The following is a 111,469-nucleotide window of genomic DNA, read 5'->3' as shown; positions in this document are numbered from 1 at the left end:
CCGTACGACCCGGATTTTATGCGAATGAAAGCCTAGAATCGACCGTTTTGATCAACTTCTTCATTGCCGCATGGGCAAAACTTTGCTTCGCTAGTTTCGAACAAATCGAAACAATGGTCGGTTGCCGTGTCCAAATCTCTGAGTCTTCGATGGCTGGAAGTGTTTCAGTTGATCGCCAAATCCGGATCGATTCAGCAAGTCGCATCAGAAACAGACTTGTCAATCAGCACGGTTTCGAACCACCTGCGCAGCCTTGAACGCGCGTTGGGGATTGAATTGGTCGACCATGGGCGTCGCCCGATGGGCCTGACGCCGGCGGGCGAGGTGTTTGCCCGCTATGTGCGTGAGGGTCTGACTGTGCTGAAGCGCGGTGAGGCTGAGATACGAACGGGAAACTGGCAGCATGCGACGGATCTGCGGCTGGCTTTGATCGATGACTTCGACAACCAGATCGCGCCCGACCTTGTTCGTTTTCTGGCGCAGGCTCTGCCACGGTGCAATTTCCGCCATTTCACGCGCCCAAGCCACGAAATTCTTGCCAAACTTCAGGAACACAAGCTTGACGTGGGCGTCGCCACACGACCGCTGGGTCGTACCGAGGGGCTGATCGAATACCCGTTGATGAGAGACCCCTTCATCGTCGTGGTTCCCAACAAGTTCGAAGGATCCCCGGACGAGCTGTTCAACCCGGATGCCGATTTGCCATTGTTGAGGTATTCGCGTGACTATGTGATCGGCAAGCAGATTGAAACTCAACTGGCCCGAAGCAAGTTCAGCCTGCCCAACCGGTTTGAACTGGAGTGCAACCAATCCATCATCGGCCTGGTCGCGCAGGGCAGTGGCTGGGCAATCACGACCGCGGCGTGCTTTCACCGAACGCAGAGGTTTCACAACAGGGTAAAGGCCATGCCCTTTCCCGGCAGCAACTTCGTTCGCACAGTGTCGCTGTTTACAACCGAAGTATACCCGGCAACGACGTCGGAGCTGATCCAGAAGGCCATGAGCAAATTGATACGTCAGCATTTCACAAGACCGATGTGTGCCCGGCACAATTGGCTGAAGAATGAGTTCCGCACCATGGAGATAGAGGGCGTCTAGCCCAATCTGACCGGGTTGCCGAACAGCTGGTGGTTGAGGACGAATGCTCGGACGGCTTTGACTGGACAGGCCGTGCAGGTGTTTCGGAAAACCGGGCCGATGTTCAAATTGCGGTCTGCGCTGGTTCGGGTTCTTTCTGACGGGGTGTCGAATTCGTCTCGCCTCGGGCTCAAAGCGCTTTTAGTCTCTGAACGACAGGCAATCACGTCAACAGGAAGCCAAATGAGCTGGATCAGAACCATCCCCTTCGAGCAAGCCACAGGCAGGCTGAAGAAACTCTATGACCGCGTCACGGGCCCGGGCAACAATGTGGACAATATCATGATGGCGCATTCGTTGCGCCCACATTCGATGGAAGGGCACATGGCGATCTACAAGGCGGTGCTGCATCACTCGGGCAACAAGATACCGAAATGGTTTCTTGAGGTGCTGGGCGTGTGGGTCAGCTCTCTGAACCGATGCGGATATTGCGTCGAACACCATTTCGCAGGGTTGCAGCGGTTGCTGGCCAACGAAGAACGGGGAAACGCGATCCGGGCGGCGATCGAAGCCCGTGATCCGGCCGCCGCGCCATTGGATGCAGCGCAGGTGGCGGCCATGACCTATGCGCGCAAACTGACCGAGGATCCGGGCGATCTGGTCGAAGCGGATGTGATCGCGCTGCGTACGGCAGGGTGGGATGATGGAGAAATCCTCGAGATCAATCAGGTCTGTTCCTACTTCTCTTATGCGAACCGCACGGTTCTGGGGCTGGGATGCTCGACAGAAGGCGACGAGTTGGGTCTGTCGCCCAACAACTCTGACAACCCTGACGATTGGGGGCATAGATGAAGCCTGAAACAAGGGGATCAGCGATCCGGTGCGCCAAACGGGCGCCAGCTTTGGCCATGTTGGCCGAGGTCGATTAGACGATCCAATTGAGGATTCAGGCAAGGGCCGCTCGGGCATAGCTTGAAAAACGACGTTTGTATCGGACCCTTGTATCCAGTGCGGAATTTGTGGGTTTTTGAGGCATCAATTTGACCCCAATCAAAGCGCATCCATGGCCTTTCTGCTAGCTCCTTTCCGGGACAACAGAAAAGGAAAGATTTCATGGAAGCCATTGCTCGGGTCGAAACAAATTCAACTCAGGTCAAGACCGGGCCGACGCCGGTTGCAGACGTCGCAGAGCCCAGCCCTGAAAAGATCCGGCAGGCGTTTGAAAGCGGCAAGTACCCCTATGGCCGCAAGATGGCGCGGTCGGTGTACGAAGAACAGAAGGCCAAGCTTCAGGCAGAGTTGCTGAAGGTTCAGTTGTGGGCGCAGGAAACCGGGCAGCGTTTCGTTCTGCTGTTCGAAGGGCGCGATGCTGCCGGCAAGGGCGGTACGATAAAGCGCTTCATGGAGCACCTCAATCCGCGTCAGGCCAGGGTCGTGGCCTTGAATAAACCCACTTGGGAGGAAAAGGGGCAGTGGTATTATCAGCGCTATGTTCAGGAACTGCCAACGGTTGGCGAAATGGTGTTCTACGACCGGTCCTGGTACAACCGCGCAGGTGTCGAGCGGGTGATGGGCTTCTGCTCTCCCAATGAATATCTGGAGTTCATGCGGCAGACGCCAGAGTTGGAGCGGATGCTGGTACGTTCGGGCATCCAGCTTTACAAATACTGGTTCTCGGTCACGCAGGAAGAACAGCAGCGTCGTTTCAAAAGTCGCGAGACGGATCCTCTGAAACAGTGGAAATTGTCACCAATTGACAAGGCCAGCCTCAGCAAGTGGGACGATTACACCGAAGCTAAAGAGGCCATGTTCTTTTACACCGATACCGCGGACGCGCCGTGGACGATCATCAAGTCGAATGACAAAAAACGCGCGCGGCTGAATTGTATGCGCCATTTCCTGTCGACGCTGGACTATCCGGGCAAGGATCACGACATTGTGGGTGAACCCGATCCGTTGATCGTGGGGCAGGCGCATCACGTGATTCACCGCTCCGAGCATATTCTGGGTACGACACTGCATCCGGACGCTCGTTAATCACGCCGGTGCCCGCCTGGACCGTGCAAGCGGGCACCGAGGTATCATGTTGACATTTTAGCGATCATCTCTTGTCTCGCGCCAAGCCCGCGCATATGGCTGGTGCGATGACAAAAGTGATGACATATCCGGCCCACTTTCGGGCAATTGCCGTGCTTGGCCTGCCGTTGATCGGCGGCCATCTGGCGCAGTTTGCCATCGGCCTGACCGACACCGTCATGCTGGGCTGGTACGGGGTCGAGGCGCTGGCAGCGGTTACCCTGGCCAGCAGCTATTATTTCGTTCTGTTTTTGTTTGGTGCGGGGTTTGGCTGGGCTGTCATGCCGATGGTTGCCACCGCAGCGGCAGAAGGGGACGAAACCAGCATTCGCCGCTCGACCCGCATGGGGCTGTGGTTGTCACTGCTATACGCTGCGGTGGTCATGCCGTTGTTGTGGTGGTCCTATCCGATCCTGATCGCCATGAAACAAGAGACGCATATCGCTGAAACCGCGTCGGAATATTTGCGCATTGCCGGTTGGGGATTGTTTCCGGCTCTCATCGTTATGGTGTTGAAATCCTACCTTGCGGCCCTGGAGCGAACCCAGATCGTGCTGTGGATCACGGTTACGGCGGCGGTTGTGAACGGGTTTACCAACTATGCGCTGATCTTTGGCAACTGGGGCGCGCCGGAACTGGGTGTGATGGGCGCTGCGATCGCTTCGATCGCGACACAGGTCGTTTCACTGGTCGCGGTTGTCGTCTATGTCGTCCGGACCTTGCCGGAACACAGCCTGTTCCAGCGCTTCTGGCGTCCGGATTGGGAAATGTTCATCAGCGTGTGGAAACTGGGCGTGCCCATTGGCCTGACAACCCTGGCCGAGGTGTCGCTGTTTGCAACATCCGCCGTGATGATGGGCTGGTTGGGTCAGGTCCCGCTAGCCGCGCACGGGATCGCCCTGAATTTGGCGTCGGCCACATTCATGGTGCATCTGGGGCTGTCAAATGCGGCCACCATCCGGGCCGGCAACGCGTTGGGCCGCCGTGACAAGGCGCATCTGGAGAAAGGTGCGATTGCCGTGACAGGCATGTCGCTGGTCATGTCCGTCGTGACCGTCATCCTGTTCCTGACATATGCCGAGCCGCTGATTTCCCTGTTCATGGAGGCCGATGATCCGCAGCGCGGACAAATTCTGGCTATCGGGACAGGATTGCTGGCCATGGCTGCCCTGTTCCAACTGGTCGACGGGGCGCAGGTGATTGCGCTGGGACTGCTGCGTGGTTTGCAGGATGCCAAGATACCGATGGTTATGGCGGCGCTCAGCTATTGGGTGGTGGGAATTCCGGCGTCCTACTATTTCGGCTTCGTCCGTCAGATGGACGGCATCGGTGTCTGGCTGGGGCTGGTGCTTGGCCTGGCATTCGCGGCGGTGCTGCTGATGGCCCGGTTCTGGATGCATTCGGTGCGGCAGATGCAGGCGCCGGCGGAACCGGCCTAGTCTTTGCTCAACCGGTCGGCTTTTTTCCGAACCAGAACCGTGCGCAGATCGTGCATCGCCATCAGCAATCTGTCGGTTACATCCTCAAGCTGTTCGTCGCTTGCCTTGGACTGCGCCCATTGCGTTGTCAGGTTCAAATAGTCGACAGCGCGGTGAATGTCGTCAATGTCGCGCTGGGCCAATATGGCCCGGCGCTCGTCCATCCATTGGGCGATCTCTGCCTGATCCCGTTCGGACAAAACCCGTTGCCCGTGTGGCTTGACCTCACCGTTGCGGATGTTGATGACGGCGATCTGGTCCATCTCGATCCGGCGCTGGCGGTTTTCCGTATCGATCCGAAACACCGCGGCCCCGTTTTCACGGATGCGAAAATAGTATTCGGGCAGGTCGGCAGACATGTTTACCTCAGCGATGCACAAAAGCGCTGTATACGAGCGCAGGCTTCGGTCAGGGCTGCGTCGGACGTCGCATAGCTGACCCGGAAGTTGGGTGACAGGCCGAAGGCCGCGCCAAACACGACGGCGACATCCGCCTCTTCCAGCAGGGCCGTGGCAAAGGCTTCATCGTTTTCGATGACGGTTCCCGCGGGTGTTGTTTTGCCAATCAACCCGGCGATCGAGGGGTAGACATAAAACGCGCCCTCGGGTGTCGGGCAGGTTATGCCGTCAATCTCGTCCAACATCCGCACCACCAGATCACGGCGGCGTTTGAACGTTTCATTGTTCGGGGCCAGAAAATCCTGTGTTCCGTTCAGCGCTTCCACCGCCGCCCACTGGCTGATCGAGCAGGGGTTCGAGGTGGATTGCGACTGGATCTTGCGCATCGCCGAGATAAGTTCGACCGGACCGGCAGCATAACCGATGCGCCAGCCGGTCATGGCGTAGGCTTTCGAAACACCGTTGCAGGTAAGCGTCCTGTCATACAGGCCGGGCTCCACCTCGGCAGGCGTGCAGAATTCAAATCCGTCATAGGCCAGGTGTTCATACATGTCGTCCGACATGATCCAGACATGCGGATGGCGCATCAGAACATCGGTGAGGGCCTTGAGCTCATCCCGGCTGTACCCTGCGCCTGTCGGGTTCGAGGGCGAGTTGAAGATGAACCACTTTGTCCTTGGGGTGATGGCGGCTTCCAGTTGTTCTGCCGTCAGCTTGAAGCTGTTGGCCAGCGTCGTTTCAACAACAACAGGCTTTCCACCTGCCAGCAAAACCATGTCGGGGTAGCTTACCCAATATGGCGCGGGGATGATCACCTCATCACCATCATTCATTGTTGCCATCAAGGCGTTGTACAGCGTCTGCTTGCCGCCCGTTCCAACCGAGATCTGCGCGGGCGTGTAGTCAAGCCCATGATCGCGCTTCATCTTGGCGCAAACCGCCTGCTTCAGTTCCGGAATGCCGTCCGGTGCGGTGTACTTGGTTTTTCCGGCTGCAATCGCTGCAACAGCGGCGTCCTTGATGTTTTGCGGGGTGTCGAAATCCGGCTCACCCGCGCTCAGGCCGATCACGTCGCGCCCGGCAACTTTCAACTCGGCGGCCTTGGCTGTCATGGCGATCGTGGGCGATGGTTTGACGCGTGACAGTGTCGCAGACAGGAAACTCATGGATGGCCTCGGTTTGTATGTTCAACCCGACTGTCATAGGGTGCGCCGGAATGACGATCAAGCCGTATGGACAAAGTGAATTGGAGACCCCGATGAATGATGAAAATGACTGGTATGGACCTGAGTCTGCGACATTCGGGGACCGTTTGGCAGGCGCGCGCGAAGCGGCCGGAATGACCCAGGCAGAGCTGGCGCGCCGCCTTGGCGTCAAGAAGACGACGATTGTCGATTGGGAAAACGATCTGTCCGAGCCGCGTGCGAACCGGTTGTCGATGATGGCGGGGCTGGTCAATGTCTCGATCATGTGGCTGCTGACCGGTGAGGGCGAAGGCATGGATGCCCCGGTGGAAGAGGGCGAAGGTGGAATGGAACTGTCGACCGCGGTGGCCGAATTGCGCGCCATCCGAGGAGAGATGCGGGTTTGCGCTGAACGTGCGGCGCGACTGGAAAAGAAAATGCGTCTGATGCTGGAGCAGAAGAATTGAGTGAACCCCGGGACGTACGCATCAAGCGAATGAAAATGCGATCCATGCGGCGCGGGATCAAAGAGATGGACATCATCCTTTCCGCTTATGCCGATCGCAACCTGGCCGATATGGATGCCGCCGGGCTGGATGTCTTTGACGCGCTGCTGCACGAAAACGATCAGGACCTGTATCAATGGGTCACAGGTCAGGTGCAGCCGCCGGCGCAGTTTGCCAGTTTGATTTCAAACATCGCGCAGACCTTTCAGAAATAAGACAATACCGGCTTAACCGATTTTTCGGACTTTCAGGTCATCGTGTCTCAAACAGCACGACTGAATCGGAGGGTCGGATGAGTATCGAAATGCAGGTCTCCGGGCTGGGAGCCAAGGGGTTCATGACCAGCTATCTTGAGGCGCTGGCCCTGGTGGAGCGGCTGCACCGGTTGCTGCTGGACGTCATCAAGGATGAATTCGAGCGCGTCGGCGTGCTGGAAATCAACGCGGTTCAGGCGTTGCTGCTGTTCAATATCGGCGATCACGAAGTGACGGCGGGTGAGCTGAAAAGCCGCGGCTACTATCAGGGCAGCAATGTCAGCTACAACCTCAAAAAGCTGGTTGAGATGGGGTATATGCACCACCAGAGATGCGAGATTGACCGCCGCTCTGTCCGCGTGCGTCTGACTCCACGAGGCGGGGAAATCCGCAATATCGTGTCCGACCTGTTTGCGCGTCACGCCGAAGGATTGCAAAGCAGAGGCGTGTTGGAGTTGGAAGGTATCGAAGACATCACCACGTCGCTGCGCCGGGTGGAGCGATATTGGACCGACCAGATCCGATACATCTACTGACCGCAGCTGTGCGTCGCGCAGAACCAAATCCGTCCTGCACTGATGCACAGGCCTGGCGGCCTTGTTCAAATGCGGGTCCAGAGAGCAGGCCCGCAAAAGCAGCACTCAGGCGCGGATTTATTGCGGGTCTTCATCAAGCGCACCAATCTGCAAACCGCTCAATTCCCGTTTCAGCTTTTTCCGCATGGCCCGTTCGAAATCTTCGAACCCCTGAGCGACCTCCAAAAAGGCACCGGGACCATGCAGGACGTTGTTTTCAAAAAACGGGATCAGAAAAAGTTCGCCTTCAAAATCCGCCGCGTTGATTACGAGGCCATTGACCACCACATTCTGAAAAGCGAAGTGCCGATAGGCTATCCGTGGTCCGTAGCCATCATTGTTGGAACCATCTCCGGACAGGTCAATCGTTTGAAACAAGCAGTCAGGTGCCTGGTTCATCAAGGTTGACCCGTAAGCCAGGGCATAGCCCATGGCGGTCGCTGATCCGGTATCTGATCTCACAGAGGCACTTATCTGACCGGAGGCGAAAAGCAGGTCGGCAACATCTTCTATCAGCATCCAATTCAAAATGACGTGCTGGGTGGAACGACCGCTCCATTCGTAAACAGCCAAAGCAACCGGCATAGGAGAGGAGAAAAAAGCCTCCTGCACTTCGGGTGCGATCAGCGCAGCCGCCAAACCCTGCCGTTGCAGCACGTCCTCGGCCTCATCGACCGACACTGAAATGTCCATGGCCAATGCAAGGGCCAGACGACACGTCTCGGCCTTGATCGGGCTGGCCAGCACGGCCAACCCAAGCGTTATGACCCACCGGATCACCAGTGGCCAACGCTTTCCATGCTGGCCCAGGGTTCCTTCGGCTCCAGAGCATCGCCGTTTTGCAAAAGCTCGATCGAGATATTGTCGGGTGAGCGTACAAATGCCATGCGACCATCACGCGGAGGGCGATTGATCGTGACACCATTATCCTGAAGGTGCTGGCAAACCTCGTAGATGTTGTCGACGCCATATGCGAGGTGACCGAAATGGCGGCTGTCGCTGGGAAGGCCGTCATCACCGTCCCAGTTGTAGGTCAGCTCGATCGGCGCATCCTCCTGCCCCGGAGGGGCCATGAAAATCAGTGAAAACCGCCCGGCGTCGCTGTCATAGCGGCGTGTTTCCTTCAGTCCCAGAAGCTTGTAAAACGCCATGGATTTTTCCAGATCCTTCACGCGGACCATGGTGTGAAGATATGTCAGCGCCATTTTGGCCATCCTTTTCGACTCAGTTTGCATTGAGCTTAGCGCGCCGACCTATTGTGTCGAGACCGCCGGGTCTGGCGAATTGAAATTTGCGTGGGTTGCGGCATATATCGCGGTTTCGATGTTGCGGCTGGCGAGATATAGTAGGGGGCGACTCATTGCCAGAAAGGAAAACCTGATGCCGCTGTCCGCTGACCAACAGGCCGAGATCGAAGCGCAACGTGCGCAATCGCATCCCACTCGTCGCGTCGTTTCAGCGGGAATGGAAGATCACCTGTACACCGCGCATCAGGTTCTGGATCACGGCTTTGTCCGCGTGATTGATTACATGGGCGATGATGCGGCCATCTGTCAGGCCGCGCGTGTGTCCTACGGCAAAGGAACCAAATCGGTTCAGAATGACGAAGGTCTGATCCGGTACCTGATGCGGCACTGGCATTCGACCCCTTTCGAAATGTGCGAGGTCAAACTGCATGTAAAGCTGCCGGTCTTCGTGGCGCGGCAGTGGATTCGGCACCGTACGGCCAATGTGAATGAATACTCGGCGCGATATTCAATTCTGGATCGTGAATTCTATATTCCCGCACCCGAACATGTGGCCGCCCAATCAGAGGTGAACAATCAGGGCCGTGGTTCTGCTCTGGAAGGTGAAGAGGCCGCGCGTGTTCTGGACATCCTTAAGGCCGACAGCGCCCGGTGCTATGACAATTACGAGTCGATGATCAGCCAGGACGGGCAACAGGGGCTGGCACGAGAATTGGCCCGGATGAACCTGCCCGCAAACATCTATACGCAGTGGTATTGGAAGGTCGACCTGCACAACCTGTTCCATTTTCTGCGGCTGCGCGCTGACCCTCATGCTCAATATGAGATCCGCGTCTACGCTGATACGATGTGCAAGATCGTCGCCGACTGGGTGCCCTTTGCCTATAAAGCCTTCGAGGATTACCGTCTTGGGGCCGTCAACCTGTCGGCTCAGATGGTTGAAAGCCTGCGCCGCATGCTGGCGGGTGAGGACGTCACGCAGGAAAGCTCGGGCATGACGGCTCGGGAGTGGCGCGAGTTCGAAGAGATCATTCGCAAATAGAATTCGAATTACCGGGCGCCTATTTTTTTCGGATTGTCATGCCAAGCGATCCATCGCCTAAGCAGAGTGTGGGCTTTTGCGACGCATGCACGATGACCTGAAACCGGAACGAAGGGCGTCGCAACGTGCCAGCGTCGCCCCCAGCGTCGCCCCGAGCGCACAATGAAAGCCTGGGAAATCCGGTTTGCGGGCGGGGCTGGGATCTGGTTGCGGGAAACCGGGGTATCCGACACCACTGCAACGGATATACACCATTGACGCTGCGCAAATGAACAATCCGCGCGCGGGTAATGGAACAGGCCCGGTAGGGGGTGGTTGACGGCCGGAAATTGGCCGCCAACCTTAATGGATTCATCCCGCAATCAGCGGGGATGTCGTTACAACGGCTTCAATTCCGCAGCCATTTGTCGGCCGTCGCGCCCGTCCTGCAACTCGTACGAGACTTTCTGATTGTCTGCGAGTCCGGTGAGGCCGGACCGTTCTACGGCCGAGATATGTACAAACACATCTTTGCCCCCTTCATCAGGGGCAATAAAACCATAACCTTTAGTGGTATTGAACCATTTCACGGTGCCGGTTGGCATGTCCCGTGTCTCCTTCTACTTGCGCATTGTCCCACAAATTGGTGGGGGCTGTGGTCAGCGTCGCCACAAAAAAGACTGTTTGGCACTTTCTGAACAGTCCGTTTCGTGTGTTTCGCCTTTTTCAACATTGCACGGTGAAGTAAAAAATCAAGAATAACCGCCGGAAACTGGCAAGTTTGCCTAAAATGCAATCAAATGCAGGAGCAGTAAAAACATGCGCCTTTATGGATTGAAAACCTGTGACACCTGTCGCAAAGCATTGAAAACGTTACCAGATGCAGAGTTTGTGGATGTCCGCAGTGATGGCGTGCCGGATGCTGTGCTGTCGCAGGCTCTTGCTGGCTTCGGCGAGGCTTTGCTCAACACCAGGTCAACGACATGGCGCGGATTGGATGACAACCAGCGCGCGAAAGCACCTTTAGAACTTTTGAAACAGCATCCCACCCTGATGAAGCGCCCGTTGATCGAGAAAGACGGAGAGCTGTTTCTTGGCTGGACCGCGGAAACTCGCACGCAGCTTGGTATTTCTTAAGGAATGCTTATGTGCCTGCAAGCAACAGTGAGGACGTTCAATGCGTAATGCCGCCATGATCTTGGGCGTGATTGCCGGGCTGATCGGGATGATCGTCGGGTTTTTCGGGTATGCAAAGGTGGTCGTCATCGATCACGTCGGCGAGATAGACGGCGTTCTGAGGCAGGTAGACAACCCTGACCTGATTCAGGCTGTGTCGATCATCGCGCCTTTGTTGGCCATTGCCGGGGGCGCGATGGCGCCCGCGCGCGCTCTTGTTGCGGGGATCCTGCTGCTGATTTCGGCGGGGGCGATGTATTATGCATTTGGATTCGGTGTGTTCACCATGTTCCCGATCGCGTTTGCCGGGGTTGCCGGGGTGCTTGGGCTGGCAGCAGGTAAACCGGACCAGCCCAAAGCGCATTTCTAGGTCACTTCAGACGCAGGATCCGATCAAGTGAGATGGGGCCCGCACCGTTGATCACGATGACAAGGAACAAGAAGGTCCACATTGTTCTGTCGCCAAGGAGAACGTCTGCGTTATTCACGGTGCTTGTAAAGAAAGAACCAAGCTTGGCCCCGTGGCCGGTTATGTCCACTAGTGTCTGAACCCAAACGAAACCGATCATGCCCAAGGCAGCCAGGCGGGTGAACAGACCGACCAGCAGCAGCGCAGGCAGGACGAATTCTGCAACCGTGCCAAAGAAAATGACGACCCGTTGAAAGAGCGTCATTTGGGATACGTCGTAAAGGACGGCTTCGGCTGCTTTGGGGAAAATCTGACCGAAGGCACCGGCCGAAGGTGAAAAGATCGAGCCGTCGATCTTCAGCATCGCCGAGTTCCAGTAATAGACCAGAAGAACCGCGACAAAGACCAGTCGCGCCAGCGTGGGTGTAAGCCAGTTGGACGCCAGGTCCACTTTTCCCAGAACGTTGTTGTGAAGTGAGATCAGGGCAGTCATGTCTCCAGCCTTTCGATAGTCACAGAAGTTATTGCACCGCCCTGCAAAAGCAGTGCCAGAGTGGTTCCAAGGTCAAATTCCGGTTGCGCCGCAGCGGTTTTTTCAAATGCTTCGCCGATCGTGTCGCCGCCTTGCATATTAGCGATCCAATCGGCGCCGCCGGCTGGCAGCAACTGGGCAACCGGGTCGAATTCCGGGCGTGTGATCAAAACATCCTCAGCTCGCGCATCTGGTTTCGGCGCGTTGGTTTCGGTGTTGAAACGCCAGATCGCGTGAATGGGCCAGTCCGAGCGTACCACCCGCATGGCCGGGGCAAAACGCAGCCGGGCTCGCATGACCTGTTCGGGGTCTACGGCCAGCGCGTCTGCCGGGGCGGGTTGGCTGTCGGCGGCGTGGTACGACTTGCGCAAAGTAAGTTCCAGCCGCGCCACATCCGGCAGGTAACCAAGATGGGAAAGCTGCTGCATTTCGGCCAGAAATTCGGGAAAGGCTTCACCGTAGAACATCATCAGCGGTGATGATGGCGGGTGCTGGCGCAGAAATATCCCGGCCAGCCCGTCCATGTTCTGTGGCCCCAGCAACTTGGTGATGACTGGGAACGCCTGATGCATCGCTTCGGTCAAGGACACGGCGACATTGTTGCGATAGACGCTGAACCGACGACCGGCTGGCTGCGCCTGAGCGTCCAGCAAACCTTCGGGGACAGGGGCTGACGCATCCATCATGGCCGCGCGAAATTCGGATTGCGAAACGCTCATGCCGGGATCCGTTCCAGGGCGGTCTGCGCGCGAACGGCTTCTTCCCGCAAAATGGACCAGTCCGGTACGTCGGTATCCCACTCGATCAGGACGGGTTTCGGCCCCGTACGTTCCAGCACGTAATCCAACAGCGCCCAGACCGGATCGACGACTTCACGCCCGTGGCTGTCGATCAGCAGCGGGTGGCCGTGATCGTCTTCATCCTCGTCATGGCCTCCAAGGTGAATTTCCCCAATTTTTTCAAGTGGATAGGCATCGATGTAACCCTGAGGAGAGAAATCCAGATTGGTGGCAGAGACAAAGACGTTATTGACATCCAGCAACAAGCCACTTCCGGTGCGACGTGCAATTTCGCGCAGAAAGTCCGGCTCGGACCAGGTGCTTTCTTCAAAAGCCAAATAGCTTGAGGGGTTTTCCAACAGCATCTGCCGTCCGACGGTGTCCTGAACCTGATCGATATGATCGCAAACGCGCGCCAGTGTTGCGTCGGTATAGGGTAAGGGCAGCAGGTCGTTGTAGAAATGGGTATCATGCGTGGACCAGGCCAGGTGTTCGGAAAAGCTGGCGGGATTCAGCCAGCCCACCAGATGTTTCAGCCGGGCCAGGTGATCAGGGTCCAGCGCGCCTTCGCCGCCGATGGACAGGCCAACGCCATGGACCGAGATCGGGAATTGTTCGGAAAGGTGGCGCAGCTGCGCCAGAGGCCGCCCGCCGTCGCCCATGTAGTTCTCGGCATGGATTTCCAACCATGCGACGGGCTGTGCGTGTTCAAGTATCTGAGCGAAGTGTTGCGGCTTGTAACCAACGCCCGGCGCTGCGGGCAGACGGTTCGACCGGTGGGCATCATCCAGCATGGGTCAGTTCCTTGATCACGAAAGGGAAGGGGCGGGCGATGGTGCCCGCCCCTGAATTCGTCAGGCCGTTCTTATGCGGGCAGATCGCGATCCAGGGCTTCCAGCGAGCCTTTGCGCGGGCTGCCGTCTGCCTGCGCGGGCAGTTCGATATCCGCGCAGGTGCCTGCGTCAACCAGGGTCCATGCATTGCCCTGATAATCAACGGTCGAGGTGCCCGCGCAGGTGGTGCCGGGGCCCGCGGCGCAGTCGTTCTGACCGGCCAGCGATACGCCATAGCATTTTTCCTTTGCCTGAGCGGATGCAGTGGTTGCGGCGCCCGATACGGCGGCTGCGACTGCGGTTGCGATAACCAGGGACTTGGCTGTGTTCGACATCTCGGTAATCCTCTTGATGACTGGGTATGTCTGCTTGTGACAATGACAAAGGTAGTAGCTTGGTAGACAGAGTTGAATTCACGAGCCCGTGTCTCACAAGCACGTCAAAGGGCGGCGTGCCCTCTTGCAGCGTAAAGCATTGTTTTTGATGAAGAAAGAGTGAATTGTTTCAATCTGGCCCCAATTCGGGGGCCAGATTCCCAGCAATATGCTGCCGATTGTTACAGCAAATCCGGTGGGGTGGCTGCCTGCGACAGCTCGTTTGTTACAACGTCAAGCGGTTGAACCTGCGTCTGTTTTTCACCCAGACGTCGGACGCTGACGGTGCGCTCTTCAACCTCGCGGTGGCCGACGGCCAGAATGACCGGCACCTTGCCGACCGAATGCTCGCGGACCTTGTAGTTGATCTTCTCGTTGCGGATATCCGCCTCGGCGCGGACACCCGCAGCTTTGAGCGTTTCAACCACTTCCAGAACATACTCATCCGCTTCGGAGGTGATCGAGGCCACGACGACCTGACGCGGGGCCAGCCAGAACGGCAGTTTGCCCGCGTGTTCTTCGATCAGGATACCGATGAACCGTTCGAAGGATCCCAGCGTCGCGCGGTGCAGCATGACGGGGCGGTGTTTGCCGCCGTCGGCGCCAATATAGGTGGCGTCCAGGCGTTCAGGCAGAACGAAGTCCACCTGGAAGGTGCCGCACTGCCAGTCGCGACCGATGGCATCTGTCAGGACGAACTCCAGCTTTGGACCGTAGAAGGCGCCTTCACCCGGGTTCAGTTCGGGTTCGATCCCGGCTGCTCGGGTTGCAGAGAGCAGGGCGGATTCTGCCTTGTCCCAGACCTCATCTGAACCAGCCCGCGTTTCAGGACGGTCCGAGAATTTCACCGCAAACTTTTCGAATCCCAGATCCTTGTAGATCACGCTGAGGAAACGGATGAACTCGGCGGTTTCGGCCTCGATCTGTTCCTCGGTCGAAAAGATGTGGGCGTCGTCTTGCGTAAAACCGCGCACGCGCATGATGCCGTGCAATGCGCCCGAGGGTTCGTACCGGTTGCACGACCCGAATTCGGCCATACGCAACGGCAGATCGCGATAGGATTTCAGGCCCTGTTTGAAGATTTCAACATGGCAGGGGCAGTTCATCGGCTTGAGCGCGTTAACGGCTTTCTCGCGGGCATGTTCTTCGTCCACTTCGACGATGAACATATTCTCCTGATACTTGTCCCAGTGGCCGGACCGTTCCCACAGCTTGCGGTCAACGACCTGCGGCGTGTTCACCTCGACATAACCGCCCTTGCGCTGCTGTCGGCGCATGTAGTCCTGCAGCAGGGTGTAGATGGTCCAGCCGTTGGGATGCCAGAAGATCTGACCGGGCGCTTCCTCCTGCATGTGGAACAGGTCCATCTCGCGGCCCAGCTTGCGGTGGTCGCGTTTGGCGGCTTCTTCCAGCATATGCAGGTAGGCTTTCAACTTTTCCTTGCCGGTAAAGGCCACGCCGTAGATGCGCTGCAACATCGCGCGATCGCTGTCGCCGCGCCAATAGGCACCCGCGATGGACATCAGCTTGAACGCATCCCCCGGAACCTGCCCGGTATGTTGCAGGTGCGGACCTCGGCAAAGATCCTGCCAATGGCCGTGCCAGTACATGCGCAGCGGCTCGTCGCCGGGAATAGCCTCGATCAGCTCGACCTTGTAGGGCTCGTTATTGGCCTTGTAGAACTCGATCGCGCGCTCGCGGTCCCAGACCTCGGTGGTGACGGGATCACGCTTGTTTATGATCTCTTTCATCTTTTTCTCGATGAGGCCGAGATCTTCGGGCGTGAACGGCTCTTCGCGGTCGAAGTCATAATACCAGCCGTTTTCGATGACGGGGCCGATGGTGACCTTGGTGGCGGGCCAGATCTCCTGAACCGCGCGCGCCATGATATGGGCCAGATCGTGGCGGATCAGCTCATTGGCCTGGGCCTCATCCTTCATAGTGTGGATGGCGATCTGTGCGTCGGATTCGATGGGCCATTGCAGGTCCCAGTGCTGGCCGTCAACGGTGGCCGAGATGGCCTTTTTGGCCAGCGAGGTTGAGATGTCGGCAGCCACCTGCGCGGGCGTGACGCCTGCGGCGAAGGTGCGTGCATTGCCATCGGGAAAGGTAAGAGAGACGGATTGAGAATCCAGGGCCATATCGGCTCTCCTCGTCGGTTTGGCGCCCACTGAACGCCCGGTTGCGGGTTATGTGTGTTCGGCCCATGTGGCAGGTGGATGGGCCTGTGTCAAGAGTGGGGCGAGGGGCCAGCCTCTCGCGCTCCCCGGAGTAATTGGAAAAAGATGAAGTGGGCGGAATTGCACTCGGGGGTGGGGCGTGCATGATGCTGGAAAAGGAAAGAGGGTTTCATGGCAGCGACGGATTTTCTGGAGACGCCGCAGGGGCGGCGACTGGCTTATCACAAGACCGAAGGGGCAGGACCGACCATCGTTTTTCTGGGCGGGCTCAAATCGGACATGGAAGGCACCAAGGCCGTGCATCTGGAAGCCTGGGCACAGGCGCGTGGGCAATCGTTCTTGCGGTTCGATTATTCCGGCCACGGGGAAAGCTCGGGCGCGTTCACCGAGGGCTGTATCGGTGACTGGCATCAGGACACATTGGCTGCGGTAAAGGCATTGACGGACGGACCTTTGATCGTGGTTGGCTCATCAATGGGAGGATGGCAGGCATTGCTGCTGGCCAAGGTCATGCCCGAGCGAATTGCGGGCATGGTCACAATCGCCGCCGCGCCGGATTTCACCGAGGACGGGTACTGGGCTTCGTTCAGCGACGAACAAAAAGCTGCGCTGGACTCTGTCGGCCATGTCGAGCTGCCGTCCGACTATATGGAACCCTATATCATCACCAAGCGCATGATCGAAGACGGACGCCAGAATTTGGTTCTGCGGGACGCTCTGGATCTGCCGTTCCCGGTTCGTTTCCTGCAAGGTACCACAGACACGGCGGTTTCGACCGAAACAGCCGTGCGGCTGCTGGAACATGCTGCGGGTCCTGACATGCGGCTGTTGTTGGTCAAGGGGGCTGATCATCGCTTCTCGGACGAGATGTGCCTGGGTTTGATCGAGACCGCGGTTCTTGATGTGTTGGGAGAAGCCTGATGCGGCGCTTTGGTTGGTTTCTGGGGCGCGCTCTTCTGGCGCTGGTTGTTCTTGGCGGCCTGGTCTACTGGTTCGGCCCGCGCGAGGAAGTGAACCTGCACCCGACCTTTGATCCTCGGAAATTTGGTGAAGGTGTTCAGGTTTTTTTTGAAAGCACCGAGTCTGCCTATGATGACATCATTCCGGGTGTCGAAAAGCGCGTGATCTGGCAGGACGGGTTCAAGGAACAGCGCACGCCGTATTCTGTTCTGTACATCCACGGTTTTTCAGCAAGTTCCGAGGAAATCCGCCCTGTTCCTGATCTGGTGGCTGACGCTTTGGGCGCCAATCTGGTCTACACGCGGTTGCAAGGTCACGGTCGGGATGGGCCGGCGATGGCCGAGGGTACGGCCTCGAACTGGATGCAGGACACCGCCGAAGGGCTGGCAGCGGCGCGTGCGGTCGGGGAAAAGGTGATCGTCATTTCCACCTCGACCGGAGGAACGCTGGCGGCGGCCGCTGCGTTGGATGCCGACCTCAGCCAGGATGTGGTCGGCATGGTTTTTGTCTCGCCGAACTTTGGTGTGAATACCGTCGCGGCGTGGGTGCCTTCGTTGCCTTGGGCCAGAAGTTGGTTGCCCGTTCTCATGGGGCAAGAACGCGATGTGTCAGGGCCGGACCCCGAGAAGAACAGGTACTGGACGTCGGTCTACCCGTGGGAAGCCGTCGTGCCGATGTCCGTGCTGGTGGATACGGTCTATGCGCTGGATTTCTCTGACGCCCTAATACCCGCCTTGTTCTGGTTTTCGGATGATGATCAGGTTGTGCGGCCGGACCGGACGCACAAGGTTGCCGAGGCCTGGGGCGCTCCGGCAACGGTCAGGCTGGTGACGATGGGGCCGGGTGACGATCCGTCTTCACATGTTATCGCGGGGCGGTTGATGTCGCCGGGTCAAACCGATGCCGCCGTTGCTGGTATTCTGGAGTGGCTGAAGGGCTTGGGGGTGGAATAAACCCTGATCGGAAAAAAGGATGCAAGATGCGTGAGCCGGGCAGTATGTGGAGCCTTGAGACCCTGGGTCGTGTCCGCTTGTCCCGGCACTTCTTCATGCGCGATTTTCTGTATTCGGAAATCGGCAACTTCCACCAAAAGCAGAATATTCCGGACAACCCGAATCTGGCGATCGAAACAGGCCGCGCCTTTTGCGAAACTCTTCTTGACCCTTTAGAGGAGACATTTGGCCGGGTCGCGGTCAGGTCGGGTTATCGTTCATCGTCCTTGAACCGGTTTGGCAATGAAAACAAGCTGAACTGCGCCCGAAACGATCACCCGCTGGAATGCCACATCTGGGATCGCGGGGAAGGGGATGCGCGGATCGCCGGGGCATCCATCGTCATCCCGTGGTTCGCGGATCAATATGCGCAGGGCAGGGACTGGCGGGATCTGGCGTGGTGGATGCACGATTATCTGGAGTATTCCGAAATCTGGTTCTTTCCCAAGCTCTGTGCGTTCAACCTTGTGTGGCGGCCCAGGCCGCAACGCCGGATCGACAGCTATATTGCTCCGCGTGGGTGTCTGTTGAGGCCCGGCGCTGAGCCCGGTGAAGACCTTGCGGCCCGGCAATCCCGTTACGCCGATTTCCCGGCGTTTCGGGCCATCGCCTACCCGTGAAGTTTTCCTTGCCCGGCTTTGGCAAAACTCTCATCCTGACAACAACTGGAAGGACTCGGAAAACCGAGCAGATGGAGACCCCCGCGTGATCGAGCCGCTGGTGTTGTTGCCTGGGTTGATGTGTGATGCCCGGCTGTTTCGACCTCAGATCGAGGTGTTGTCACGGTCACGGCCTGTCACTGTTGCACCTGTTTCCGGAGGCGAGCGCATTGAAGAGATCGCCTCGGGGCTGTTGGATCAGCTTCCGCATCGGTTTGCATTGGCGGGCCTGAGCATGGGCGGTGTTGTGGGGCTGGAACTGATCCGGCGGGCACCGGAACGGGTAACGCGCCTGTGCCTGATGTCGACGGACGCACTGGCGGATACACCTCAAATCGCGGCCAGTCGCGAGGACCTGATCATTGGGGCCCTGGGCGGGCGGCTGGAAGAGGTCATGCGCCAACTGGTTGGCACCGATACTTTGGCGCCGGGGCCCCGGCGAATCCCCATTCTGAATGATCTTTTGGCAATGGCGAATGATCTGGGCGCCGAGACATTCGTGCGTCAAATGCGTGCCTTGCAGCGCCGCCCAGACCAACAGGGTTCGTTGCGCCGCATCAAAGTCCCAACTTTGATCATGGGCGGTGCCCATGACACGCTTACCCCGGTCAAACGGCACTCTTTCATGTCTGACCTGATACCGGAGGCAGCGTTGGAGGTCGTCGAAAATGCCGGACATCTTCTGCCGCTTGAAGCGCCCGATGCCGTGAACAAAGCCTTGGAAACCTGGCTGAACATCCCGCAAAGGTTTGTCTAGGGGTAAAGCGCCGCCCGTTCGTCTTTCGAAATGACTTTCGGTACGACCGCGGGCTTGCCGGTCTCAGGGTCGAAAAACGGCGTATTCTTCCAGCGTCCTGACAGGCGCGATTGCAAGGTGCGGCGCAAAAGGCCAAACGCCGCAAACCTGACCTTTTCGTGTTTCTGTTTGCCATCGGGCCGAGGGACAAACCCACGGGTCGTGACCGGCCCCAATGCGGAAACATCACCGGCAATCCTGCCGACAATAAATCCTGCAAAAGGTAAACGTGCGGTCTGTGGCGTTGTCGCCAGCGGGGCGTTGCAGCAGCTGGCATACCATCGCAGCATACCATTTGGGCTGAGTTTCATGGCCGAAAGGAATTGGCTCCCGGCGGTGATTTCGATTTCATCCGGTGCCATCTGGAAAATGTCCACCGGGCCGGGCGCCGGGTCGGGCTGCCCGAAATACAGTTGCGCCGCACGGCAGTCATGACAAAAACACTCGACATGGGTTCCAAGCCGAACGCCCCGGTCCGAGATTTGACCCTTCAACTGGCCGCAACAGCAGGAAAAGGCGAGGCCACCATGTAATGGCCCGCCCATGTTCATCAGGCTACCTTGTTGGTGTTCGCAGCGCGGCGACGTTTCTTGCGGCTGTTTTCGTTCATGAAATCAATCACAAGCGGGCGAATGTTATCGCGCCAGCTGCGGCCCGCGAAAATGCCATAGTGGCCCGCGCCGGGTTCTACGTGGCTGGCCTTTTTGCTGTCTGGCAATCCGGTGCACAGGTCCAGTGCAGCAATACATTGTCCGGGCGCCGAGATATCGTCATTCGCACCTTCGACCGATTTCACGGCAACATCGGTGATTTTGCCGATATCCACCTTGTGGCCGGCGACAACAAATTCGTTGCGTGCGATCTCGCGGTTCTTGAACACGCGTTCGACCGTCGACAGATAGAACTCGGCCGTCATGTCCATCACCGCAAGATATTCGTCATAGAAACGGTTATGGGCATCCAGGTCCGAGGCTTCGTTGCGGATAACACGCTGAATCTGATCGGAAAACGCCTTGGAGTGGCGATCGGCGTTCATCGACATGAACGACGCCAGTTGCAGCAGGCCGGGATAGACCATACGCCCGACACCTTTGTACTTGAATCCGACCCGTTGAATCATGGTTTCTTCCAGCTGACCCATCGTAACACGTCGTCCAAAGTCGGTGACGTCGGTCGGAGTCGCGTCCGGGTCCACCGGCCCGCCAATCAGTGTCAGAGTGCTGGGTTGAGCCTTGGGTTCGACTTCGGCCAGATAGGCGGTGGCCGCCAGTGTCAGCGGGGCCGGCTGACAAACCGCCACGACATGCGTGTCCGGCCCCAGTTCCTTCATGAAATCTACAAGGTAGAGCGTGTAGTCTTCGACATCGAACTTGCCGGCAGACACAGGAATATCGCGCGCATTATGCCAATCGGTGATGTAAACTTCGCAATTGACCAGCAGGCTTTTGACAGTCGAACGCAGCAGCGTGGCGTAATGGCCGGACATGGGCGCAACCAGCAGGACCTTGCGCGGTTGTTCTTCCCGGCCGTTGACACGGAAATGAACCAGATCGCCGAAGGGGCGTTCCAGAACGGTCGTAATTTCGACCAGATGGTCTTTGCCGTCCTCGCAGGTGAAGGTTCGAATGCCCCAGTCAGGTTTGACGACCATTCGCTGGAAGGTCCGTTCGGTGACTTCACCCCATGCGGCCATCCAGCTGAACGCCGGGTTAGGTGTCATGGAAAACAGGGGGTAGGACGCCATCGCGCTTGCGGTTGCACCAAGCCATTGGTTGGTGTTACGCATGGACTCCATAAGGTCGTAGGTCATCATGTAGCGCATAAATGGGGCCTCCTGAGTGTCAGCCTGAGAGTTCGGACCATTCGCCGCTTTGCCCCCCAGCACCCACGACGTTATTCTGCATGGCAGCGAGGTTAGGGTGGAATTGTTAAAATGACAACAAGTGAAGACCAAATGCCGGACGTGTCCGAAGAACATATTGAACGCATTAAAGAAAATATGGAAAGGGTCGAGCAGCTCGCGAAGCGCCTGGTCGAGATCATGGCGTCAAAAAAGTCGCACACGCCCGCGCTGGACGGCCCGAATCAAGAGCTTTTTGCACGAGCAGCAACAGCCTATTGGGCCGAGGCATGGCAAAATCCCGCCAAGTTGTTGGAGCAACAGATAGAATTCTGGGGCAAGTCGGTTCTCAACTTTGCCGAAGCGCAGAAAGCGCTGACGACCGGAGAGGTGGAAACCGAGGACACCAAGCCCGGTGACAAGCGTTTTTCCAATCCCCTTTGGGAGACAAACCCTTATTTCCGACTGATCCGGCAGCAATACCTGACGAACGCGGAAGCGATTGCGCAGGCTGTCTCGTCAGTTGATGATCTGGATGCCAAAGACAAACGACGCTTACAGTATTTCTCGCAGCAGATCATCGACATGATGGCGCCCACGAATTTTCTGGCGACTAACCCGGATGCCCTGCAAAAAGCGGTCGAGACCGAAGGTCAGTCGCTGATAAAAGGGTTGGAGAACCTTGTTTCAGACCTCGAAGCCAATGATGGCGAGTTGGTCGTCAAGCTGGCGGATGAAAGCGCGTTCGAGGTTGGTGGAAACCTGGCGACAACGCCGGGCGAGGTCATATATCGCAACCGGATGATGGAGCTGATCCAATACAAGCCGGTGACTGAAACGGTTTATGAGACGCCCATCGTTCTGTTCCCGCCCTGGATCAACAAGTTCTATATTCTGGATCTGAAAGCCCAGAACAGCATGATCAAATGGATCACCGAACAGGGCTATACCCTGTTTGTCGTAAGCTGGGTGAACCCGGATGAAAGCTATGCCGAAACCGGCATGGAAGACTATATTCAGGACGGTTTCCTGACCGCAATCGAAACGGCCAAGAAGATCTGCAAGGTCAAACAGGTCAACGCTGTGGGTTATTGCATCGCGGGCACGACGCTGAGTCTGACCCTGTCCTTGCTGAAACAGCGTGGCGACAAATCGGTCAAATCCGCAACGCTGTTCACGGCACTGACGGATTTTTCTGATCAGGGTGAGTTTACGCCATTCCTGCAAAACGACTTCATCGACGGGATCGAAGAGGAAGTAAATAAGGAAGGCGTTCTGCGGTCGTGGATCATGGCGCGCACCATGTCGTTTCTGCGATCACGCGACCTGATTTATGGTCCGGCCATTCGCAGCTATATGATGGGGGAAGTGCCTCCGGCCTTTGATCTGCTTTACTGGAACGGCGATGGTGCAAACCTGCCAGCAAAAATGGCCGTGGAATATCTGCGAGGCCTCTGCCAGCGCAACGAGTTCGCGACCGACGGTTTCGAGTTGATGGGGCACAAGTTGAAACTCGAAGACGTGGATGTGCCGCTGATGGCCATAACCTGCGAAACCGATCACATCGCGGCATGGAAAGACTGTTACCGCGGCGTGCAGAAAATGGGCTCGCGGTCCATAACCTTCGTGGTTTCAGAATCGGGTCATATTGCGGGTATCGTGAACCCGCCCAGCAAGAAGAAATATGGCCACTACACCAACCCGGATATGAAGTCGGATGCCAGCACCTGGCTGAAAGAAGCTGATTTTCACGAAGGATCCTGGTGGCCCATGTGGGACGTGTGGTTGAAGAAGCGGTCTGGCAAGCAGGTTCCGGCCCGTGAGCCGGGTGATTCGAAGCACCCGAGCCTTGCATCCGCACCCGGGACTTACGTTGTGGCGAAACCAAACGACTGATTTCATTTTGAAACTTAAAAATTCTGCGCCGCAGCAAGAAAAAACTTGCAATGCTGCGATGCAGCAATCATATTGTCCTCAAGCTGATGAAACCCGGGGTGGGCCCGGACCGGCTAAAAGGATTAGGACAATGGCAAAGACCCAAGACTTTACCGCGATCATGAAAGACATGATGGGTGCATTTCCGGTGGACACCACCGCGATGGAAGGCGCATTCAAATCGACCGCTTCGCTGAACGAGAAGCTGTCGGGCGTTGCTCTGGACGCTGCTGAGAAATCGGCCGAGATCTCGAACAAATGGACCAAGGACACCCTGGCCAAGCTGAGCGAGATGTCGAAAGCCAAGGCAGAGCCTGCTGACTACGCAAAAGCCGCAACCGACTTCGCAAGCGCGTCGGCTGAAGTTGCAGCCGAAAACCTGGCCGCTTTCGCTGAAATCGCGAAAAAAGTTCAGACCGAAACCGTCGAGCTGCTGATGGCTGCCGGCAAAGACGCCGCGGAAGAAGCAACCGCTGCCGTCAAAAAGGCGACCAACGAGGTCACCACCGCAGCCAAGAAAGCTGCAACTGCAAAGTAAGAAACGTCCGCGAAGCGCACCCAACCCTCCCATTAGGTGCAATCGCGTTGGGCAGGTCCATTGACCTGCCCTTTCTTTTTGTGCTGCACTCGCATAACCTGTGCTGCAACGCATCATCCTTGGGGAGGGAACCCGGTGTCGGACCAAGAAAAACCGCTGCTTATCAAGCGCTATGCCAGCCGTCGACTATACAATACCGAGACCAGCGATTACGTGACGCTCGAAGATATCGCGGGCTTCATCCGCGACGGGCGAGAAGTGCAGATCATTGATCTGAAAACCGGCGATGACCTGACTCGCCAGTATCTTCTGCAAATCATTGCCGAACATGAAAGCCGGGGTGAAAATGTGCTGCCGGTGAATGTACTGAATGATCTGGTGCGCAGTTACATGCTGCCGGGCGGGGGGGTGATGCCCCAGTTTCTGCAAAGCTCGTTCGAGATGCTGCGTGAAAGCCAAAACAAGATGATGGAAAACATGAGCGCGATGAATCCGATGTCTCAGATGCCGGGTTTTGACGCGTTGCAGGCGCAGCAACAGGCTTTCCTGAAAGCGATGACCAGCGGGCTGTCCAGCGGATGGTCCAGCCCGGAAAAGGAAGAGGACAAGTCCGAGCCGAAAGAGGATCTGGACGACATCAAGAAACAGCTGGCCGAGTTGCAGCAAAAACTGTCCAAGCTGAACTGATCCGTTCCGAACAAAGAATCAGGCCCGCATCGTGCGGGCCTTTCTTGTTCAAAGTGCCGCTGTCTTAAGTGCCATAAACCGGCATCGGACCGGTCACTTCGCCAACCGATGCCAGCAGGATGTCTGCAATCACGTCCAGCTCTTCGCGGGTCAGGCGGACTGGCAGGCGCACGTCACAGGCCTTCATCAGCATGTCGCGCGTCTTGGGCAGGTCGAAAGTTTCCGGAAGGAATTGCCAGTTCCAGAAAGCGCGGGCGTTGTCTTCGCTCAGACCAAAAACCTGAACCTTGACGCCGCGTGCTTCGGACGCTGCGGCAAAGGCGCGGATCTCATGTTCCTGCATTCCGACAAGATTGAACTGGATCGAATCCGGCGCACGCTGCTCGGGGGGCAGCGGGGCGGGGACCTCGATATGAGACGAGGTGTTCAGGCGACCGGCCACGTAATCGTGGTTTGCCAGGCCATCGCGGACACGGCGTGCCAGTTCCGGAAGTTGAGGGCGGATCACGGCGGCGCTGAGGTTGCTTAGGCGAAGGTTGTACAGCGGCAGCTTGTTCTGCCAGCGGGCAAAGGCCTCTTCCAGTTCGGGTGAGTTGTCGCCCTGCGGACCTTTGTGCTTCTTCCAATTGTGTTCATACGCGCCCGACATGATGACGGCACGCGCGACAAGATCTGCATCATTCGTGATCAGGATGCCACCTTCGCCGGCATTGATCATCTTGTAGGATTGGAACGAGAAACATCCGACCTTTCCGATCGTACCGATATTGCGGCCATGCCATGTGGTGCCCAGCGAATGCGCGGCATCCTCGATCACCGGAATGTTACGTGCGTCGCACAAGGCCATGATCGCATCCATGTCGGATGTATGCCCGCGCATGTGGCTGATGATGACTGCCTGAACGTTGTCCAGCTTGGCCTCGAAATCGGCCATGTCGATGCGATAGTTTTCACCCACTTCGCACAGAACCGGAATGCAGTCGGCGTGGACGACCGATGACGGCACGGCCGCGAAGGTGAAGCCGGGGATCAGAACACGCGCATCGCGGGGCAGGCCCAGTGCTTTGAGCGACAGAAACAGCGCGGCCGAGCAGGACGACACCGCCAAAGCGTATTTCGTGCCCAACAGTTCCGCGAACTCGGCTTCCAGCAGGGCCACCGGGGCATCCTGCGGTGCGGTATAGCGGAACAGGTCACCTGATTGCATCAGGGCCTCGATCGCGTCCTTGGCGGCGGCAGGGATGGGTTCGGCGTCGTGAACGTTGGGGGGCAGCGTCATATTTGGAATTCCCGAATTCTATCTTTGGGAAAGATAAAGATAATCAGGAGGCAATCCAAGCCCCCAATCGCCGGGCAGGCGAAAATTCACCAATCTGTCGCAATTTACGTGGATCAGATCCCAAGCCGGTCGCGCAGTGCGAACCATGTCATGGCCAGCACCAGAAGCGGGCTGCGCAGGGCAGGGCCGCCTGGAAAAGACAGCGCGGGCACCCGTGCCATCGTGTCAAACCCTTCGGCCTGACCCTGAATCGCCATCGCCATGAGTTGTCCGGCATGGGTCGCAGTGCCGACACCGTGACCGGAATATCCCGAAGCCGAAAGAATATTGGGTGCGACACGGGCCAGATACGGCATCCGCCGCATGGTGATGGCCAGCGTTCCGCCCCAGGCATAGTCGATCTTCACATCCCGCAAATGCGGGAAAATCTCGGTCATGGGTTTGCAAACCTTGGCGGCGACATCTGATGGAAAGCGATAGCCATAGCTTTCGCCGCCTCCGAACAAGAGGCGACCATCGGCGCTGAGGCGAAAATAGTTCACCACGAATTTCGTGTCCGCCACCGAAACATCCCGGGTCAAAACCTGGGCGGTGTCCTCTCCAAGGGGTTCGGTGGCCGCAATGAAATTGTTGATGGGCATGACCCTGGCGGCGACGGAACGATTGAGGTCGCCCAGATACCCGTTGCAGGCCAGAATGACGTGCTCGGCCCGAACGTTGCCGTGTGCAGTTCGGATCACAGCCGTCTGGCCCTCGTCAATCCCGGTCACTTCGGTGCTTTCATGGACGCGAACGCCCGCTTTGGCCGCGGCTTGCGCCAATCCCAACGCAAAGTTCAGAGGGTGCAGATGCGCCGCACCCATATCCAGATACCCCCCTTGATAGGCTGGTGACGGGCACAGCGAATGACCCGCGTTTTCGTCCAACAGCTCGATCTGGTCGTATCCGTACCGCTCGGAAAGATGGCCGGCGTGGTCATGCAGTTCTTTTTGCTCGGATTTGCTCAGGCCCAGAACGGCGACACCGGGTTTCAGGTCACAGGCGATCTGGTGTTTTGCAATCAGGGATTTGACCAGATCCTTGGCGTCTTCAGCCAGTTCCCAAAGCCTGGCGGCGTCGGCATCGCCTACAAGACGCTCGAGGTCTTCCTGGTCCACCCGCTGCGCGCTGCCCAACTGCCCGCCGTTTCGGCCCGACGCGCCAAAGCCGACGCGGTGCGCTTCAAGCAGCACGACGTCGAACCCGGCTTCGGCCAGATGAAGGGCCGCGGACAGCCCCGTATAGCCGCCACCGACAACGCATACATCCGCCCTGGTGTCTTCTGACAACGCGGGAAAGCGATCCATCGGATGCGCCGTCGCGGCATACCAGCTGTCAGGGTACTCGCCCTTGCGGTCATTGGAATAGAGCAGGTTCACGGAAGGTCTCAGACGTTGATCAGCAGATGTTCACGTTCCCACGGAGAGATCACCTGTAGGAACTCCTCATACTCGGCCCGTTTGACGATGCCGTAAACGCGGGCGAATTCGGGGCCCAGAACCTCGTGCAGGGCGGTGGCTTCGTCGAACAGATCCAGCGCTTCGCCCATGACCTGCGGGATATCGCCCTCGCCTTCATAAGCGTCGCCATAGAACTGACGACGTGGGCGTTCCTGCTCGACCAGGCCAAGATAGCCGCAGGCCAGCGACAACGCGATGCCCAGATACGGGTTGCAATCCATCCCGGCGATGCGGTTCTCGACGCGCCGCGATTCCGGGCCGGACAGGGGCACGCGAATGCCGGTGGTGCGGTTGTCACGGGCCCATTCCAGGTTGATCGGTGCCGCGTGATCCTTCACATAGCGCCGGTAGGAATTCACATAAGGCGCCATGACCGCCAGACCGGAGGGCAGGTGGTTCTGCAAGCCGGCGATAAAGTGGTAAAACGCGTCTGTCTCACCCCCTTGAGGACCAGAGAAGATGTTCTGGCCGGTTTCCATGTCGATGATCGAGTGATGGATATGCATGGCCGAGCCCGGCTCTTCCTCGATCGGTTTTGCCATGAAGGTGGCAAAACAATTGTGGCGCAGCGCGGCCTCGCGGATCAGGCGTTTGAAATAGAAGACTTCATCGGCCAGTTTCACCGGATTGCCGTGACGCAGGTTGATTTCCAACTGCCCGGCGCCGCCTTCCTGGGTGATGCCGTCGATCTCGAACCCCTGATGCTCGGCGAAATCATAGATGTCGTCGATCACCGGGCCAAACTCGTCCACGGCCGTCATGGAATAGGCCTGTCGCGCCGCGGCCGGACGGCCGGAACGCCCCATCATGGGTTTGATGCCCTGCGCCGGGTCCACATTGGGGGCAACCAGAAAGAACTCCATCTCTGGTGCAACAACCGGCTTCCATCCCTTGTCATGATAAAGCTGCACAACACGCTTGAGCACGTTGCGCGGGCTGTAGGGGATCGGGTTGTCATCCCGGTCGTAGGCGTCGTGGATCACCTGCAATGTCCAATCCCCCGTCCACGGCGCAGCGGAAGTGGTCGAGAAATCGGGCTTCAGGATCATATCCTTTTCGATGAACCCGTCATCGCCGGCAGCTTCGCCCCAGCCCCCTGTGATGGTCTGGTAGAAGATGCTGTCGGGCAGGTGGAAATAGGATTGCTTTGCGAATTTTGATGCAGGCACCGCCTTGCCGCGCGCAATACCCGGCAGGTCCGAAATGATGCATTCAACTTCGTCCAGTCGTTGCCCATGGAAATATGCCTTTGCGGCTTCCGGCAGTTTATCAGTCCAATCAGCCATCAGGCTCTCTCTTTCTTTAGAAACTCGGCCATGTGGCGCGCGATTTTGGCGTTGTCGTCCGGGGCCGTCTCGCGATTTGCGGCTTCGCGCATCAGGTCTTCGGGTACCACGCCCTTGCCCCGTGTCCGCATCAGGCCTGCCACGAATCCGTTGGTGAATTCCGGGTGGGCCTGAACTGTCCAGATTGTATCCCCATAAGCCAGCATCGCGTTTTTGCAGAAGGCATTCCGGCCCAGAACCCGCGCTTCTTTCGGCAATTCGACAACCTGATCCTGGTGCCAGGCATTCAGCCATAGTCTGTTGCCGTCATATTCGTATTCCGTACGACCTACGGCCCATCCTTTCGAGAATTTCTCGACCTTGCCACCCAGTGCCTGAGCAATGATCTGATGGCCAAAGCAAACGCCGATCAGGGGTTTTCCACTTTCCCAGATCTCGCGCACCAACGCTTCCAGCGGGGCGATCCAGGGAAGGTCCTCGTAAACCCCGTGGCGCGATCCGGTAATGATCCATCCATCCGCATCATCCGCACCATCGGGGAAGGTGCCGTCCACGACGGCGAAGGTCACGAACTCGAACCCGTTGTCACGCAGCAACGCGGGGAAAAGTTCGTCATAATCCCCGAATTCTTCCTGTAGCACTTCGGGGGTGTGGCCGGTTTGTAGGATACCGATTTTCATGTGTCACCAAATTTGATCAAATTAATCCTAGCCGAGACTGGTTGACGCGGCAAGGGGGTCAAACCGTCTCGAGATAGCTCAACCAGTGATCCTCGGGTGGGATGTTCGCAAATCGGGTGATCTCTTGACGTTTGGTCATGGTCAGATAGCGGATCAGGACAGCGGGGAACAGCCGGGCCACCAAAGGATCCGTGGAGAACCTGTCAATCGCGCTCGACCAATCCGGCATCAGTTGAGGCAGGTCCGCGATGTCATAGGCGTTCCCCGTAATCGGGGCAGGGGGGATCAAGCCGTCCTCGATGCCGACAAGTGCCGCGCCCAGAACCGCAGTCAGCATCAGATACGGGTTTATGTCCCCGCCGGCGACACGGTGTTCGATGCGCCGTGCGGCCGGGGCCCCGCCCGGGATGCGAATGGCAGCGGTTCGGTTTTCATAGGCCCAGCAGGCGCCCGTGGGCGCATGTGCACCCGGTATGAGCCGTGTGTAGGAGTTGCCGTGGGGTGCAAATATCAGCGAGCTGCCCGGCATGGCTGCGACACAGCCAGCTACGGCAGACCGCAATATCTCGGTGCCTTCCGGCCCGTTGTTGTCGAACACATTGTGTCCGTTCTGGTCCACCACCGAGAAATGCACATGCATTCCGTTGCCTGCGTCATCGGCATAAGGTTTGGACATGAAGGTGGCCGCAAATCCGTGCCTGCGCGCCAACCCACGCGTCAATGCCTTGAAAAACCACGTATCATCGGCACAGCGCATGGCGTCCTGATGGTTCAGGTTGATCTCGAACTGGCCGATGCCGCTTTCGGAAATCGCCGTCTGCGCGGGGATGCCCATTGCGGCGCAGCCATCGTACAGGTCGGTAAAGAACGCCTCGAACGCGTCCATTTCGGCAACCGACAGAACGGCCTCATCCGCAAGGCGCCGCCCTGTGATCGGATTCACCGGTGGTTGCGGCTGCGCGCCAGAAGCGTCAACGAGTGTGAACTCCAACTCTGTCGCGGCAACAACGGACCAGCCGCGTTGCGCATAGCGGTCGAGTATGGCGGACAGGGCATGCCGCGGGTCGCCCGGGAAGGGCACGCCGTCATCATCATACAGACACATCGGAACCAGCGCTGTTTCCGTATCCAGCCAGGGCACGGGGACCGGGCCGCGTTCGGTCGGGCGCAGCACCCCATCTGCGTCGCCGGTTTCAAAGACCAGCGGGCTTCCTTCGATATCAGCGCCCCACAAGTCTACGTTCAGTGCCGAAAACGGCATTCGCACGGCGCCTTTTCCCAGTTTGTCGGCATAGCCAGGGGGCACGCGTTTGCCACGCATTTGACCGTTCAGGTCACATGCGGCGACGCGAAAATTGTGCAGGGCTCTCAGATCCATTGGGGGCTCCGTCGGTGAAACTCCCCAGTGATTTACTTCAATGGATGTGCTTTGTCACCAAATTTGATCAAATTTTGGCTTGGGTTTTCAAGGAACGCCCCGCGCCGGTACAGACCGGCGCGGAGAGCTGTTTTCAGGCAAAGCTTACGCCATGTTCTTCCATGGGCAATTGCGCCACATGCAAACCTGACAGGGCTTTGATCGCATTGGCCAAAGCCGGTGCTGACGGTGGCGTGCCGGGTTCTCCGACGCCGGTCGGTGCTTCGGCCGATGGCACGATATGCACGTCGATTGCGGCAATATCCCCGATGCGCAGCGGTTCGTAATCCGGGAAGTTGTATTGATCCACCGCCCCACTTGTCAGGGTGATCTGGTCACGCATCACATGGCCAATGCCATAGCCGATGCCGCCTTCCATCTGGGCCCGCACGATATCGGGGTTCACGGCGATACCGCAATCCACGGCACAAGTGACCTTTTCAATCCTGATGCCATTTTCCGGATCGCCCGAGATTTCGACCACTTCAGCCGCGTAAGACCCAAAGGACTTGTGAACGGCAATCCCCTGCGACCGGCCCTCTGGCGCATTGCCCCAGTTTGCCTTTTCGGCCGCCAGCTTCAAAACAGCTGCTTTGCGCTGCTGGTCCAGGTTGCTGCTGTCGGAAAGATGGGCCAGACGGAATTCCACCGGATCACGACCGGCGGCCTCGGCCACCAGATCCATCATGGTTTCCATCGTATAGGCGGTGTGGGTGTGCCCGACCGAGCGCCACCACAGAACCGTCGTCGCCTTTGGCGTGTCGGTCAGACCCACCGCCATGCCGGGGATGCTGTAGGGGCTGTCCGAAACGCCTTCGACCGAGCTGTGGTCGATGCCGTCATGAACCAGAACAGCCTCGAACGGGGTGCCCTTGATTACGGATTGGCCGGCAATCTGGTGCTGCCACCCGACGATGTTGCCTTCGGCGTCCAGACCCACACGAACCTTGTGGCCAAAGGCCGGTCGGTAATACCCGCTGCGAATGTCGTCTTCGCGCGTCCAGACCAGTTTCACCGGGCGAGAGCGGTCAGTGACGACAAAGGCCAGGGCGGCCTCGACCTGATAATCCGCATCCGGGGTGGCGCGGCGCCCGAAAGACCCGCCTGCCAGCATGGTTTTGATGTGGATCTTCTCGGCGGGCAGGCCAAAGATTTGCTGGTAGGCCATATGAGGACCCGTCGGCATCTGTGCCCCGTCATGCAGAACGATGTCTCCGTCTGCGGTCTGCTCGATGGTGCAGTTCAGCGGTTCCATAGGGGCATGGGCCAGCAGTGGGAAGTAGAACGTTTTTTCGACGACCTTGTCCGCTCCGTCGATGGCGGCTGCCACAGCGGCAAAATCCGCCTTGTTGACATTATACGTGGGCTCAGCCTCCAGCGCGTCCATGATCTCGGCCTTGATCTGGTCCGAGTTGCGGGTTTCCGCGCCGGACATGTCCCATTCGACCTCAAGCGCATCGCGTGCCTGAATCGCGGCCCAGGTGTTCTCGGCGTACACCGCGACGCCCGCCTGATTGGGCAGAACAGCGGCGCTGATATAGCCTTTGACCTCTTTCGATGCGCTGTCATCAAAGCCCAGCGCGATGCCGCCCTTCGCTTCGGGGCGTTTGATCATGGCGATCATCTGGTTGGGCAGGTGAACGTCCATGGCAAACATCGCCTGGCCGTTGCTTTTGATTGCCGTATCCTTGCGGCGCACCGTTTCATTTCCGATCAGACGGAATTCGGACGGGTCCTTCAGGCGTGGCTCTGCCGGAGCGTCCAGTTGCGACGCAGCAGACACAAATTCAGCGATCGGAGCCGACTTGTCGCCTGCCTTCACGATGCCGTCTTCGATGGTGATGCCAGATGAATCCACGCCCCAGCTTTGCGCGGCGGCGTTGATCAGCATTTCGCGCGCGGCAGCACCGGCCTGACGGTATTGCAGCCACGAATTCGCCATCGCGGTCGAACCGCCGGTGCCCTGGAACGGGCCGAACAGCAGGTTGTTGTAGACATTCGGATCCGAGGGGGCGAACTCGTACTCGATCTGATCCATGGTCAGGCCGATTTCTTCGGCAATCAGCGTCGGCAGTCCGGTCGCCGGGCCCTGACCTTTTTCAAAATGTTTGACAATGGCGGTTACGGTGCCATCGGCATCGATCTTCACAAATGGATTGAACTGCGCGGTCTCGGACGAGGCCGCGGCCAGCGCACCGTCCGGACGGGCGCCAACCAGCAGGACGGCACCGGCAGCGGCGGCGCCTTTCAGAAATCCACGGCGAGAGGTGTTGATGGTCATGGATCAGGCCTCCAGAATTTCAGACGCGCGTTGGATGCCGGCGCGGATGCGTTGATAGGTGGCGCAGCGGCAGGCATTGCCGGACATGTACTCGTCAATCTCCTGGACCGACGGCTTCGGGTTCTCGGACAACAGCCCGACAGCCGACATCACCTGACCCGACTGGCAATAGCCGCACTGGACGACATCCAGTTCGACCCAGGCCTGTTGTACGGCAGCACCGATCTTGTCGTCACCGACAGCTTCGATAGTCGTGACTTCGGCGTCTTCGACGTCTTCAATGAATGTCTGACAGGAACGGACGGGCTCACCATTCACGTGCACGGTGCAGGCCCCGCAGGATGCCACGCCGCAGCCGAATTTTGTGCCGGTCAGTTTCAGTTCGTCTCGGATCACCCAGAGAAGAGGCGTTCCGGGTTCGGCATCAACCTCGAGGGTCGTGCCGTTCAGGTTCAATTTAAGAGCCATGATCAGGGGGTCTCCTGTTGGTGCTGGTTTCCGTAATTGGTAAACTCGCAGGTTTACTTATGGCATATGGTTTTGCCTCTGTAAACTCCTGCGTTTACCTAGTGTTTGACCAGGGCACGTCAATAGGTCTATAGCTCTGACATGAACGAATGCAGCGCACAGAATGCGTCCAAGCGCGCACAGATCATCGAAGCTGCCGTGGCCGAGTTCCAGGAAAAGGGCTTTGCCGCGGCCAGTATGGATCGCATTTCAGCAAGGGCCGAAGTGTCCAAGCGTACGCTGTACAAGTACTTTGAAAGTAAAGAAAACCTGTTCCGCTCCATCGTGGTCGAATTGTCCAGCCGCTTTGCTGAAGTGCTGGAAATTCGGTATGAAAAAGGTCGCGATATTCGTACGCAACTGACTGAACTGGCCTGGGCCGAAGGGCGCATTCTGATGCGGCCCGATGTTATCGCGATGGCCCGGATGGTGATCAGCGAAACCTTGCGCAACCCGACGCTTGCGGCGGAAGCGCAGGGCAAGCTGGACAAGACAGCGACATTCATTGCCATGCTCAAAGATGCGGCAGAGGATGGGCAGCTTCGGATCGATGATCCGGAACGGGCCGGGCGCGAATTCATCGGCCTGATCAAGGCGCGCGCCTTCTGGCCACTGCTGTTTACGGGTGGGGCGCTCAGCGAAGCCGAGATGACGGAAACGATCGAAAGCAGTGTCCAGATGGTGATGAGCCGATATGGTGTCTAATCGATAGCAACTCACTGATGATGGTCGCAGTCGGGACGTCGTCAGAGGAATGTGTTAGGGCTTTTCGACTTGATTCGGGTGGGCAAAGCCACTGACAGTCCATCGGATTTCGAAGCATAGCAGGACGGAGGCGTTGCTGTGACATGCAAGGCAACACAGGCTGCGCGTTTAAGCGTGGCACCCATGATGGATGGCAGCTAATACCCCATAAAATCAGATATTTACGTTACGTCGTGTGCAATTGGTGTGCTATTTCGCCCAATGCGCACCGACCCGACATTTGGCGCTGCAAAATTTGCTGGTGCTGCGTGACGGTTGGTACCGTGATCCGCACTGGTCGCAGGATCGCTTGTCACGCATGCCTTTTCGCGCCCGGTATGCCTTCATGTGTTCCGCAGCCGTAGCGGTACCCCGGCGTCCCTCATATCCGTTGACGATGGCTTTGCGGGTCTGTGCCTCAGTTAGTGGCACGAACGGCACCACAGCCCACGGACAGGCCGGTCCAAGGCTGTACCGGTGCTTCATGCCAGTTCGGTACCAGTTCGCGCCACGGCGTCTGGTGCTGGCCCGCGACAGGCCATGATAGGACCAGTTGCAGGCGCGATAGATCGCACCGTTATGGCCGCGTGACGGATCGGCATAGCTGACCAGTGTCACGGCACCCAGCAACCGCACAGCACCCGAGACAAGGCGGCTGGCTTCATTGCGTCGGTTGTCGGTCAGGGCCAGCCGGTTCAACTCATAATCGGCCCAAATTGCAGCGCTGCGATCAACGGGCGGGCCGAACGTGACGGCACCGCACAGCACACCATCCAAGAACAGGCCAAACGCCCTCTGGATCACTGGATGCGCCTTGCCTGCGTAGTGATGGCGGGCGATCAGATCGCGGGCCGTGTCGTTCGATATGGGTCTGACTTCGTACATCGTCCCTAACGGTTAAGCGTTAGAATGTCGGATGTAAAATTGCCCGTCACGTGCCGCATACACGTGACGGGCTTGACCTACGGGCCGACGCACTGGGCGAAGGAATAAAAAGCCCGCTTGGTCGCATTGGTCAGGTCGGTTAAGGTACTCGCGTTTCAATGACAGTAAGGCGGGGTTGCGATGGCACGAATTGGCGCGGTATGGGCTGACCGCCTAAGAGCCGCAGCAGGGTCACCAGATCGGTCCACGCGGAACGCATCACCTGATCCACGATCCCACCAGCCGACAGGGCAAGCGACACGCGGTACTGGTCAAGCACTTGGAACTTTCCGTCGATCTGGATCGACACGATCAGGTCAGGGTGCGACCGCGACTCCCAAACGCCTACATTGACCGCAACGCCTGCGTCTTCAAACGGTGACAGGGCGTCGGTCAACTCGGCCCGTATGTCGGTGCAGAAATCCATCATGTAAACCGTCGTTTAGCGGCCCAGCCTTGGTCAATTGCGCGAGACATTGGGCCTTGGCCGGTTGCGGCCTGACGTACGAAATTCTGTTCCGCAGCTTCGACCGCCTTGCCGATGATAATTTGCGTTTCGGTGTCCGATACCTGTCGAGTCTCAACCTGTGCGCCGGTGTTGTTCACGATGTTGATCACGGGCGCAACGGCACCAACGCCCAAATTGCCCGATCCGTCACGTCTCAGGGGCGCAATGGCTTCAGGGCCAGCTTCACCCATCAGGCCGGTCCCGCCTGTCATCGGGAACATAGTCGGGCTGTTGACCACACCACCCTTGGCGAACATCTGCACCTGTGTCCCACCGTCGAACACACCACCCTTGGCGAACGCGGCACCACCACCGCTAAAGTTGATGCCGGGGAATGCCAGCGACAGGCTTTGCATGATCGCCCACTTCGCAACGAGTCGGGCCATTTCCCTGACCATAGATTTGACCAGTTCTTTCATACGAATCTCACCCTGTTCCAACTGATCCAAGAACGTATCGACCCCGTTTTCCACGACACTGACAAAGCTGGCTTCAAGGTTGTTCTTCATCACGTCGGACCAATTGTCGTATTCCATGATGGCCTTTTCGACCTGTGGTAACATCCGTTCAATCGCGCGGGTAATCTCATCGACCTGTTCGGCACCGCCACCAGCGGCCCGTCCAGCGGCCTTATCGACCGGCAAGGTGTAACCGCTCTGGATACGGTCACGGAATGCCTGTTGGCCCGCACCGTACGACTCACGGTCGAAACGGCCCTGCAATCCACCGTTGGCCTGATTGATTGTTGCTGACGCCTGTGCGGCCCGTACAAACTCGCCCGCCATTGCTGCGGCACGATCCACCAGACCATTCAACGTGCCAAGCATGGAATCCAGTTCCACCTTGATCATGTCCATCGGGTTCAGCATTTCCGACCAGCGTTTGTTCGATGCGGCAATCTCCGCTTCGACCTGTTCCAGAATGGCCCGTTGTTCATCGTAAGACCGCAGCGTTTTGTTCGCTTCGATGATGATTTCACGCTGACGCAACAGGATGCGGTTCAGGGCCGCTGACTGTTCCATCGTGGCGTTGTTGATGACCCGCTGGATGTCGGCCACCCGTTGCAGGGCATCCCGACGCGCACGGGCAGCAACCAGTTCTTCGGGCGATTCCACACCTAGCCGCAACCGGTCAATTTCATCGATCAGGTTTTGCAGGCTGTCAGACGTTTTCTCGGCTTCTTCACCAAACCAGCCAAGGTTTTTACCCAACGGAATGATTGCAGCCGCTGCGGCACCAAGGATCGCCGCCCACGGGCCGAACGCACCCAGAATTTGCGATCCCTGCTGTGCAAAGATGCGGGTCCAGTGCGTCCCCATTTCCATTTGTACGGCGATGTCCGCGACCTGATAGGATGCGTTTTGCATCGACGCACCAAGGCGTCGGTTCATGTTGGCAGCACGACCCGAAGCACGGCCATAGTTTTGCAGACCCTTTTCATACGACTTCATCGCCCGTTGGGCTTGGTCGATTTCCTTGGTCATCTTGCTCAAGGTCGCGCTGGCCTGTCGGACCTGTGCGCGGACCTGATCGGCGTCCAAATCGAGAATGACGCGGTGATAGGCTGTTGTGTTGGTCATTTCTTATTCCTTTTGCGTCTGCGGTATCGCGTCGGGCTGGCAATGCGATTCGTAAACGACCCAAGCGGGCCGATTTCAATAATCGGATACATCAGCGGATGGCCTGTGTGCGTGGTCAGACCGGATTGGATGTAGCGGTGCTGGATGCTCACATCTTCGGCGGCACCTTTGCGCAGCATCCGACGCACCGCCTGCGCCATCACTCCGTCTTTGTGGTAGCGTTCCATCTTGCCCGCATACGGCACGTCATTGATGATGACGTACCGGTTGGGGTTGGTGTTCTGGCGGTCAATGGTTGATGGATCGACAGGCCGACCATCGGCAAACATCTGAAACCGGGACTCATATAGCCCCGACTTACGCCACTTGCGGGCAATGTTCAGGGTCAGTAACCACGCCTCTTGCGCACGACGGGCCATCGCACCGGAGTCGGGCCGCTCGGCATATACGATTGATCCGCCAAATTTCACATTACGTGGCGGTTTTTGGTACCCGTCCACAATCACCGCGACTTCTTCGGTCTTCTGGAAATGGCCTTCGTCTTGCAGGGCTTTGAACCGCACATTGGCCTGTTCGATGTGTTCGCTGCGCACCTTGTTGACGATGTTTTCAGCCAGTTGGTTGAACAGGACATTCTGCGCCAGTTTGCGGCCAAGATGGACCGGGTTTTCCTTGATCACTTTCGGCGTCGGCAGCAAACGCGGTGCTTGGACATTCTTGCGATACGCCCCGCGCGGTATCTTTCGCAATGTCGCAAGCCGTGCCACGTCAATTCACCTTTCTGCTATCCACCTGGTAACTGAGAATTGCCGCCACCAACGCCTGTGGGTCGTCCTGCTTCACGCCGCTGTCGGCCAGATGTTGCGCCAGCGCGTTGCCGCCATCACTGGGCCACGGATCGCTGCGCAGTTGCGACCAAATCAACTGGCAAAGCTGGGTCATCTGGGCCGCAAACGTCTGGTCGTCCGGGGCCTGCCATGCGACCGCCATCGACAAGCCAACCAACGGGTAAATCTGTTCAAGATCGGTTTGCATCGGCCACCCGCTTTTTAATCTCATACCGGATCGCGTTCGCCGCTTTGACCAACCCAGCCGCCCGAGTCTCGGACTCGCGATCTTCAAGCTGACTGATCGTCAGGGTGCGGAACGCGTACGGGTCGTGATTCGGGCTTGCTTTGACTCGCTGGGTCTGTTGGGCGCGGGGGTTCATTCCAGAAAATCCTTCCGTCCTGACTCCTTGGTGGCTTCGTTCCAGATGCGCACGTACTCGGCCCATGTGAGCGGTCGGCCCAACTCTTTCTGAACGGCCAGTGCCAGCGCGTCCCGGTCGATCTGTGGCTTGCGGGGTCTGCGTTTGGGCGTTGGTGTCATATCGAAAGGCATCCTGTCAGTTTCCTTCGGTTACGGTGTCAGATCGCTGGCCAGCACGTAGACGGGCCAGAACCGCGCCGGGTTCAATCCCTCTGACCGACCGACTTGGCGCAGATCGGCCACCGACGGGCCTTTGACCGGGATGAACAGATCGAAGTCGGTGGTTTCGATCTGGTGCGGGCGCAGCACACCCGCCTTGGTGTAGCTGTTAATCATGGCCATCGTCCGAGTCCTTCCGTGTGGTCCGTTCGTGCCGTGGCGTGAACAGTTCGTCGTTATTGGGCGGGGTTTTCTGCTTGCTGTAGTCATCGACCAACATGCTGGCGTCGTACCGACCGGCCAGCCCCTTTTGACCGTGGCGTTCAATCACTTTCATCTTCTTCATCCGATGCTGGTGGTGGGGGTTCTGCAAACCCGGCGCAATTCGGAAAGCCGCAATCCGGGTAGTTGCAGTTCGGAAAGCCGCAATCCGGGTAATTGCTCATTTGCGTTTCCCCTTCTTGGCGGGTTTAACGGGCGTGGCGGGCAACCATTGGCTTGCCTTGACGCGTTCGTCTTTTCCCGTGGCAGACATCCAGCAGACCGTCTGGTTCGGGTTCACACCCGCAGCAACCAACGCCTTGCCGATTTCTTCGCGGTTGTTGGCCATTGTGGTCACACCGTCGATCCAAACGGCACTGACGGTGCTGTGGCGGTGTTCGGTGATGCTTACCTGTCTCATGCGATCACCACGCTACTGCGGTCAGATACGCAGCCGTTCCGGTGCGCAGCATGCCGTGCGTGATCGGTTGGACCATGCGTAAAATCGTGGCGTTTACTTGGAAGGAACTGATGACCTGTGCGCCCGCTGTTGCGGCATCGCTGACGTGGATCGATCCACCCGTGTCGTTGATCGCGTTTTCATCCAACATTTGCGGTGCGCCCGTGGCGTCATCGGCCAGAACCACCGTTGCCGTGCCGTTGGTGTCGATTTCAGGTGCGGGCAAATACGACGCGAAATCTGCCAGATCAATCACGAAAATATGGTCGGTCGGTGCCGTCGCAGAAACGATCAGCGGCAAGCCGAACAACTCGCCCCGCTCCACTTCATCACGGAACAGGAACACACCGGCTTCACGCATCATACGCAGCCGTTGCGCCCGCATGTTGTCCATGATCAGGACCGGGTTGCGCGGACGCGTTGCGGTGATCACGCCTGTCAGATACGCAATGTCCGCGATCACGTTGTCCAGACCGGTACCAGCGGACGGTTGGTTGGCGGCACCATTGAACGGCGATCCGGGTGTGATCCCCGATACCGGGCCGTTCGCCGGGTTCAGCACATAGGCGTCCAGCATTTCGGCGGTGTCGGCTACCACGTTCCGACGGATCACCGACTCGATGCTGGGTGTGCTTGTGTCGCGCAGTTCGTTGGTGAAGACGGACAGCACGGCCATTTTCAGCCGGTTGAATGTGACCGATCCGACCACGCCAGATTTGACCGGGATGGTTGCGCCCTGTCCGACAAAAGACCCGCTTACGTCACCCGTGCCGGGGTTGGTCGGCATTGTCAGGCTGGACAGATCAGCCATCGGCAACGGAACACCACCAGCAGCCATAGCGGCATAGACCGAAACGGGCCGCAGTTCTTCAACCCACGGGCCAACGTCGTTGTTGACCAGTTCAGCAGCCCAACCGGCATCAACCGTGCTGGCCGGTGCTGTCGCAGCTTTCCGTTGCAGTTTGCCGGGTTCGCCGGGGAACAGTTCTTCGGCCACCTGTTCGATGCTGCGTTGGCTGAAATGGGCCGTGGCACGGGCAAACGCCACGTCGGTGGGTTTCGGTACCTTTACGGTCCCTTTGACCTGTGGCGGACGTGGTGCCTGCACAGTGACCGCAACGGGTCGATCCGCCTGCGCTTTCAGCGCTGCATTTTCAGCCTTCAGGGCCGCATGTTCGCGGGCGATCCGTGGTGCATCCTTAGCCACGGCCAGTGCGTCATCGAACGCTGCGGCCTTGGTCTCTTGCATCAGAATTTGGGCCGCTTTGTCGTCGCTGTCACGGCGGCGGGTGGTGTTGCTCATTGCTGCATTCATAGGTCCAGACTCCCCAGTTGTTTGGCCGCTGTCTTGCGGAACAGGTCAGCCCATGTTGGATGATCGCGGACGAAATCCTTGCCGCGTGTTTCGTAGAACCGGCGAACTTTGGTCTTCGCCATTTCCTTTGCGGTTTGGCTGTCGTGGCCAGCCAGACGGAACAGGGCCGTTTCTTTGACCAGCTTAGACCGGATCGCCTGCGGCATGTCGTGGATGATGCGTTTAGGCATTCCCATTGCGGACCCCTTCCATTGTCTTGCGGTGCTGGTCGGCCATACGTTCAAGCGTGGCTTCGTCCAATGGCGCGTCGTCGCCCATGAAGCTGTCGATTTCTCGCTGGATGCTGGCGGCTGTGTCGGCCTTGCGTACGTCCAACGCCTTTTCCAGCACGTCGATACGGTTCAGCAATGGCCGGATCGTCTTGGCGATCACACGGGCCGTGGCGTCCTGCTGCTTGACCTGTTCGGCCCGTAGCTGCGCCATCATGGCGTCGATCAGGGCGGCACCGGCTGGGCTGGCTGTCTTGGTCGCTGCGTCGTACAAGACCGCGTGATCCGATTGCTGTGGCACGCCTTTGTTGAACGCGGGTCCACCGGGCAGGTCGAACGGGTTCACGTCACCGCTGTTACGGAAAGGGTTTGTCATGCGCGTTTCCTCGCTACGGTTTTCCACGCCATAAAGTCGCGGTGCTTGGCGCGAACGGCTGGGTTGTTTTTGTCGAATGAATGCTTGGCCAGTGCCGCCAGATAATCCGCCATCGCGTCGGTCACCCGCAGATCGTCTTCGGCCCCATTAAGGCGATCTTCGGCCCGATCCGCTGCGTCGTTGGCTGTCTTGGCTATGGCGTCCAGTTGGTCGGCCAAATGCTGAACGGATTCAGCATTCATACGATGCAGATCGGCGCACCGTTGGAGCAGGGTATCAGTAACAGCGTTACCGTTTTGCACCCCACCGCGCAGCACATTGGCGGCACGTTGGTACCGCGTTGCAGCCGCACGGGTGTCATCAATGGCCCGTTGTGCGCGATCCTGATCGTGTTTGAACTTGGCGGTTGCTTTGATCCGCTGTTCGAACGCGCCCTGAACGCCGTCTTGTTCGGCGCGGGATGCAGAGTCGAGTTGTTGGCGGGTGTGGCCGACGCTTTTGACCACCGAATTAACGGCTCTGGTCGCGGTATGTTGGTGTACTGCCATCGCGTCGGTCCTTCTCAGGTTGCCGACAGCATGGACCCCACATATGGTGTCTGTCTAGATTTTGAGTCGTACATAAACGAAATAAATCAATATGTTAGGTTATAGGATTTTGGCTATATGCTACCAGATGCAGTTACCAGGTGGCGGTTGTTTTCACAACGCTGTGAAGACGGATCGTGAAAATCGGTTTCCACCGGAATCGAAACCTAATCGCGAAATTTTGGGCGGTCGGTTTCACAGCGTTGTGAAACCTAATCGTCAAATTTTGTCTGATCTGGTCCAGCGATTCCAGCGTTTCACATCGTCCAAACACTGCTGGCTGCACATCCGTTCCCCGCGAAAATGGTACACGTCGGTTGGTTGGCACAGTGTACCGCATCCCGCGCAAAGTTGTTTGGCCCGCTGGATGATCGCACGGTCTTTCTGGCTGAAACCTTGTGTCAACCGATTGGGCCGAATACCCCTGACGCCGCGATTGTCTCGCATCACTTCCCGCAACGCGGCGTTTTCGGCTGCGGCGAATTGCTCAAGCGGCGACATGGGCCAATCTCACCTTCACCGGTTCCGTACGGCCACGCGACCGGCACGGGCCACAACGACAGAGCAAGGCATCGGGATCAAAGGGTTCACTCATCGGCGCGTGGTACCCGATCCCCAGACGTTGCCCGATCACGCCGCAGGTTTCGCACTGTCCGTTCAACGCCTGTGCCAGATTGTACTTTGCCTGATTGAATTGACCGATTGTCATTCCGGCTGGCGATTGCGTTGGCATTGCGTATCCCCTTTGGCGGTCGGTTGCGTCTGCGCTTGGGCATGGCTACATCAACGCCTGACCTGAATATTCATCGTCTTCCCGATAGCTGGTGGTTTTGGCCGCATCGCGCTGCTGCTGGGCGCGGTTAGATCGGCTGGCACGGTCGCCCCGGCTGGCACTCGTCAGACCCAGACGGCGGGCGATGCTGTTGATGCTGCCATTGACCGTAGACAGCGCACGACCAGCCGGGTTTTCAATCGGGGTTTTGCCGGATTTGCCACCAAGGATCACAAAGCCCTCATCGTCCAACTGGTCCTGAAGATCGACAGCGATGGCTTGCAGCCGGGACATGCGGGCCAGTTCGATCAGATCGCTGTTGGTCCAATCATCGTGCGCACGGTAGTCCTGATTTTTGACGAATATTGACCAACTGTCTTCGGCGCATTCCCCCGCTTCGTCGGGCCAATCGTGGATCGCGTCGGCATTCTCTACGGATTTACGTTGCTGATAGTCGCTGGCGGTGCTGTCGGTCACAGTTATCCCCCTTGGCGCGTGTGGGTCGGCGCGAGTCGTATGAGGTATCATAGTACCACCATACGTTTCGGCAAGACTCTTTCAGATATTCGCAGTCGAATGCGAATTTGCCGGGTCAGAGTGTTGAACATTTTGTTCAGAACCCCTGTTTTGGCGTGATCCGGTTTGGTTCGTTCCAAGTTGGAAGGAACCCCACGTAATTCGGTGAAATCCAGCGTGTTTGGATAGCTGTTTGGGTGGTCAAATCGGGAACACTGTTACCGTTTTCACCAACTGAGATTTGCAGGGCCGTAATGGAATCACTTTCCCGGCGCGGTGCTGGTCCCCGTTCGCACGAAAGCCTATACCCTCCCACCTATATGTTTGATGCGGTCGCCACGGTCAGTGCGTCACGGCATCGGTCAGCACGTCACACGTGTGACACATCAACCAATCACACGTTGGTCACACACGTACCGCATCACCTATAGAGTTACGTCTATGTCTCATCACGTGGCGTGGTCGTGTTGTTGGTTGCTGGCTGGGCTGTGGTTGGTTGCTTGGTCTGCTACGTCCAACGCATATAGACCATTTGACTAGAGGTATTGGCTGGCTGGTGGCTGCGTCATGCCCCGAGTTGGACCCCTGTTGGCCGTGGTGTTGGTTGTTGAGTTGGTGAAGCGTTGACAATTGAGCCTTGCGCGGGAAAAGACACAATTTTTTCTTACTTTCTTTCTTTTTTTATTATTATTCATCGCGCGCGCGTAAGGATCATTTGTCAACACCAGCTTTCCCGATAGCGTTCATGATGTCCTGTCTACGCTTACGCTCTACAACGGCCTGTTCAGCAAACAGCGTGTGAACACGTGGATTCACGTCCCATTTACGTGACAACCAGATCGTATCTCTTGGTGTGATCCAGCCCGCATCCTGTAGGTAACGGAACACACGACGCTTCGCTACGTCATCCAACGGACGAAACGCACGGTAGTGTTGGGCGATCACACGTGGACCAACTTCATCCAGCGTGTTCTTCAAGATGTGACCAGCGATCCAGCGCACGTGTTCACTGTCACCACTACCACCCAGCACGTCATCGTACAGCGTGAAGACACTGGGCAGGAAATACTTCAGATGAAGATCAGCCACGATCTGTGCCGTGTGTGCCGACACCAGATAATCGACAGGCTGCATGCCGAAGCTGGCACACTCAATTGCATGCATGACAAGCGTCCAGCGATAGATACCGCCTTCCCACTTGGCCAGATGGCTGGTCACACGCCCCGCCAGTGTTCCGCCACCCACAAGCGCGTACACGTCGTCCCAGCAGCTTTGCAATATCTGACCGGCTTCGGGGGATAGCTGGACGGTTCCCATCTTGGTCTTGGCCAGTGAACTGACGACGGCGTTGAACATGTGAAGATTGGCCGGGTTCGTTTCGGCGTTGGTTGCCTGCTGCGCACGGCTGGCAAAGAACGGATAGAACCGTTGCAACAGACCGTCGTCCGCAGCGTTGCGCATGGCCGATACCAAGGCTTCGGGCTGGATACCGCCAATGATCGAAGCGGACCAGTTTGGCACGCTGACCAGCCCCCGAGATACGCGCGCCACCTTATGCGGCTGACCATTGTACAGCATTAGATAATCGGCCCGTTCCTTACCGGACCCGTTACGACCGTCGATACTGGCAAACCAGCCAGACAGTTCATCGAAGATCAGGGTCACACCGCGCGGATTGAATTGCAGCACGTCGGACAGCTTGGCGGTGGTCGAGTCGTTCAACAGAATTGACCGGGTTTCTGGATGCGCCGGGGGCATGCCTTCTGGCGGTTCTTCGGTCTTTCCGTCGGTGTATTTCTTCAGCGCCGTGTTGTGCCGTTTCAGTTCGGTGTCCCACTGTGCCAACCGGGCGTTGTCGCTTTCGTTGTTCTCACGATCCACGCGGCGTACGGGCTTCATTGCGACATTCAGACCCGGCGTTTTCTTCACGGACGGATCACCCACCAGACCCAGCCACAGACACGGGTGTTCGGTCCAAGGTCGATGCGCGTGCGGTTTGATCTTCAGACGGTCGTCCAGAACGGCCACCACCGCCCCGAGTGACGCCGCGAACATGATTTCACGCGGCACACCCATCGCCGGGGCTTCAGCGTCCACCAGCGGGCGAATAGCGGGCGGTATGGCGTCGTCAGGCAACCGTGGCGGCAATACGGGCTGCATCAGGTCCAACGGTTCTACATCGGCCCACACGTCCACGCCTTGCGGCATCGGATGCGACATGGCGGCAAGAGCGTCCTGTGCTGATGGCATACCAGCCGCTGCGGCCTGTGCCAGATCACGTGCGCCCCGCACACGTCCTTCCAAATTTCCAGGTAGATCACCACCGTTCCAGTGACGCGCCCAATAGACCAGTTTGCCGAAGCCTGACAGACCGTCTGATTTGAACGTATCCCAGACATGTTTCGTTTTCGCCGGGACGTTCTTCGGTGCCTTTGCGGACCACGCCTCAAAAATCGGCCAGCCAGCATCACCAACACTGTTCTTGATCGCGTAAGCAATCGACACCCATTCGTCATATTCGCAGTCTTCGTTCGGGATCAGATCGACAATGGGCGCGACCAGTGCTGGGTCCGCTGGTTCCGCACCATGTGCCGACAATCCGTCATTGCTGGTGTTGGGGCTGGTTGCCCGACCGCGTGTCCAACCGCGACTGTCCGCAACCTTCATCATTTCTTCGACCAGAGTATCCATTTGCTCTGCGGTCGCTGCTGGTACCAGATCGGCAACGGGTTGCTGGTTCCATTGGTACTGGACGCCAGACGGGTGCGTTCCGGCCACCACGGCTTGCGAAGCGCGGCCCGTATTGGTTATTCCCATCACTTCCACCCGAACGGTCACGTCGTCACGCTTCAGCGGATACTGCTTTCTGCGGATCGTTTCGCCCGGTGCGATCCGAAAAAGTACCAGAAACTTCGGTGCCTGACCGACCCGGATGAAATACTTACCCCCGCCCAATTCATGTACACGTTGCCACATCGCCTGCGCGGTCAGATCGTCGGGCATATCCACATCAAGGGCGCACCAATCAAACCCCATCTTCAGACCGACATTCGCGCCCAGTTCATCGTACCGCACGGCCTTAATCGGATCGGCCTGATAGTTCGGCCAAGAACCCATCCCGTCCCATGCACCGCCGTAGAACTCACCGGGGCATTTGCCGCGCGCCTCTGGCGCAACCTTGCTGTGTTCGTGCAGTGCTGCACCTTGCGGTATGACGGGGATAATCTCCGCAAAGCCGTTACGCAGCCATAGCTGGTGATATTGTTGCTGGACGTGGTTGGATGGGTTAGGATGTGTCATCTGACGACCCTTTCGGCAAAACTAGGGTTACAATTCGGCCCGCTGCGCCTCATGCGCAGCGGGTTGTTTTTTGGTCCTGTCACGGGTCGTCAGTTACGCAACGGCCAAGTTGTCCGCGCGACAGGTCTTGTGGCTTATTGTGGCGGATGGGGTTTCGTCGGCCAGTCTTCTTCCCGCAGCATGTGTTCAATCAGTTTGTCGATTCTGACGTGCATTTCTAAGGCGACCAATTCATCCATATTTTTCACGTACCCAATCAAACCCACGGATGAGCCTTTGTGATACCTAGAGTCCCAGAGTTTGTGCATGATTACGTCGTACAGACAGCAGGCCAATTCGTTTTCACCAATGGTGAAAAACCAACGCATCGCCAACAGATCGAAGTGCAGATCACACTTCGCTGTTTTTGTAATCAACGGGTAAATATCCTTGTGGATTTTCTCGGCCAGACTGCCAATCGGTTGGTAAATTACACCGTCCTGTTGGATGTACTTTTTCATGCCGTACCGTTCAGCAGGTCTTGTGATGCTGCTGCACGTTCGCGGTTTTTGTCTTTGCGTTTGCTGCGGATCAGATCGGCAATATCGGACGATTCGTAAAACGTGCGGTTGCCTTGGCGATAAAACGGCGGCATTTCACCACGGCTGCGGCGGGTCTCAATTGTGACCAGTTCGCAGCCTTCCAGTGCGGCCACCTGTTCTTCGGTGATCAGGCCGTGATCGGCCAGAAATTTCTGTAGGATAGGGTCATCCATCTGACGGACTCCTGCTGGGCATTTCGTGAAGAAATGGATGCCAACAGGCGGGCCATCACTATGGTGGCCCTACGTCATCCGGTATGATTCAGGCGGTCAGGTTATCCCGACGCGCCAAGTTTGTGCAAGGCATTATGTACATCAGCCGCGCCAAGCTGTGTGTACCGCTTCAGATGTTTCCAGTCGCGGTGGCCAGATACGACCGCAACCAGTTCGATGGGCAAACCAAGGCGGAACAATTCCGTGATCGCCAAGTGCCTCAGATCGTGGAAATGCAGATCGTCAATTCCACATTCCCGCACGGCCCGTCGCCACGCGGTACCAGCCGACTTGCCGTTATATGGAAACAAGCGGCCTTCTGCGCGCCCTTCAGCCATCTGGCGGGCGATCTGGTACGCATCACCCACAAGTGGCACGTCTTGGTCATTTCGGGCTTTGCGTTTCGGGTCTTTCCGTTCTCGGATCAGCACCGACTTTTCGTTCCACCGTACGTCTTCGATCCGAATACGGCAGATTTCGCCAAGGCGCATTCCAGACGCGGCGGCAAACCTGATGATGGTTGGCATGGGAATCTTCTGTCGGGGGTTGGCTTCGAACCAAGCGATGATCGAGTCCAGTTCGTCCTGTGTTGGTATCCGGGTTCGCTCTTGGCTGCGCGTGTCGATGCGGGCCGTTGTCAGGGCGGTGCGTGCGTCTTTGGCAAGGTCTGGGTCAATGTCCAGCTTGCGGGTGTGTCTGGCCCATTTCAGGACGCTGGACAGGGCGGAAAGATCACCGGCAAGGGTTGCGCCCGTCACGCCTTCCTTCAGTCGCCCGTCAACGTATTCCTGAACGGTCAGGGCCGAAAGGTTGCGCAAGCTGGTACCACCGATCCGACTTGCGATCCGTTCCAGATTGAAACGGTTCGTGCGGCCCGTGTTCACCTGTGTCAGATAGGCTTCGATAACCATGGCCAGCGTCATGTCGGTGGGTGCTTGGATCGTGCCAGCGGTGCGTCCGCCTTCCAGTGCGCGTTCTATGTCCGCAGCCCAGCCGGTCGCGTCGATCTTGCGCTGAAACGTCCGCGCCTTGTACGTGCCTTTACGTCGTACCTGCGCCCGCCATTTACCGCTGGGTAGCTTGGTGATAGTAGCCATGTGCAATCCGTGTGCTAAGTGTCTGCACGCTTCTACCATCATTGTGCAAGTGTGTGCAATATGTGTGCAAATTTGGTCAAATCTTGAGGTTCTAAGGGTGTCTAAGCCGCTGAAATATAACGCTAAATTATCAGTAGCACCCATGATGGATTGGACAGACCGCCACTGCCGCTATTTTCATCGGCTCCTCAGCGCGGAAACGTTGCTGTATACCGAGATGGTGACGGCGCCGGCGCTCGTGCGGGGCGGGGCGTTGCATCTGTTGGACTACTCTCCCGAGGAACACCCGGTTGCTTTGCAACTCGGCGGCTCCGACCCGGAAGAACTGGCGCAGGCCGCGAGACTGGGGGCTGAGGCCGGGTATGATGAGATCAATCTGAACTGCGGCTGTCCGTCGGATCGGGTGCAATCCGGCACTTTTGGCGCGGTCTTGATGAAAGACCCGGCCCGCGTTGCCGACTGCGTGACTGCCATGCGCGAAGCGGTGAATGTGGATGTCACCGTTAAATGCCGCATCGGAGTCGATGATCAGGAGCCCGAAGATGTATTGCCCGCGTTTCTTGAGCACATCAGCGCGGCAGGTTGCCAAAGGGTGACAATCCATGCCCGCAAGGCATGGCTGCAAGGGCTGAGCCCCAAGGAAAACCGGGATATCCCACCTTTGAACTATGACCTTGTGCATCGGATGAAGGATGAGTTTTCGAATCTTCACATATCGATCAATGGCGGCATCAACACGCTGGACGAGGCAGCCGCACATCTGGAAGCCGGTCTGGATGGGGTGATGATCGGCCGGGCCGCGTATCATCAGCCGGGCGATGTCCTGTCGGATGCTGACCGACGCATCTTTGGTACCGGAACGACGCGTGATCCGTTCGCGATCGTTCAACATATGGTACCTTATGTGGAACGGCACCTTGCCAATGGCGGGCGTCTGCACCAGATCACGCGTCATATGTTGGGCCTTTTCGCAGGTCGTCCCGGAGCCCGCGCATGGCGGCGCGCCTTGTCGGAAGGGGCTGTGCAGGATGGGGCCGGACCCGAGGTGATGCTGCGGGCGCTGGATCATGTGGCGCCCATGGCAGAAGTTTAAGCGGCAGGGGGAACTATGCCCGAGACGATGTTGCTGGCCCAGATGCTGGGCCTTTTGCTTGCGATCGGAGCTCTGGCCGGCGTGCTTGCCGGATTGCTGGGGGTCGGCGGTGGAATCGTCTTGGTGCCTGCCTTTTTCTATGCGTTTCAAACTCTTGGCTATGGCGGCCCGCAGTTGATGCAGCTGTGTCTGGCCACGTCGCTGGCCACGATCATCGTGACATCGGTCCGATCCGTTTTGGCGCACAATAAAAAGGGTGCGGTGGATTGGGGTATTCTGCGCGGTTGGGGGCCGGGGATCGTCGTCGGTGCGATCATCGGAGTTCTGGTTGCCTCGGCCCTGCGGACCGAAGCCTTGCAGGCGCTGTTCGGCATATTGGGAATGGTGATCGGGGCCTATCTGGGGCTGGGTCGTTCGGAATGGCGGCTGGGTGATGTCATGCCCGGTGGAATAAAGCGGGCCATCCTGTCTCCTGCGGTCGGGTTTCTTTCGGTTCTGATGGGAATCGGCGGCGGCAGTTTTGGTGTGCCGCTGATGAGCCTCCACAACACGCCGATCCATCGTGCCGTCGCAACCGCCGCCGGGTTTGGTGTGATTATCGCCGTGCCCTCGGTCATCGGGTTTTTGTTTCTGGATATCGCACCGGAACACCGGCCTCCGCTGACCATTGGGGCGGTCAATCTGGTGGCCTTCGGTATCGTCGTGGCAATGACGATGATCACCGCGCCCTGGGGGGTGAAGCTGGCCCATGCGATGGATCCGAAACCCTTGAAGCGCGTATTCGCAGTGTTCCTTACGCTGGTGGCGCTCAATATGCTGCGCAAGGCGGTGGGTTTGTGAAGGATTTTGACGTCAGGGGGTGGGTGAAATTCCCGTATGATCCAGTGCTTGCGGCCTGGGTGGGACATGCGCTGCCTGCCGCACGGGCCGCGGTAACGGACCCGGCCCATGCTGACTGGCTGGATTGTGACGGGACGTGGTTCATCGGTGTTGACGCGTTGCCCAATGACGCGCAGGGCAGGGTTGGCCAATCGGGGCCTTTGGCCGGAACCGCCATGTCATTCATTGCAGGGCGTTACGGGCAGTTGCCGCTTCACAAAGGCCAAGTCTCGGTCACGCATCCTGGGTATCCACGCCCGCGCCGGGGGGAAAACGAAGCCGCCGCGCGGTATCGCAGAAATCGGGACGCGGCCCATGTGGACGGTTTGCGCCCGATGGGGCCGGATCGTCGCCGCCGGGTGGATGAACCGCATGCGTGGGTTTTGGGCATACCGCTGACCGAGGCCAGCCCGGATGCGTCGCCCATGGTGTTGTGGGAAGGCAGCCATCATATCCTGGGTGCGGCTTTCAGGCGCGCCCTTGCGGGGACGCCACAAGAGCGCCTGCATGAAGTCGATGTTACGGATATCTACCAATCCGTCCGTCGCGAGGTTTTCGAAACCTGCCCGCGAATCGAATTGCCTGCAAAACCGGGCGAGGCTTACGTGCTGCACCGCCACTGCCTGCACGGGGTTGCCCCCTGGGCGGAAACGGCAAGCGCAGGGCCGGATGGACGGATGATCGCCTATTTCCGCCCGGAATGCGCCGGGGGTGTGGCGGAATGGATCGAATCCACTTAACCTCCTGTCATTGTTTGGCTTTGGAGGTTTTGACCGATGATTACGGTCCATACGAATTCTGATGGTGCGTTGATAGAAGTGGAGTTGTCGGGGCAAGTCACCAGCGCCGACTATGCCGATGTCCTGGTTCCTGCAATCGAAGCAGCGCTGACCGAACATGATTCCGTTCGGCTTTTGGCCATCGTGCAGCCCGAGTTCAAGGGGTATGATTTGGGCGCGGCCTGGTCCGACACCAAGCTGGGGCTCAGCCACTGGCGGGGGTTTGACCGGATCGCGGTTGTTGCCGATCAGGGCTGGGTTCAAACCAGCATCCGATTGGCCGCCCCGATCCTGCCATGCCCCGTTCAGGTCTTTGAACTGGCCGAGCTTGAGGCCGCCCGGCGCTGGATGCGCGAGTCGCTGGGATCCATTCACGTGACCGATCTTGAGGGCCCATGTGTGCAGATCAGCCTTTTAGGAAAACTGGACCCCGAGGAGTACAAGCAAGCCGAACGCGACCTGGACGCTTTGTTGCATGATCGATCCGGATTTCGGTTGCTGATCGACCTGCGGGAATTCGACGGCTGGCAGGGGTTGTCCGCTCTTGCAGCACATTTTCGTCTGGCCAGCCGCCACATCGGACAACTGGATCGCGCGGCCATCGTCGGGGACAAAAGCTGGCAGCACATGGCACAACGTGTCGCCAGTCATGTATTGGGCACACGGACTCAGTTCTTTCCGTCCGAGGAAATCGAAAACGCCAAAACTTGGCTGGCTGCCGGGTAAGGATCTGCTCTGCGTGCCAACCTGCATCTTGTGATCTTGCTGCCAACAGGCGGCTTGCGTGCTTTGTTCTCTGGTCAGAACAAAGCACCCTTGAGCATGAATTGACCAAACCTGATTGGCTTATTTCGCGGAACGACACGCACCACATGTCTTGAAACCGGTCTTGATACCGTGCCGGTCAAGAATTGTGACGTAAGGGAACTGGTGGGTTTTTCCGTGGAATTTCTGACCTTAAGGTCAACACGGACCAAAAACCGCGTGTTTTCCCCCTAAATTTGACCGGAAACGCCCTTACCTACGCCGTGTCGCTGCGGGCCTCCACTCACGTTGAACAGATGCGTTCATGAGCTGGCCCCTTTTAGGAGCTCGAACTCGGCCCGCGGCGGCACAGTTATTGGAAGCGGGAAGTTTGCGATGACACTTAGGTTATTGATGGAAAGATTTGCGGCACGCAAGACGCCAGTATTCAAGGCGGACAAGACCGGCACGAAGTGTGTCCGACGTGCAGCGAAAAAATACGGGACTGCAAAAACAAGCAGATCCGAAATCGCAGCTCTGTTCGAGTCAGAGCTGCGCGGGCAAGACACAAACAGGTCGGCCCGCGACGAATCCAATGACCACAGGGATACGTCCCCAAAGCAGGCTGGCTGACTTCAGGAACCGTTTATGCGCGCTGCACGCCCGCCTCGGCGTTTGCTGAGGCGCGGCTTTCTGGTTGGTAGATCTTCCATGATTTCGGCGCGTTCGCTGCTGTCCATCTTGGACCAACGGGTGATTTCGTCAATCGTGCGATAGCAGCCGGTACAGATGCGTTCAGTCGGGTGAACGACACAGATCTGGACACAAGGGCTTTCGACCTCATTCCTTTTCCAAACCATATTCGTCATCACTGGTCTCCGACCCGTTACAAAAAGCGCAGCCTGTCCAGCGCGCCTTGCAAGATATAGCTGGCCGCAACGTGATCAATAACCTGTCCGCGACGTTTTCGTGTCGTATCCGCCTCAAGTAGTGCTTTTTCTGCCGCAACGGTACTGAGCCGTTCGTCCCAAAACCCGATGGGCAGATCGGTCAGGCGGGACAAATTGCGCGCAAATGCCCGCGTTGACTGGCATCTTGGCCCTTCGCTGCCATCCATGTTCTTGGGCAGGCCCAGCAAGATGCCCCCGATCTCGCGATCGGTGACAATTTCGATCAGGCGCGCGGAATCGAGCGTGAATTTCTTGCGCCGTACCGTTTCCAGCGGGCTGGCGACACCGCGCATCCGGTCGGACACGGCGACGCCGATTGTCTTTTCCCCAAGGTCCAGCCCCATCAGGGCACTCATAGGTTGCAGCGCGGCTGCAAATTCTTCGATAGTGTCATGGATCATTGAGCGATCCCGGCTTGAAGGGCCGCCGCATCGATGATCTGCAACGCCTCTGAATTGCCGGCAAAGACTTCCATGGCCTCATCGCGAATATCGATGGCGCGCTGACCCTGGCCAAGAACGCCCAAGGCGGCGATCAGGCGGGCCCATTCCTCGGGGGATCCGCCCTCTGCCGCCAGCCGATCAGACAGCTGGTCCACCATGCCCTGAATCATCTGCTGCCGCTCTTCGGGGCTCAGCTCTGCGGCGGCGGCCATGTCTTCCTGGCTGGGGCCGGGTGCGGTGCTCAGATCCGGTGCATTGAAAACGCCGGCCCTAAAGGCCAGTTCATCGATCTGAGCCCGAATTGCTTCGGCCCAGGGCGCACCTGCGGGGGAATCCTGCAACGTTTCGACCCATATGCGATAGGCAAGGTCCGGCCGCCCGATCTGGGCAAGCATCTGCCCCCAATAATAGCGCGCCGGGCCGTGACGGGGGTCACGGTTCAGCGCTTCGATCAGCGCCTGTTCCGCTTCGGGTGAGACATACCCACCTGCGGCCAGAATCATCATTTCAGCCAGGTCCGCATAGGTATCAGCCGTGGCGCTGTCTTCGGACAGCTCGATCACCTTTTGCTGCGCGGTGTACCCATCCTTGAAGTTGCCCGCATTCGTCTCGTGTTGCGCCAGCAACATCTGACCCTGCAAATCGTCCGGCCGGCTCGCAACGGTTTCCCGCAACTGCTTCAGCAGGTTGGCATAGCTTTCTTCCAGCTGCGCAGGTCGAGGTGGGGTCGCCAGTTCTTCCGCGGCGCTTTGGGATGGCCGGTTGGCGCGCACTTCCTTGGCCAGTTCAAGCCGTGCGGTCAGCGGCATGTCAGGCAAACCCACGGCCCCGGTGCGATGATACATCGCCAACGCTCCACCGATCAGAAGCAACGAGATTGCCAGGATCGACAACACCGAAACCGCACGAGATGGCCCGGCGCCGGCACCCTCTTTCTTCATTTGATCATCTGCGGCCAGAATGCGACGGGAAATTTCCGTGCGCACCCGTTCGGCGTCGGCCTCGCCAATGACCCCGCGCGCCAGATCCCGGTCCACACCGGCCAACTGTTCGCGATAAACCCGCAGATCGTATGCCGCCGCGGGTTCATCCCCACGGCGTTTGCGCAGCAGGGTAAAGCTGAGAAAAGCTGCGATCAGCAGCGCGACAAGAAAAATCAGAACCCAGAACGTCATGGTCCCTCCGAGGATGCTGCTCTGACTTAGACCTGTGAGGCGTCCGACAAAAGGGACAAATGGCCGCGAATGAGCGACATGTCGCAATAGTGCGATATTGCGGCGTTGCACGGCAGGGTTAAAATGCCGTCACACGGCATATCTGCGCCCAATCACCGAACCGGATGGATTCGCACATGAAACACTATTCAGCCTTTGCTGTGGCGCGGGAAGCTCTGCGCTATCACACCGGATGGGAGCGCGCCTGGCGCTCACCCGAACCCAAGAAGCGCTATGACGTCATCATCGTTGGTGCTGGCGGTCATGGTCTGGCGACCGCGTATTACCTTGGCAAGAACTATGGCATCCAGAATGTCGCGGTTATCGAAAAAGGCTGGCTGGGCGGCGGCAATACCGGTCGCAACACGACGATCATCCGTTCGAACTATCTGCAAGACCCGTCGGCGGCGATCTACGAGAAAGCGCGCAGCCTCTACGAGGACCTGAGCCAAGAACTGAACTACAACATCATGTTCAGCCCGCGCGGTGTCATCATGCTGGCGCAGACCCAGCACGAGATCCGCGGCTATCAGCGTACGGCCCATGCCAACGCTTTGCAGGGCGTGAAAACCGAATGGATTACGCCTGAGCGTGTCAAGCAACTGGTGCCAATCATCAATCTGGATGGCCCCCGGTATCCGGTTCTGGGCGGCCTTTGGCAGGAACGCGGGGGCACTGCGCGCCATGATGCGGTGGCGTGGGGCTATGCGCGTGCCTGTTCGGCGATGGGTATGGATATCATCCAGCAATGCGAAGTCACCGGTGTGCGCTCGGACAACGGGCGCGTTGTCGGGGTCGATACCACCAAGGGTGCCATTGATTGTGACAAGCTGGGCATCGTCGTCGCCGGCCATTCGGGTCAGTTGGCCGAGATGGCGGGCTTCCGCTTGCCGCTGGAAGCCGTCGCGTTGCAGGCGCTGGTGTCCGAGCCCATCAAACCCTGCATGGATGTGGTCGTGATGGCCAACACCGTGCACGGCTACATGTCGCAATCCGACAAGGGCGAAATGGTGATCGGCGGGGGGACCGACGGGTTCAACAACTTCACGCAGCGCGGGTCGTTCCATCATATCGAGGAAACGGTGCGGGCGCTGGTCGAAACCTTCCCGATGATTTCGCGCCTGAAAATGCTGCGCCAGTGGGGCGGGATCGTGGACATGACCGGTGACCGCTCGCCCATCCTGTCGAAAACACCGTTGCAGGGCTGCTTTATCAATGGCGGCTGGGGCACCGGTGGTTTCAAGGCGATTCCGGGCTCGGGCTGGGGGATGGCGCAGTTGATGGCGACGGGCCATTCACCGCTGACCGAAGCCTTCTCGATGGACCGCTTCAAAGAAGGCCGCTTCATAGACGAAAGCGTGGCCGCCGGGGTGGCGCACTAGGGAGATTCCCGAAGGTGCCAGAAAACAGAATTCGGGTCGGCCCCCGCGCTGACCGACCGCCAAAAGGATGACAACATGCTAATCCTGAACTGCCCCTATTGCGGCGTAGACGCCGAAGAATCCGAACTGGCCGCCGGTGGCGAAGCGCATCTGAAGCGTTTCGGCCCGGGCTCGTCCGATGACGAATTCCACGACTATCTGTTCATGCGTGAAAACCCGAAAGGTGTTCATTTCGAGCGCTGGCGGCACGCCAATGGTTGCGGCAAGTGGTTCCACGCCGCGCGCTGCACGCAGACACTCGAAGTGTTCGGAACCTACACGGCTCAGACCTCCGAACCGCCGCAAGACATCAAGGATGCCATCACTGCCAAACGGCCCGGCTGGACGTGGAGAGAGTTCTCCTGATGTTTCATTTTTTCAATAATACTCCCGCCGGAGGCTTTGACGCCTCCACATGCGAAAGGTCCGCACAATGAGCACCCGTCTCGCAAAACAAGGCCGGCTGATTGACCGGTCGAAAAAGGTCACATTCACCTTCAACGGAACCTCGATGCAGGGCTATGAGGGGGATACGCTTGCCTCGGCCCTGTTGGCCAATGACCAGATGATGGTTGGCCGGTCGTTCAAATACCACCGTCCCCGCGGCGTTGTCGCCAGCGGCGCGGAAGAGCCGAACGCGCTTGTCGGCCTGGGGCAGGGCAACCGGTTCGAGCCGAACCAGCGCGCCACGACGACCGAGGTGTTCAACGGCTTGACCGCGATTTCACAGAACCATTGGCCAAGCCTTGAATATGATATCGGTGCGGTGAACACGGCCTTTGCCCGGTTTCTGCCGGCCGGCTTCTACTACAAGACGTTCATCCACCCCAAACCCTTCTGGAAACACGTCTACGAACCGTTCATCCGGCAGTCGGCGGGATTGGGCAAGGCGCCCGACAAAGACAACCGGGATGCCGACACTTATGAACATTTCTACGCCTTTACCGATGTTCTGGTGATCGGCGGCGGTGTGGCTGGTTTGCAGGCAGCCAAGGCGGCGGCACAATCCGGTGCTAAGGTCCTGCTGATCGAGCAGACCGCGCATTGGGGAGGTCGCGCGCCGGTTGACGGCGGCACCGTGGATGGTGAGCCTGTGGATAAGTTCGTGGAACAATTGGTTTCCGAACTCGAAACAATGGACAGCGTCATCATGCGCACGCGCTGCATGGGAGCGGGTGTTTATGACCATGGTTATGTGCTGGGATACGAACGTCTGACGGACCACACGCCGGGCGTGCAGGGCCCGCGCCATCGTTTGTGGCGCATTCGCGCCAAGCAAATTGTAACGGCAACGGGTGCAATTGAAAGACCATTGTCCTTTGCTGGCAACGATGTTCCGGGCGTGATGCTGGCATCGGCCATGCGCGACTATGTCGTGAACTGGGGGGTTACCCCGGGCGAACGTGTCATCGTCGCCACCAACAATGACGACGCCTATCGTACCGCGATTATCCTGAAACAGGCAGGTGTGGATGTTTTGCGCATTGTTGACGCCCGGGCAACGGCCGGACCTTTGGCGGAAGAAGCCCGCCAGTTGGGTATCCGCGTCGATCCGGGCAAAGCCATTGCCAAGGTCAAAGGCGGCAAGCGCGTCAAAAAGGTAGCCATCTGCAATCAAGAGGGCGTCGGCGGCGCGCGTGAAGAGGTTGAGGCGGATGCAGTCGCCATGTCCGGCGGCTGGTCTCCGGTCGTGCACATGTGGTCCCATTGCGGGGGCAAGCTGATCTGGGATGAGGCGAACGCGCATTTCCGGCCGGATCCCGAGCGTCCGCCGCTGGGGGTGGACGGCAAAGGGTTCGTTGTTGCTGCTGGCGCGTCCAACGGCCCTCTGGCGTTGCAGGATGTTCTGACAGACGCCCATGCGGCCGGTAAGGCGGCCGCCAAGGCGGCTGGCTTCAAGCCCAAGAACACCAAGGCGCCCGCAGGGGACACAACCGCCGAAGCGCCGATGGAAGCGGTCTGGCTGATGCCGGCAAATGCAGAAGTCCAATTGCGTATGAAATCCTGGCTGGATTTCCAGAACGACGTCAAGGTTTCAGACGTCCAACTGGCCGCGCGCGAAGGGTATGAAAGCGTCGAACACACCAAGCGCTATACCACGCTGGGCATGGCGACCGATCAGGGTAAGTTGAGCAACATCAACGGATTGGCGATCCTTGCTGATGCTCTGGAATCCGAAATTCCCAAGGTTGGGACAACCACTTTCCGCCCGCCCTATACGCCCATCTCGATGGGTGCGATCGGTGGTGAGGCACGGGGTGAGGTCTTTCAGCCGATCCGTCGGACACCGATGCACAACTGGCACGACAGGAACGGCGCCGATTGGGAGCCGGTCGGCCACTGGCGCCGGACCTATGCCTATGTCCGCCCCGGCGAATCCGTGCATGACGCGGTGAATCGCGAGGTGAAAAACACCCGCGAGAACCTCGGCCTGCTGGATGCCTCGACGCTGGGCAAGTTGATCGTCAAAGGCCCGGATGCCGGCAAGTTTCTGGACATGTTGTACACCAACATGATGTCCACGCTGAAGGTCGGCAAATGCCGCTATGGCCTGATGTGTTCGGAAAACGGCTTTCTGATCGACGACGGCGTTGTCGCCCGCATCGATGAAGACACCTGGCTGTGCCACACCACCACCGGCGGGGCCGAGCGTATCCATGGTCACATGGAAGAATGGCTTCAGACCGAATGGTGGGACTGGAAAGTCTATGTCGCCAACGTGACCGAGCAATACGCGCAGGTCGCCGTGGTCGGCCCCAATGCCCGCAAGGTGCTTGAAAAGCTGGGCGGCATGGATGTCAGCAAAGAGGCGCTGCCCTTCATGGAATGGCGCGATGGCAAGATCGGAGGCTTCGATTGCCGGGCCTACCGCATTTCCTTCTCGGGCGAGCTGTCTTATGAAATCGCCGTTCCCGCCAGCCAGGGTCAGGCGTTCTGGGATGCCTTGATGGAGGCAGGCAAAGAGTTCGGCGTGATGCCTTACGGAACCGAATGTCTGCACATCCTGCGGGCCGAGAAGGGCTTTATCATGATCGGGGACGAGACCGACGGCACCGTGATCCCGCAGGATCTGGGGCTGCACTGGGCGCTGTCTAAGAAGAAAGAGGATTATCTGGGCAAACGCGCCCATTCGCGGACCCACATGGCGGATCCCGAGCGCTGGAAACTGGTCGGTCTCGAGACTGTGGACGGATCGGTTCTGCCGGATGGAGCTTACGCGGTGGGCGAGGGCGTCAATGCCAACGGTCAGCGCAACATGATCGGCCGTGTGACGTCGACATATTACTCGGCCAATCTGGGCAAAGGGATCGCCATGGGGCTGATCAAACACGGCCCCGACCGCATGGGCGAGATCGTCGAGTTCCCGGGCACGGACGGTAAAACCTACAAAGCCAAGATCGTGGACCCGATCTTTTATGACAAGGACGGGGAGAAGCAGAATGTCTGAACCCATCAGCGCATTGAACCACGCCAGCTATGACGGCATCGCCAAGGTCCAGGAATGCGGCCTGCAAGGCATGATAACCCTGCGCGGCAACCTGTCCGACAAGGTGCTGGCCAAGGCCGTCAAGGATGCAACCGGTCAGAAAGTGCCGGGTCAGCGCGAGGTGCTTGTGACCGGCGATACCGGCGTGGCTTGGATGTCGACCGACGAGTTGCTGGTTCTGGTGCCTTATGCCGAGGTCGAAGCCAAACTGGCCGACATGGTCGGTGCCCTGAGCGGCACCCATGCTTTGGCGGTCAATGTCTCGGATGCCCGCGCCGTCTTCAGCGTCTCTGGTGCCAGCGCAAGAGAGGTGCTGGGCAAGGTCGCGCCCGTCGATCTGTCGGCGGATGCATTCCAGCCCGGCCAGATTCGCCGCACGCGTCTGGCGCAGGTGGCTGGTGCTTTTTGGATGGATGATGAACAGACCTTCCGCGTGGTCTGCTTCCGTTCCGCTGCGGATTACGTGTTCAAACTGCTCAAGGTGGCAGCACAGCCCGGCAGTGAGGTTGGGATCTACTGAACAAAAAAAGCCCCGGTTCATCCGGGGCTTTTTCTTACTTGACTGTTGAACAGGTCCCGACTCCGAAAGGTTTGTTCGCGAAATTTCCCTGAACGAATGCCATGCGGACGGCGACCGTATTGTCGGTTGTTTTCAGGTTCGCCTGATATCGAACGCGGACATTGCCGCCGGCAACCATTTTCTGATCGAGATTCCAGATAATACGATATCCCTTGGCGCCGCGGTCTTTGAATTTTGCCTTGGCCCAATCCTGGTACGAAGTGGCGGCCATCGCCGAAGATGCGGCGGGGTCGATCCGGAACGCATACTCTGGCGCAATCCAGCCATGGGCGTCCTGTTTGGTCATCTTGCAATGATAGGTAACCGTTTCTGCCGCAGCGGTATGTGCAAGAAATGCGGCGACTGCAATCGGTAAAAGTCTTTTCATTTTATCCACTTGGGCATGATTCTTGGTGTGTGCAATCAAACTGATACACCTCAATGCCGCAAGCGGGACCTCGCGTGAACGAAGAAAAAAATGCCAGACGTTCTACCCATGCAAGAGAACGGTGTGAAAACGGCTCAGGCCATCTTCGGTCAGCAAGTCCGAAATCTCTACAGGCTGTGACTTGTCATCCGACAGGTTTGCGTAATAACCCAGTTCATCCATCAATGCGCTGACACGTTCGTGCCTCTGGTCTTCCGGAAGCAGAGGTGCGTGAAGAGACAGAAGAAGGGCGGGGCGGCGTTCCTTCAGCCACGCGGACAAAGTGGGGGCAACAATGAATTCCGCGCCCTCGATGTCCATTTTGACCAGCGAAACCCGTGACAGGTCGTTTGTTTTTTCGAATTGGTCCCAGGCGATCGTCAGCGCATCAGACCCATGCGCCCCGTCGTGCAGAAGCGAACTGGTGGAATCCCCGGGTTCACCGCGCACAGAGGCCATGCGTGCCACGCCAAATCGATCTGACAGGGCGACCCCGAATGCCGAAACGTTCTGAATACCGTTCAGATCAAGATTCCATGCCAGATGCCGAAACGCGGTCGGGTCAGGCTCAAAACACCAGACATGCCGTGCCCTTCGCGCACCGTACAGCACCGTCGGGCCAATCCACGCGCCGATGTCCAGATAGTCGCTTTGAGGGGACAAGAACCGGTCAAGAACTGCAAATGTTTCAGGCTCCCAAGCGCCCGCAGTGGCCTTGCGCCAGAATTTCGAATGGTACGGGTCCAGACGAAACGGCTCGCCGTTCAGATTGCCCGCATAATATCCGCGGGCGCGATAGAACATCTTGCGCGCCTGTGTCAGCATCGCCTGCCTCCGGGTTTTCTTGCCACGCCCCTTGACCTGCGGCGGTTGCCAAAGCATTTAACCTTGGGAACCGCAACTTACATTTAAACAGGGGGCCGACATGGCTTTTGAACTTCCTGATCTTCCTTATGCACATGACGCGCTGGCAGCCAAGGGTATGTCCGCGGAAACGTTGGAATATCACCACGACCTGCACCACAAGGCCTATGTCGACAACGGCAACAAGCTGATCGCCGGCACCGAATGGGACGGCAAGTCGCTGGAAGAGATCATCGTTGGTACATACGACGCAAACGCCGTGGCACAAAACGGTATCTTCAACAACATCAGCCAGTTGTGGAACCACAACCAGTTCTGGGAAATGATGGGGCCGGGCGAGTCCAAGATGCCGGGCGAGCTGGAAAAGGCGCTGACCGAAAGCTTCGGTTCGGTGGATGAATTCAAGTCGCAATTCAGTGCCGCCGGTGCGGGTCAGTTCGGTTCGGGCTGGGCGTGGCTGGTCAAGAACGCCGATGGCTCGCTGGCCGTCACAAAGACCGAGAATGGCGTGAACCCACTGTGCTTTGGTCAAACCGCGCTGCTGGGTTGCGATGTTTGGGAGCACTCCTACTACATCGATTTCCGCAACAAGCGCCCGGCCTACCTGTCGAACTTCCTCGACAATCTGGTGAACTGGGAAAACGTCGCATCGCGGATGTAACGTATTGAACCGACGTCGGTTCATAAAGGGCCTGCTGGCGGCGACGCTGGCAGGCCTTGTCACGGCCGCCTACGGGTTCATCATTGAACCCGCGGTTCGGCTGCGCGTGCGCAAATGGCGCATTCAGCGGGACGACTGGACAGCGCCGCCGCTCAGAATCGCCGTACTGTCCGATATGCATGTGGGCGAGCCCTATGTCGGCCTGAACCGCGTAAGGCAGGTGGTCCGCCGAACCAATGCGCTGGCTCCGGACGTGATCCTGCTGTTGGGTGATTTCTTTGCAAGCCACAAAGGTGTCTCGGACACGGTCAAGATGCAGGACCTGGCCCCTGTGCTTGCCGGGCTTGAGGCGAAGAATGGTGTCTTTGCCGTTCTGGGCAATCACGACTGGTGGGATGACAGGTCGGCACAGCGGCGCGGGTCCGGGCCCAATCGCTATGCCGAAATTCTGGAACAGAACGGAATTTCGGTGTTGTCCAATGCCGCGATCAAACTCGAAACTCAGGGCATCTGGCTGGCCGGTCTCGAGGATCAGCTGGCGATCTGGCGCAACGGCAAGCCGCAAGGATTGGACGATCTGGAAGGTACTCTGGCGCAGATCACCGATGACGCTCCGGTTGTGATGATGGCGCATGAGCCCGATGTGTTTCCCACTGTGCCCGGGCGGGTGGCCTTGACCCTTTCAGGGCACACACATGGTGGCCAAGTGCGCCTGTTCGGCTGGTCGCCCGTGGTGCCATCGAAATTCGGCAATCGCTATGCCTATGGCCATGCCCGCGAAAATGGGCGCGATCTGGTCGTTTCGGGCGGTATCGGCTGTTCGATCCTGCCGGTTCGTCTGGGCGTGACGCCCGAAATCACCGTTGTCGAGATGTCCGCCTAAAGGGTTGATGACCAGCCGGTGAAAACCCGCCGATACGTGCCCTTTCTGCGTGACGGTATCTTGTTTGCTGTTTTCCAGTACACATCTCTGTAGGGTAGAGGGAGAAACTGCATATCACTTCAAACAATGATCGGGCTGCGCACTGTTCGTGCGTCAACGAACCCGCATGTCCAGCAGGTCGAGGGATACCCAGAACACAACCTAATCAGGAGATCGCAATGGTCGCACTTACACAGGGAACTTGGGTTATTGTTGCAGATGGAGAGAAAGCGCTGGTGATGGAGAATATCACCGATGCCGACGATCCCAATTTTGTCGTCGTCGCTGTCGAAGAACAAGACGGCCCGACCGGAAAACCGACGGACCGCGCAGGTCGTCGCAACGACGGCGGACCAAAACAGAAATCGGCAATTGAAGAACCCACGTGGAAGGCGCACGCAAAATCTCTGTTCGTGCAGGATCTGGCGAACCTGTTGAATCGCAAGGGGCTGAAAGGCGCCTATGATCGGCTGGTTCTGGTGGCCAGCCCCCATGTTCTGGGTCTGTTGCGGCGTCGGTTACACAGCGAGGTGCTGGGAAAGGTCGTGGCCGAGGTCAACAAGACCCTGACCAATCATCCTTTGCACAAGGTCGAGCAGGTGGTGCGCCTCAGTCTGCAACCCAAAGCCAGACTTGCCTGATGAATACGGCGGGCGGTTCAACCGCCCGCACGGTTTCCCATCCTCAGGTCAGCTTGTCCCGCAGGGCGATCATGGCTGTATCGGCGTCTTCGACCCAGGTGATGAAATCCGCCAAAGACGTGTCGGCAAAGCCTTGCCCGATCACCTGATCCAACAATGTGTGCAACGCGTCCCAATAGCCGTTCACATTGACCACGACGATTGGCTTGTCATGCAGGCCAAGCTGGCGCCATGTCAGCGCTTCGAACAGCTCGTCCAGCGACCCCGGACCGCCCGGCAGGACCACGACGGCGTCGGCGTTCATGATCATGACTTTCTTGCGCTCGTGCATTGTCTCGGTGATCACGAAGTGGGTCAGATCCGTTTTTCCGACCTCGCGCTTGACCAGATGCACCGGAATGACGCCGAAGGTTTCACCACCGGCATTCTGCGCGGCGCGGGCCACTTCACCCATCAAACCGACATCTCCGGCTCCGTAGACCAGCCGCCAGCCTTCCTGCGCCAGCAGGCTGCCAAACTGCCGTGCAGTTTCAGAATAAGCCTTCTCGGCTCCATTGCGTGACCCGCAGTACACACAGACTGATTTCTGAGACATCAAAGGGGGGCTCCGGGGTTGTGTCAGGGGTTTTGACCCGTGATAGCGGGATTGATAGATTGGCTCAACTGTCCGTCGGAAAGCTTTTCAACGCATAGCTTTTGCCCGGCGGAGTGAAAGGAAAATAATGGACGCCAAATCGGGAAACGGAAGCTCGGGCAATTTCATCTGGGGGGTGATTGCGGGTCTTGTTGCGATATTGGGCGCGGGTGGATTGTATCTGTCCGGCGTCTTCACCAAAACGCCCGAGCCGAGAGCCCCGCAGGAAGCCGCCTCTGCCGTAGCCCCGGAACCTGTAGGGCAGGATGCGCAGGTTTCGGAACCGGAAGTGGCTGAACAGGCGGCTCCTGCGGATGAAGGGCCCACGACCGAGCCTGCCGAGGACACTAGTGAAACGGCTGACGCCTCTGACGCGGACACCGCCGTTGCCAAGACGGAAGATATCGCGCCCCAGCCAGCGGCCCCTCCGGCCCTGGATCAGATTTTTGTTGAGCCAGATGGCACGGCGCTGTTGTCCGGCGATGCCGAGCCCGGCAGCCGGATCGAGGTGCTGCTGAACGGCGAAACCCTGCACAGCTTTACCGTGGACGGCAGCGGCCAGTTTGCCGAATTTGTTTCGATCCCGTTCAGCGACGCGGCTCAGGGGTTGGTCCTGCAAAGCAAGGATGGCGAACGGATCACACAGTCCGACGACTATCTGATTGCGGCATTGCCAAAGCCGGTCGAAGAAGCGCCTGTAACTGAAGAATCGCCAGCATCCGATCCGGACACGACGGCCGACGCCGAAGACGGCACGATCGCGACAGCCGATGCAGACGTTGAGCCCGAAACGGCGACCGAAGTTCCAGCGCCAGAAACTGATGTGACCGGAACCGAAACCACCGTGCCGGAGGCCGAGGAAACGCAAACCGCCGACTCGCCGCCGCAGACACCCGAACCGGATCAGCAGATTGCGGTGCTGCGGTCCGGCGAAGAAGGGGTTGAACTGGTGCAGCCGCCTGTGGTGCGGGATACGCCCCCTGATCAGATCGCACTGGATACCATCGGGTACTCTGATACCGGCAATGTCCAGCTGACGGGGCGTGTGCAGGACGGTGCAGCCGTTCGACTGTACCTGAACAATCGCCTGATCGCCGATCTCGACCCGAAAGAGGATGGATCCTGGCGCAGCGATCTGGAGGGGATTGATCCGGGTGTCTACACGCTGCGCGTGGACGCGGTGAATACGGACGGGACGGTGCTCAGCCGGGTCGAAACCCCGTTCAAGCGAGAGCCGGTTGAAGTACTGGATGCCGCCGTCGCGGCAAGTCAGGCCAACGCGCAGGGCGAAGCAGCTGCCATCCGTTCGGTTACGGTTCAACGGGGCGACACGCTGTGGGCCATCTCGCGCGACCGGTTCGGCGACGGGGTCCTGTATGTACGGCTGTTCGAGGCCAATCGCGACCTGATCCGCGATCCGGATCTGATCTATCCGGGGCAGGTCTTCACCATACCTGAATAAGCATCGCCTTTGGCCCAAGCGGGCCGGGGTCAATCTCTGACCGCAGTTAAGGTACGTGATGAGACGAACACCTACTACGACCCCGGACGATACGGTGCCGCGTGACGAGCGAAGCTCGGGCTGGCGCACGATCCGCAAAGTGGCACCCTATCTTTGGCCACAGGATGAACCATGGGTAAAGCGCCGCGTGGTGATTGCCATGGTCATGCTGGTTCTGGCCAAGCTGATCGCGGTCTATACGCCAATCCTTTACAAAGGTGCCGTTGACGCGCTGGCAGGTGAGGGCGTGCCGCCGGTGGCGCTGGGCGCGGTCGGGCTGACGGTTGCCTATGGCGTGGCGCGGATGCTGACCGTGGGATTCCAACAACTGAGGGATGCGGCCTTTGCGCCCGTAGGGCAAAGGGCTCTGCGGGCGTTGGCGCTTGAGACCTTTCGGCACATTCACAACCTCTCGATGCGTTACCACGTGTCCCGCCGTACCGGAGGGCTGAGCCGCATCATCGAACGGGGTGTCAAGGGCGTCGAGTTCCTGTTGCGCTTTCTGCTGTTCTCGATCGGGCCGCTGATCCTGGAACTGCTGCTGGTGGCGATCATCCTGATGTGGCTGTTCGATGTCTGGTATCTGGTGGTCGTCGCCGTCACAATCGGTCTGTATATCTGGTTCACATTTGCCGTGACCGAATGGCGGGTGAAGCTTCGGCGCGAGATGAACGATCAGGACACCGAAGCCAATCAGCGCGCCATCGACAGCCTGCTGAATTTCGAAACTGTCAAGTATTTCAATGCCGAAGCGCGCGAAGCTGAGCGATATGATGTGTCGATGAAAGCCTATGCCGGGGCGGCGCTGAAAACGGCATATTCGCTGGCATTTCTGAATTTTGGCCAGTCATTCCTGATCACTTGTGGTTTGATCGGTGTGATGGTTCTGGCTGCCATCGGGGTTCAGAGCGGAAACCTTACAGTGGGCGATTTCGTCATGGTCAACGCTTACATGATCCAGATCACCGTACCGCTGAACTTTCTGGGGACGGTCTACCGGGAAATCCGGCAATCGTTGGTCGATATGGGCCAGATGTTCGATCTGCTTGAACAGCCCGCCGAAGTCACCGACAAACCCTGTGCGCCCAACCTCAAGGTGAATGGCGGCGAAGTCGCGCTGGACGATGTGCATTTCGGCTATGACCCTGAAAGGGAGATCCTCAAGGGTGTTTCGTTGACCGTTCCTGCCGGGCAGACCGTGGCCATCGTGGGGGCAACCGGGTCTGGCAAATCAACCATCGGGCGGCTGCTGTTCCGGTTCTACGATGTGACCAAAGGATCCTTGAAGATCGATGGACAGGATGTGCGGGATGTGACGCAGTCCAGTCTGCACGCGGCCATCGGCGTTGTGCCGCAGGACACGGTATTGTTCAACGACAGCATCCGGTACAACATTGCCTATGGCCGTGACGACGCCACCCCGGAGGAGGTCGAGGCCGCAGCCCGAGCTGCGCAAATTCACGATTTCATCACCTCGCTGCCCGAAGGCTATGACACTATGGTCGGTGAACGGGGGCTCAAACTGTCAGGTGGTGAAAAACAAAGAGTCGGCATCGCGCGGACTTTGCTCAAGAACCCGCCGATCCTGTTGCTGGACGAGGCGACCTCGGCCCTGGACACAGATACCGAGCAGGACATCAAGGATGCGCTGGCGCGCGCAGGAGAGGGTCGTACGGTTATCACCATTGCCCATCGCCTCAGCACCATTGCCGAAGCGGACCGGATCGTGGTTCTGGAAGCGGGCGAGGTCATTGAACAGGGCACGCATGACGAGTTGCTGGCGCGGTCGGGGCGGTATGCCCAATTGTGGAACCGGCAGCAATCGGACGGGGAAGCGGCCTGAAGATCCAAACATGGAGCGAAACAGGGTAGAATACAAAAAACCAGAAGGGTGCCTGTCATGATGAAGCGATTGAAGTCACGACTATCGTCTATTGCGATCGCGATTAGTCTGCCGGTCATTGTGGCGGCCGATCCCATCGTGGGTGTCTGGAAGACTGAACCTGATCGCAAGAACCTGATTTCGCACATCAAAATCACGGCGTGTGGGGATAAGTTCTGCGGTCGGATCCTTTCGGCCTATGACTCTTCAGGCAAGGAAGTCCAAACACCGAATATCGGTAAGAAACTGTTCTGGGACGTGGCCGGTGAAGGCGGAGGAAAATACGGCGGCGGCGAATTCTGGGTCCCGTTGATCAACGTGGATGCGGTGCCTCAGATGACGTTGCAGGGGGACAAGCTGCTGGTCAAAGGATGCGAACATGCGATTTGCGCGCATCAGACGTGGTCCCGGTTGTGATGATGACCAAATGAAAAAGGACCGGAACTCCCGGTCCTTTTCGTTTATTCAGCAGCTTTCAGCGGCGGGCCAGAGGGACGACCAGACTGATCTGATCGACTGTCCTGTTCTGATCCTTCAAAACGCGAGTCGTCCTCCCACACAATTTCGGTGGCCTGCATCTGCCGGGCAGAGCGCCCTATCGCCATGTCCTGCGCGATCTGGCTGGACCGGCCTGCCGTTACACGGGCCAGAACTCGGCTGAGCCAGATCGCATAGGTTGTCACCCAGACCCGCAAGGCCAGAAGCGATGGGGTGACGATCAGCGTCAGAACAGTTGCAATGCCCAGGCCAAAGACCACCGCTGTGGCCAGCTGTTTCCACCACAGTGCGGTGGGGCTGTCGATGGAATAGCCGCCATTGATGAAGTCCAGCGACAGGCCGAACATCATCGGCGTCAGACCGGCCATCGTTGTCAGCGTGGTCAGCAGCACCGGGCGGATACGGGATTCCGCGGTGCGGATGATCGCCTCGATCCTCGGCATATAGCTGCTGTATTCCTGATAGGTGTCGATCAGAACGATATTGTTGTTCACCACGATACCGGCCAGGGCCACGATGCCGGTCCCGGTCATGATGATCGAGAAGGGCTGTTCCATCACGATCATGCCGATCAGAACCCCGGTGGTGGACAGAACCACCGCCAGCAGCACGAGAACTGAATTGTAGAACGAGTTGAACTGCGCCAGCAGGATCACGAACATAAGCCCCAGGGCGCCCATGAACGCGTTCACCAGGAAGGCGCCGGATTCTTCCTGCTCTTCCTGATCACCAGTCCATTCCCAGCTGATCGCGTTGGCGAACGGGCCGGTTTCCAGCCATTCCGTCAGCACCGCAATACGCTCGTTCGGGTTGATCAGCGCAAACTGAGCATCCCCGTCTTCGATTGCGCTGCGCAGCTGGTCGACACTTTCTGCGCCGGTCAGTTGAACCAGTTCATATGACTTTCCACCCGTACCATTCAGAACGGTGCCGGTCGGTGTGTAGCCTTCCGTCACTTCACGCATGACGGCCAGCCGCACCTGTTTTCCATCGGGGCCTTCGGTCACAACCTTGCTCAGCCCCGGTTCGACATCCGCTTTGACGTCGTAGTATCGCTGCTGGTCGACGCGGTTGATCTCGGCCAGCTTGGCCACGGGTTTGCGCGTTACGAAGTTCGACAAGGGCACCAAACCGTCCGGGGTACGGACCTTGAGTGTATCCAGTGTCGACAAAACGCGGTCTTCTTCGGGCAGGCGAACGCGAATTTCGATCTCTTCGTCATTGCTGTCCGGGCGCATCTCGCCCAGCAATATACCGCGCGTGACCAACTGGACCATGGCGCCGACGGTTGCCACGTCGGCTCCGAACCGACCGGCCTTGGCGACATCCACGTCAATCTGCCAGTCGATGCCGGGCAGGGGCAGGGTATCTTCGGTCTTGATCAGGCCCGGCGTGGTGTCGAAAACCTCGCGGGCGGTGATCGCTGCCGAGGTCAGGTCTTCCCACCCGTCACCCTTGATGCGCAGATGCACAGGCTTGGCCGAAGCAGGGCCTTGCTCCAACGGCAAAATCTCGACGATGATGCCGGGGATCGTTGCAAGTTGGGCATTCAGCTCATCAATCACGAAGTCGCCATCATATTCGGGCGCCACGAAGTGCCGTTCGAACAGGCCCCACAGGGCCGATTCCGAAACGTTGGGGCGGTCTTCCCAGGGGATGATCTCGAACTGAACCCGGCCCACTGTATCGGCCGGCGCTTGAGCGCCACCGTTGTTCTGGTTCAGGCCACCTTCGCCCGCAAAGGCAAAGACGTTGATGACCGCAGGGTGAGTTCCAATGATTTCTTCGGCGGCAAGAACCATCGCGTCTTTTTCCGCCAGGGAAAGGTTCCCGCGGGCACGCACATATGCGGTGGCCTGTTCAGGTTCGCTTTCCACGAAGAATTCAACCCCGCGGGATTCCTGAGGAAACCAGACGAAGGCCACGAAATACACCGCCGTGAAAACCGTCAGCAGGGAAACGATCGGCATGATCGGATTGCCGACAAGGAACCGAACGACGTGGCCAAAAAACGTGTGTTCGTCCGCTGTATGAACGTGGTCCTCTTCGGCGCGTTCCATTTTGGCCGCGCTCAGGGTTACGGACCCGGCAAACGCCCCGAACAGGAACAGCAGCGCCCCGGCGATCGAGCCACCGGGCAGCAGGTAGTTGGGGTTCAGAACCTGCATCGCACCCAGAAAGATCATGTACAGCGACGGCGGCACCATCAGCACCCGGACCCACCATGGCGTGCGCGCCCGCAACCAGGTCGAAGACCGATCGAAGAGGCGGCTCAGGCGACCGGACACACCGCCCATGACCGGCAGATAGATCAGCGCCACGATCAGCGACGCCGACAGAACGAAGATCAGCGTGACCGGCAGCATTCCCATGAACTCGCCGGGAATACCGGGCCAGAACAGCATGGGCAGGAACGCGCAGAGTGTCGTTGCGGTCGAGGACACGATGGGCCAGAACATGCGCTGGGCGGCCTCGACATAGGCGTGCATCGGGCCCACGCCTTCCTTGATGCGTTTGTCTGCGTATTCCACCACGACGATGGCGCCATCCACCAGCATCCCCACCGCCAGGATGAGGCCGAACATCACGATGTTCGAGATGCTGACACCCATGACTGCCAGAAACGCAAAACACAGCAGGAACGAGGTCGGGATCGCAAAACCGACCAGCAGGGCGGCCCGCGTACCCAGCGAGGCAAGAACCACGATCATCACCAGCGCAATTGCGGTCAGAACCGAGCCTTCAAGCTGGCTGACCATCGAGCCGACGATGCGGCTCTGGTCGTTCGATGTACCCAGATCAACCGCCGCCTGAAGTTCGGGCGGCCACTTGGTCTTTGCATGCGCAATGGTTTCCTTCACCTGCGCGACGGTGTCGATCAGGTTATAGCCCTTGCGCTTGACCACCTGCAACGCGACGGTCGGTTCACCGTTGAAACGGGCCGTCCCTTCGCGGTCTTCGAAAGTGTAGTTGATCTGTGCCAGTTCCCCCAAGGTGACGACCCGATCACCGTTGACCTTGATGGGCAGGCCGTAAACATCCTGTGCGGCTTTGAACGACGACGGTATCTTGACCGAGAAGGTGCCCTGCGCGGTTTCAACTTCACCGGCTGCAATCAACTGGTTGTTGTTCCGTACCACGTTGATCAGCTCGTCCGCCGTCACGTTGTAGGCTTCAAGCCGCAGCGGGTCGATCACGACCTCGAGCATCTCGTCGCGATTGCCTGCGATACCGGCTTCGAGAACGGAATCCAGAGCCTCAAGATCGTCCTGTAGATCCTTGGCGACACGGGCCATCGTGCGTTCGGGAACGGGACCGGTCAGGTTCACGATGACGATCGGGAATTCGGAAAAGTTGATCTCGGTCAGGGAATATTGTTCTGCGCCTTCGGGAAAGTCCGCCTGAGCTGTGTTCATCGCGTCACGCACATCGGCCATGATCGCGGTCTTGTCCCAACCGAAGTCAAATTCCAGCGCGACCCCCGCATAGTTTTCGGCAGCGGTCGATGTCATTTCCTTGAGCCCGTCGAGATCCGCCAGTTCGGTCTCCATCGGCTTGATCAGCAGGTTTTCGGAATCCTCTGCGGAAATCCCGGGAAACTGCACGGATACAAACAGGGCAGGGATTTCGATATCCGGCTCGCCTTCTTTCGGAAGCGAGACATAGGCAAATCCGCCGATAACCAGTGAAATCGCGATAAATGCCAACACCATGCGGGCTCGATCAGCGGCCCATGCGACAACACCCGTCATTGTGACGCTTCCCGATAAGTCGGCGCTACGGTCACACCGCGTGTCACAAACTCTTGTCCGACAATGATTATGTCGGCTGTTTCGGGGAGACCGTCGACCCAGACACCCTCGGCCGTGTCACGCAGAATGCGGACAGGCAGGAAATCCACCACATTGCCGGTGCCGACAGTACGGACACCCAATTGACCCTCGTTGCTTAGGGTCAGGGCGGATTGCGGCAGCAGATGTGCCTTTGTGCCTTCGGCTGCGATGCTGATGGTCGCGGTCTGACCGTCGCGAATGGTCAGATCCGGGTTCGGAACCGTGATTTCAACTTCGAACGTGCGCGTTGTTTCATCAGCCGACCGGCTGAGGAACGTGACGCGGCCGCCAAGCTGCCGACCGGTGACCAGCGTTGCCGATGCCTCGGACCCCACCTGAACACGGTTGACTTCGGTTTCCGGCACGAACCCGACCAGTTTGATCGGATCAAGCTGAATCACGGTTGCGCACAGCGATCCGGGCTGCATCAGGCTGCCCAATTCTGCGGTGTCGCTTTCCAGCAGGCCCTTGAACGGGGCTTTGATGGTCAGGCGTCCGACCTCTCGCTGCGCGGCTTCAACTGCGGCTGCGGCTGCTTCGATTCCGGCCCGGGTCGCCTCCAGCTCGGCTTCGGCGGATTTTACACCTGCTTTGGCGGCGCTCATCGCAGCCTCGCTGGAAATTCGGCGGGTTTCCGAAGCAAACCCGGTTTCCGCCAGTTTGCGCGAAGCCGTCAGATTGATTTCGGCCTCGGCCACACGTGCATGCGCCTCTTGCAAGCGGGCTTCAGCCTCGGGAATGCGGCTTTCGGCTTCGAGTTTTCCGGCCAGCGCCTCGGCCAGTTGCGCCGGACGCGTGCCGGGGTCGAGTTCACACAGAACATCCCCGGCCTCGACAAAGGCACCTTTGCGCTTGGGTTCCGAGATGACCGTGGATGTAGTTTCAGACAAAACCTCGACCTGCCGGTTCGCCTTGGTTTGTCCTCGCAGCAGAACCGCACTGTCAATTTCGCGCGCCTGCGAACGCAGGGCGACCACGCCAACGGCATCAATATCGGTCTCGTCGGATTCGACGGCTTCGGTCTGTACCGCTTCTTCTGCTTCGCCACGTCCGGCGAAAGCAAACAAAGAGTCGCGCTCAAAAACAAGAAAATACAACGCAACAATAACCAGAAGGGCGTTGATGAAAGAAATCAAACGCATTCAGTGTTTCTCCTAGAATTCGGTGCCAACAAAAGCGGGGCCGTCTTGGTATGAAATGGGGCGTCGGCTGTGTAATTTCTACACTAAACTGAATAGTTCGGTTTAGTTTTTTTCGCAAGTGAGAAGCCAAGCGGTGAAAATGGGCAAAATCGGACCCTTGGCTTGGCGTTGGTGCCGGGGTATGACATGGCGCACTTATGCAAGACACACAGCCCAGGGGGCAGGAATGAGCGACACCGACAGTTTCATTGATGAGGTCACGGAAGAGGTACGCCGTGATCGGATGTATCTGCTGCTGCGCCGCTGGGGTTGGGTTGGTGTGGCGGCGGTCGCGCTGATTGTCGGCGGGGCGGCGTTCAATGAATACCGCAAATCCCGCGATACGGCGCAGGCGCAGGATCTGGGTGACTCGATTCTGGCGGCTCTGTCGGAAAACGATTCTGATGCACGGGCGGCCGGTTTGCGGGAAACCGAGGCGCAGTCGCCGGGCGGGAATGCTGTTCTGAACATGCTGCTGTCTGCGTCCCAGCTTGAAGCGGGATCGCGCGAAGAGGCGGTCAACAGTCTGAACGCGGTTGCCGTGCAGGGGGATTTGCCCGAGATCTATCGTGCGATCGCAAGCTTCAAGGCGCTGTTGTTGCAAAGCGAGACCTTGCCCGCCGCTGACCGTCGACAGCAGTTCGAAGCGCTGGCGGCGCCGGGTGCGCCCCTTCGACTGCTGGCCGAGGAGCAACTGGCCCTGATCGACGTGTCCGAGGGCAATGTCGATGCGGCACTGGACCGCTTGCAGGCGCTGCGTCAGGACGCCGAGGTCGGTATTGATCTGCAACAACGTGCGGCCCAACTGATAGTTGCATTGGGCGGCGAACCCGAGCCATTGGTGGCACAGCAGGGCTGACCAGGCGGGACAAAAGACTTAATGACAGGCGAGTTCGGAACATCATGGTAACAAGACTAATTTCCCGCGCGGGATTGCCGGTTGCGGCACTGGCTTTGACCGCATTGACCGCCTGTGAACCCCCTGAAGCGATCTTGCCCGGAGAACGTGAAGACATCCGTCCGGCGTCTGATCTGGAAACAGTGGAAAAGAGCGGCTCTCAGCCCATCAGCCTGCCAGCTCAAAAAGCGAATGCCAGCTGGCCGCAAAGCCCGGGGACGGCTGCTTTCCGAACCACGAACGCGGCACTGCGTGGCTCGCCACAGCGGGTCTGGTCTGTGTCGATCGGGCAGGGCGACTCGCGCAAGCAACGTATCACCGCCGAACCGGTGGTTGCGGGCGGGTTGATTTATACACTGGATGCGGGGGCGACGGTGTCAGCGGTTACGCCGCAGGGCCAGTTGGCCTGGGATACCGATCTGGTTCCGCCAAGCGACGGTGATGCAGACGCCACCGGTGGCGGCTTGGCCTATTCGAACGGCGTTCTCTACGTGTCGTCCGGGTTCGGGCGACTGACCGCATTGGATGCAAAAACGGGCGCCGTGCGGTGGCAGAAGCGATTGGACGCAACCGGAAGCGGCTCTCCGATGGTAAATGACGGGTTGTTGTACCTTGTCGCGGGGGACGAAACCGGGTGGACCATCAACACCAAGGACGGGCGTATCGCCTGGCAAATCGAAGGCACGCCCAGCGTCGGTAACGTTCTGGGCGCACCGGCACCGGTGATTGCCTCGGACCTGGCAGTGTTTGCATTCGGGTCCGGCGATGTTGCGGCCACCTTCCGCCGTGGGGGCATCCGTCGCTGGAATGCGTCGGTCGCAGGCGGGCGGCGGGGACGGGCCGCCGCGCAGATCGTTGACGTGACCGGCAGTCCGATGGTTGTCGGAAACACAATCTATATCGGCAACCATTCTGGCCGGACCGTTGCCTTTGACGCCGCCACCGGTGAACGCCGCTGGACCGCCGATGAAGGTGCGGTTGATACTGTCTGGCCTGCAGGCAACAGCATCTTCCTGATCAGTGACCGCAGTCAGCTGGTGCGCTTGAATGCGGCCGATGGCTCGGTCATCTGGGCGCAGGATCTGCCAAGCTTTGTCAAGGACAAGCGAGGCCGCCGCGGACCGATCTTTGCACATTACGGTCCGATCCTGGCCGGAGGCCGTATTGTGATTGCGTCCAATGATGGCTATCTGCGCTTCTTCAATCCGGTTAACGGGGCACTGGTTCACCAGGTCGAAGTTCCCGGAGGTGCAACTACGGCTCCGGTTGTTGCCGGGCAAACGCTGTATGTCGTTTCCTCCAAGGGGGATCTACACGCTTTCCGTTGACGGCAAGATGCGCTAAAGGGCGCTTCTTGAGTCTTGAAAGTTGAGTATCATGTCGCTGACCCTCGCCATCGTGGGGCGCCCGAATGTGGGCAAATCCACCCTGTTCAACCGCCTTGTGGGCAAACGTCTGGCCTTGGTCGACGACCAGCCCGGCGTGACGCGTGACCTGCGCGAAGGCGAAGGGCGTCTGGGCGATCTGCGCTTTACCGTGATTGATACGGCGGGTCTTGAGGACGCGACGGATGACAGCCTTCAGGGGCGGATGCGCCGTCTGACGGAACGTGCCGTGGACATGGCTGATGTCTGCCTGTTCATGATCGACGCGCGCGTGGGTGTGACACCAACGGATGAAATGTTCGCAGAGATCCTACGCAAACGGTCCAAGCACGTGATACTTGCGGCCAACAAGGCCGAAGGCAATGCTGCGGATGCGGGTGTTCTGGAAGCTTACAACCTTGGTCTGGGTGAACCGGTCCGCTTGTCGGGCGAACATGGTGAAGGGATGACGGACCTTTATGCGCAGCTGATGCCTCTGGCAGACGCGGCAGAGGAAAAACAAGTCGAGGAAGCCCCGCAAACGGACATTGAACTGGACGAAGACGGTGAGGGCGAGACGCCGCTGATCACCGCAGCCAAGCCCTTGCAGGTTGCGGTGGTGGGGCGTCCGAATGCGGGCAAATCCACCTTGATCAACAAGATCATCGGCGAAGACCGTCTGTTGACCGGGCCAGAGGCCGGGATCACGCGTGACGCAATCAGCTTGCGAATCGACTGGGCTGACCCGGACGGCCAAAGCACGCCGATGCGGATCTTTGACACCGCAGGGATGCGCAAGAAAGCAAAAGTACAGGAAAAGCTGGAAAAGCTTTCCGTGTCCGACGGCCTGCGCGCGGTAAAATTTGCCGAGGTCGTCGTTGTGTTGCTGGACGCCGCGATCCCGTTTGAACAGCAAGATCTGCGGATTGCCGATTTGGCCGAGCGTGAAGGCCGGGCCGTTGTCGTCGCCGTCAACAAATGGGACATCGAAGACAACAAGCAGGAAAAGCTGCGCGAGTTGAAAGAGTCGTTTGACCGGCTGCTGCCGCAACTTCGCGGCGCGCCGCTGATCACGGTTTCCGCCAAGACGGGCCGGGGACTGGAGCGTTTGCGCGACGCGATCCTGCGCGCCCATGACGTCTGGAACCGCCGGGTGCCGACTGCCGCTCTGAACCGCTGGCTGACGGCCATGCTGGAACAACACCCGCCGCCAGCCCCACAGGGACGCCGGATCAAACTGCGCTACATGACGCAGGCCAAGACCCGACCTCCGGGGTTTGTGGTGATGTGTTCGCATCCCGACAAAATGCCTGAAAGCTATACCCGTTACTTGGTGAACGGTTTACGGCAGGATTTCGACATGCCCGGAACACCGATCCGCCTGACGCTGCGCGGGCAGGGGGACAAGAACCCCTACAAGGGTCGGCGCAAGAAAAACGCGGGCGCATTGGCCAAGCATCTGAAGGGGCGCGGGTAAACTACGCACCAGAATCAGGGCTTTGATGACACAGGCGGACTGACTCAATCGTGCCCAAGTACGAATGCGCGGTTCGCTTCTGCGGCATTGGCGATACCCTCTGACGTCCCATTGCCCTGTTCAATGGCCGTCGCCAGTTCGGTCGCGGCTGAACCTGTCGTAAAGATCGATGCAATTCGCGTCCGACCTCCGAAAAGACCTTTGGAAGCGTCGGCATTGTCATAGGTCAGGTCAAATGTCGAAACCAAACTGACCGCCTCATCATTGGGTCGTTTGTTTTGATCGCGCGATATGGGCGGAACCAGCGTTGTCACGCGGCGCTGTACACCTGCATTGACCTCGACGGGCAGCGCCTTGGCGGGATCAGAGCGCAAGGCGATGTTCACGCCGCTGCGTTCCCCATAGACCAAACTGCGATCCTGAATCGAGGTGCAGCCGACAAGGCCAAAGCCCCCGATTGCCAGGAGGATGATCCAAGAAAGTCTTGGGTTGTCAGCCATTGCCATTTCCTCCGGTCGATTGGTTGTCATTGCCCTGTTCATTGCCGGTGTCCTTGTCTTTTCCCTCTTTGTCTTCACCGCAGGTGACCAGTCTCGCGGCACCATCGGTTCGGTTTTTTGTTCCAAGCGTCTTTGCAAGTTTGTTTGCGGCGTCTCCGGTGGAAATGACGTCTGAGTATCGGGTCAAGAAAATGCTCTTGGTTTCCATCCGTGTGCAGCCGAATACGGCCATAGCCTCGCGATCTGTGCGCGATGTGCCGTCGGGACCGACCTTGCCTGGTTCAATCACGGGAACCACGGCAGCGAAATCTCTGTCATAACCGATCACAACCTGGCCTTGCTGCCGATTGGCGCTGACGGCGGCATTGATACCGACAACTGTATCATGCGCGACATAAAGCGTATCGCCGCATCCCCAAACACTGCTTAACCCACACAAAATAAATAATTTTTTCACGTCCCCGTCTCCTTCGTGCACAGAGTGTCATCCTGTTGATCAACGCTGGTTGCCGACAGGTCAGTCAGATCCAGATGCAGGCTGCGGGAGATTTCGGCGCCCTGTGGCACATCCACCAGAACAGCGGCCTGATGGCGGCCAAGGGTCAGGCCGCTCCATCTGCGGCCAAGGGCGATCTCCAGCCCTGTCGTGTCTGTCACGGATGCTGCAAGAGTTTGGTTTTTGATCAGTGCCTGACGGTCTGTCAGCCTTGCCGGGCCATCTTCGCAATTTCCGGCAAACACCAGAACCTCGTGATAGATGCCCAAGCTGAAGATTGCCGTGCCGCGCATCGTAGCAACATGCAGCCCGCGACCGCGCAGCTAGTGCACAATTGCATTGCCAGTCACGATGGCGGCTGAAGATGAGGTGCCGAAACCGTTATAAGAGCACCCAGCAAGCGAGGCGCAGAACAATGGCGCCAATGGCAATATATTTCTCGAATAAGTCAATCAACATGCCTTAAAACACTGCTTCTTACTCTGACTGGAAGTTTCCCAAGCGTCAACTCAAAGGGAGGTTTTCGAATACTGCTGAAGCGTTCCGCGACATTGCGGGGCTGTTTTCCCGGGCGCTTCCCACTTGCCAGGGCGCGTTATTCGGCGCTGGTGATCGTCACGCAAGCGCGTAACTGCGCCAATTTTCAGCGTTTTCGCTCTGAGGGCGTGACAGCCCCTGTTCTGCGCGCTAGCATTCACGTGTGTGCATCTGTCAGCACATGCATTGCCTGCACGCGGTCAAGCCGCGCCTGGATTTTTAACAGATTAAAACAGGGCCATCGTGGGGAGCGGACTGGATGGATCTGAGGGAATACACAAGACACTACGCAGTTCAGGACAACAGATTGGCTGCACTGAGCTATTTTGGCACGTTCGCGGTGTATTTCGCATCGCTGTCTCTGGCGATCGTGTTCGTGGACCGCTGGTACATCATGATCCCGGCCGGGATCGTCTTCGCCTTCTCGGCGGTACGCCTTTATGTGCTACAACATGATTGCGGGCACCATTCGCTGTTTGAAACGCGAATGCAGAACGAATGGGCAGGGCATGGTCTTTCACCATTCACCTTTGCACCGTTCGAGGTGATGAAACAGAACCACAATCTGCACCACGCGGGGATCGGAAACCTCGAGCATCGTGAGACCGGTGAAATTCACACGATGACATTGCGGGAATGGCTGGACGCGGACTGGAAAACCCGTTTGTTTTACAGGTTGTATCGAAACCCTTTCATCCTGGTGCCGGTCGGTGCGCTGTTCACATATTTCATTCGCTATCGCTGGCCCAAGAACACTGTTCGTTTCGGTGTCGCAGGCGTCTTGCTGCACAATGCATCTATCATCGTATTTTTGGGCCTGTTGTACCTGGTGGCGGGCATGACCGGTATTCTGGTCTGGCTGGTGTTTTCGTTTCTGGGCGGAATGCTGGGTGTGTTTCTCGTGTATCTGCAACACAATTTTGAAGATACCTATTGGGATCGCCGTCCTGACCTGAACCCGCAGACCGCAGCGTTGCATGGATCTTCCGCACTGGATTTCGGATGGTGGTTCGATACCGCCGTCGCCTGTATCACGTTACATGACATCCACCATTACAACGCGCGTATCCCATCGTATCGGTTGCGGGCCTGCCACTATAATCTGCCGCCTGAATTCACGCCTCGTCGGATCAAGTTCCCCGAGGCTGTAGCGGCATTGAACCTCAAGCTTTGGGATGAGGATGCGAAACGCCTCGTGCCATTCCCGAAAAATGACCGAACCGCTGGGTTGGCGCATAGCTGATCCATTGGTTCCGAGAAGGCAAGTGCTGAACTTGCGGATATGCATATCCAGTGTATATGCGATGAGGCAGGGCGATGGAGAAAGGACCTTTGGATGACTGTAGTGACCGACGTAAAAGGTGTAGGAGAGGCGCTGAAAAAAGCCCTTGCAGCCAATGGCTTTAAGACCGCAGAAGCGATAGCGAAGGCGTCACCCGCAGATCTGGTCAAGGTTCCTCGGGTCGGTGAGAGCCGCGCCGCCCTATTGATCGAAGCCGCAAAAGCGGCAATAGCCGCAACGCTTGCCGCCGGTAAGTCTGGCGCGCGCAAGGCGCCGGCACGAAAGCCAGCGGCACGGAAACCAGCAACCGCAAAACCAGCCGCCCGAAAGCCGGCGACACGAAAAACCGCCCCGCGCAAGACCGTGGCCGCTGTAGCGGCAGAAAAACGGGCGGAAGAAGCTGCACGCAAAGCGGCAGAAGAACAAGCGGCGGCCGAAAAAGCCGAAGCCGCAGCCAAGAAAAAGGCCAAGGCCAAGGCGAAAGCTGAAAAAGCCGCCAAGAAACGCAAAGAAATGGAAGCAGCGTTTTCCAAAGCCAAGGATAAGGTGAAAGCAAAGTCCAAGAAGGACAAAAAATCGAAAAAGGACGAAAAGAAAAAAGACGCCAAGAAGGGCAAAAAAGACGCCGAGAAAGGCAAGAAAAAAAGTGACAAGAAGAAAGATAGCAAGAAGGACAAGAAAAAGGCGAAGAAATAAATTCCTTCGCCCCGTCTTGCATTGTGAACCGGCGCCTCATGGTGCCGGTTTCGTTTTTCAGGCTAGTGTGCCGTCCAGTTGCAGGGTCAGTTTGCCGCCCAGATAGGGGCTCAGGACTTCGGGCAGGGTCACGGTGCCGTCCGCGTTCTGGCCATTTTCCAGCACGGCAATCAGGCAACGCCCAACAGCCAAACCTGAACCGTTCAGCGTATGGACGTATTCCGGCTTGCCGCCACCTTCGGGGCGGAACCTAGCGTTCATGCGGCGGGCCTGGAAATCACCACAGGTCGAAACCGAGCTGATCTCGCGATAGGTGTCCTGACCGGGCAACCAGGCCTCGATATCATAGGTACGGCGGGCGCCAAAGCCCATGTCACCGGTACACAGGATGACAGTGCGGTAAGGAATGCCCAGCTTTTCCAGAATGCCCTCGGCGCAGCGCAGCATGCGCTTTTGTTCTTCATCCGATTTGTCCGGATGCGTGATCGAAACCATCTCGACCTTTTCGAACTGGTGCTGCCGCAACATCCCGCGGGTGTCTTTGCCCGCGGATCCGGCCTCGGATCGGAAGCACAGGGAATGCGCGGTGTAGCGGCGGGGCAGATAGCTTTCCTCGATCAAACTGTCGTTGACGATATTGGTCAGCGACACTTCGGAGGTCGGGATAAGCCACCAGCCTTCGCGGGTCTGATAGCTGTCTTCGCCAAATTTCGGCAATTGGCCGGTGCCCTGCATCATCTCGGACAGAACCAGAACCGGGCCATTCACCTCGGTCAGCCCGTTTTCGGTGATATGCGTATCCAGCATGAACTGCGCCAAAGCGCGATGAATACGGGCGACGCCACCGGACAGCAGCACAAATCGCGAACCCGAGAGTTTGGCTGCGGTTTCGAAATCCATGCCTTGCTGAACGGCTTCGATCTCGAAGTGTTCCTTGGGCGCAAAACCCAGCTCAAGCGGTGTGCCCCAGCGGCCGATCTCGACATTGTCGTTTTCATCCACGCCATCCGGCACATCCTCGGCGGGCAGATTTGCGATCCGGATCAACTGATCCGTCAGCAGGGCATCCAGATCCTTGGCCTCGGTCTGCATCCGCGCGATTTCGGCTTTTTTCTCGGCAACCAGCGCGCGCAGGCGTTCGAATTCGGCTTCGTCGCCTCGAGCTTTGGCAGCCCCGACTTCCTTGGACGCCTTGTTCTGTTCGGCTTGCGCTGTTTCGGCCGCCAGAATCTTGGCGCGGCGGCTTTCGTCCAGCCTGAGCACATCTGACGACACCGGCGCGTCCCCACGGCGCGCTAAAGCGGCGTCGAAAGCGGCAGGGTTTTCGCGAATGGCGCGGATGTCGTGCATGTCTCAGATCCTTGAATGCGTGAATCACTGAAACCGCTTATGCACCATCTGTGGGGCAGGGTGTAGCGCCGGTTACGACTTATCCGCTTCCTCGTGCGATTCATGTGCCAGATGTCCATCCCATTCATCCGCCGGGATTTTTGGTTCTGGCGGATCAGCCATGTAAGATGGCGTCATGATCTGCACTTTGTTCTCGTTGAAAACGGCGACAATGTTGCGATGAAGGTCCGAGCGGATTTTGGGAATGATGCTGCCGCGGATGGTGTAACCGTTGATCTGATAATTGATGGCGTAGTCGGCCAGCGCCGTCCACAGTACGAAAGGTTCAGGTTTGGCCTTGATGCCCTTGGTGCGGTTGGCCGCCTCGATCAGCATTGCTTCGACCTTTTCGGGCGGTTCTTCATATCCGATGCCAACCGTCGTGTGCAGCAGCAACCCACTGCCATCGGTTTTCTTCGAGAAATTCACAACGTCCGAATTCATCAATTGAGCGTTCGGGATCGAAATCAGCTCGTTCTTGATGGATTTCAGATGCGTCTCCATCAGTTTGATTTGAACCACGTCGCCGATATGGTCCCCGATCTGAATGCGGTCGCCAATTGACGTGGAGCGGCGATAGATCACGAAAAGCCCCGCCAGCATGTTGGACACGACCGAGTTGGCACCCAGCGACAGCATGGCGCCGACCAGAATGGTCAGACCCTGGAAGGCGGCCGAATCCGAACCGGGAATGTAGGGAACGGCAAAGACGAGCGCGATCAGAATCACGATAACCCGAGCGATGTTGAACGTCGGATTGACCCAGTGTTTTTCAAAATCGCCCATTTCGAACGAACCGGCTTCGACCGCGTCGAAGAACACGCGCATGCCCTTGATTATGTACAACGTGACCCATGCGATCAGGCTGAGCATAATCAGGTTTGGGATATAGCTGAGTATTCCCTTGAATATCAGCAGTACCGGTTCTGTCAGATAGGTCAGCAGCAGTTGCGCGAAATAGCGTGTTTCCGCAAAGGCCAGTAGAACGAAGGACAGGTAGTAGTAGAAGCCGAGAAAGAAGATGACCAACAGGGCAAAATTCAGCCCGTATCGGATCAGGGCGGCGATTGCTTCGGCCTGAACGCTTTTGGCCGTCGCCGTTTCGACATCCTTCAAATAACGCTTTACTAGTTTCAGAGTGCGCCGCCTGATCCGCCGGTGAAGCCAAAGGATAACCAGCACGAAGACGACAAAGCCTAAGGTCCATCCAGCGGCCTCAATCGCTCCGGATACCCGGGCTTGATCTGTACGGTTGGAGCGGTAGGCAAGGATGGCCTCTTCGATGGCCTGACCATGCAGTAAGCCGAGGACGTCCAGCTCCATCTGATCCAGTTCGGCGTCTGCAAGCGTCACGATCGATACGATTTCACCGTCGGCGCGAATGCGTATGCCTAGGTCGGTTTCTTCAAAGGTGATGTCGACGGTGGGGCTTTCAGAGGCTTCGGCCACCTCAATAATCTTGTTCTGCACGCTTTCGGCACGTTCCGGCGCGGGCAGAGCGCTGGAGCCGCGCAGGAAGAACAACATGTCGCCGTCCACGATGACGGGCGCCTTGAAACTTTCGGTTTCTTCCGCCTCGGGTTCGGTGGCTTCGGCAGGCAATTCCTGGGCCTTCACCGGCGCGGCCAGACACAGGATCAAGCTCAGCAAGGACAGCAAAAGCGTCAACGATTGGAATGGTTTGTATCTAGCTCTCATTGCCCCCCCTGATGTTCGACTATAGCCAATTTGAAATACCTGCATAGGACATATCTGCAACGATTTACCGGTTCGTGTGGCACCTTTCTCAGGTTGCGGCCGATCACATGACCACCTTTGCTTGCAAACACGCATTTCAAAGCATAGGTTCCGGCAAAATTTGCGGAACGGTGCCGCAAGATCTGAACAAAGGAATATCCCATGGAAGGTGGCGCAATCGCCCAGTTTCTCCCGCTGATCCTGATCTTTGCGATCATGTATTTCCTGCTGATCCGTCCGCAGCAGAAGAAAATGAAGGAACATCAGGCCATGGTCGATGCCGTGCGTCGGGGGGATCAGGTTGTCACCCAGGGCGGGCTGATCGGCAAAGTGTCGAAGGTCAAGGAAGGCGATAACGAGATCGAAGTCGAGATCGCCGAAGGTGTCAAAGTGCGTGTGGTCAAATCGACCATCGCCCAGGTTCTGAACAAAACCGAACCCGCGAAATAACACCACCTTACAAATCCTTGAAAAGGCAGGGTAATGCTGCACATTGATACCTGGAAGCGGGTTCTGATCTGGCTGGTCTGCGTGACTGGCCTGATCATGGCCCTGCCAAATGCGTTTTACACACGGGTCGAGCAATCAAACGACGCCAAAGCCGCGATCGAGCTGGGCGTGGATACGCCCGAGTTGCAGGTCGAGGCGGGGCAATGGCCGAACTGGCTGCCCTCGTCGCTGGTCAATCTGGGCCTTGACCTGCGCGGCGGTGCACATCTGTTGGCCGAAGTTCAGGTGCAGGACGTCTACGAATCCCGGATGGAGGCGATGTGGCCAGATATCCGTGACGCCCTGCGCGATGAGCGCTCGACCGTCGGGACGGTCCGCCGTCAGGAATCGGCCCCAGATGAGATTCGCGTGCGCATCAGCCAGCCTGAGGGCATGGCGCGGGCACTGGAGGTCGTGCGCGGTCTTGCCCGTCAAGTGCAGACCCTGACCGGTGTCGGGGCAACGGATATCGAGGCACGTGCCGAAGGCGACACGATTGTCGTTCAGTTGTCCGAGGCAGAAAAACTGGCCTCAGACGACCGCACAGTGCGTCAATCGTTGGAAATCATCCGTCGCCGGATCGACGAAGTGGGCACCCGAGAGCCGACCATTCAGCGTCAGGGTGCCGATCGTATCCTGATTCAGGTGCCTGGCATCGGCAGCGCGGGTGAGTTGAAAGAGATCATCGGCACGACGGCGCAACTGACCTTTAACCCGGTCGCCGGACGCGGCACCAATCCGGATGCCGTTGCAGGCATCGGCGAAGAAATTGTGCCGTCGATTGACGAAAGCGGTGTTTACTACACAATTGAATCCGCTCCGGTCGTTACCGGAGAGGAACTGGTCGATGCGCAGCCCGCATTCGACCAAAACGGTCGCCCTGCGGTCAATTTCCGGTTCAACACGTCTGGTGCGCGCAAATTCGGGGATTATACCCGCGACAATATCGGAGCCCCCTTTGCCATCGTTCTGGACGACGAGGTAATTTCGGCCCCCGTGATCCAAAGTCATATTCCGGGCGGTTCAGGCATCATCACCGGCAACTTTACGGTTGAGGAAAGCACCAATCTGGCCGTCCTGCTGCGAGCGGGCGCACTGCCTGCCGGCCTGGAATTCCTCGAAGAACGTACCATCGGACCCGAGTTGGGGCAGGACAGTATCGACGCGGGCAAAGTCGCCACAATCGTGGCCTTTGTGGCAGTACTGGTTTTCATGGCGCTCAGCTATGGTCTGTTCGGGATCTTCGCCAACATCGCGCTGATCATCAATGTGGGCCTGTTGTTCGGTCTGCTGTCCATGATCGGAGCAACCTTGACCCTGCCGGGTATCGCGGGGATCGTATTGACTGTCGGTATGGCGGTGGACGCCAACGTGCTGATTTTTGAACGTATCCGCGAGGAATTGAAATCCGCCAAAGGTCCGGCGCGCGCAATCGAACTGGGCTATGAAAAGGCGCTGTCTGCCATTCTGGATGCGAACGTGACCACATTCATCACCGCCGTGATCCTGTTTGCCATGGGCAGTGGCCCGGTGCGCGGCTTTGCAATCACTCTGGGCCTCGGCATTCTGACCTCGGTCTTCACCGCGATCTTCGTGACGCGCCTGATGGTCGTGATGTGGTTCGAACGCCGCCGTCCGAAAACGATCGAGGTTTGACATGAGACTGAAACTCGTACCCCAGAACACCTCGTTCGATTTCTTCAACCGCTGGAAGGTCTGGTTGGGCATTTCCGGCCTGATGATGGTGATTGCCTTCACCTCGTTCATGCTGCAAGGGCTGAATTTCGGTATTGATTTCCGGGGTGGCACGACGATCCGGACGCAAAGCGCGGTAGAGATCGATGTGGGCACATACCGAGATGCCATCGCCCCGCTGGAACTGGGCGATGTGACCATCACCGAGATTTTCGATCCAACCTTTGCGGATGACGAAAACGTTGCGATGATCCGCATCCAGGCGCAGGAAGATGCCGAGGCTGTCGAAGCAGCGACCATCACCGCCGTAGAGGACGCGTTGCAGCAGGTAATACCTGATATTCAGTTCGTCTCCGTAGAATCCGTCGGCCCCAAGGTCTCGGGCGAGTTGATCCAGACCGCCGTCATCGCGGTGGCTTTGGCGATTGGCGCGGTGCTTGTCTATATCTGGCTACGGTTCGAATGGCAGTTTGCGCTGGGGGCCGTGGCGGCACTGGTTCACGATGTGATCCTGACCATCGGCATCTTCTCGGAACTGCAAATCCGGTTTGATCTGGCCATTATCGCGGCCCTTCTGACCATCGTCGGTTATTCGCTGAACGATACCGTGGTCGTTTTCGACCGGGTGCGAGAGAATCTGCGGAAGTACAAAAAGAAAGACCTCAAAGAGGTGCTGAACATTTCGATCAACGAGACGCTCAGCCGGACGGTGATGACCTCGGTCACGACGTTGCTGGCGTTGATCTCACTTTATGTTCTGGGCGGCGATGTGATCCGCGGCTTCGTGTTCGCGATGATCTGGGGCGTGATCGTGGGCACTTATTCATCGGTCTTCGTCGCTTCGACCATCCTGTTGTGGCTGGGGGTCAAGCGCGACTGGTCCAAGCCGTCGAACACGGCGGGCAACCAGTTTGCCAATATTGATGCCTGAGGCGTTGCAACAGGCCTTGTCCCTGCCGGGGCTGGGTTGGTTGGTTCTTACCATCGGAGCCGCGGGACTTGTCCGCGGCTTCACTGGTTTTGGCACCGCGATGATCTTTGTTCCGGTGGCCACTCAATTTCTGCCGATTGCCGATGTCGTCTTTCTGATGGCAGCCACCGGGATCGTATCGACTTTTGCGCTGGCGCCGCAGGCATGGCGTGAATGCGACAAGACCGAAATCAGCACTTTGGGCGTTGCAGCGGCATTGACCGTGCCGCTTGGCCTTTGGGTCATGGCACAGGCCGACACGGTCGTTCTGCGCTGGATTGGCTGTGGTATCACCGGCGTGACTCTGTTGGCGATCGTCACTGGCTGGCGCTGGCAGGGACGGCTGGGTGTGCCCGGACGGATGGCCATCGGAGGCAGCGCAGGCGTGATCGGTGGCATGACCGGACTGACCGGCCCGGTCGTTATCGTATTCTATCTGGCCAGCTCTTCAGATGTGCGCAAGATTCGTGCCAACACGATCATCTTTCTGGCTTTGCTGGACGTGGCCATCGTCTTCAGCATCCTGATCGGAGGCGCTGCGGATCTGTCGATCCTTTGGATTGTCCTGCTGCTGGGCTTGCCCTATCTGACCACGACACTGATCGGCAAGGCTCTGTTCGATCCAAAGCTCGAACGGATCTATCGCACTGCGGCTTATTCGGTCATTCTGATAGCAGTCGTGTCCGGTTTGCCGATCCTGGATTGAAGGAGGGAAGGAATGCGCCTCAACCAAGTTACGTTTTCGGATGCCAAGCCGGTTGATGGCTACGGCCCCGGTTTTTTCCGCATTGGCGGTGATGTGTTCGAAGGCGCAGTTCTGACCGGCCCCGCAGGACCTGCCATCTGGGGCGGTTATGGAGATGCGCAACCACTTCTGGAGCTGGCTGATGAAATTGACGTTCTGCTTGTCGGCACTGGCAAAGACATGGCCCACATTCCCCAGTCTTTGCGCACCCGGTTGGAGAGTGCCGGTGTCGGCGTCGAAATCATGAATTCTCCGGCTGCGTGCCGCACCTACAATGTCTTGCTCTCAGAAGGTCGCCGAATAGCGCTTGCTCTGATCCCGGTCTGACGGGATCCCTTCATCTGGCCGAAAATATCCCGGGGTGTGTGAGGGGCCGGCCCCTCACTCGGACCTCTTTGCTCAAAGCTCCCACAGCCGAACTGCGGCAAATCCCACCTTTTGCCTCTGATGACATTCCGATAAGCGGGTCTCATGACTCTGATTGTAACCGACCTGTCGATCACCCGTGGTGGCATTCCCGTCCTGGAGCACCTCAGCTTTCAGCTGCCTCCGGGCAAAGCGCTGATTCTGCGTGGGCCGAACGGGATCGGCAAAACGACCCTTCTGCGCACATTGGCCGGGTTGCAGCCGCCGCTGAAGGGTCAGATCCAGGGCGCGGAAGACCAGATTGCATATGCGTCCCATTCGGACGGGCTGAAACCGACGCTGACTGTATCCGAGAACCTGACGTTCTGGGCTTCTGTCTTTGGCACCAACGGCATCCAGACGGCGCTGGACGCGTTCCAGTTGAACGAGCTGTCGGATCGCCATGCGGGGTACCTGTCGGCCGGTCAGAAACGGCGGCTGGGGCTGGCACGCATGCTGGTCACCGGGCGGCCGATCTGGATGCTGGACGAGCCGACCGTTTCGCTGGACAGAAATGCGGTGCAAATGTTCGCCGATGCAGTCCGCGCGCATCTGGGGCAGGGTGGGTCAGCCCTGATCGCGACCCATATCGACCTTGGTCTGGATGGCGAGGTTCTGGACGTCGGCCCGAACAAGGCCAAACCCAAACCCATTGACGATTTCGACGGAGGTTTCCTGTGATCGCCCTTCTGCTGCGCGACCTGAAACTGGCCTTCCGAGCGGGTGGCGGGTTTGGTTTGGGATTGGCCTTTTTCCTGATCGTGACCGTGATGGTGCCGTTTGCAGTGGGGCCACAATCGTCACTGCTGACCACCATCGCGCCGGGTGTGCTCTGGCTGGGGGCGTTGCTGGCCTGCCTGCTGTCTCTTGACCGTCTTCTGGCGCTGGACTGGGAGGACGGATCGCTGGACCTGCTGGCCACGGCGCCGCTGCCGCTGGAATCAGTCGTGACCATTAAGGCGCTGGCCCACTGGCTGACCACAGGCCTGCCTTTGGTTCTGGCCGCACCTTTTCTGGGGGTCCTGCTGAACCTGCCTGCGCAGGGGTTCTTCTGGCTTGTCATCTCGCTGCTGATCGGCACCCCGGCCATGAGCGTGATCGGAACATTCGGTGCTGCCCTGACCGTCGGTCTCAAGCGCGGCGGGTTGCTGTTGTCGCTCTTGGTGCTGCCGCTTTACGTCCCCACCCTGATTTTCGGGGCCGAGGTCGCCCGGCGTGGGGCAACGGGGATGGACGTGCAGACGTCTTTGTTGATGCTGGCGGGGATCACGGCGGCCACCATCGCGTTGTTGCCCTTTGCCAGCGCGGCTGTGTTACGTATCAATCTGCGGTGAACCGCCCCAACTTTGACTGATGTCAATTGAGAATACCCGCAACTCGGACTAGATAGGGCCCATGTCGATAGCAGCCAAAGCCAATGCCCTCTGGGAATACGCCAATCCGCGCAAGTTTCTTGCGACCAGTGAACGTGTCCTGCCGTTTTTCTGGATCGTCTCGATCTTCTGCATCGTCGTCGGGCTGGTCTGGGGGTTCTTCTTCACGCCGGACGACTATAAACAAGGGTCGACGGTCAAGATCATCTATCTGCACGTCCCGGCGGCGCTGATGGCGATCAATTGCTGGCTGATGATGCTGGCAACTTCTCTGGTCTGGCTGGTTCGGCGTCATCATGTCAGCGCGCTGGCGGCACGGGCGGCTGCGCCGATCGGGATTGTGATGACCTTGATTGCGTTGCTGACCGGGGCGATCTGGGGACAGCCCATGTGGGGCACCTGGTGGGCGTGGGATCCGCGTCTGACGTCGTTTCTGATCCTGTTCCTGTTCTATCTTGGCTATGTCGCATTGTGGGAAGCCATCGAGGATCCGGACACTGCGGCGGACCTGACCTCGGTTCTGTGTCTGGTCGGATCCGTGTTCGCGCTGCTCAGCCGATATGCGGTCAACTTCTGGAACCAGGGCTTGCATCAGGGCGCATCGGTCATGCGCGCGGCAGCCGTGACCGGGGCCGATACGGAAGAGAAAGTCAGCAATATCTACTTCTATCCGCTGTTGCTGTGCATCATCGGATTTGTACTGCTGTTCATCGCTTTGGTGCTGTACCGCACCGGAACTGAAATCCGCGCGCGGCGCATCAAGGCGTTGCAGGCGCGGGAAAGGGTGGGCGGATGATCCCCGATCTTGGAAAATATGCTGACGCGGTTTTGTCGTCTTATGCCGTGTCCATCATACTGCTGGTGGCATTGATCGTGTTCAGCGTAATGCGAGGGCGAAAGGTACGCACTGAAATGGAAAAGATCGAACAAAGGATTTCGCGAAATGGCTAAGATATCGCCCCTGATGATCGCGCCGCCTTTGATTTTTGGCGCTTTCGCCGTGTTGGCCGGGATCGGTATGTTCCGTGAAGACCCCAACGCGTTGCCCTCTGCCCGCGAAGGCCAACCGGCTCCGCCCGTGGTTCTGAGCGAGTTCCCGGAAAAGAAGCTGTTTGATGATGCCACGCTGCGGGATGGAGAGGTCAAGCTGGTAAACTACTGGGCCAGCTGGTGCGCGCCATGCCGTGCCGAGCATCCCAATCTGGAGGCTCTGGCCGCCGAAGGCATCCCGGTCTATGGCGTCAACTACAAAGATCAGTTGGACAACGCCCAAGCCTTTTTGACCGAGCTTGGCGATCCTTACGCCGCGATTGGACGTGATGAGAAAGGTCGCATGGCATTGGATTGGGGCCTTTACGGCGTTCCCGAAACCTATGTGGTTGATGGCGACGGCACGATCATTTTGCGCTTTGCCGGCCCGATTACGCAGCGGGTGATTGAAAACACTCTGCGTCCGGCGTTGGAAAAAGCTGCAGGCGGTTGAGCAATTTGGAAAACGAGGTTTGAGCCACCTTACAAGCGATAGCCTCCGGTCACGCCCAGGACCTCTCCGGTTACGAATCCCGCCGCGTCCGAGGTCAGAAACCGAACGACCCTGGCGATGTCTTCCGGAGTTCCTATCCGGCCCAGCGCCGTTTCCCTGACGAATAGCGATGTCAGATCGTCAGGGCGGGGGGCTTCGGGGATGTTGATGGCACCCGGTGCAACCGCGTTGACGCGGATTCCGTCCGGGCCAAGCTCTTTTGCCATGGCGCGCGTCCAGAGGTTCAGCGCGGCTTTGCTTGCCCCGTAGGTCGCGGCGTCCCGCGGTGGCAATGTTGCGTTCATCGATGAGATGCTGACGATCGAAGCGCCGCGTTTCAGATGCGGCAATGCCGCAGCAAGCAACGCGGCGGGGGCCAGCACGTTGAGGTCAAGAATGGCGCGATGGTCCGCGGCCTGAAACTGTTGTTTCGGAGTGGAACGAACAAGACCGGCGTTGTTCACGATCACGTCCAGTCGCCCGAAGTGATCGATGACCTTTTCGATCACCCGGTTGGGTTGGTTGTCTTTTGTAAGGTCAGACTGAACCGCCAGAACGTCACCTTTCAGCAATTCTGAATCGGGGTGGCTGGCCAACCAAGTGAAGGCGACACGGTGATCACCGCGCAGGTCTTCGACTATTGCCCGCCCAATTCCACGGGCACCACCGGTTATCAGTGCTACTTTTTCCATGAACTCAGATGACCGGCAAAGCGCCCGGGATTCAACGTTGATTTTTGCGCTGCCGGAATGCGGTCACTTGCGCAGCAATATCCAGAGCATTGCCGCGATGAACGCGAAGGTGACAAGGTTCATCAATGTGTCCGTAAGATCACCGATCAGCATTGCGTTGGCCCTCCTCTCTGAGCCCGCGGAACAGGCACACCATCAGCAGGACCGAAATGAAGACAAAGGGCAATGCGCCAAGCGAGATGAGGATCTTCACCGAGTCCACGGATCCCGAAAGGATCATTGCAACGCTCAGCAGTCCCAGCAATCCTCCCCAGATCAGACGCACACGCGGCGGGGGGTTCTCGTCCCCGCCCGTCGAGAAGGTGCCCAGAACAAAGGCTGCGCTTACGACGCTGGTCACGATGAACAGAAAGGCGGCCAGTACCGTTGCAAGCGTGGTGATCACGGAAAGTGGAAGTCGGTCGAGCAGGGCGAAGGTCACGCGTTCGATGTTTGTCTGCGTATAGGCCAGCAGTTCGCCCGCACCATTAAGTGCCTCGAACAGGCCAATGCCACCAAAGGCACCGAACCAGAGGATTGAAAACAGCGTGGGGGCGAACAGGACGCCGATCACGAATTCCCGTATCGTGCGACCGCGAGAGATACGCGCGACAAAGACGCCCACGAACGGGCCCCAGGCAATCCACCAGACCATGTAGGTAAGGGTCCAGTCGCTGAACCATCTGGTGACGTCATCGCCGAAGAACGTAAAGGTCTGAAATCCCCTGGGGATGACATTGGTGACATAGTCGCCGAACCCCTGAACGATGGTATTCAGAAGGTATTCGGTGGGGCCAAGGACCACCGTGTAGGCAACAAGGCCGATTGCGATCAGCATGGCGGCATTGGACAGGCGCGCCATGCCTTGGCCCAGATCGATCAAGAGTGCCGGGATATACGCAGCAACCATTGCCAGAAACACGACACCAATCAAAAGGGCGCCGACCGTTTCCCGACCGCCCAGCACTGCGATGCCGTCTGCCACCTGAAACACGCCCATGGCCATGGAGCCACCGACACCAATGGCAATGGCGATGATCGCCATGAAGTCCGAAAGCCACCCGACACGTTCAGCCCAGCGTTTGCCGGGAAACAGGTTTTTGATCGGCGCACTGACCATCATCCCCGTACCGCGCCGAAAGCTGAAATAGGCAATGGTCAGCGCGGTGGAGCCATAAATCGCCCAGGCATGCAGCCCCCAATGGAAATTTGTCGCCAGCATCGCCTGTTGCGCCGCGATGAAATCCGGCGCCATGCCGGAGATGAAGTTGAAATGGGTCAGCGGTTCCGCCACCGCCCAAAACAACAGGCCGACGCCCATACCGGCGGAGAACAGCATTGAAATCCATGTGGCGGTGGAAAACTCTGGCTCCTCGTCATCCCGGCCAAGGCGAATATTTCCATAGGGTGAAAACGCCAGAAACAGGCATCCGATCAACATACCCGAAGCGGCGAGCATCACGAACCAGCCGCGGCTGTGGAAGGTCTGCTGGACGATGCCGCTTGCCCAGGTCACCAGACTTTGAATGTCCACGACACCCCATATCCCGATCACGGCAATTACGCTGAGCGAACATACCAGCAGGGCGTTGGGTTTCTTCATGGCGAATGGTTTTCCGTTGACGACCTTGCCCAACAGTTTCAGGTTTTCGAATAAATGACCAGAAAACAAAAAACCCCCGGCGGGTGGCCGGGGGTTTGAATTGCACGCTTTGGTATCGGTTATGATGCCTTCGCAAGATTGCGCAGGACGTAATGCAACACGCCACCGTTTTCGATGTATTCAATCTCGGGCGCGGTATCGATACGGCATTTCAGGGTGATGGTCTTTTCGGTTCCATCGCCATAAACGATGGTGCACGGGACTTCCTGTAGCGGCTCGATCGTATCCAGCCCGTGAATCGAAACGGTTTCATCCCCTTTCAGCCCCAGGGTTTTGCGGGTGTCGCCACCTGTAAACTCGAACGGAATGACCCCCATGCCAACAAGGTTCGAACGGTGGATACGCTCAAAGCTCTCGGCGATAACGGCCTTGACGCCCAGCAGCGCCGTGCCCTTGGCCGCCCAGTCGCGGCTTGAGCCCGCGCCATATTGCTCGCCACCGAATACCACCAGCGGGGTGCTGTTCGCCTGATAGGCCATCGAGGCGTCATAAATTGACGTCTGTTCACCGTCCGGGCCTTTGGTGTAACCGCCTTCGACGCCGTCCAGCATCTCGTTCTTGATGCGGATGTTGGCGAAAGTTCCGCGCATCATCACCTCGTGGTTGCCGCGGCGTGAACCATATGAATTGAATTCACGCGGCTGAACCTGACGTTCGATCAGGTACTGGCCTGCGGGCGAGGTCGTTGCGAATGACCCAGCAGGTGAGATGTGGTCGGTCGTGACCATGTCACCCAGAATGGCCAGAACCTTGGCGCCTTCGATGTTGGAAATCGTGCCCGGTTCGGGGCCCATGCCCTGGAAATAGGGCGGGTTCTGGATATAGGTCGATGTCGGCGGCCAGTCATAGGTTTCCGCATCGGTGGTTTCGACCGACTGCCATTTCTCGTCCCCTTTGAAGACGTCGGCGTATTTCGACTGGAACGCTTCGCGCGTGACAGTCTGTTCGACCAGTTCCGCGACCTCCTGCTGCGTTGGCCAGAGGTCTTTCATATAGACGTCGTTGCCGTCCTTGTCCTGACCGATCGGTTCGGACGTCAGGTCGATGTCCATGGTGCCTGCCAGGGCGTACACGACGACCAGAGGCGGCGAAGCCAGATAGTTTGCGCGCACGTCGGGCGAGATGCGGCCTTCGAAGTTGCGGTTGCCGGACAAGACCGAAGTGGCGACCAGATCGCCTTCCGCAATGGCCTCCGAGATTTCTTTCTGAATCGGCCCCGAGTTGCCGATACATGTGGTGCAGCCGTATCCGACGAGGTTGAAGCCGATCTTGTCCAGATCCTCCTGAAGGCCCGCGGCCTCGAGGTAAGCGGACACAACCTGCGACCCCGGTGCCAGTGAGGTTTTGACCCAAGGCTTGCGATCCAGCCCCAGCGCGGCTGCCTTACGCGCCACGAGGCCCGCTCCGATCATCACGTAAGGGTTCGACGTGTTGGTGCAGGACGTGATCGAGGCGATCACGACCTTGCCCGATTCCATGCCATAGTTTTCGCCTTTGACCTCGACCTGTTTGCCCATCGGGCGATTGAAGGTCTCGGCCATTTCCTTGGCGAATGCGGCCTTGGCGTCAGTCAGCGCAACATAATCCTGCGGGCGTTTGGGCCCCGAGATTGCCGGAACAATCGTGCCCATATCCAGGGTCAGGGTGTCGGTGTAGATCGGCGCATAGTTTTCATCGCGCCAGAAACCGTTTTCCTTGGCGTAGGCTTCAACCAGCGCGATGCGATCCTCGTCGCGGCCGGTGTTGCGCATGTAGCGCAGCGTTTCGCCGTCAATCGGGAAAAAGCCGCATGTCGCGCCGTATTCCGGGGCCATGTTGGCGATGGTCGCACGGTCGGCCAGCGGCAGACGATCCAGGCCTTCGCCGTAGAATTCGACGAACTTGCCGACAACGCCTTTTTCGCGCAGCATTTCCACGACCTTCAGAACCAGGTCGGTGCCGGTGGTGCCTTCGACCAGATCACCGGTCAGCTCAAAGCCCACGACCTCGGGGATCAGCATCGAGATCGGTTGACCCAGCATCGCGGCCTCGGCCTCGATCCCGCCGACACCCCAGCCCAGCACGGCCATGCCGTTGACCATGGTGGTGTGACTGTCGGTGCCGACCAGCGTGTCGGGATAGGCGACTTCTTCACCGTTCTGGTCGGTGTCGGTCCAGACGGTCTGGGCCAAATATTCAAGGTTCACCTGGTGGCAGATGCCGGTGCCGGGGGGGACAACGCGGAAGTTGTTGAATGCACCCTGACCCCATTTCAGGAACTGGTACCGTTCCATGTTGCGTTCGTATTCACGGTCCACATTCATCTGGAACGCGCGCGGGTTGCCGAATTCGTCGATCATCACCGAATGGTCGATGACCAGATCGACAGGGTTCAGCGGGTTGATCTTTTGCGCGTCGCCGCCCAACGCCTTGATGCCGTCCCGCATCGCGGCCAGATCCACCACGGCGGGAACGCCGGTGAAATCCTGCATCAGTACCCGGGCAGGGCGATAGGCGATTTCACGAGGGTTTTTGCCACCGTTGGCGCCCCATTCGGCAAAAGCCTTGATGTCATCGACCGAGACCGAAAACCCGTCATCCTCGAACCGCAACATGTTTTCCAGAACCACCTTGAGTGCGGCAGGCAGTTTCGAGAAATCGCCCAGACCGGCCTCTTGCGCGGCAGGGATCGAATAATAGGAAATGGATTTACCATTCACGCTCAGACTGCGGCGCGTTTTGGCGTTATCCTGTCCGACTTTGATGGGCATCTGTGGCCTCCCTCTCAAATGACTTGGATATTGGGATTTGCTGAGTGTTATCTGCATCACCAAGCCTCCGTGTTCAAGGCTGAACACGCGCCGAGAGGGAAATTTGTATACTATTGTACACTTTTCGCGGAGGGAATGCGTCAAAGCCTCAAGAAACCTTGATTGGCTGTTGAGTGTCAAAGCAGCTATCCCTGAGATCCAACCGCTCAACCCGAGAGTTCTCATGTTCAGATCCATTGCCTTGACCACCGTGTTTTCCTGCCTTGTGGCGGTACAGGTCGCGGCCGAGGAAGACCCGGTTGTGGTTGAGCTGTTCACGTCTCAGGGGTGTTCATCCTGCCCGCCGGCAGATCGGATCATGCATGATCTGGCCAAGCGCGACGACGTCATAGGGCTGGCTTTGCATGTCGATTACTGGGACTATATCGGGTGGAAGGACGAATACGCAGACCCCGATCATACGCTCCGGCAGCGGGCTTATGCCCGCGAGGGGGGGCGTTCCATGATCTACACCCCGCAGATGGTGATCAACGGGCAGCACGACATCGTCGGAGCGCAATCCCGTGAACTTGATCGATTGATCGAAGCGCATCTGAAAGCAGCGCCCGAAGCGCTTGTGACGGCCGTGCGCTCAGCCGATGAAGTGACAGTGGATGTGACGCCCGTCGAGTTGCCGAAAGGCGATACCTATGACGTGCATGTGGTTCAGTATTCGCCCATGCGGCACGCTTCGATCCGTCGTGGAGAGCTGGCCGGGCACGAGCTGGACTATGCCAATGTAGTTGAGGCCTGGCAGATTGCAGGGCAGTGGGATGGAACTGCGCCGCAATCATTCACGGTTCAGCTTGGTTTGGACCTGCCGGCTGTCGTTTTGGTTCAAAGGGCCGGGGAAGGGCCGATTGTTGCCGCCACCCGGGTCAGGTGATCAGGGCATCTCTTCCGGCTTGATGCCCAACCCGTTCCAGTGTTTCCAGCGGCGGTGAATCCAGAACCATTGCCCCATATGCTGCCGCACCATCTTTTCCAGATCGTCATTGGTGAACTGGGTCATGGTTTTTGGGTCGGTGTGCGGAACCGGTTCGTGCAGAACGATCTCAAAATCAAGACCGTTGGGCTGACGTACCGCGTAACACGGAATCAGCTCGGCATTGTACTTGATGGCCAACTCGGCGTTCAGCACGGATGTCACTGCGGGTTTACCGAAAAACATCAATTCTTCACCGCCCATTGCGTGAAGATCTGAAACGATGGCAATGATCCCACCCTTTTTCAACGAGCGCACCATCTCGACCATACCGCGCCGCCCCTGTTCGAACATCGGGGCGCCTGTCTTGTAGAAAGCTTCGACATAAGCGTCGTTGAAATACGGGTTGGCCATCCGCCGATACAGGCAGCCGATGGGCTGACCGCTGTATGTCTGCAAGGCGATGCGCGCTGCAAGGTAGTGACCGAAATGCGCCGTAATCATCATGACCGGACGCCCCTCGGCAACAGCCGCGTCAAATGCAGCGATACCCGGCCCAGAAATCTTGGCCTTGCTCTGCCGTTCGATAAAGTCTTCCGGAGAAAAATGTTCCATGATCGCACGACCGGCATTGTCCGGCACATCGCGGCAGATTTGCCTGACTTCGGCTTCAGGCAAGTCCGGGCAAGTCAGCTTCAGATTCCGACGGACACGTTTGCGAAACCCGACAACAGGTGCCAGAAACCGCACGATAGCCCCCATCGTTGCAATACGCCGCTCATAGGGAAGCATGCGCATAACGCGGATGACCCCCTGAAGAAACAGGTTGGCGACATAGTATTTCCCAAGCTCAAACCGGCTGAGCTCCGACTTTTCAACGGGCATGGAGGTGTCTCACCGCGTGTTGCGAATTGCTGAGAAAGACATACAGCCCGATGCCTGCAAGCTCAAGCGCTCAGACGGGCGGAAAACCTGAACCCGCAGCAGGTGGCCGGATCGCGCAATACCCGCGGGTTCGCGGGGTCAGGCTGCATCTTCCTCGTCATCGTTTTCGATCAGAACAATGGAACCGGCATCGACCAGAACGCGAATGGCGGCCACCACCTGTGTCATGGCATCTTCGGCTTCCGACTGTTTGACGCGCCCACGTTCGGCCATTTCCTCGCGCAGATTGTCGGCCATGCGGGACGAAATGTTTGACAGAATGAATTCAACGGATGCCTTGTCATCATCCGCGGCGGCACCTGCCAGTGCGGTGACAAGAACCGGCTGTTCCACTTCACGCAGGATGGCGGGAACATCGCGGGCCGTGATACGGCTTGGGATATGGGCAAAGGTAAAGATCGACTGGCGTACCAGATCCGCAAATTCGGCGTCGTCCTCGTCCAATGCGTTCAACAAGTCATCGCGTGTCGCGGCCGCCGACTGGTTCAGGATCGCGCCCACGCGTGCGCCCGGACCATTGTCGAAAGCCTGAGCAGGCCGCTGATCCAGTTGCGCGGCCAGCGACCAGCCAATACGTTCAACCGCTTCGGGGGTGACATTTGTTGTTTTCGAGATGGCATAGGTAATGCGCCGCGCAACCGGGCCCGGCATATGGGCCAGCATCTGCGCCGCCTGTGCGGTATCCATCTTTGAAAGCATGACAGCCGCCACCTCGGTGCTTTCCGCTTGGGCCATTTTGGCAAGATCCTCAACGGGTATGTCACGCAGGCGTTGCCAAGGATCGCCGATCTGGCGCACCCCGGCAAGCTTGCGCAGGCGCGCGGCCGTCGATGGTGCGATCTTTCCGTTCACCGCATCCAATGCACCTGCAAGCCCATGTGGAAAAGCCAGCCCGACATTGTCCAGAGCGTCGCTGAATTCCTGGGCCACTGCGCCCAGGGTTACACGATCCACAAGGCCCATTTGCCCAAGTTGATGGGTCAATGTCTCTTGCAGGTCGTCAGGCAGTTCCTCAAGTGGAATATCGGCGCCCTCGTTCAACAGAAGGCGCACGACAACGGCCGCTTTTTGCTGACCGGTCAATGTGCGCGGAACAACTTGCGGCGCGTGTTCATCCCCCGCGGCAAGTGGGGCAGACCCCCCATTTGCCATTTGTATCAAAGCGTTTGTGTCCTGCATCTGCCCGTAGTGCCAAATTTTCCGAACCACGGGCAGATTAACGGGAGTCGGGTTAAATAACCCTGAAGCTCAGTAGCTGTAGGTAAACCCTGTCCGGATAGCCTCGCGCAGAGACGTCTCGGCCCAGGTCCCTTCGCCGCCGCGGGCTTTGATCTCACGCCATTGCTCGATTGCCAGATCGGTTTTTCCTTCGGTTACAAAGCCTTGCGCCATGTAGCTGCGCGCCAGAAGATTGTCGGGATTGGCATTGATGGCATTCTGGTAAAAGACGTTCGCCAGCTCCAGCTCGCCCATCTTGCGGTAGGTAAAGCCCCAATAGGTCAGCACACGGTCGTCGTCCTGATCCATGATCCGCAGGATATCCTGCGCGTGCCCGTATTGCCCGTCATAGGCCAGTTCGCGGACGGCGTCGTAAAGCTGATCTTCCGACAGGTTGGTTTTGTTGGGTTTGACGCACCGGCCTCTGGCTTCGTCATAGACCCGACCGAACAAACATTTCTTGGTCGTATTCGTCGGTTTCGGCGGGCTGCTGCTGTCGCCGCCTGCGGCGTGGACCACAGGGGCAAAGGCGAAGGCCTGCAAAGCGAGGGCTGAAGCTAACAAAAGGCGCATATTCTTACTCCGTTCTCGGGGCTGCTCACAAAATCATAGTGCGATCTACAAAAAAGCTAACAGTGGAACGGTTGCTTTTATTCACAAGTCGGACAGAAATTCGTCAGCTGTTGACCGATTTCGTGCAGCTTTGCGTTTCAGTGTCCCAGGTTGTGCCGGGTGCGCAGGATTGCGTCTGTTTGGAATGCCCGCTGCATGCAAGGCCGGCAGATGCCACACAAACAAGTGCAAGTGAGCAAAGAACGGTACGGATCATGGTGCCTCTCCCCAAAAATCATCCGCAGAATAACCGATTTCGGGCAGTCTGGCAAAAAACAAGGCCCGGCCTGCGCATTGCAGACCGGGCCGTGTGAAGTCGGCGTCGAGACGTACCTTATTCGCCAAATACCCGGGCGAAGATCGTATCAACGTGTTTGGTGTGATAGCCGAGGTCGAATTTCTCTTCGATTTCTTCGGGGCTGAGCGCGGCCGTTACATCGGCATCCGCCAGCAGTTCCTGTTTGAAATCGGTGCGGTGTTCCCAAACCTTCAGCGCGTTGCGCTGGACCATGGCATAGGCGTCCTCACGGCTGACCCCTGCCTGGGTCAAGGCCAGAAGAACACGCTGGCTCATGACAAGACCGGGGAATTTGTTCATGTTTTCCAGCATGTTTTCGGGGAAGATCAGCATCTTGTCGATCACACCGGTCAGACGGGCCAGCGCAAAATCCAGTGTAATCGTGGCATCCGGACCGATCATGCGCTCGACCGAGGAATGCGAGATGTCGCGTTCATGCCAGAGCGCGACATTCTCCATTGCCGGGATCACTGCCGCGCGTACCATGCGGGCCAGCCCGGTCAGGTTCTCGGTCAGTACCGGGTTTTTCTTGTGCGGCATGGCCGACGAGCCTTTCTGGCCCATCGAGAAGAATTCTGCGCCCTCCAAAACCTCGGTCCGCTGCATGTGGCGGATTTCGATGGCGATGTTTTCGATGCTGCTGGCGATGACGCCAAGCGTCGCAAAGAAGGCCGCATGGCGATCACGCGGGATCACTTGGGTGCTGATCGGTTCGGGCACAAGGCCCAGTTTGTCACAGACATGTTCCTCGACGGCGGGATCGATATTGGCAAATGTGCCGACGGCACCGCTGATGGCCCCAGTTGCGATTTCCGCACGGGCGTCGCGCATACGGGACAGGTTGCGGTCCATCTCGGCATAGAACCGGGCAAAGGTCAGGCCCATTGTCGTAGGCTCTGCGTGGATACCGTGGCTGCGGCCGATGCGAACGGTGTCCTTGTGTTCAAACGCACGGCGCTTGAGCGCTGCCAAAAGCCCTTCGAGATCGGCGATCAGAAGGTCCGCCGCGCGCGTCAGCTGGACGTTGAAACAGGTGTCCAACACGTCTGAACTGGTCATGCCCTGGTGCACGAACCGGGCCTCTTCACTGCCGACATGTTCGGCGAGATGGGTCAGGAATGCGATGACGTCATGCTTGGTTACGGCTTCGATCTCGTCGATACGGGCGACGTCGAATTCCACGTCCTTGGCTTTCCAAACGGCTTCTGCATTCTCGCGCGGGATCACGCCCAGATCGGCCATGGCATCGCAGGCATGCGCCTCGATTTCGTACCAGATGCGAAACTTGGTTTCGGGCGACCAAATGGCAACCATGTCAGGGCGGGAATAACGGGGAATCATTGGCGGCAGCACCTTTATGTGATTGGGATGAGGCGTTGGCGCGGGGTTTAGCCGCCTGTGCGCAAGGGAACAAGATGTGAGAGCAGGTATGAGACGGTTTGCCCTGATTTTCGCTCTTTGGCCGGTTGTTTTGGTGGCCGGAGACTTCCAGAAACTGTCCGGAGAGGAAATCCTGTCAGCCTTGGCCGGCAAGAAGCTGGAATACGGCTCGGGTGTTTGGCAGGTTTTCGAAGCCAGCATGACCACGCAGTATTTCTCGGGCGGGCCCAGTGTCGGGCGCTGGGCGGTGAGAGGGGATCAATACTGCTCGACATGGCCACCTGCCGATTTGTGGGCCTGCTACGACGTCTGGCGAAATGGGGACGCGATCCGTTTCGTTGATGATGCGGGCGGCCAGACCGTCGGGGTCTATGCGCAATAGATTTCATGTATTTGTCTGAAAAATTGGGGCGTGATGCTTGCAAGAGGCAGATGACACGTGCGGGGAAGGGAAATACCGGAACGCGGTTTTTCTGGGTCTTTGCAACGCAGTGCTGGACAAGTCGCGCTTTCAGCGGTCAAGCTGAGGGTGAAGAAATCATCAGGTTATTGAAATATGCGTTTATTATCATCTCCAATTCTTGCCGCTTGCGCCGCTGTCTGGCTGGGTGGGGCAGGATCAGCACTGGCCGACACACCAGTGACATATACCGAGGATGGTCGCGCCCTGTTTCGGTTCGACGTGCCAGATTTCTGGGTGCTGCGCACTGGCGGCCCGCGTGAGATCGAAGACACCGGGTTGGATGATCCGCGTGCGGTGGCTCGGGTCATGGGGCTGCGTCCCGTAACCGACGACAACGTCTGGATGGGGTTTGTTTCACCTTCAGGGGTTGCGACCATTCAGGATGGGGTCCGCTACTTGCAGGATATCGACAAGTTTCTGGTCAAAGACCCGACCCTTACCAGCACCAGCGACATCCGCATCGGCGGGTTGCCCGCCCGTGTCTTTCGGGGGACAGGGCGCCGCGATGGCAAGGGGGTGAACTTCACGGCCACTGTCATTGACTTGCCGCGCAACCGTGTCGCCATAGCTGTTGCCATCCTGCGGGATGGGGCAGACCCGGATTTCGCCGAAGACTTGAACGCCGTTTTCGCGTCGTTCCGGTCGCTTCTGTGAGGGGGCAAGATGCGCATAGGACTGACTAAACGGATTTCCCTCGCATTGGGGCTGGGGGCCGCGACTTTGACGTTGTCGGCCTGTGACGGCGTAACGGTCGGCGTCGGATACGGGTATGACCCGTTCTATGACTCGATGCTGTGGAACGACTACTATCGCGATGTCGATGTGAATGTTGATATCAACCGCCCGGACCGCCCAGGTCGACCTGATCGGCCCTTGCGTCCCGAGCGCCCGAATCCACCGGTTGCCAAACCTCCTGCGCGGCCGCGACCCCCGGTGGCCCGGCCACCTGCCGCGCGGCCACCGATCCATCGTCCGGCACCACGCCGCAGATAATCAAAAGGCCGCCTGTCCGGCGGCCTTCTCTCAGGTAAGAAGTTCGGTCGTGATATGCGCCGAGCCTTCAAGTGTCCGGTGAACCGGGCATTTGTCTGCGATTTCCAGCAGGCGCTGTTTTTGTTCCTGATCAAGCGGGCCGCTCAGGCGGATTTTGCGGCGGAACTGATCCACTTTGCCTTCATTCGCCAAACCGGCATCCTGAGCATGAACTTTGTCATGGCAGACATCGACGCTGACACTGGTCAGCGGCCATTTTTTGCGGCGCGCATACATCCTTATCGTCATGGACGTGCAGGCGCCGAGGCCGGATGAGACAAATCCATAAGGCGACATGCCCTTATCCGTGCCGCCATAAGAGGCAGGCTCATCTGCAACGGCATGATGGTGCGGGCCTGCCTGAATATCCTGCATGAAGCCATTCGGATCCGCTTCTGTTACGCGAACGACACCTTCCGGCGCACCCGGGGGCGGCGCGGGTGGGCAAAGTTTCAGATAGCGCGAAACCCAAGCCGAGATGACATCCGCGGCATATTCAGCATCAGACGCCCGTGTGATTAGGTGATCGGCATCGTCGAGGGTGACGAAGCTTTTTGGGTGCTTTGCAGCCAGAAAGATGGTGCTTGCGTTGTCGATACTGACCGTTTCGTCCCGAGGAGCGTGCAGGATCAGCAAAGCGGCCTTGAGATCAGCGATCGAGGCAGACAGGGCCGACCCCGCAATGTCGTCCACAAACGCTTTGCCAATTCGAAACGGGCGCCCGCCCAAGGTGACCTCGGCGCTGCCCTGCTGTTCGATCTGGGGCAGGGCATCCTCGAAATGATGGGACACGTGGCCGGGATCCGCCGGTGCGCCCAAGGTGACCACGGCCTTGACCGTCGGAATTCCGGCACGCGCCCGCAAAACCGCCGCGCCGCCAAGCGAGTGACCGATCAGCAGGGCAGGGGCCATGTTTCGTCCGGCCAGATATTGCGCGGCCGAGATAAGGTCCTCGACATTCGACGTGAAGGTCGTGTTGGCGAATTCTCCTTCGGAATGACCCAGGCCGGTAAAGTCGAACCGAAGCACTGCAATTCCCATGGCCGCCAGGCGGGCCGAAATGCGCCGGGCCGCAGGTATGTCCTTGGAACAGGTGAAGCAATGGGCAAACAGGGCCGTCGCAAGGACCGGACCATCCGGCAAATCCAGCCGCGCGGCCAATTGGCTGCCGTCATGTCCGGCAAAAGTGATGCGTTCCGTGGGCATGTCGGCTCCTTGAACGGTTCGGGGAAACATCCCCAATACTGTGGTCAAGCCCGCCGGGTCACAACCCTTATGTCAAACGCGTCACGGGAAGGTGAGAACCAAGCGAGCGCCTTGCAATCCGAAAGATGCCCCGGGCGGTGACAGGCGCGGCCGCTATTTTGGGGGTGGTCGGCGCTTAATCAATGTTTGTGATAATACATGAAACAAACATTCGTTTCACTTATGTTGCAATCAAGCCCATCTACGGCCTACAGCAATTGATAAAGGAGACGCAGATGGCACATGCAGACGTTGCCGCACATCTTCCAAAGATACTACCCAGTACAGTCATGGCGATTGTTCTGGCTGGCCTCGTGGGTTTTGCCGTCGGGCAATCCCGGCCCGCAGTTTTCAGCGGGCCGCAGGCTCAGGTAAGTCCAACTGTCGAAGACTGGCACGGCAACGTGCGCCGGTCTCATTGGTCAGAATGAGGCGCCGGCCTCACTCGAGCCCCATCAACCGGGCATCGAAGGGGTATTTCGTCAGGTTCTCATATCCGTTTTCGGTTATGAGAACCTGATCCTCCAGCTTGATGCTGAAATCGCCACCCACTTCGCCCACGCAGGCTTCGACACACAAGACCATTCCGGGTTCCAGCGGATAATCGTAGGCCCCTTCAACCGCCTTGTCCGGATAAGCAACCAACGGCCATTCATCGCAAAGGCCGACGCCGTGCATCAGGCAGCCATATTTCTGCGCCTGGAACTTCTTGTCCAGCCGGTGGGAATTTGCGGTCAGTTCAGGGATCATCACGCCGGGCTTGAGCATCTCCATATTTGTCATGATGTGTTCATGGGCGTGCTGCATGGCATAGATCATGTCCTCGCGCGGCTTCTGATCGCCGATCCACCAACTGCGGGAAATATCGATGCAAATCCCGTAAGAACCAATCAGGTCAGTGTCGAACGAGATGATCTCGTTCTGCTGGGTGATCCGCGGGCCGCATTCCTGAAACCACGGGTTGGTCCGCTGGCCCGAAGCCAGCAGACGGGTTTCGATCCACTCACCGCCACGCCTGATGTTTTCGGCGTGAAGAACAGCCCAGATATCATCTTCCGAGGTCTTGCCGTCGCCGACATTGGCACGGGCAAACCGTTCCATTTCGGCAACCGCAGTTTCGCAGGCATGGCTGGCGCAGCGCATGGCCAGGATTTCGTCCGGCCCTTTGACGGCGCGGGTCTTCTCGGTCAGCTCTTCGCCTTCCATGATGTCGAACCCCTGCGCCTCGAGCGCGCGCAATCCGTGCAGCATGATCTTGTCGACGGCCAGGCGCATGTTGCCGCCGCCGTGTTCTTCGATCAGTACGCGTACTTCGTTCGAGAACACATCTGCGGCCACGTCAACCTTGTCGCCCCGGTCGAAGTAGAACAGGTCAGCGCCCGAGCGCTGCTCGCGCACAAGCGGGTTGAAGGTGCTGAGGAAGGGGGAGTTCTTGTAATCCCAGATCACCATATAGCCATCCGTACACAGCAGAACCGCCCGAAACGGATTGTGGGTGTTCCACAGCTGCATATTCGTGCTGTCGGTGGCATAGCGGATATTCAGCGGGTCAAAAATCAGCAAGCCGCCATAGCCGCGGTCCACAATGGCCTGTGTCAGCCTCTTCCAGCGGTGTTCCCGCATCCGTGCCAGATTGGGAAGTTCCAGCCCCGCAGCGGCCCACTCGTCAAACGCAAGCTGCGTCGGCCCAATCTCGATCCGGTCATTTTCGTTCGGCGTACCATCGCCCAATGTCGTGCCGCGGCTGGGGTCAATCTTGCGCGTGTCTCGATAGTGCTGGTTCATGGCTGGCCTCATTGCTTGTTCCAAATACAATTCATCCGCCACAACCAATCGTCTGAGAAAAATGCGACGGCGAGGTTGTCGTTTTCGACCGACAAGAAAATTTGCGCATGCTAAGCCTCCAGCATGACTCGTATTCTGCAAAACAAGATTCCGTATGATGTCGAAAGCCCACGCGCTTTGCCGGGTATTCAACCGGCAACCATGGAAAGCTGGCTAGATCAGGACGAGGCTTTTGCCGACCAGATGCGGCGCCGCGAAGAAATTCTGGCTGAGCGGCGCGACGATGTTCTTGCGCTTGATCCTGGGGCCAAACCTGCCGCGCAAGAGTTGCTGGATCTGGTGCTGACGCAGACATATCCCACGGCCGGGGCAGAGGCCGCAAGGCCGGATGGCGTATCCGTCGCGATCGATCGGGATTGTCCGCTTGATACGCTGTGCAGGCTGGTACAAGAGGACTTCTGCATCCTTCAGAAACGGGGAAATGAGCATGTTCTGACGGGTGCCATCCTGTGTTTCCCTGCCAGTTGGCGCCTGTCCGAGAAATTCATGCGACCGTTGATTGATATCCACGTGCCCGTGGAAAGCTATGACGCCAATGTCGCGAAACGGGTGCAGAGGCTATTCGACGGTATTCAACCCGGTCGCCCGCTTTGGCGATTCAACGCCCTGTGGTACGAAGACCCGGAGCTGTTCCAGCCTCGCAGTGCAAGTGAGCCGCGCAAAATACGGGACCGGCGTCAAGCGTCTTATCTGCGAAGCGAGCGGCAGACGCTATTGCGTTTGCCGAAAACCAACGCGGTCGTGTTTTCCATCCACACATACGTTCTGGCCGCAAACGCGATCCCAAAAACGGAAAACCCCGCCTGATGGCGGGGCCTCCTAGGAGGGTCTTCGATAATTCCTTTACATGCCCAAGGCGCCCGCTACATCGGCCAACGCGTTGCTGGCGTTCAGTGCGACAATGGCAAATGTGAATACAAGCACCTGTGTGTTCAGGCGGAAATCTTCGCCCCGGATCAGATTGACTGCGGCCATCGATACGGCAATTGGCGCTGAAATGCTGGCCAGAACTCCGGTCAAGCACCAACTGCTGAGCCGCAGGATGTCGCTTGGCTTGTCATCATCCGCGATGGAAGCGCCTGCGTCCTTCTGGGTGGGCAGGTCTACCTCGTCGCTTCGGAACGCGATGCTGAGCAATTGTTCGTCCGTCAGTTGAATTGGACGCGCGGCAGGAGTGTGTAAGGCAGTGATCGTGTCATCCTGTTCAGACTGCTGCATCCCGGCGAACTGTCCGGTCAGTGATTGAAAGATCTGCTTTCGATCCCGGCTTGTTCGGCTTGGTGTCAGGGTGTCAAAGGCGCTCATGAAGTGCTCGACAGTAAGAACCGTGTGTGGCGACAACCATTCAACCCGCCGGGTCGAACAGATATCGACCATGCGATACAGAGTGACCACCAGCATCAGTTCCGAAATCTCGGCGTCGTCCAAAAGTGGCGAGACTGGCGTTATTGTCAGTACCAACCTGTTTTGTGGATGTGACACGCGGGGCTTTGTTATGGTTTTCAACCCCGCAGCGCGATCCATGCGCTCGTATCGGTCCTGCTGTCCGGAGGTGCCTGTATCCAGAGTCATCCGCACAAGATACTGGCTCGAGACGATGCTGGCCTCGGTCGCGCTGAGCAGGGCCTTGCGCTCGACCAGATGACCGTAGTCTTCCAGCGTCGTGGCGACGATCGTTCCAAAGCGCTCTATCGCGCCAGTTGCGTCGCCATCAAATTGCAGGCCGCCATGGTAGCTGTGCTTCCGAGCCACTGCCCTGTCCTTTTTTACATTCTGTCAGCCAAAGGTTAGCACCCCTTCTTGCAGAGAATTTGGCAAAAAATGCAAAAAAGTGAAATTTACCGGCGATTGGTTACGCTTTGGAAACCAAGCAACCAAAGGCTTTTGTTTGTCACTGTGGCGGAAATGTGGCGAAATTGGGCGCAGTGCGTGTTGTCGGTGCGGCGGGGCTAATTGTCGATTCGGGCAGCCATTATTGCGATGGATTGCTGATAGACAGAGGCTGCATTCCACTGCTGCAAGACGCGAAAATTTGGTTCTCCGGGTTGATAGCCGCGTCCCGGTTTCCACCCTTTCTGGCGAAGGAAATTGGCGGTTGAGGCCAATGCATCCGTCATGTTGTAGAAGTCCACGCGCCGGTCGCCCGTAGCATCGACACCATAGGTCAGGGCGTTGCCTGGCAGGAATTGCGTGTGGCCCAGTTCGCCATGTTTTGCCCCTTTTGTCGACATTGTGATACTGCCCCTGTCGACCAGTTTCAGTGCCCCAATTGCGTGGGGAATAAAGAACTCTGACCGGCGACAATCATAGGCCAATGTTGTGATTGCGGAAACAACCTGACTGTCGCCCATGAAATTGCCAAAGCCGGTTTCCATGCCGTGAATGGCGATCAAAACGCCCGCAGGAACACCATATTGCCGCTCAAAGGCGGCATAATAGTTCGGGTTGGCGGCTTTGCGTTTGCGCCCCTGTGCGACGATTGTATCAGCGCCTCGGACTCGCATGAACTTGTCCAGCGAGTATTTGAAGCTTTTTTGATTGCGGTCTGCGGCGATGGTGCGCGTGGCATATTGTGTCTGGGACAGCGCTTGCAGACCTTTCTTTTTCACCCCCGCCTTGCGTGCCTGTTTGGCAAAATCGGCCTTCCATGCCTCAAATCCAGCGCTGGTGTCGCCACAGGGTGCGGCCAGAACCGGGGACGTCAGGGAAAGGGCAAGAATGGTGGCAAGTCGAAACATGGGCGTAATCCGATGGAATTGAAATCTGCGGTTAGCCTAGCGTGGGCTGCGTCTTGGGCAAAGCGGTTAATAAAGGTCCAGCTCGCCCTTTTTTCTGAGCGTTTCGAACCATTCCTCTGGGGTGGCATTGATGCGGGCGTGTTTCACCATCATCGCATTCATACTTGGCAGATGGGTCGAATCCGGCCAGTCTTTGGGTTGCCACAGATGTGCGCGGATTACACATTTGGGACAGTGTGCAAATGCTGTCGCGACATGGATGAGCAGCGCCAGTTTGGGCGGGTGCCCGTCAATGGCCATGGTTTCAAGCAAACGGGTGTCAGCACAGATACGGGCTGTGCCGCGAATGCGGAGCGTTTCCATCTTGCCCGGAACAAAGAACAGGACGCTGACGCGCGGATCCTTGAGAACATTGTGAAACGTATCCACGCGTTTGTTTCCCGGCCGATCCGGGACTGCGATCAGGGTATCGGACAGCACCTGAACAAAGCCGGGCGGGTCGCCACGGGGTGACACATCAAGATGCCCATCCGTGTTGGCCGAAGCGATCAGGCAAAACGGCGAGGTCGCTATGAAATCGCGACACATCTGATCGAGAGAGGACACCTCCTTGGCGGTGATCTGCGGCAGCGGATGGCCAGAGATCCTCCTCAGCTCCTGTTCGGATGTCACAAGGTTTGAGAATTTCGAGAAAGGTGAGGTATCGCAAGGCATGCTGTCGTCTCCGGTCGGGAGTGTTCTCACCAGTCTGTTGGATCAACGACGGCGCGTCAAACCGTGTGGGCAGACATGACGAGGGCGCCCGAAGGGGCGCCCTGCGAAATCGTTTCCGTACTCAGCTTAGCAGCTGTAGTACATGCCGTACTCCACCGGGTGCGGCGTGTGCTCGTAGGTTTCCACCTCTTCCATCTTGAGCGCGATGTAGCCGTCAATCTGGTCTTTGGTGAACACATCGCCCTGAAGCAGGAAGTCGTGATCGGATGCCAGAGCCTCCAGAGCCTCACGCAGGCTGCCGCAGACGGTCGGGATGTCGGCCAGTTCCTCGGCGGGCAAGTCGTACAGGTTCTTGTCCATCGCCTCGCCGGGGTTGATCTTGTTCTTGATGCCATCAAGACCAGCCATGAGCAGGGCGGCAAACGCCAGATAGGGGTTGGCGGCCGGATCGGGGAAGCGCGCCTCGACACGTTTGGCTTTGGGGCTTTCAGTCCATGGGATACGCACACAACCCGAACGGTTACGTGCCGAATAGGCCCGCAGAACGGGGGCTTCGAAACCTGGGATCAGACGCTTGTAGCTGTTGGTTGCCGGGTTGGTGAAGGCGTTCAGGGTCTTGGCGTGTTTCAGAATGCCGCCGATGAAGTACAGCGCCTCGTCCGACAGGTCGGCATACTTGTCGCCGGCGAACAGCGGCTTGCCATCTTTCCAAATCGACATGTTCACATGCATGCCGGTGCCGTTGTCACCCGCGATCGGCTTGGGCATGAAAGTGGCCGACTTGCCGTAGGCGTGTGCCACGTTGTGGATGACGTACTTGTATTTTTGCAGCTCGTCGGCCTGCTTGGTCAGGCTGTCGAAGATCAGGCCCAGCTCGTGCTGACAGGATGCAACCTCGTGGTGGTGCTTGTCGACCTTCATGCCCAGACGTTTCATGGTCGACAGCATTTCCGAGCGCAGGTCCTGGGCTTCGTCGATGGGGTTGACCGGGAAGTAGCCGCCCTTGACGCCCGGGCGATGGCCCATGTTGCCCATCTCATATTCGGTGTCGGTGTTCCACGACGCATCCGTTGCATCAACTTCGAAGGATACCTTGTTGATGCTGTTGGAAAAACGAACGTCATCGAACAGGAAGAATTCAGCTTCGGGACCCATATAGGCAACGTCACCGATACCGCTGGACTTCAGGTAGGCTTCGGCTTTCTGCGCGGTTCCGCGCGGGTCGCGGCCATAGGCTTCACCGGTGTCGGGCTCAACGATCGAGCAGTGCAGACACAGTGTCTTTTCCGCATAAAACGGGTCGATGTAAGCCGAGGTCGTGTCGGCGATCAGTTTCATGTCCGAGTTTTCGATCGACTTCCAGCCTGCAATGGACGAGCCGTCAAACATGAAGCCTTCTTCCAGGAAGTCTTCGTCGACCAGATCGACGTCCACCGTGACGTGTTGCAGCTTGCCGCGCACGTCGGTGAAGCGGATGTCGACATAGGCGACGCCTTCTTCGCGGATTGTATTGAGAACTGCGTCTACGCTCATTCCCTTTGTCCTTTTGATAGATGTGTCAGTAATCGTGTGAGTTAGAGCGCTTCCGAGCCGGTCTCACCGGTCCGGATGCGAATGGCTTGGTCGACGGGCGAGACGAAAATCTTGCCGTCTCCGATCTTGTCGGTTTTGGCGGCCGACACGATGGCTTCGATCGCGGCGTCGACCTGGTCGTCGTCCAATACGACCTCGACTTTAACCTTGGGCAGAAAATCGACGACATACTCGGCGCCGCGATACAGTTCGGTATGGCCTTTCTGGCGACCGAAGCCTTTGACCTCGATGACGCTGAGGCCCTGGACGCCCACATCCTGCAAGGCCTCTTTTACTTCGTCCAGTTTGAACGGCTTGATGATCGCTTCGATCTTTTTCATCCCGGTTCACCTTGAATGGTTGTCTCAGGGGCAGTGATCACGTCTAAGATCGGGCGGCAATGTGATTGCGATATCGTGCAGGTCGGGATGCTTGGAAAAACGGTTGGGTGCTAATTTTTGAGCGACTTGCACAAAAAGTAATCAAAACTGAATCAGGCGCGGGGTGAAAGGATGGAATTGCTGACAGCGGCACAGATGCGGGCCATTGAGCAGGCCGCCATCAAGTCTGGTGACGTGACCGGTCTGGAACTGATGGAGCGGGCCGGCCAGGGTGTTGTTGACGCGATTTTCGAAGAATGGCGCATGTTGGACAGGCCAGGGGCCAGCCCCACGCGCTCCCCGGGAGATTTAGGGCCAGATGAACAGGATCAGGTGCGCGCAGTGGTGCTTTGCGGACCGGGCA

General features: G+C 58.2%; 121 protein-coding genes and 1 pseudogene (1 of these 122 cut by a window edge). 55 read left to right on the top strand and 67 right to left on the bottom strand.

The window, feature by feature from the left end:
• The 5 genes from ACR0FB_RS06420 to ACR0FB_RS06400 form a co-directional block, all read left to right on the top strand.
• Positions 1-36: the end of a GcvT family protein gene (locus tag ACR0FB_RS06420; RefSeq protein ID WP_480619784.1), read on the top strand. 2,400 nt of this gene lie to the left of the window's left edge; the window shows 36 of its 2,436 coding nt (coding positions 2,401-2,436); its start codon lies beyond the left edge, outside the window; the stop codon is at positions 34-36.
• 90 nt (positions 37-126) lie between these two features.
• Complete coding sequence (locus tag ACR0FB_RS06415; RefSeq protein WP_480490543.1) at positions 127-1,098, top strand: LysR family transcriptional regulator; 972 nt, start codon at positions 127-129, stop codon at positions 1,096-1,098.
• A gap of 222 nt (positions 1,099-1,320) precedes the next feature.
• Positions 1,321-1,929, top strand: a complete 609-nt coding sequence (locus tag ACR0FB_RS06410; RefSeq protein WP_480619783.1) for a carboxymuconolactone decarboxylase family protein — start codon at positions 1,321-1,323, stop codon at positions 1,927-1,929.
• Positions 1,930-2,190: 261 nt separating this feature from the next.
• A complete protein-coding gene (gene ppk2, locus ACR0FB_RS06405; RefSeq protein ID WP_480488007.1) occupies positions 2,191-3,114 on the top strand; it encodes a polyphosphate kinase 2 in 924 nt (307 codons plus the stop codon).
• Between the two features lie 107 nt (positions 3,115-3,221).
• A complete protein-coding gene (locus tag ACR0FB_RS06400) occupies positions 3,222-4,592 on the top strand; it encodes an MATE family efflux transporter (RefSeq protein WP_480490542.1) in 1,371 nt (456 codons plus the stop codon).
• Here the strand turns inward: ACR0FB_RS06400 and ACR0FB_RS06395 are convergent.
• A complete protein-coding gene (locus tag ACR0FB_RS06395; RefSeq protein ID WP_171631253.1) occupies positions 4,589-4,990 on the bottom strand; it encodes a hypothetical protein in 402 nt (133 codons plus the stop codon). The two genes, ACR0FB_RS06400 and ACR0FB_RS06395, sit on opposite strands and share 4 nt — an antisense overlap.
• Before the next feature lie 2 nt (positions 4,991-4,992).
• Positions 4,993-6,195: a pyridoxal phosphate-dependent aminotransferase gene (locus ACR0FB_RS06390; RefSeq protein WP_480488004.1), complete on the bottom strand. Its 1,203-nt coding sequence runs from the start codon at positions 6,193-6,195 to the stop codon at positions 4,993-4,995.
• Positions 6,196-6,287: 92 nt separating this feature from the next.
• On the opposite strand from ACR0FB_RS06390, the gene ACR0FB_RS06385 reads away from it, so the two are divergent.
• From ACR0FB_RS06385 to ACR0FB_RS06375, 3 genes are all read left to right on the top strand, one after another.
• The gene (locus tag ACR0FB_RS06385) at positions 6,288-6,680 is read left to right on the top strand and encodes a helix-turn-helix domain-containing protein (RefSeq protein ID WP_171631257.1); all 393 of its coding nucleotides are present in this window, start codon (positions 6,288-6,290) and stop codon (positions 6,678-6,680) included.
• A 29-nt stretch (positions 6,681-6,709) separates the two neighbouring features.
• The gene (locus tag ACR0FB_RS06380; protein WP_170344713.1) at positions 6,710-6,934 is read left to right on the top strand and encodes a succinate dehydrogenase assembly factor 2; all 225 of its coding nucleotides are present in this window, start codon (positions 6,710-6,712) and stop codon (positions 6,932-6,934) included.
• A 77-nt stretch (positions 6,935-7,011) separates the two neighbouring features.
• Positions 7,012-7,509, top strand: coding sequence for a MarR family winged helix-turn-helix transcriptional regulator (locus tag ACR0FB_RS06375; RefSeq protein WP_209832653.1), 498 nt, complete (start codon positions 7,012-7,014; stop codon positions 7,507-7,509).
• A 117-nt stretch (positions 7,510-7,626) separates the two neighbouring features.
• Here the strand turns inward: ACR0FB_RS06375 and ACR0FB_RS06370 are convergent, their stop codons facing one another.
• The gene (locus ACR0FB_RS06370) at positions 7,627-8,328 is read right to left on the bottom strand and encodes a DUF1194 domain-containing protein (RefSeq protein WP_209832655.1); all 702 of its coding nucleotides are present in this window, start codon (positions 8,326-8,328) and stop codon (positions 7,627-7,629) included.
• Positions 8,325-8,753, bottom strand: a complete 429-nt coding sequence (locus ACR0FB_RS06365; RefSeq protein ID WP_171631261.1) for a VOC family protein — start codon at positions 8,751-8,753, stop codon at positions 8,325-8,327. The genes ACR0FB_RS06370 and ACR0FB_RS06365 overlap by 4 nt, the downstream gene beginning before the upstream one ends.
• 175 nt (positions 8,754-8,928) lie before the next feature.
• On the opposite strand from ACR0FB_RS06365, the gene thyX reads away from it, so the two are divergent.
• Entirely contained in the window at positions 8,929-9,837 is a 909-nt protein-coding gene (gene thyX / locus ACR0FB_RS06360; RefSeq protein WP_152458489.1) for an FAD-dependent thymidylate synthase, read from the top strand.
• A gap of 377 nt (positions 9,838-10,214) precedes the next feature.
• Here the strand turns inward: thyX and ACR0FB_RS06355 are convergent, their stop codons facing one another.
• On the bottom strand, positions 10,215-10,421 hold the full coding sequence (locus tag ACR0FB_RS06355) for a cold-shock protein (protein ID WP_152458488.1): 207 nt from the start codon (positions 10,419-10,421) through the stop codon (positions 10,215-10,217).
• 214 nt (positions 10,422-10,635) lie between these two features.
• On the opposite strand from ACR0FB_RS06355, the gene ACR0FB_RS06350 reads away from it, so the two are divergent.
• Both ACR0FB_RS06350 and ACR0FB_RS06345 read left to right on the top strand, forming a co-directional pair.
• Complete coding sequence (locus ACR0FB_RS06350) at positions 10,636-10,953, top strand: ArsC/Spx/MgsR family protein (RefSeq protein WP_171631264.1); 318 nt, start codon at positions 10,636-10,638, stop codon at positions 10,951-10,953.
• A 40-nt stretch (positions 10,954-10,993) separates the two neighbouring features.
• Positions 10,994-11,362, top strand: a complete 369-nt coding sequence (locus ACR0FB_RS06345; RefSeq protein WP_171631266.1) for a hypothetical protein — start codon at positions 10,994-10,996, stop codon at positions 11,360-11,362.
• Between the two features lies 1 nt (position 11,363).
• On the opposite strand, the gene ACR0FB_RS06340 is transcribed toward ACR0FB_RS06345, so the two are convergent.
• The 5 genes from ACR0FB_RS06340 to thrS all read right to left on the bottom strand — a co-directional run bounded on the left by ACR0FB_RS06340 (position 11,364) and on the right by thrS (position 16,060).
• The gene (locus ACR0FB_RS06340) at positions 11,364-11,894 is read right to left on the bottom strand and encodes a DoxX family protein (RefSeq protein ID WP_480619781.1); all 531 of its coding nucleotides are present in this window, start codon (positions 11,892-11,894) and stop codon (positions 11,364-11,366) included.
• Complete coding sequence (locus ACR0FB_RS06335) at positions 11,891-12,652, bottom strand: HvfC/BufC N-terminal domain-containing protein (RefSeq protein WP_171722992.1); 762 nt, start codon at positions 12,650-12,652, stop codon at positions 11,891-11,893. The genes ACR0FB_RS06340 and ACR0FB_RS06335 overlap by 4 nt, the downstream gene beginning before the upstream one ends.
• Positions 12,649-13,506, bottom strand: a complete 858-nt coding sequence (gene bufB / locus ACR0FB_RS06330) for an MNIO family bufferin maturase (RefSeq protein ID WP_480619780.1) — start codon at positions 13,504-13,506, stop codon at positions 12,649-12,651. Before bufB ends, ACR0FB_RS06335 begins: the two co-directional genes overlap by 4 nt.
• A gap of 71 nt (positions 13,507-13,577) precedes the next feature.
• Positions 13,578-13,880, bottom strand: coding sequence for a BufA1 family periplasmic bufferin-type metallophore (locus tag ACR0FB_RS06325; protein ID WP_171631275.1), 303 nt, complete (start codon positions 13,878-13,880; stop codon positions 13,578-13,580).
• 221 nt (positions 13,881-14,101) lie between these two features.
• A complete protein-coding gene (gene thrS / locus ACR0FB_RS06320) occupies positions 14,102-16,060 on the bottom strand; it encodes a threonine--tRNA ligase (protein WP_171631277.1) in 1,959 nt (652 codons plus the stop codon).
• 210 nt (positions 16,061-16,270) lie between these two features.
• On the opposite strand from thrS, the gene ACR0FB_RS06315 reads away from it, so the two are divergent.
• The 4 genes from ACR0FB_RS06315 (at position 16,271) to ACR0FB_RS06300 (ending at position 19,467) form a co-directional block, all read left to right on the top strand.
• Complete coding sequence (locus tag ACR0FB_RS06315) at positions 16,271-17,020, top strand: alpha/beta fold hydrolase (protein WP_171722994.1); 750 nt, start codon at positions 16,271-16,273, stop codon at positions 17,018-17,020.
• Positions 17,020-18,012: an alpha/beta hydrolase gene (locus ACR0FB_RS06310; protein ID WP_480619778.1), complete on the top strand. Its 993-nt coding sequence runs from the start codon at positions 17,020-17,022 to the stop codon at positions 18,010-18,012. The genes ACR0FB_RS06315 and ACR0FB_RS06310 overlap by 1 nt, the downstream gene beginning before the upstream one ends.
• 44 nt (positions 18,013-18,056) lie before the next feature.
• Entirely contained in the window at positions 18,057-18,671 is a 615-nt protein-coding gene (locus ACR0FB_RS06305; RefSeq protein ID WP_480620011.1) for a hypothetical protein, read from the top strand.
• 85 nt (positions 18,672-18,756) lie between these two features.
• Positions 18,757-19,467, top strand: a complete 711-nt coding sequence (locus ACR0FB_RS06300) for an alpha/beta fold hydrolase (protein WP_480619776.1) — start codon at positions 18,757-18,759, stop codon at positions 19,465-19,467.
• Here the strand turns inward: ACR0FB_RS06300 and ACR0FB_RS06295 are convergent.
• Both ACR0FB_RS06295 and phaZ read right to left on the bottom strand, forming a co-directional pair.
• The gene (locus ACR0FB_RS06295) at positions 19,464-20,051 is read right to left on the bottom strand and encodes a DUF6151 family protein (RefSeq protein ID WP_480490528.1); all 588 of its coding nucleotides are present in this window, start codon (positions 20,049-20,051) and stop codon (positions 19,464-19,466) included. The genes ACR0FB_RS06300 and ACR0FB_RS06295 overlap by 4 nt on opposite strands.
• A gap of 5 nt (positions 20,052-20,056) precedes the next feature.
• Positions 20,057-21,328, bottom strand: a complete 1,272-nt coding sequence (phaZ, locus tag ACR0FB_RS06290) for a polyhydroxyalkanoate depolymerase (protein WP_171631288.1) — start codon at positions 21,326-21,328, stop codon at positions 20,057-20,059.
• Between the two features lie 111 nt (positions 21,329-21,439).
• On the opposite strand from phaZ, the gene ACR0FB_RS06285 reads away from it, so the two are divergent.
• From ACR0FB_RS06285 to phaR, 3 genes are all read left to right on the top strand, one after another.
• Positions 21,440-23,242 (top strand): PHA/PHB synthase family protein, encoded by a 1,803-nt coding sequence (locus ACR0FB_RS06285; RefSeq protein WP_480619774.1) that lies wholly within the window; start codon positions 21,440-21,442, stop codon positions 23,240-23,242.
• Positions 23,243-23,372: 130 nt separating this feature from the next.
• Entirely contained in the window at positions 23,373-23,819 is a 447-nt protein-coding gene (locus tag ACR0FB_RS06280; RefSeq protein ID WP_171228035.1) for a phasin family protein, read from the top strand.
• Positions 23,820-23,954: 135 nt separating this feature from the next.
• Positions 23,955-24,506 carry a polyhydroxyalkanoate synthesis repressor PhaR gene (phaR, locus tag ACR0FB_RS06275; RefSeq protein ID WP_171631294.1) on the top strand — a complete coding sequence of 184 codons (552 nt, stop codon included), beginning with the start codon at positions 23,955-23,957 and terminating at the stop codon, positions 24,504-24,506.
• A 64-nt stretch (positions 24,507-24,570) separates the two neighbouring features.
• Here the strand turns inward: phaR and ACR0FB_RS06270 are convergent, their stop codons facing one another.
• From ACR0FB_RS06270 to ACR0FB_RS06240, 7 genes are all read right to left on the bottom strand, one after another.
• Positions 24,571-25,785 carry a DegT/DnrJ/EryC1/StrS family aminotransferase gene (locus tag ACR0FB_RS06270; protein ID WP_171722999.1) on the bottom strand — a complete coding sequence of 405 codons (1,215 nt, stop codon included), beginning with the start codon at positions 25,783-25,785 and terminating at the stop codon, positions 24,571-24,573.
• Between the two features lie 113 nt (positions 25,786-25,898).
• Positions 25,899-27,203 (bottom strand): NAD(P)/FAD-dependent oxidoreductase, encoded by a 1,305-nt coding sequence (locus tag ACR0FB_RS06265; protein WP_480619772.1) that lies wholly within the window; start codon positions 27,201-27,203, stop codon positions 25,899-25,901.
• 8 nt (positions 27,204-27,211) lie between these two features.
• Positions 27,212-28,570, bottom strand: coding sequence for a glutamine synthetase family protein (locus tag ACR0FB_RS06260; protein WP_171631301.1), 1,359 nt, complete (start codon positions 28,568-28,570; stop codon positions 27,212-27,214).
• Positions 28,570-29,250 (bottom strand): type 1 glutamine amidotransferase, encoded by a 681-nt coding sequence (locus ACR0FB_RS06255; protein ID WP_480619771.1) that lies wholly within the window; start codon positions 29,248-29,250, stop codon positions 28,570-28,572. Before ACR0FB_RS06255 ends, ACR0FB_RS06260 begins: the two co-directional genes overlap by 1 nt.
• 58 nt (positions 29,251-29,308) lie before the next feature.
• Positions 29,309-30,628, bottom strand: coding sequence for a glutamine synthetase family protein (locus tag ACR0FB_RS06250; RefSeq protein WP_480619770.1), 1,320 nt, complete (start codon positions 30,626-30,628; stop codon positions 29,309-29,311).
• 133 nt (positions 30,629-30,761) lie between these two features.
• The gene (locus ACR0FB_RS06245) at positions 30,762-32,948 is read right to left on the bottom strand and encodes a xanthine dehydrogenase family protein molybdopterin-binding subunit (RefSeq protein ID WP_171723002.1); all 2,187 of its coding nucleotides are present in this window, start codon (positions 32,946-32,948) and stop codon (positions 30,762-30,764) included.
• A 3-nt stretch (positions 32,949-32,951) separates the two neighbouring features.
• The gene (locus tag ACR0FB_RS06240; RefSeq protein ID WP_171631310.1) at positions 32,952-33,416 is read right to left on the bottom strand and encodes a (2Fe-2S)-binding protein; all 465 of its coding nucleotides are present in this window, start codon (positions 33,414-33,416) and stop codon (positions 32,952-32,954) included.
• Positions 33,417-33,557: 141 nt separating this feature from the next.
• Here ACR0FB_RS06240 and ACR0FB_RS06235 point away from each other — a divergent pair, with 141 nt between their 5' ends.
• Positions 33,558-34,160, top strand: a complete 603-nt coding sequence (locus ACR0FB_RS06235; protein WP_171723003.1) for a TetR/AcrR family transcriptional regulator — start codon at positions 33,558-33,560, stop codon at positions 34,158-34,160.
• A gap of 249 nt (positions 34,161-34,409) precedes the next feature.
• On the opposite strand, the gene ACR0FB_RS06230 is transcribed toward ACR0FB_RS06235, so the two are convergent.
• The 21 genes from ACR0FB_RS06230 to ACR0FB_RS06130 form a co-directional block, all read right to left on the bottom strand.
• On the bottom strand, positions 34,410-35,084 hold the full coding sequence (locus tag ACR0FB_RS06230; RefSeq protein WP_480619768.1) for a Mom family adenine methylcarbamoylation protein: 675 nt from the start codon (positions 35,082-35,084) through the stop codon (positions 34,410-34,412).
• A 139-nt stretch (positions 35,085-35,223) separates the two neighbouring features.
• A complete protein-coding gene (locus ACR0FB_RS06225) occupies positions 35,224-35,553 on the bottom strand; it encodes a hypothetical protein (protein ID WP_480619766.1) in 330 nt (109 codons plus the stop codon).
• Complete coding sequence (locus tag ACR0FB_RS06220; protein WP_480619764.1) at positions 35,550-37,211, bottom strand: phage tail tape measure protein; 1,662 nt, start codon at positions 37,209-37,211, stop codon at positions 35,550-35,552. The genes ACR0FB_RS06225 and ACR0FB_RS06220 overlap by 4 nt, the downstream gene beginning before the upstream one ends.
• A complete protein-coding gene (locus tag ACR0FB_RS06215; protein ID WP_480619762.1) occupies positions 37,208-37,978 on the bottom strand; it encodes a hypothetical protein in 771 nt (256 codons plus the stop codon). The genes ACR0FB_RS06220 and ACR0FB_RS06215 overlap by 4 nt, the downstream gene beginning before the upstream one ends.
• A 1-nt stretch (position 37,979) precedes the next feature.
• Positions 37,980-38,246, bottom strand: a complete 267-nt coding sequence (locus tag ACR0FB_RS06210) for a hypothetical protein (protein WP_480619760.1) — start codon at positions 38,244-38,246, stop codon at positions 37,980-37,982.
• A complete protein-coding gene (locus ACR0FB_RS06205) occupies positions 38,230-38,421 on the bottom strand; it encodes a hypothetical protein (protein WP_480619759.1) in 192 nt (63 codons plus the stop codon). The genes ACR0FB_RS06210 and ACR0FB_RS06205 overlap by 17 nt, the downstream gene beginning before the upstream one ends.
• Positions 38,418-38,582: a hypothetical protein gene (locus tag ACR0FB_RS06200; RefSeq protein WP_480619757.1), complete on the bottom strand. Its 165-nt coding sequence runs from the start codon at positions 38,580-38,582 to the stop codon at positions 38,418-38,420. The genes ACR0FB_RS06205 and ACR0FB_RS06200 overlap by 4 nt, the downstream gene beginning before the upstream one ends.
• A gap of 30 nt (positions 38,583-38,612) precedes the next feature.
• Entirely contained in the window at positions 38,613-38,804 is a 192-nt protein-coding gene (locus ACR0FB_RS06195) for a hypothetical protein (protein WP_480619755.1), read from the bottom strand.
• Positions 38,791-38,958, bottom strand: coding sequence for a hypothetical protein (locus ACR0FB_RS06190; protein ID WP_480619753.1), 168 nt, complete (start codon positions 38,956-38,958; stop codon positions 38,791-38,793). Before ACR0FB_RS06190 ends, ACR0FB_RS06195 begins: the two co-directional genes overlap by 14 nt.
• Positions 38,945-39,067 carry a hypothetical protein gene (locus ACR0FB_RS06185; protein ID WP_480619751.1) on the bottom strand — a complete coding sequence of 41 codons (123 nt, stop codon included), beginning with the start codon at positions 39,065-39,067 and terminating at the stop codon, positions 38,945-38,947. Before ACR0FB_RS06185 ends, ACR0FB_RS06190 begins: the two co-directional genes overlap by 14 nt.
• The gene (locus tag ACR0FB_RS06180; RefSeq protein ID WP_480619749.1) at positions 39,064-39,303 is read right to left on the bottom strand and encodes a hypothetical protein; all 240 of its coding nucleotides are present in this window, start codon (positions 39,301-39,303) and stop codon (positions 39,064-39,066) included. The genes ACR0FB_RS06185 and ACR0FB_RS06180 overlap by 4 nt, the downstream gene beginning before the upstream one ends.
• 4 nt (positions 39,304-39,307) lie before the next feature.
• Positions 39,308-40,645 carry a phage major capsid protein gene (locus tag ACR0FB_RS06175; RefSeq protein WP_480619747.1) on the bottom strand — a complete coding sequence of 446 codons (1,338 nt, stop codon included), beginning with the start codon at positions 40,643-40,645 and terminating at the stop codon, positions 39,308-39,310.
• Positions 40,646-40,653: 8 nt separating this feature from the next.
• Positions 40,654-40,893, bottom strand: a complete 240-nt coding sequence (locus tag ACR0FB_RS06170) for a hypothetical protein (protein ID WP_480619745.1) — start codon at positions 40,891-40,893, stop codon at positions 40,654-40,656.
• Positions 40,880-41,302 carry a hypothetical protein gene (locus ACR0FB_RS06165; RefSeq protein WP_480619743.1) on the bottom strand — a complete coding sequence of 141 codons (423 nt, stop codon included), beginning with the start codon at positions 41,300-41,302 and terminating at the stop codon, positions 40,880-40,882. The genes ACR0FB_RS06170 and ACR0FB_RS06165 overlap by 14 nt, the downstream gene beginning before the upstream one ends.
• Positions 41,299-41,850, bottom strand: a complete 552-nt coding sequence (locus ACR0FB_RS06160; RefSeq protein ID WP_480619742.1) for a hypothetical protein — start codon at positions 41,848-41,850, stop codon at positions 41,299-41,301. The genes ACR0FB_RS06165 and ACR0FB_RS06160 overlap by 4 nt, the downstream gene beginning before the upstream one ends.
• Before the next feature lie 526 nt (positions 41,851-42,376).
• Positions 42,377-42,622 carry a hypothetical protein gene (locus ACR0FB_RS06155; protein WP_480619740.1) on the bottom strand — a complete coding sequence of 82 codons (246 nt, stop codon included), beginning with the start codon at positions 42,620-42,622 and terminating at the stop codon, positions 42,377-42,379.
• A gap of 45 nt (positions 42,623-42,667) precedes the next feature.
• Entirely contained in the window at positions 42,668-43,138 is a 471-nt protein-coding gene (locus ACR0FB_RS06150) for a P27 family phage terminase small subunit (protein WP_480619739.1), read from the bottom strand.
• A gap of 750 nt (positions 43,139-43,888) precedes the next feature.
• Positions 43,889-46,477 (bottom strand): DUF3987 domain-containing protein, encoded by a 2,589-nt coding sequence (locus ACR0FB_RS06145; protein ID WP_480619737.1) that lies wholly within the window; start codon positions 46,475-46,477, stop codon positions 43,889-43,891.
• A 134-nt stretch (positions 46,478-46,611) separates the two neighbouring features.
• Complete coding sequence (locus tag ACR0FB_RS06140) at positions 46,612-46,977, bottom strand: hypothetical protein (RefSeq protein WP_480619735.1); 366 nt, start codon at positions 46,975-46,977, stop codon at positions 46,612-46,614.
• On the bottom strand, positions 46,974-47,231 hold the full coding sequence (locus tag ACR0FB_RS06135; protein ID WP_480619733.1) for a hypothetical protein: 258 nt from the start codon (positions 47,229-47,231) through the stop codon (positions 46,974-46,976). The genes ACR0FB_RS06140 and ACR0FB_RS06135 overlap by 4 nt, the downstream gene beginning before the upstream one ends.
• A 101-nt stretch (positions 47,232-47,332) precedes the next feature.
• Entirely contained in the window at positions 47,333-48,367 is a 1,035-nt protein-coding gene (locus ACR0FB_RS06130) for a tyrosine-type recombinase/integrase (protein WP_480619731.1), read from the bottom strand.
• A 97-nt stretch (positions 48,368-48,464) separates the two neighbouring features.
• Between ACR0FB_RS06130 and dusA the strand changes: the two genes are divergently transcribed.
• The 4 genes from dusA to ACR0FB_RS06110 are packed head-to-tail and all read left to right on the top strand — an operon-like array spanning position 48,465 to position 51,844.
• Positions 48,465-49,460 (top strand): tRNA dihydrouridine(20/20a) synthase DusA, encoded by a 996-nt coding sequence (dusA, locus tag ACR0FB_RS06125; RefSeq protein WP_480619729.1) that lies wholly within the window; start codon positions 48,465-48,467, stop codon positions 49,458-49,460.
• 15 nt (positions 49,461-49,475) lie between these two features.
• Complete coding sequence (locus tag ACR0FB_RS06120; RefSeq protein WP_480619727.1) at positions 49,476-50,300, top strand: sulfite exporter TauE/SafE family protein; 825 nt, start codon at positions 49,476-49,478, stop codon at positions 50,298-50,300.
• On the top strand, positions 50,297-51,079 hold the full coding sequence (locus ACR0FB_RS06115) for a hypothetical protein (protein ID WP_210092545.1): 783 nt from the start codon (positions 50,297-50,299) through the stop codon (positions 51,077-51,079). The genes ACR0FB_RS06120 and ACR0FB_RS06115 overlap by 4 nt, the downstream gene beginning before the upstream one ends.
• Before the next feature lie 36 nt (positions 51,080-51,115).
• Positions 51,116-51,844, top strand: coding sequence for a SpoIIAA family protein (locus tag ACR0FB_RS06110; RefSeq protein ID WP_171631323.1), 729 nt, complete (start codon positions 51,116-51,118; stop codon positions 51,842-51,844).
• Positions 51,845-52,497: 653 nt separating this feature from the next.
• Here the strand turns inward: ACR0FB_RS06110 and ACR0FB_RS06105 are convergent.
• The 3 genes from ACR0FB_RS06105 to ccmI are packed head-to-tail and all read right to left on the bottom strand — an operon-like array spanning position 52,498 to position 54,430.
• Positions 52,498-52,731 (bottom strand): DUF1289 domain-containing protein, encoded by a 234-nt coding sequence (locus ACR0FB_RS06105; RefSeq protein ID WP_152458393.1) that lies wholly within the window; start codon positions 52,729-52,731, stop codon positions 52,498-52,500.
• Positions 52,732-52,748: 17 nt separating this feature from the next.
• Entirely contained in the window at positions 52,749-53,213 is a 465-nt protein-coding gene (ruvX, locus tag ACR0FB_RS06100) for a Holliday junction resolvase RuvX (RefSeq protein ID WP_210092543.1), read from the bottom strand.
• A complete protein-coding gene (ccmI, locus tag ACR0FB_RS06095) occupies positions 53,210-54,430 on the bottom strand; it encodes a c-type cytochrome biogenesis protein CcmI (protein WP_480619725.1) in 1,221 nt (406 codons plus the stop codon). Before ccmI ends, ruvX begins: the two co-directional genes overlap by 4 nt.
• 176 nt (positions 54,431-54,606) lie before the next feature.
• Between ccmI and ACR0FB_RS06090 the strand changes: the two genes are divergently transcribed.
• From ACR0FB_RS06090 to ACR0FB_RS06075, 4 genes are all read left to right on the top strand, one after another.
• Positions 54,607-55,851 carry a sarcosine oxidase subunit beta family protein gene (locus ACR0FB_RS06090; RefSeq protein ID WP_171723009.1) on the top strand — a complete coding sequence of 415 codons (1,245 nt, stop codon included), beginning with the start codon at positions 54,607-54,609 and terminating at the stop codon, positions 55,849-55,851.
• 75 nt (positions 55,852-55,926) lie between these two features.
• Complete coding sequence (locus ACR0FB_RS06085) at positions 55,927-56,256, top strand: sarcosine oxidase subunit delta (protein ID WP_171631333.1); 330 nt, start codon at positions 55,927-55,929, stop codon at positions 56,254-56,256.
• 67 nt (positions 56,257-56,323) lie between these two features.
• The gene (locus ACR0FB_RS06080; RefSeq protein ID WP_480619723.1) at positions 56,324-59,338 is read left to right on the top strand and encodes a sarcosine oxidase subunit alpha family protein; all 3,015 of its coding nucleotides are present in this window, start codon (positions 56,324-56,326) and stop codon (positions 59,336-59,338) included.
• Positions 59,331-59,897, top strand: coding sequence for a sarcosine oxidase subunit gamma (locus ACR0FB_RS06075; protein ID WP_480619722.1), 567 nt, complete (start codon positions 59,331-59,333; stop codon positions 59,895-59,897). Before ACR0FB_RS06080 ends, ACR0FB_RS06075 begins: the two co-directional genes overlap by 8 nt.
• 34 nt (positions 59,898-59,931) lie before the next feature.
• Here ACR0FB_RS06075 and ACR0FB_RS06070 read toward each other — a convergent pair whose 3' ends face one another.
• Both ACR0FB_RS06070 and ACR0FB_RS06065 read right to left on the bottom strand, forming a co-directional pair.
• Positions 59,932-60,324, bottom strand: a complete 393-nt coding sequence (locus ACR0FB_RS06070; RefSeq protein WP_171723012.1) for a hypothetical protein — start codon at positions 60,322-60,324, stop codon at positions 59,932-59,934.
• Positions 60,325-60,426: 102 nt separating this feature from the next.
• Positions 60,427-61,245, bottom strand: coding sequence for an FkbM family methyltransferase (locus ACR0FB_RS06065; RefSeq protein ID WP_245223415.1), 819 nt, complete (start codon positions 61,243-61,245; stop codon positions 60,427-60,429).
• A 43-nt stretch (positions 61,246-61,288) separates the two neighbouring features.
• Between ACR0FB_RS06065 and ACR0FB_RS06060 the strand changes: the two genes are divergently transcribed.
• From ACR0FB_RS06060 to ACR0FB_RS06050, 3 genes are all read left to right on the top strand, one after another.
• Positions 61,289-61,888 (top strand): superoxide dismutase, encoded by a 600-nt coding sequence (locus tag ACR0FB_RS06060; protein ID WP_171228054.1) that lies wholly within the window; start codon positions 61,289-61,291, stop codon positions 61,886-61,888.
• Positions 61,889-61,892: 4 nt separating this feature from the next.
• A complete protein-coding gene (locus ACR0FB_RS06055) occupies positions 61,893-62,771 on the top strand; it encodes a metallophosphoesterase (RefSeq protein WP_480619720.1) in 879 nt (292 codons plus the stop codon).
• A 218-nt stretch (positions 62,772-62,989) separates the two neighbouring features.
• Entirely contained in the window at positions 62,990-63,451 is a 462-nt protein-coding gene (locus ACR0FB_RS06050; RefSeq protein ID WP_171631353.1) for a baeRF12 domain-containing protein, read from the top strand.
• A 43-nt stretch (positions 63,452-63,494) separates the two neighbouring features.
• Here ACR0FB_RS06050 and ACR0FB_RS06045 read toward each other — a convergent pair whose 3' ends face one another.
• Complete coding sequence (locus ACR0FB_RS06045) at positions 63,495-64,046, bottom strand: LOG family protein (RefSeq protein ID WP_171167536.1); 552 nt, start codon at positions 64,044-64,046, stop codon at positions 63,495-63,497.
• A gap of 127 nt (positions 64,047-64,173) precedes the next feature.
• Here ACR0FB_RS06045 and ACR0FB_RS06040 point away from each other — a divergent pair, with 127 nt between their 5' ends.
• Genes ACR0FB_RS06040 through ACR0FB_RS06030 form a run of 3 tightly spaced genes read left to right on the top strand, consistent with a single transcriptional unit; the run spans position 64,174 to position 67,885 of the window.
• Entirely contained in the window at positions 64,174-65,547 is a 1,374-nt protein-coding gene (locus ACR0FB_RS06040) for a LysM peptidoglycan-binding domain-containing protein (protein ID WP_209832696.1), read from the top strand.
• A 58-nt stretch (positions 65,548-65,605) separates the two neighbouring features.
• The gene (locus ACR0FB_RS06035; RefSeq protein ID WP_171631358.1) at positions 65,606-67,429 is read left to right on the top strand and encodes an ABCB family ABC transporter ATP-binding protein/permease; all 1,824 of its coding nucleotides are present in this window, start codon (positions 65,606-65,608) and stop codon (positions 67,427-67,429) included.
• A gap of 57 nt (positions 67,430-67,486) precedes the next feature.
• Positions 67,487-67,885 carry a DUF2147 domain-containing protein gene (locus ACR0FB_RS06030; RefSeq protein WP_171723017.1) on the top strand — a complete coding sequence of 133 codons (399 nt, stop codon included), beginning with the start codon at positions 67,487-67,489 and terminating at the stop codon, positions 67,883-67,885.
• Positions 67,886-67,929: 44 nt separating this feature from the next.
• Here ACR0FB_RS06030 and ACR0FB_RS06025 read toward each other — a convergent pair whose 3' ends face one another.
• Both ACR0FB_RS06025 and ACR0FB_RS06020 read right to left on the bottom strand, forming a co-directional pair.
• Positions 67,930-71,718, bottom strand: a complete 3,789-nt coding sequence (locus ACR0FB_RS06025; RefSeq protein WP_480619718.1) for an efflux RND transporter permease subunit — start codon at positions 71,716-71,718, stop codon at positions 67,930-67,932.
• Positions 71,715-72,941: an efflux RND transporter periplasmic adaptor subunit gene (locus ACR0FB_RS06020; protein WP_171723019.1), complete on the bottom strand. Its 1,227-nt coding sequence runs from the start codon at positions 72,939-72,941 to the stop codon at positions 71,715-71,717. Before ACR0FB_RS06020 ends, ACR0FB_RS06025 begins: the two co-directional genes overlap by 4 nt.
• 226 nt (positions 72,942-73,167) lie before the next feature.
• Here ACR0FB_RS06020 and ACR0FB_RS06015 point away from each other — a divergent pair, with 226 nt between their 5' ends.
• Genes ACR0FB_RS06015 through der form a run of 3 tightly spaced genes read left to right on the top strand, consistent with a single transcriptional unit; the run spans position 73,168 to position 76,719 of the window.
• Complete coding sequence (locus ACR0FB_RS06015) at positions 73,168-73,839, top strand: hypothetical protein (protein WP_210092532.1); 672 nt, start codon at positions 73,168-73,170, stop codon at positions 73,837-73,839.
• Positions 73,840-73,883: 44 nt separating this feature from the next.
• Positions 73,884-75,206: a PQQ-like beta-propeller repeat protein gene (locus ACR0FB_RS06010; RefSeq protein ID WP_171723020.1), complete on the top strand. Its 1,323-nt coding sequence runs from the start codon at positions 73,884-73,886 to the stop codon at positions 75,204-75,206.
• A gap of 49 nt (positions 75,207-75,255) precedes the next feature.
• Positions 75,256-76,719, top strand: coding sequence for a ribosome biogenesis GTPase Der (der, locus tag ACR0FB_RS06005; protein ID WP_171631375.1), 1,464 nt, complete (start codon positions 75,256-75,258; stop codon positions 76,717-76,719).
• A 44-nt stretch (positions 76,720-76,763) separates the two neighbouring features.
• On the opposite strand, the gene ACR0FB_RS06000 is transcribed toward der, so the two are convergent.
• The 3 genes from ACR0FB_RS06000 to ACR0FB_RS05990 are packed head-to-tail and all read right to left on the bottom strand — an operon-like array spanning position 76,764 to position 78,008.
• The gene (locus ACR0FB_RS06000; RefSeq protein ID WP_171631377.1) at positions 76,764-77,219 is read right to left on the bottom strand and encodes a hypothetical protein; all 456 of its coding nucleotides are present in this window, start codon (positions 77,217-77,219) and stop codon (positions 76,764-76,766) included.
• Positions 77,212-77,676, bottom strand: coding sequence for a hypothetical protein (locus ACR0FB_RS05995; RefSeq protein ID WP_171631379.1), 465 nt, complete (start codon positions 77,674-77,676; stop codon positions 77,212-77,214). Before ACR0FB_RS05995 ends, ACR0FB_RS06000 begins: the two co-directional genes overlap by 8 nt.
• Entirely contained in the window at positions 77,673-78,008 is a 336-nt protein-coding gene (locus ACR0FB_RS05990; protein ID WP_480487951.1) for a hypothetical protein, read from the bottom strand. The genes ACR0FB_RS05995 and ACR0FB_RS05990 overlap by 4 nt, the downstream gene beginning before the upstream one ends.
• Positions 78,009-78,511: 503 nt before the next feature.
• Here ACR0FB_RS05990 and ACR0FB_RS05985 point away from each other — a divergent pair.
• Together ACR0FB_RS05985 and ACR0FB_RS05980 are read left to right on the top strand one after the other, a co-directional pair.
• Complete coding sequence (locus ACR0FB_RS05985) at positions 78,512-79,495, top strand: fatty acid desaturase (RefSeq protein WP_480619716.1); 984 nt, start codon at positions 78,512-78,514, stop codon at positions 79,493-79,495.
• A gap of 39 nt (positions 79,496-79,534) precedes the next feature.
• Positions 79,535-80,230, top strand: a complete 696-nt coding sequence (locus ACR0FB_RS05980) for a helix-hairpin-helix domain-containing protein (protein ID WP_480619714.1) — start codon at positions 79,535-79,537, stop codon at positions 80,228-80,230.
• Between the two features lie 57 nt (positions 80,231-80,287).
• Here ACR0FB_RS05980 and serS read toward each other — a convergent pair whose 3' ends face one another.
• Together serS and ACR0FB_RS05970 are read right to left on the bottom strand one after the other, a co-directional pair.
• Positions 80,288-81,580 carry a serine--tRNA ligase gene (gene serS / locus ACR0FB_RS05975; protein WP_480619712.1) on the bottom strand — a complete coding sequence of 431 codons (1,293 nt, stop codon included), beginning with the start codon at positions 81,578-81,580 and terminating at the stop codon, positions 80,288-80,290.
• A gap of 72 nt (positions 81,581-81,652) precedes the next feature.
• A complete protein-coding gene (locus ACR0FB_RS05970; RefSeq protein ID WP_480619710.1) occupies positions 81,653-83,317 on the bottom strand; it encodes a mechanosensitive ion channel family protein in 1,665 nt (554 codons plus the stop codon).
• Positions 83,318-83,518: 201 nt separating this feature from the next.
• On the opposite strand from ACR0FB_RS05970, the gene yajC reads away from it, so the two are divergent.
• The 10 genes from yajC to ACR0FB_RS05920 all read left to right on the top strand — a co-directional run bounded on the left by yajC (position 83,519) and on the right by ACR0FB_RS05920 (position 90,516).
• Entirely contained in the window at positions 83,519-83,806 is a 288-nt protein-coding gene (gene yajC / locus ACR0FB_RS05965) for a preprotein translocase subunit YajC (RefSeq protein ID WP_117868574.1), read from the top strand.
• A 33-nt stretch (positions 83,807-83,839) separates the two neighbouring features.
• On the top strand, positions 83,840-85,501 hold the full coding sequence (gene secD, locus ACR0FB_RS05960; RefSeq protein WP_171631395.1) for a protein translocase subunit SecD: 1,662 nt from the start codon (positions 83,840-83,842) through the stop codon (positions 85,499-85,501).
• 1 nt (position 85,502) lies between these two features.
• Positions 85,503-86,471: a protein translocase subunit SecF gene (gene secF / locus ACR0FB_RS05955; protein WP_171115306.1), complete on the top strand. Its 969-nt coding sequence runs from the start codon at positions 85,503-85,505 to the stop codon at positions 86,469-86,471.
• A complete protein-coding gene (locus tag ACR0FB_RS05950; protein ID WP_480619708.1) occupies positions 86,452-87,216 on the top strand; it encodes a sulfite exporter TauE/SafE family protein in 765 nt (254 codons plus the stop codon). Before secF ends, ACR0FB_RS05950 begins: the two co-directional genes overlap by 20 nt.
• Positions 87,217-87,228: 12 nt before the next feature.
• A complete protein-coding gene (locus ACR0FB_RS05945; protein WP_480619706.1) occupies positions 87,229-87,582 on the top strand; it encodes an Mth938-like domain-containing protein in 354 nt (117 codons plus the stop codon).
• Positions 87,583-87,726: 144 nt separating this feature from the next.
• On the top strand, positions 87,727-88,341 hold the full coding sequence (ccmA, locus tag ACR0FB_RS05940) for a heme ABC exporter ATP-binding protein CcmA (RefSeq protein ID WP_171723029.1): 615 nt from the start codon (positions 87,727-87,729) through the stop codon (positions 88,339-88,341).
• On the top strand, positions 88,338-88,994 hold the full coding sequence (gene ccmB, locus ACR0FB_RS05935; RefSeq protein WP_171631417.1) for a heme exporter protein CcmB: 657 nt from the start codon (positions 88,338-88,340) through the stop codon (positions 88,992-88,994). Before ccmA ends, ccmB begins: the two co-directional genes overlap by 4 nt.
• A gap of 61 nt (positions 88,995-89,055) precedes the next feature.
• A complete protein-coding gene (locus ACR0FB_RS05930) occupies positions 89,056-89,829 on the top strand; it encodes a heme ABC transporter permease (RefSeq protein ID WP_152458361.1) in 774 nt (257 codons plus the stop codon).
• The gene (gene ccmD, locus ACR0FB_RS05925) at positions 89,826-89,984 is read left to right on the top strand and encodes a heme exporter protein CcmD (RefSeq protein WP_209832714.1); all 159 of its coding nucleotides are present in this window, start codon (positions 89,826-89,828) and stop codon (positions 89,982-89,984) included. The genes ACR0FB_RS05930 and ccmD overlap by 4 nt, the downstream gene beginning before the upstream one ends.
• Positions 89,977-90,516, top strand: a complete 540-nt coding sequence (locus ACR0FB_RS05920; RefSeq protein ID WP_171631422.1) for a DsbE family thiol:disulfide interchange protein — start codon at positions 89,977-89,979, stop codon at positions 90,514-90,516. Before ccmD ends, ACR0FB_RS05920 begins: the two co-directional genes overlap by 8 nt.
• A 29-nt stretch (positions 90,517-90,545) precedes the next feature.
• Here ACR0FB_RS05920 and ACR0FB_RS05915 read toward each other — a convergent pair whose 3' ends face one another.
• From ACR0FB_RS05915 to acnA, 3 genes are all read right to left on the bottom strand, one after another.
• Positions 90,546-91,247 (bottom strand): SDR family NAD(P)-dependent oxidoreductase, encoded by a 702-nt coding sequence (locus tag ACR0FB_RS05915; RefSeq protein WP_480619704.1) that lies wholly within the window; start codon positions 91,245-91,247, stop codon positions 90,546-90,548.
• 139 nt (positions 91,248-91,386) lie between these two features.
• Positions 91,387-92,889, bottom strand: coding sequence for a BCCT family transporter (locus ACR0FB_RS05910; protein WP_480619702.1), 1,503 nt, complete (start codon positions 92,887-92,889; stop codon positions 91,387-91,389).
• 119 nt (positions 92,890-93,008) lie between these two features.
• Positions 93,009-95,699 (bottom strand): aconitate hydratase AcnA, encoded by a 2,691-nt coding sequence (gene acnA, locus ACR0FB_RS05905; RefSeq protein ID WP_171723032.1) that lies wholly within the window; start codon positions 95,697-95,699, stop codon positions 93,009-93,011.
• 223 nt (positions 95,700-95,922) lie between these two features.
• Between acnA and ACR0FB_RS05900 the strand changes: the two genes are divergently transcribed.
• Entirely contained in the window at positions 95,923-96,624 is a 702-nt protein-coding gene (locus ACR0FB_RS05900; protein WP_209832722.1) for a DUF1223 domain-containing protein, read from the top strand.
• Here ACR0FB_RS05900 and ACR0FB_RS05895 read toward each other — a convergent pair whose 3' ends face one another.
• From ACR0FB_RS05895 to purB, 4 genes are all read right to left on the bottom strand, one after another.
• On the bottom strand, positions 96,625-97,548 hold the full coding sequence (locus ACR0FB_RS05895; RefSeq protein ID WP_171631433.1) for a lysophospholipid acyltransferase family protein: 924 nt from the start codon (positions 97,546-97,548) through the stop codon (positions 96,625-96,627).
• A gap of 138 nt (positions 97,549-97,686) precedes the next feature.
• Complete coding sequence (locus ACR0FB_RS05890) at positions 97,687-98,760, bottom strand: flagellar motor switch protein FliG (RefSeq protein ID WP_480620009.1); 1,074 nt, start codon at positions 98,758-98,760, stop codon at positions 97,687-97,689.
• Positions 98,761-98,856: 96 nt separating this feature from the next.
• Complete coding sequence (locus ACR0FB_RS05885) at positions 98,857-99,399, bottom strand: tetratricopeptide repeat protein (protein WP_171723035.1); 543 nt, start codon at positions 99,397-99,399, stop codon at positions 98,857-98,859.
• Positions 99,400-99,772: 373 nt separating this feature from the next.
• Positions 99,773-101,077, bottom strand: coding sequence for an adenylosuccinate lyase (gene purB, locus ACR0FB_RS05880; RefSeq protein WP_171228076.1), 1,305 nt, complete (start codon positions 101,075-101,077; stop codon positions 99,773-99,775).
• A gap of 88 nt (positions 101,078-101,165) precedes the next feature.
• Between purB and ACR0FB_RS05875 the strand changes: the two genes are divergently transcribed.
• The 3 genes from ACR0FB_RS05875 (at position 101,166) to ACR0FB_RS05865 (ending at position 102,572) form a co-directional block, all read left to right on the top strand.
• On the top strand, positions 101,166-101,498 hold the full coding sequence (locus tag ACR0FB_RS05875; protein ID WP_171631440.1) for a hypothetical protein: 333 nt from the start codon (positions 101,166-101,168) through the stop codon (positions 101,496-101,498).
• Between the two features lie 174 nt (positions 101,499-101,672).
• Positions 101,673-102,233, top strand: a complete 561-nt coding sequence (locus ACR0FB_RS05870; protein WP_171204978.1) for a hypothetical protein — start codon at positions 101,673-101,675, stop codon at positions 102,231-102,233.
• Positions 102,234-102,242: 9 nt separating this feature from the next.
• Complete coding sequence (locus ACR0FB_RS05865; RefSeq protein WP_480619700.1) at positions 102,243-102,572, top strand: hypothetical protein; 330 nt, start codon at positions 102,243-102,245, stop codon at positions 102,570-102,572.
• A 30-nt stretch (positions 102,573-102,602) separates the two neighbouring features.
• On the opposite strand, the gene ACR0FB_RS05860 is transcribed toward ACR0FB_RS05865, so the two are convergent.
• Positions 102,603-103,817 carry a bifunctional alpha/beta hydrolase/OsmC family protein gene (locus ACR0FB_RS05860; RefSeq protein WP_209832733.1) on the bottom strand — a complete coding sequence of 405 codons (1,215 nt, stop codon included), beginning with the start codon at positions 103,815-103,817 and terminating at the stop codon, positions 102,603-102,605.
• A gap of 275 nt (positions 103,818-104,092) precedes the next feature.
• On the opposite strand from ACR0FB_RS05860, the gene ACR0FB_RS05855 reads away from it, so the two are divergent.
• The gene (locus ACR0FB_RS05855) at positions 104,093-104,287 is read left to right on the top strand and encodes a hypothetical protein (RefSeq protein WP_171631450.1); all 195 of its coding nucleotides are present in this window, start codon (positions 104,093-104,095) and stop codon (positions 104,285-104,287) included.
• 10 nt (positions 104,288-104,297) lie between these two features.
• On the opposite strand, the gene dddP is transcribed toward ACR0FB_RS05855, so the two are convergent.
• Positions 104,298-105,641: a dimethylsulfonioproprionate lyase DddP gene (gene dddP / locus ACR0FB_RS05850; protein WP_480619698.1), complete on the bottom strand. Its 1,344-nt coding sequence runs from the start codon at positions 105,639-105,641 to the stop codon at positions 104,298-104,300.
• Positions 105,642-105,764: 123 nt separating this feature from the next.
• Between dddP and ACR0FB_RS05845 the strand changes: the two genes are divergently transcribed.
• Complete coding sequence (locus ACR0FB_RS05845; protein ID WP_209832735.1) at positions 105,765-106,508, top strand: heme-dependent oxidative N-demethylase family protein; 744 nt, start codon at positions 105,765-105,767, stop codon at positions 106,506-106,508.
• Between the two features lie 36 nt (positions 106,509-106,544).
• Here the strand turns inward: ACR0FB_RS05845 and ACR0FB_RS05840 are convergent, their stop codons facing one another.
• From ACR0FB_RS05840 to ACR0FB_RS05820, 5 genes are all read right to left on the bottom strand, one after another.
• Positions 106,545-107,453: a hypothetical protein gene (locus tag ACR0FB_RS05840; protein WP_171723040.1), complete on the bottom strand. Its 909-nt coding sequence runs from the start codon at positions 107,451-107,453 to the stop codon at positions 106,545-106,547.
• A 197-nt stretch (positions 107,454-107,650) separates the two neighbouring features.
• A complete protein-coding gene (locus ACR0FB_RS05835; protein ID WP_480619696.1) occupies positions 107,651-108,439 on the bottom strand; it encodes a lytic murein transglycosylase in 789 nt (262 codons plus the stop codon).
• 66 nt (positions 108,440-108,505) lie between these two features.
• Entirely contained in the window at positions 108,506-109,153 is a 648-nt protein-coding gene (locus ACR0FB_RS05830) for an MSMEG_1061 family FMN-dependent PPOX-type flavoprotein (RefSeq protein WP_480619694.1), read from the bottom strand.
• Positions 109,154-109,279: 126 nt separating this feature from the next.
• Positions 109,280-110,686 (bottom strand): type I glutamate--ammonia ligase, encoded by a 1,407-nt coding sequence (glnA, locus tag ACR0FB_RS05825; RefSeq protein ID WP_480619692.1) that lies wholly within the window; start codon positions 110,684-110,686, stop codon positions 109,280-109,282.
• A 41-nt stretch (positions 110,687-110,727) separates the two neighbouring features.
• Positions 110,728-111,066, bottom strand: coding sequence for a P-II family nitrogen regulator (locus ACR0FB_RS05820; RefSeq protein WP_152458342.1), 339 nt, complete (start codon positions 111,064-111,066; stop codon positions 110,728-110,730).
• A 171-nt stretch (positions 111,067-111,237) separates the two neighbouring features.
• Here ACR0FB_RS05820 and ACR0FB_RS05815 point away from each other — a divergent pair.
• A pseudogene (locus ACR0FB_RS05815) lies at positions 111,238-111,469 on the top strand (bifunctional ADP-dependent NAD(P)H-hydrate dehydratase/NAD(P)H-hydrate epimerase); the annotation flags it as partial.

This window comes from Ruegeria sp. P10 (assembly GCF_056534925.1).
This window is presented reverse-complemented; position numbering and strand designations above follow the sequence as displayed.

Coding starts and splice junctions, on each gene's coding strand:
- ACR0FB_RS06410 (WP_480619783.1), top strand. CDS start 1,321: ATGAGCTGGATCAGAACCATCCCCTTCGAGCAAGCCACAGGCAGGCTG.
- ppk2 (WP_480488007.1), top strand. CDS start 2,191: ATGGAAGCCATTGCTCGGGTCGAAACAAATTCAACTCAGGTCAAGACC.
- ACR0FB_RS06400 (WP_480490542.1), top strand. CDS start 3,222: ATGACAAAAGTGATGACATATCCGGCCCACTTTCGGGCAATTGCCGTG.
- ACR0FB_RS06395 (WP_171631253.1), bottom strand. CDS start 4,990: ATGTCTGCCGACCTGCCCGAATACTATTTTCGCATCCGTGAAAACGGG.
- ACR0FB_RS06390 (WP_480488004.1), bottom strand. CDS start 6,195: ATGAGTTTCCTGTCTGCGACACTGTCACGCGTCAAACCATCGCCCACG.
- ACR0FB_RS06385 (WP_171631257.1), top strand. CDS start 6,288: ATGAATGATGAAAATGACTGGTATGGACCTGAGTCTGCGACATTCGGG.
- ACR0FB_RS06380 (WP_170344713.1), top strand. CDS start 6,710: ATGAAAATGCGATCCATGCGGCGCGGGATCAAAGAGATGGACATCATC.
- ACR0FB_RS06375 (WP_209832653.1), top strand. CDS start 7,012: ATGAGTATCGAAATGCAGGTCTCCGGGCTGGGAGCCAAGGGGTTCATG.
- ACR0FB_RS06365 (WP_171631261.1), bottom strand. CDS start 8,753: ATGGCGCTGACATATCTTCACACCATGGTCCGCGTGAAGGATCTGGAA.
- thyX (WP_152458489.1), top strand. CDS start 8,929: ATGCCGCTGTCCGCTGACCAACAGGCCGAGATCGAAGCGCAACGTGCG.
- ACR0FB_RS06355 (WP_152458488.1), bottom strand. CDS start 10,421: ATGCCAACCGGCACCGTGAAATGGTTCAATACCACTAAAGGTTATGGT.
- ACR0FB_RS06350 (WP_171631264.1), top strand. CDS start 10,636: ATGCGCCTTTATGGATTGAAAACCTGTGACACCTGTCGCAAAGCATTG.
- ACR0FB_RS06345 (WP_171631266.1), top strand. CDS start 10,994: ATGCGTAATGCCGCCATGATCTTGGGCGTGATTGCCGGGCTGATCGGG.
- ACR0FB_RS06340 (WP_480619781.1), bottom strand. CDS start 11,894: ATGACTGCCCTGATCTCACTTCACAACAACGTTCTGGGAAAAGTGGAC.
- ACR0FB_RS06335 (WP_171722992.1), bottom strand. CDS start 12,652: ATGAGCGTTTCGCAATCCGAATTTCGCGCGGCCATGATGGATGCGTCA.
- bufB (WP_480619780.1), bottom strand. CDS start 13,506: ATGCTGGATGATGCCCACCGGTCGAACCGTCTGCCCGCAGCGCCGGGC.
- ACR0FB_RS06325 (WP_171631275.1), bottom strand. CDS start 13,880: ATGTCGAACACAGCCAAGTCCCTGGTTATCGCAACCGCAGTCGCAGCC.
- thrS (WP_171631277.1), bottom strand. CDS start 16,060: ATGGCCCTGGATTCTCAATCCGTCTCTCTTACCTTTCCCGATGGCAAT.
- ACR0FB_RS06315 (WP_171722994.1), top strand. CDS start 16,271: ATGGCAGCGACGGATTTTCTGGAGACGCCGCAGGGGCGGCGACTGGCT.
- ACR0FB_RS06310 (WP_480619778.1), top strand. CDS start 17,020: ATGCGGCGCTTTGGTTGGTTTCTGGGGCGCGCTCTTCTGGCGCTGGTT.
- ACR0FB_RS06305 (WP_480620011.1), top strand. CDS start 18,057: ATGTGGAGCCTTGAGACCCTGGGTCGTGTCCGCTTGTCCCGGCACTTC.
- ACR0FB_RS06295 (WP_480490528.1), bottom strand. CDS start 20,051: ATGGGCGGGCCATTACATGGTGGCCTCGCCTTTTCCTGCTGTTGCGGC.
- phaZ (WP_171631288.1), bottom strand. CDS start 21,328: ATGCGCTACATGATGACCTACGACCTTATGGAGTCCATGCGTAACACC.
- ACR0FB_RS06285 (WP_480619774.1), top strand. CDS start 21,440: ATGACAACAAGTGAAGACCAAATGCCGGACGTGTCCGAAGAACATATT.
- ACR0FB_RS06280 (WP_171228035.1), top strand. CDS start 23,373: ATGGCAAAGACCCAAGACTTTACCGCGATCATGAAAGACATGATGGGT.
- ACR0FB_RS06270 (WP_171722999.1), bottom strand. CDS start 25,785: ATGACGCTGCCCCCCAACGTTCACGACGCCGAACCCATCCCTGCCGCC.
- ACR0FB_RS06260 (WP_171631301.1), bottom strand. CDS start 28,570: ATGGCTGATTGGACTGATAAACTGCCGGAAGCCGCAAAGGCATATTTC.
- ACR0FB_RS06255 (WP_480619771.1), bottom strand. CDS start 29,250: ATGAAAATCGGTATCCTACAAACCGGCCACACCCCCGAAGTGCTACAG.
- ACR0FB_RS06250 (WP_480619770.1), bottom strand. CDS start 30,628: ATGGATCTGAGAGCCCTGCACAATTTTCGCGTCGCCGCATGTGACCTG.
- ACR0FB_RS06245 (WP_171723002.1), bottom strand. CDS start 32,948: ATGACCATCAACACCTCTCGCCGTGGATTTCTGAAAGGCGCCGCCGCT.
- ACR0FB_RS06240 (WP_171631310.1), bottom strand. CDS start 33,416: ATGGCTCTTAAATTGAACCTGAACGGCACGACCCTCGAGGTTGATGCC.
- ACR0FB_RS06235 (WP_171723003.1), top strand. CDS start 33,558: ATGAACGAATGCAGCGCACAGAATGCGTCCAAGCGCGCACAGATCATC.
- ACR0FB_RS06230 (WP_480619768.1), bottom strand. CDS start 35,084: ATGTACGAAGTCAGACCCATATCGAACGACACGGCCCGCGATCTGATC.
- ACR0FB_RS06225 (WP_480619766.1), bottom strand. CDS start 35,553: ATGATGGATTTCTGCACCGACATACGGGCCGAGTTGACCGACGCCCTG.
- ACR0FB_RS06220 (WP_480619764.1), bottom strand. CDS start 37,211: ATGACCAACACAACAGCCTATCACCGCGTCATTCTCGATTTGGACGCC.
- ACR0FB_RS06210 (WP_480619760.1), bottom strand. CDS start 38,246: ATGCAAACCGATCTTGAACAGATTTACCCGTTGGTTGGCTTGTCGATG.
- ACR0FB_RS06205 (WP_480619759.1), bottom strand. CDS start 38,421: ATGAACCCCCGCGCCCAACAGACCCAGCGAGTCAAAGCAAGCCCGAAT.
- ACR0FB_RS06200 (WP_480619757.1), bottom strand. CDS start 38,582: ATGACACCAACGCCCAAACGCAGACCCCGCAAGCCACAGATCGACCGG.
- ACR0FB_RS06195 (WP_480619755.1), bottom strand. CDS start 38,804: ATGGCCATGATTAACAGCTACACCAAGGCGGGTGTGCTGCGCCCGCAC.
- ACR0FB_RS06190 (WP_480619753.1), bottom strand. CDS start 38,958: ATGAAAGTGATTGAACGCCACGGTCAAAAGGGGCTGGCCGGTCGGTAC.
- ACR0FB_RS06185 (WP_480619751.1), bottom strand. CDS start 39,067: ATGAGCAATTACCCGGATTGCGGCTTTCCGAACTGCAACTACCCGGAT.
- ACR0FB_RS06180 (WP_480619749.1), bottom strand. CDS start 39,303: ATGAGACAGGTAAGCATCACCGAACACCGCCACAGCACCGTCAGTGCC.
- ACR0FB_RS06175 (WP_480619747.1), bottom strand. CDS start 40,645: ATGAGCAACACCACCCGCCGCCGTGACAGCGACGACAAAGCGGCCCAA.
- ACR0FB_RS06170 (WP_480619745.1), bottom strand. CDS start 40,893: ATGGGAATGCCTAAACGCATCATCCACGACATGCCGCAGGCGATCCGG.
- ACR0FB_RS06165 (WP_480619743.1), bottom strand. CDS start 41,302: ATGACAAACCCTTTCCGTAACAGCGGTGACGTGAACCCGTTCGACCTG.
- ACR0FB_RS06160 (WP_480619742.1), bottom strand. CDS start 41,850: ATGGCAGTACACCAACATACCGCGACCAGAGCCGTTAATTCGGTGGTC.
- ACR0FB_RS06155 (WP_480619740.1), bottom strand. CDS start 42,622: ATGCCAACGCAATCGCCAGCCGGAATGACAATCGGTCAATTCAATCAG.
- ACR0FB_RS06145 (WP_480619737.1), bottom strand. CDS start 46,477: ATGACACATCCTAACCCATCCAACCACGTCCAGCAACAATATCACCAG.
- ACR0FB_RS06140 (WP_480619735.1), bottom strand. CDS start 46,977: ATGAAAAAGTACATCCAACAGGACGGTGTAATTTACCAACCGATTGGC.
- ACR0FB_RS06135 (WP_480619733.1), bottom strand. CDS start 47,231: ATGGATGACCCTATCCTACAGAAATTTCTGGCCGATCACGGCCTGATC.
- ACR0FB_RS06130 (WP_480619731.1), bottom strand. CDS start 48,367: ATGGCTACTATCACCAAGCTACCCAGCGGTAAATGGCGGGCGCAGGTA.
- ACR0FB_RS06120 (WP_480619727.1), top strand. CDS start 49,476: ATGCCCGAGACGATGTTGCTGGCCCAGATGCTGGGCCTTTTGCTTGCG.
- ACR0FB_RS06110 (WP_171631323.1), top strand. CDS start 51,116: ATGATTACGGTCCATACGAATTCTGATGGTGCGTTGATAGAAGTGGAG.
- ACR0FB_RS06105 (WP_152458393.1), bottom strand. CDS start 52,731: ATGACGAATATGGTTTGGAAAAGGAATGAGGTCGAAAGCCCTTGTGTC.
- ruvX (WP_210092543.1), bottom strand. CDS start 53,213: ATGATCCATGACACTATCGAAGAATTTGCAGCCGCGCTGCAACCTATG.
- ccmI (WP_480619725.1), bottom strand. CDS start 54,430: ATGACGTTCTGGGTTCTGATTTTTCTTGTCGCGCTGCTGATCGCAGCT.
- ACR0FB_RS06090 (WP_171723009.1), top strand. CDS start 54,607: ATGAAACACTATTCAGCCTTTGCTGTGGCGCGGGAAGCTCTGCGCTAT.
- ACR0FB_RS06085 (WP_171631333.1), top strand. CDS start 55,927: ATGCTAATCCTGAACTGCCCCTATTGCGGCGTAGACGCCGAAGAATCC.
- ACR0FB_RS06080 (WP_480619723.1), top strand. CDS start 56,324: ATGAGCACCCGTCTCGCAAAACAAGGCCGGCTGATTGACCGGTCGAAA.
- ACR0FB_RS06075 (WP_480619722.1), top strand. CDS start 59,331: ATGTCTGAACCCATCAGCGCATTGAACCACGCCAGCTATGACGGCATC.
- ACR0FB_RS06070 (WP_171723012.1), bottom strand. CDS start 60,324: ATGAAAAGACTTTTACCGATTGCAGTCGCCGCATTTCTTGCACATACC.
- ACR0FB_RS06065 (WP_245223415.1), bottom strand. CDS start 61,245: ATGCTTTGGCAACCGCCGCAGGTCAAGGGGCGTGGCAAGAAAACCCGG.
- ACR0FB_RS06060 (WP_171228054.1), top strand. CDS start 61,289: ATGGCTTTTGAACTTCCTGATCTTCCTTATGCACATGACGCGCTGGCA.
- ACR0FB_RS06050 (WP_171631353.1), top strand. CDS start 62,990: ATGGTCGCACTTACACAGGGAACTTGGGTTATTGTTGCAGATGGAGAG.
- ACR0FB_RS06045 (WP_171167536.1), bottom strand. CDS start 64,046: ATGTCTCAGAAATCAGTCTGTGTGTACTGCGGGTCACGCAATGGAGCC.
- ACR0FB_RS06040 (WP_209832696.1), top strand. CDS start 64,174: ATGGACGCCAAATCGGGAAACGGAAGCTCGGGCAATTTCATCTGGGGG.
- ACR0FB_RS06035 (WP_171631358.1), top strand. CDS start 65,606: ATGAGACGAACACCTACTACGACCCCGGACGATACGGTGCCGCGTGAC.
- ACR0FB_RS06030 (WP_171723017.1), top strand. CDS start 67,487: ATGATGAAGCGATTGAAGTCACGACTATCGTCTATTGCGATCGCGATT.
- ACR0FB_RS06025 (WP_480619718.1), bottom strand. CDS start 71,718: ATGACGGGTGTTGTCGCATGGGCCGCTGATCGAGCCCGCATGGTGTTG.
- ACR0FB_RS06020 (WP_171723019.1), bottom strand. CDS start 72,941: ATGCGTTTGATTTCTTTCATCAACGCCCTTCTGGTTATTGTTGCGTTG.
- ACR0FB_RS06015 (WP_210092532.1), top strand. CDS start 73,168: ATGAGCGACACCGACAGTTTCATTGATGAGGTCACGGAAGAGGTACGC.
- ACR0FB_RS06010 (WP_171723020.1), top strand. CDS start 73,884: ATGGTAACAAGACTAATTTCCCGCGCGGGATTGCCGGTTGCGGCACTG.
- der (WP_171631375.1), top strand. CDS start 75,256: ATGTCGCTGACCCTCGCCATCGTGGGGCGCCCGAATGTGGGCAAATCC.
- ACR0FB_RS06000 (WP_171631377.1), bottom strand. CDS start 77,219: ATGGCTGACAACCCAAGACTTTCTTGGATCATCCTCCTGGCAATCGGG.
- ACR0FB_RS05990 (WP_480487951.1), bottom strand. CDS start 78,008: ATGCGCGGCACGGCAATCTTCAGCTTGGGCATCTATCACGAGGTTCTG.
- ACR0FB_RS05985 (WP_480619716.1), top strand. CDS start 78,512: ATGGATCTGAGGGAATACACAAGACACTACGCAGTTCAGGACAACAGA.
- ACR0FB_RS05980 (WP_480619714.1), top strand. CDS start 79,535: ATGCATATCCAGTGTATATGCGATGAGGCAGGGCGATGGAGAAAGGAC.
- serS (WP_480619712.1), bottom strand. CDS start 81,580: ATGCACGACATCCGCGCCATTCGCGAAAACCCTGCCGCTTTCGACGCC.
- ACR0FB_RS05970 (WP_480619710.1), bottom strand. CDS start 83,317: ATGAGAGCTAGATACAAACCATTCCAATCGTTGACGCTTTTGCTGTCC.
- yajC (WP_117868574.1), top strand. CDS start 83,519: ATGGAAGGTGGCGCAATCGCCCAGTTTCTCCCGCTGATCCTGATCTTT.
- secD (WP_171631395.1), top strand. CDS start 83,840: ATGCTGCACATTGATACCTGGAAGCGGGTTCTGATCTGGCTGGTCTGC.
- secF (WP_171115306.1), top strand. CDS start 85,503: ATGAGACTGAAACTCGTACCCCAGAACACCTCGTTCGATTTCTTCAAC.
- ACR0FB_RS05945 (WP_480619706.1), top strand. CDS start 87,229: ATGCGCCTCAACCAAGTTACGTTTTCGGATGCCAAGCCGGTTGATGGC.
- ccmA (WP_171723029.1), top strand. CDS start 87,727: ATGACTCTGATTGTAACCGACCTGTCGATCACCCGTGGTGGCATTCCC.
- ACR0FB_RS05930 (WP_152458361.1), top strand. CDS start 89,056: ATGTCGATAGCAGCCAAAGCCAATGCCCTCTGGGAATACGCCAATCCG.
- ccmD (WP_209832714.1), top strand. CDS start 89,826: ATGATCCCCGATCTTGGAAAATATGCTGACGCGGTTTTGTCGTCTTAT.
- ACR0FB_RS05920 (WP_171631422.1), top strand. CDS start 89,977: ATGGCTAAGATATCGCCCCTGATGATCGCGCCGCCTTTGATTTTTGGC.
- ACR0FB_RS05915 (WP_480619704.1), bottom strand. CDS start 91,247: ATGGAAAAAGTAGCACTGATAACCGGTGGTGCCCGTGGAATTGGGCGG.
- ACR0FB_RS05910 (WP_480619702.1), bottom strand. CDS start 92,889: ATGAAGAAACCCAACGCCCTGCTGGTATGTTCGCTCAGCGTAATTGCC.
- acnA (WP_171723032.1), bottom strand. CDS start 95,699: ATGCCCATCAAAGTCGGACAGGATAACGCCAAAACGCGCCGCAGTCTG.
- ACR0FB_RS05900 (WP_209832722.1), top strand. CDS start 95,923: ATGTTCAGATCCATTGCCTTGACCACCGTGTTTTCCTGCCTTGTGGCG.
- ACR0FB_RS05895 (WP_171631433.1), bottom strand. CDS start 97,548: ATGCCCGTTGAAAAGTCGGAGCTCAGCCGGTTTGAGCTTGGGAAATAC.
- ACR0FB_RS05890 (WP_480620009.1), bottom strand. CDS start 98,760: ATGGCAAATGGGGGGTCTGCCCCACTTGCCGCGGGGGATGAACACGCG.
- ACR0FB_RS05885 (WP_171723035.1), bottom strand. CDS start 99,399: ATGCGCCTTTTGTTAGCTTCAGCCCTCGCTTTGCAGGCCTTCGCCTTT.
- purB (WP_171228076.1), bottom strand. CDS start 101,077: ATGATTCCCCGTTATTCCCGCCCTGACATGGTTGCCATTTGGTCGCCC.
- ACR0FB_RS05875 (WP_171631440.1), top strand. CDS start 101,166: ATGAGACGGTTTGCCCTGATTTTCGCTCTTTGGCCGGTTGTTTTGGTG.
- ACR0FB_RS05870 (WP_171204978.1), top strand. CDS start 101,673: ATGCGTTTATTATCATCTCCAATTCTTGCCGCTTGCGCCGCTGTCTGG.
- ACR0FB_RS05865 (WP_480619700.1), top strand. CDS start 102,243: ATGCGCATAGGACTGACTAAACGGATTTCCCTCGCATTGGGGCTGGGG.
- ACR0FB_RS05860 (WP_209832733.1), bottom strand. CDS start 103,817: ATGCCCACGGAACGCATCACTTTTGCCGGACATGACGGCAGCCAATTG.
- ACR0FB_RS05855 (WP_171631450.1), top strand. CDS start 104,093: ATGGCACATGCAGACGTTGCCGCACATCTTCCAAAGATACTACCCAGT.
- dddP (WP_480619698.1), bottom strand. CDS start 105,641: ATGAACCAGCACTATCGAGACACGCGCAAGATTGACCCCAGCCGCGGC.
- ACR0FB_RS05845 (WP_209832735.1), top strand. CDS start 105,765: ATGACTCGTATTCTGCAAAACAAGATTCCGTATGATGTCGAAAGCCCA.
- ACR0FB_RS05835 (WP_480619696.1), bottom strand. CDS start 108,439: ATGTTTCGACTTGCCACCATTCTTGCCCTTTCCCTGACGTCCCCGGTT.
- ACR0FB_RS05830 (WP_480619694.1), bottom strand. CDS start 109,153: ATGCCTTGCGATACCTCACCTTTCTCGAAATTCTCAAACCTTGTGACA.
- glnA (WP_480619692.1), bottom strand. CDS start 110,686: ATGAGCGTAGACGCAGTTCTCAATACAATCCGCGAAGAAGGCGTCGCC.
- ACR0FB_RS05820 (WP_152458342.1), bottom strand. CDS start 111,066: ATGAAAAAGATCGAAGCGATCATCAAGCCGTTCAAACTGGACGAAGTA.